Source organism: Pseudomonas pohangensis, from assembly GCF_900105995.1.
GTDB lineage: Bacteria > Pseudomonadota > Gammaproteobacteria > Pseudomonadales > Pseudomonadaceae > Aquipseudomonas > Aquipseudomonas pohangensis.
Window position 1 is genome coordinate 3,421,143 of sequence record NZ_LT629785.1, and the last position, 114,249, is coordinate 3,535,391.

General features: G+C 62.5%; 102 protein-coding genes (2 of these 102 running past the window's edge). 60 read left to right on the forward strand and 42 right to left on the reverse strand.

Going from position 1 to position 114,249, the window contains the following annotated elements; all coding sequences use genetic code 11:
- The 4 genes from BLT89_RS15890 to BLT89_RS15905 all read right to left on the reverse strand — a co-directional run.
- A protein-coding gene (locus BLT89_RS15890) for a class I SAM-dependent methyltransferase (RefSeq protein WP_231975035.1) crosses the window boundary here: on the reverse strand, positions 1-642 show its 5' portion. The gene continues 54 nt to the left of window position 1, outside the view; 642 of the gene's 696 nt are visible here — the first part of the coding sequence; the start codon lies at positions 640-642; the stop codon falls past the left edge of the window.
- Between the two features lie 200 nt (positions 643-842).
- Positions 843-2,312 carry a glycosyltransferase family protein gene (locus BLT89_RS15895; RefSeq protein ID WP_090197663.1) on the reverse strand — a complete coding sequence of 490 codons (1,470 nt, stop codon included), beginning with the start codon at positions 2,310-2,312 and terminating at the stop codon, positions 843-845.
- Positions 2,309-3,745: a glycosyltransferase gene (locus tag BLT89_RS17760; protein ID WP_157718895.1), complete on the reverse strand. Its 1,437-nt coding sequence runs from the start codon at positions 3,743-3,745 to the stop codon at positions 2,309-2,311. The genes BLT89_RS15895 and BLT89_RS17760 overlap by 4 nt, the downstream gene beginning before the upstream one ends.
- Positions 3,746-3,778: 33 nt before the next feature.
- Complete coding sequence (locus tag BLT89_RS15905) at positions 3,779-4,636, reverse strand: class I SAM-dependent methyltransferase (RefSeq protein ID WP_090197668.1); 858 nt, start codon at positions 4,634-4,636, stop codon at positions 3,779-3,781.
- A 183-nt stretch (positions 4,637-4,819) separates the two neighbouring features.
- Between BLT89_RS15905 and BLT89_RS15910 the strand changes: the two genes are divergently transcribed.
- The 4 genes from BLT89_RS15910 to BLT89_RS15925 all read left to right on the forward strand — a co-directional run bounded on the left by BLT89_RS15910 (position 4,820) and on the right by BLT89_RS15925 (position 9,378).
- Complete coding sequence (locus BLT89_RS15910; protein ID WP_090197671.1) at positions 4,820-6,571, forward strand: WS/DGAT/MGAT family O-acyltransferase; 1,752 nt, start codon at positions 4,820-4,822, stop codon at positions 6,569-6,571.
- A gap of 79 nt (positions 6,572-6,650) precedes the next feature.
- Complete coding sequence (locus BLT89_RS15915; protein ID WP_090197674.1) at positions 6,651-6,965, forward strand: DUF2388 domain-containing protein; 315 nt, start codon at positions 6,651-6,653, stop codon at positions 6,963-6,965.
- 132 nt (positions 6,966-7,097) lie between these two features.
- Complete coding sequence (locus BLT89_RS15920) at positions 7,098-7,412, forward strand: DUF2388 domain-containing protein (RefSeq protein WP_090197677.1); 315 nt, start codon at positions 7,098-7,100, stop codon at positions 7,410-7,412.
- A 16-nt stretch (positions 7,413-7,428) separates the two neighbouring features.
- Entirely contained in the window at positions 7,429-9,378 is a 1,950-nt protein-coding gene (locus BLT89_RS15925) for a DUF7844 domain-containing protein (protein ID WP_090197680.1), read from the forward strand.
- Positions 9,379-9,410: 32 nt separating this feature from the next.
- Here the strand turns inward: BLT89_RS15925 and BLT89_RS15930 are convergent, their stop codons facing one another.
- On the reverse strand, positions 9,411-10,835 hold the full coding sequence (locus tag BLT89_RS15930; RefSeq protein WP_090197683.1) for an aspartate ammonia-lyase: 1,425 nt from the start codon (positions 10,833-10,835) through the stop codon (positions 9,411-9,413).
- A gap of 233 nt (positions 10,836-11,068) precedes the next feature.
- On the opposite strand from BLT89_RS15930, the gene BLT89_RS15935 reads away from it, so the two are divergent.
- The 3 genes from BLT89_RS15935 (at position 11,069) to BLT89_RS15945 (ending at position 14,301) form a co-directional block, all read left to right on the forward strand.
- On the forward strand, positions 11,069-11,983 hold the full coding sequence (locus BLT89_RS15935; protein ID WP_090197686.1) for a LysR substrate-binding domain-containing protein: 915 nt from the start codon (positions 11,069-11,071) through the stop codon (positions 11,981-11,983).
- Between the two features lie 101 nt (positions 11,984-12,084).
- Positions 12,085-13,497: an aminotransferase class III-fold pyridoxal phosphate-dependent enzyme gene (locus tag BLT89_RS15940; protein ID WP_157718896.1), complete on the forward strand. Its 1,413-nt coding sequence runs from the start codon at positions 12,085-12,087 to the stop codon at positions 13,495-13,497.
- Positions 13,498-13,548: 51 nt separating this feature from the next.
- Positions 13,549-14,301 carry a nuclear transport factor 2 family protein gene (locus tag BLT89_RS15945; RefSeq protein WP_090197692.1) on the forward strand — a complete coding sequence of 251 codons (753 nt, stop codon included), beginning with the start codon at positions 13,549-13,551 and terminating at the stop codon, positions 14,299-14,301.
- Positions 14,302-14,349: 48 nt separating this feature from the next.
- Here BLT89_RS15945 and BLT89_RS15950 read toward each other — a convergent pair whose 3' ends face one another.
- The 3 genes from BLT89_RS15950 to BLT89_RS15960 form a co-directional block, all read right to left on the reverse strand.
- Complete coding sequence (locus tag BLT89_RS15950) at positions 14,350-15,450, reverse strand: polyamine ABC transporter substrate-binding protein (protein ID WP_090197694.1); 1,101 nt, start codon at positions 15,448-15,450, stop codon at positions 14,350-14,352.
- Positions 15,451-15,497: 47 nt separating this feature from the next.
- A complete protein-coding gene (locus BLT89_RS15955) occupies positions 15,498-16,526 on the reverse strand; it encodes a histone deacetylase family protein (RefSeq protein WP_090197697.1) in 1,029 nt (342 codons plus the stop codon).
- 118 nt (positions 16,527-16,644) lie between these two features.
- Positions 16,645-17,640 carry an AraC family transcriptional regulator gene (locus BLT89_RS15960; protein WP_090199126.1) on the reverse strand — a complete coding sequence of 332 codons (996 nt, stop codon included), beginning with the start codon at positions 17,638-17,640 and terminating at the stop codon, positions 16,645-16,647.
- Between the two features lie 253 nt (positions 17,641-17,893).
- Between BLT89_RS15960 and purE the strand changes: the two genes are divergently transcribed.
- From purE to BLT89_RS15975, 3 genes are all read left to right on the forward strand, one after another.
- A complete protein-coding gene (gene purE, locus BLT89_RS15965; protein WP_090197700.1) occupies positions 17,894-18,385 on the forward strand; it encodes a 5-(carboxyamino)imidazole ribonucleotide mutase in 492 nt (163 codons plus the stop codon).
- A gap of 3 nt (positions 18,386-18,388) precedes the next feature.
- Positions 18,389-19,477, forward strand: a complete 1,089-nt coding sequence (locus BLT89_RS15970) for a 5-(carboxyamino)imidazole ribonucleotide synthase (protein WP_090197703.1) — start codon at positions 18,389-18,391, stop codon at positions 19,475-19,477.
- Between the two features lie 92 nt (positions 19,478-19,569).
- On the forward strand, positions 19,570-20,103 hold the full coding sequence (locus BLT89_RS15975) for a DUF3299 domain-containing protein (protein ID WP_090197708.1): 534 nt from the start codon (positions 19,570-19,572) through the stop codon (positions 20,101-20,103).
- A gap of 736 nt (positions 20,104-20,839) precedes the next feature.
- Here the strand turns inward: BLT89_RS15975 and BLT89_RS15980 are convergent.
- Positions 20,840-21,748: a D-hexose-6-phosphate mutarotase gene (locus BLT89_RS15980; RefSeq protein WP_090197711.1), complete on the reverse strand. Its 909-nt coding sequence runs from the start codon at positions 21,746-21,748 to the stop codon at positions 20,840-20,842.
- Between the two features lie 151 nt (positions 21,749-21,899).
- Here BLT89_RS15980 and BLT89_RS15985 point away from each other — a divergent pair, with 151 nt between their 5' ends.
- The 5 genes from BLT89_RS15985 (at position 21,900) to BLT89_RS16005 (ending at position 27,709) form a co-directional block, all read left to right on the forward strand.
- The gene (locus BLT89_RS15985; RefSeq protein WP_090197714.1) at positions 21,900-23,054 is read left to right on the forward strand and encodes an efflux RND transporter periplasmic adaptor subunit; all 1,155 of its coding nucleotides are present in this window, start codon (positions 21,900-21,902) and stop codon (positions 23,052-23,054) included.
- On the forward strand, positions 23,051-23,737 hold the full coding sequence (locus BLT89_RS15990) for an ABC transporter ATP-binding protein (RefSeq protein WP_090197717.1): 687 nt from the start codon (positions 23,051-23,053) through the stop codon (positions 23,735-23,737). The genes BLT89_RS15985 and BLT89_RS15990 overlap by 4 nt, the downstream gene beginning before the upstream one ends.
- On the forward strand, positions 23,737-24,951 hold the full coding sequence (locus BLT89_RS15995) for an ABC transporter permease (RefSeq protein WP_090197720.1): 1,215 nt from the start codon (positions 23,737-23,739) through the stop codon (positions 24,949-24,951). The genes BLT89_RS15990 and BLT89_RS15995 overlap by 1 nt, the downstream gene beginning before the upstream one ends.
- Before the next feature lie 118 nt (positions 24,952-25,069).
- The gene (locus tag BLT89_RS16000; RefSeq protein ID WP_090199129.1) at positions 25,070-26,266 is read left to right on the forward strand and encodes an ABC transporter permease; all 1,197 of its coding nucleotides are present in this window, start codon (positions 25,070-25,072) and stop codon (positions 26,264-26,266) included.
- Between the two features lie 45 nt (positions 26,267-26,311).
- Positions 26,312-27,709 (forward strand): glutamate decarboxylase, encoded by a 1,398-nt coding sequence (locus BLT89_RS16005; protein WP_090197723.1) that lies wholly within the window; start codon positions 26,312-26,314, stop codon positions 27,707-27,709.
- A gap of 71 nt (positions 27,710-27,780) precedes the next feature.
- Here BLT89_RS16005 and BLT89_RS16010 read toward each other — a convergent pair whose 3' ends face one another.
- The gene (locus tag BLT89_RS16010) at positions 27,781-28,887 is read right to left on the reverse strand and encodes an EAL domain-containing protein (protein ID WP_090197726.1); all 1,107 of its coding nucleotides are present in this window, start codon (positions 28,885-28,887) and stop codon (positions 27,781-27,783) included.
- 164 nt (positions 28,888-29,051) lie between these two features.
- Between BLT89_RS16010 and BLT89_RS16015 the strand changes: the two genes are divergently transcribed.
- From BLT89_RS16015 to BLT89_RS16035, 5 genes are all read left to right on the forward strand, one after another.
- Positions 29,052-29,525, forward strand: a complete 474-nt coding sequence (locus tag BLT89_RS16015; RefSeq protein ID WP_090197729.1) for an ecotin — start codon at positions 29,052-29,054, stop codon at positions 29,523-29,525.
- Positions 29,526-29,739: 214 nt separating this feature from the next.
- Positions 29,740-30,663 carry a PliI family lysozyme inhibitor of I-type lysozyme gene (locus BLT89_RS16020; protein ID WP_090197732.1) on the forward strand — a complete coding sequence of 308 codons (924 nt, stop codon included), beginning with the start codon at positions 29,740-29,742 and terminating at the stop codon, positions 30,661-30,663.
- A gap of 53 nt (positions 30,664-30,716) precedes the next feature.
- Positions 30,717-31,151 carry a hypothetical protein gene (locus BLT89_RS16025; RefSeq protein WP_090197737.1) on the forward strand — a complete coding sequence of 145 codons (435 nt, stop codon included), beginning with the start codon at positions 30,717-30,719 and terminating at the stop codon, positions 31,149-31,151.
- Between the two features lie 35 nt (positions 31,152-31,186).
- A complete protein-coding gene (locus BLT89_RS16030) occupies positions 31,187-31,786 on the forward strand; it encodes an MliC family protein (RefSeq protein WP_090197740.1) in 600 nt (199 codons plus the stop codon).
- An 88-nt stretch (positions 31,787-31,874) separates the two neighbouring features.
- Complete coding sequence (locus BLT89_RS16035; RefSeq protein ID WP_090197744.1) at positions 31,875-32,858, forward strand: GGDEF domain-containing protein; 984 nt, start codon at positions 31,875-31,877, stop codon at positions 32,856-32,858.
- Between the two features lie 15 nt (positions 32,859-32,873).
- On the opposite strand, the gene BLT89_RS16040 is transcribed toward BLT89_RS16035, so the two are convergent.
- On the reverse strand, positions 32,874-33,764 hold the full coding sequence (locus tag BLT89_RS16040) for a helix-turn-helix domain-containing protein (RefSeq protein ID WP_090197747.1): 891 nt from the start codon (positions 33,762-33,764) through the stop codon (positions 32,874-32,876).
- 113 nt (positions 33,765-33,877) lie between these two features.
- On the opposite strand from BLT89_RS16040, the gene BLT89_RS16045 reads away from it, so the two are divergent.
- From BLT89_RS16045 to BLT89_RS16055, 3 genes are all read left to right on the forward strand, one after another.
- Positions 33,878-34,561, forward strand: a complete 684-nt coding sequence (locus BLT89_RS16045; RefSeq protein WP_090197750.1) for an OmpW/AlkL family protein — start codon at positions 33,878-33,880, stop codon at positions 34,559-34,561.
- A 45-nt stretch (positions 34,562-34,606) separates the two neighbouring features.
- On the forward strand, positions 34,607-35,125 hold the full coding sequence (locus tag BLT89_RS16050) for a P-loop NTPase family protein (RefSeq protein ID WP_197673519.1): 519 nt from the start codon (positions 34,607-34,609) through the stop codon (positions 35,123-35,125).
- 160 nt (positions 35,126-35,285) lie between these two features.
- Positions 35,286-35,711 (forward strand): MAPEG family protein, encoded by a 426-nt coding sequence (locus tag BLT89_RS16055; RefSeq protein WP_090197754.1) that lies wholly within the window; start codon positions 35,286-35,288, stop codon positions 35,709-35,711.
- Between the two features lie 111 nt (positions 35,712-35,822).
- Here the strand turns inward: BLT89_RS16055 and BLT89_RS16060 are convergent, their stop codons facing one another.
- A complete protein-coding gene (locus BLT89_RS16060) occupies positions 35,823-36,974 on the reverse strand; it encodes a PilT/PilU family type 4a pilus ATPase (protein ID WP_090197756.1) in 1,152 nt (383 codons plus the stop codon).
- 283 nt (positions 36,975-37,257) lie between these two features.
- Between BLT89_RS16060 and recC the strand changes: the two genes are divergently transcribed.
- The 3 genes from recC to recD all read left to right on the forward strand — a co-directional run bounded on the left by recC (position 37,258) and on the right by recD (position 46,302).
- A complete protein-coding gene (gene recC, locus BLT89_RS16065; RefSeq protein ID WP_090197758.1) occupies positions 37,258-40,626 on the forward strand; it encodes an exodeoxyribonuclease V subunit gamma in 3,369 nt (1,122 codons plus the stop codon).
- Positions 40,623-44,216 (forward strand): exodeoxyribonuclease V subunit beta, encoded by a 3,594-nt coding sequence (gene recB / locus BLT89_RS16070; RefSeq protein ID WP_090197761.1) that lies wholly within the window; start codon positions 40,623-40,625, stop codon positions 44,214-44,216. The genes recC and recB overlap by 4 nt, the downstream gene beginning before the upstream one ends.
- A 259-nt stretch (positions 44,217-44,475) precedes the next feature.
- Positions 44,476-46,302, forward strand: a complete 1,827-nt coding sequence (gene recD, locus BLT89_RS16075) for an exodeoxyribonuclease V subunit alpha (protein ID WP_090197764.1) — start codon at positions 44,476-44,478, stop codon at positions 46,300-46,302.
- 226 nt (positions 46,303-46,528) lie between these two features.
- Here the strand turns inward: recD and BLT89_RS16080 are convergent, their stop codons facing one another.
- Complete coding sequence (locus BLT89_RS16080) at positions 46,529-47,437, reverse strand: AEC family transporter (protein WP_090199132.1); 909 nt, start codon at positions 47,435-47,437, stop codon at positions 46,529-46,531.
- A 223-nt stretch (positions 47,438-47,660) separates the two neighbouring features.
- On the opposite strand from BLT89_RS16080, the gene BLT89_RS16085 reads away from it, so the two are divergent.
- The 3 genes from BLT89_RS16085 (at position 47,661) to BLT89_RS16095 (ending at position 54,571) form a co-directional block, all read left to right on the forward strand.
- Positions 47,661-48,770 carry an efflux RND transporter periplasmic adaptor subunit gene (locus BLT89_RS16085; RefSeq protein WP_090197767.1) on the forward strand — a complete coding sequence of 370 codons (1,110 nt, stop codon included), beginning with the start codon at positions 47,661-47,663 and terminating at the stop codon, positions 48,768-48,770.
- Positions 48,771-51,950, forward strand: coding sequence for an efflux RND transporter permease subunit (locus BLT89_RS16090; RefSeq protein ID WP_090197770.1), 3,180 nt, complete (start codon positions 48,771-48,773; stop codon positions 51,948-51,950).
- 278 nt (positions 51,951-52,228) lie between these two features.
- On the forward strand, positions 52,229-54,571 hold the full coding sequence (locus tag BLT89_RS16095) for a choice-of-anchor F family protein (protein WP_090197773.1): 2,343 nt from the start codon (positions 52,229-52,231) through the stop codon (positions 54,569-54,571).
- A gap of 72 nt (positions 54,572-54,643) precedes the next feature.
- Here BLT89_RS16095 and BLT89_RS16100 read toward each other — a convergent pair whose 3' ends face one another.
- Positions 54,644-55,672 carry an AraC family transcriptional regulator gene (locus tag BLT89_RS16100; protein ID WP_090197776.1) on the reverse strand — a complete coding sequence of 343 codons (1,029 nt, stop codon included), beginning with the start codon at positions 55,670-55,672 and terminating at the stop codon, positions 54,644-54,646.
- A gap of 262 nt (positions 55,673-55,934) precedes the next feature.
- Here BLT89_RS16100 and BLT89_RS16105 point away from each other — a divergent pair, with 262 nt between their 5' ends.
- Positions 55,935-56,750, forward strand: coding sequence for a hypothetical protein (locus BLT89_RS16105; RefSeq protein WP_197673520.1), 816 nt, complete (start codon positions 55,935-55,937; stop codon positions 56,748-56,750).
- Between the two features lie 413 nt (positions 56,751-57,163).
- Entirely contained in the window at positions 57,164-57,475 is a 312-nt protein-coding gene (gene hdeA / locus BLT89_RS16110) for an acid-activated periplasmic chaperone HdeA (RefSeq protein ID WP_090197779.1), read from the forward strand.
- Positions 57,476-57,583: 108 nt separating this feature from the next.
- Here the strand turns inward: hdeA and BLT89_RS16115 are convergent, their stop codons facing one another.
- The 4 genes from BLT89_RS16115 to BLT89_RS16130 all read right to left on the reverse strand — a co-directional run bounded on the left by BLT89_RS16115 (position 57,584) and on the right by BLT89_RS16130 (position 62,195).
- Positions 57,584-57,886, reverse strand: a complete 303-nt coding sequence (locus BLT89_RS16115) for a DUF3240 family protein (protein ID WP_090197782.1) — start codon at positions 57,884-57,886, stop codon at positions 57,584-57,586.
- 1 nt (position 57,887) lies between these two features.
- A complete protein-coding gene (locus BLT89_RS16120; protein ID WP_090197785.1) occupies positions 57,888-58,829 on the reverse strand; it encodes a sodium-dependent bicarbonate transport family permease in 942 nt (313 codons plus the stop codon).
- A 140-nt stretch (positions 58,830-58,969) separates the two neighbouring features.
- Positions 58,970-60,769 (reverse strand): sodium-extruding oxaloacetate decarboxylase subunit alpha, encoded by a 1,800-nt coding sequence (gene oadA, locus BLT89_RS16125; RefSeq protein ID WP_172829143.1) that lies wholly within the window; start codon positions 60,767-60,769, stop codon positions 58,970-58,972.
- Between the two features lie 10 nt (positions 60,770-60,779).
- On the reverse strand, positions 60,780-62,195 hold the full coding sequence (locus tag BLT89_RS16130) for an acetyl-CoA carboxylase biotin carboxylase subunit (RefSeq protein WP_090197788.1): 1,416 nt from the start codon (positions 62,193-62,195) through the stop codon (positions 60,780-60,782).
- Between the two features lie 202 nt (positions 62,196-62,397).
- On the opposite strand from BLT89_RS16130, the gene BLT89_RS16135 reads away from it, so the two are divergent.
- A complete protein-coding gene (locus BLT89_RS16135; protein ID WP_197673567.1) occupies positions 62,398-63,336 on the forward strand; it encodes a LysR family transcriptional regulator in 939 nt (312 codons plus the stop codon).
- Here the strand turns inward: BLT89_RS16135 and BLT89_RS16140 are convergent.
- Complete coding sequence (locus BLT89_RS16140; RefSeq protein WP_090197794.1) at positions 63,308-63,493, reverse strand: PA3496 family putative envelope integrity protein; 186 nt, start codon at positions 63,491-63,493, stop codon at positions 63,308-63,310. The genes BLT89_RS16135 and BLT89_RS16140 overlap by 29 nt on opposite strands.
- A gap of 151 nt (positions 63,494-63,644) precedes the next feature.
- Positions 63,645-64,511 (reverse strand): transcriptional regulator HexR, encoded by an 867-nt coding sequence (gene hexR / locus BLT89_RS16145; RefSeq protein ID WP_090197797.1) that lies wholly within the window; start codon positions 64,509-64,511, stop codon positions 63,645-63,647.
- Positions 64,512-64,627: 116 nt separating this feature from the next.
- Here hexR and zwf point away from each other — a divergent pair, with 116 nt between their 5' ends.
- From zwf to BLT89_RS16160, 3 genes are all read left to right on the forward strand, one after another.
- Positions 64,628-66,052, forward strand: a complete 1,425-nt coding sequence (zwf, locus tag BLT89_RS16150) for a glucose-6-phosphate dehydrogenase (protein WP_231975124.1) — start codon at positions 64,628-64,630, stop codon at positions 66,050-66,052.
- A gap of 153 nt (positions 66,053-66,205) precedes the next feature.
- A complete protein-coding gene (locus BLT89_RS16155) occupies positions 66,206-66,538 on the forward strand; it encodes a YegP family protein (protein ID WP_090197802.1) in 333 nt (110 codons plus the stop codon).
- Positions 66,539-66,649: 111 nt separating this feature from the next.
- Positions 66,650-67,006, forward strand: a complete 357-nt coding sequence (locus tag BLT89_RS16160) for a DUF1304 domain-containing protein (RefSeq protein WP_090197804.1) — start codon at positions 66,650-66,652, stop codon at positions 67,004-67,006.
- Between the two features lie 11 nt (positions 67,007-67,017).
- On the opposite strand, the gene BLT89_RS16165 is transcribed toward BLT89_RS16160, so the two are convergent.
- Positions 67,018-68,244 (reverse strand): serine hydrolase domain-containing protein, encoded by a 1,227-nt coding sequence (locus BLT89_RS16165; protein ID WP_090197807.1) that lies wholly within the window; start codon positions 68,242-68,244, stop codon positions 67,018-67,020.
- A gap of 265 nt (positions 68,245-68,509) precedes the next feature.
- Between BLT89_RS16165 and BLT89_RS16170 the strand changes: the two genes are divergently transcribed.
- Positions 68,510-69,418 (forward strand): EamA family transporter, encoded by a 909-nt coding sequence (locus tag BLT89_RS16170; protein ID WP_090197810.1) that lies wholly within the window; start codon positions 68,510-68,512, stop codon positions 69,416-69,418.
- A 93-nt stretch (positions 69,419-69,511) separates the two neighbouring features.
- Here the strand turns inward: BLT89_RS16170 and BLT89_RS16175 are convergent, their stop codons facing one another.
- The 3 genes from BLT89_RS16175 to BLT89_RS16185 form a co-directional block, all read right to left on the reverse strand.
- Positions 69,512-70,408: a hypothetical protein gene (locus BLT89_RS16175; RefSeq protein ID WP_090199141.1), complete on the reverse strand. Its 897-nt coding sequence runs from the start codon at positions 70,406-70,408 to the stop codon at positions 69,512-69,514.
- A gap of 83 nt (positions 70,409-70,491) precedes the next feature.
- Complete coding sequence (locus tag BLT89_RS16180) at positions 70,492-71,388, reverse strand: alpha/beta fold hydrolase (RefSeq protein WP_090197813.1); 897 nt, start codon at positions 71,386-71,388, stop codon at positions 70,492-70,494.
- Between the two features lie 153 nt (positions 71,389-71,541).
- A complete protein-coding gene (locus BLT89_RS16185) occupies positions 71,542-73,272 on the reverse strand; it encodes an N-acyl-D-amino-acid deacylase family protein (RefSeq protein WP_090197815.1) in 1,731 nt (576 codons plus the stop codon).
- Between the two features lie 269 nt (positions 73,273-73,541).
- Here BLT89_RS16185 and BLT89_RS16190 point away from each other — a divergent pair, with 269 nt between their 5' ends.
- On the forward strand, positions 73,542-74,837 hold the full coding sequence (locus BLT89_RS16190; protein ID WP_090197818.1) for a glycosyltransferase: 1,296 nt from the start codon (positions 73,542-73,544) through the stop codon (positions 74,835-74,837).
- Between the two features lie 95 nt (positions 74,838-74,932).
- Here the strand turns inward: BLT89_RS16190 and BLT89_RS16195 are convergent, their stop codons facing one another.
- A complete protein-coding gene (locus BLT89_RS16195; protein ID WP_090199144.1) occupies positions 74,933-75,466 on the reverse strand; it encodes a PadR family transcriptional regulator in 534 nt (177 codons plus the stop codon).
- Between the two features lie 113 nt (positions 75,467-75,579).
- Here BLT89_RS16195 and BLT89_RS16200 point away from each other — a divergent pair, with 113 nt between their 5' ends.
- From BLT89_RS16200 to BLT89_RS16210, 3 genes are all read left to right on the forward strand, one after another.
- Positions 75,580-77,229 (forward strand): phytoene desaturase family protein, encoded by a 1,650-nt coding sequence (locus tag BLT89_RS16200; RefSeq protein ID WP_090197821.1) that lies wholly within the window; start codon positions 75,580-75,582, stop codon positions 77,227-77,229.
- Positions 77,230-77,347: 118 nt separating this feature from the next.
- Complete coding sequence (locus BLT89_RS16205; protein WP_090197823.1) at positions 77,348-78,709, forward strand: serine hydrolase domain-containing protein; 1,362 nt, start codon at positions 77,348-77,350, stop codon at positions 78,707-78,709.
- 117 nt (positions 78,710-78,826) lie between these two features.
- Entirely contained in the window at positions 78,827-81,733 is a 2,907-nt protein-coding gene (locus BLT89_RS16210; protein WP_090197827.1) for an HD domain-containing phosphohydrolase, read from the forward strand.
- A 54-nt stretch (positions 81,734-81,787) separates the two neighbouring features.
- Here the strand turns inward: BLT89_RS16210 and BLT89_RS16215 are convergent, their stop codons facing one another.
- From BLT89_RS16215 to BLT89_RS16230, 4 genes are all read right to left on the reverse strand, one after another.
- A complete protein-coding gene (locus BLT89_RS16215) occupies positions 81,788-83,146 on the reverse strand; it encodes a DUF1329 domain-containing protein (RefSeq protein WP_090197829.1) in 1,359 nt (452 codons plus the stop codon).
- Positions 83,147-83,355: 209 nt separating this feature from the next.
- Entirely contained in the window at positions 83,356-84,624 is a 1,269-nt protein-coding gene (locus BLT89_RS16220) for an MFS transporter (protein WP_090197832.1), read from the reverse strand.
- Positions 84,625-84,627: 3 nt separating this feature from the next.
- Positions 84,628-85,560 carry an alpha/beta fold hydrolase gene (locus BLT89_RS16225; protein WP_231975037.1) on the reverse strand — a complete coding sequence of 311 codons (933 nt, stop codon included), beginning with the start codon at positions 85,558-85,560 and terminating at the stop codon, positions 84,628-84,630.
- 198 nt (positions 85,561-85,758) lie between these two features.
- Positions 85,759-86,301, reverse strand: a complete 543-nt coding sequence (locus BLT89_RS16230; protein WP_231975038.1) for a phage integrase N-terminal SAM-like domain-containing protein — start codon at positions 86,299-86,301, stop codon at positions 85,759-85,761.
- Between the two features lie 166 nt (positions 86,302-86,467).
- On the opposite strand from BLT89_RS16230, the gene BLT89_RS16235 reads away from it, so the two are divergent.
- The 5 genes from BLT89_RS16235 (at position 86,468) to trhP (ending at position 90,150) form a co-directional block, all read left to right on the forward strand.
- On the forward strand, positions 86,468-87,259 hold the full coding sequence (locus BLT89_RS16235; RefSeq protein WP_090197834.1) for a hypothetical protein: 792 nt from the start codon (positions 86,468-86,470) through the stop codon (positions 87,257-87,259).
- A 159-nt stretch (positions 87,260-87,418) separates the two neighbouring features.
- Complete coding sequence (locus tag BLT89_RS17765) at positions 87,419-87,859, forward strand: hypothetical protein (protein ID WP_157718897.1); 441 nt, start codon at positions 87,419-87,421, stop codon at positions 87,857-87,859.
- 152 nt (positions 87,860-88,011) lie between these two features.
- Complete coding sequence (locus BLT89_RS16240; protein WP_090197837.1) at positions 88,012-88,284, forward strand: CopG family ribbon-helix-helix protein; 273 nt, start codon at positions 88,012-88,014, stop codon at positions 88,282-88,284.
- The gene (locus tag BLT89_RS16245) at positions 88,281-88,571 is read left to right on the forward strand and encodes a type II toxin-antitoxin system RelE/ParE family toxin (protein WP_090197840.1); all 291 of its coding nucleotides are present in this window, start codon (positions 88,281-88,283) and stop codon (positions 88,569-88,571) included. Before BLT89_RS16240 ends, BLT89_RS16245 begins: the two co-directional genes overlap by 4 nt.
- Positions 88,572-88,812: 241 nt before the next feature.
- Complete coding sequence (gene trhP, locus BLT89_RS16250) at positions 88,813-90,150, forward strand: prephenate-dependent tRNA uridine(34) hydroxylase TrhP (RefSeq protein ID WP_090197843.1); 1,338 nt, start codon at positions 88,813-88,815, stop codon at positions 90,148-90,150.
- 36 nt (positions 90,151-90,186) lie between these two features.
- On the opposite strand, the gene BLT89_RS16255 is transcribed toward trhP, so the two are convergent.
- The 4 genes from BLT89_RS16255 to BLT89_RS16270 form a co-directional block, all read right to left on the reverse strand.
- Positions 90,187-90,645, reverse strand: a complete 459-nt coding sequence (locus tag BLT89_RS16255; protein ID WP_090197848.1) for a bacteriohemerythrin — start codon at positions 90,643-90,645, stop codon at positions 90,187-90,189.
- 41 nt (positions 90,646-90,686) lie between these two features.
- Positions 90,687-91,139: a bacteriohemerythrin gene (locus BLT89_RS16260; protein WP_090197851.1), complete on the reverse strand. Its 453-nt coding sequence runs from the start codon at positions 91,137-91,139 to the stop codon at positions 90,687-90,689.
- A gap of 104 nt (positions 91,140-91,243) precedes the next feature.
- The gene (locus BLT89_RS16265; protein ID WP_231975039.1) at positions 91,244-91,777 is read right to left on the reverse strand and encodes a DUF5384 family protein; all 534 of its coding nucleotides are present in this window, start codon (positions 91,775-91,777) and stop codon (positions 91,244-91,246) included.
- Between the two features lie 8 nt (positions 91,778-91,785).
- Positions 91,786-92,295: a hypothetical protein gene (locus tag BLT89_RS16270; protein ID WP_090197854.1), complete on the reverse strand. Its 510-nt coding sequence runs from the start codon at positions 92,293-92,295 to the stop codon at positions 91,786-91,788.
- A gap of 304 nt (positions 92,296-92,599) precedes the next feature.
- Between BLT89_RS16270 and BLT89_RS16275 the strand changes: the two genes are divergently transcribed.
- The 5 genes from BLT89_RS16275 to BLT89_RS16295 all read left to right on the forward strand — a co-directional run bounded on the left by BLT89_RS16275 (position 92,600) and on the right by BLT89_RS16295 (position 98,108).
- Complete coding sequence (locus tag BLT89_RS16275; protein ID WP_090197858.1) at positions 92,600-93,781, forward strand: MalY/PatB family protein; 1,182 nt, start codon at positions 92,600-92,602, stop codon at positions 93,779-93,781.
- 178 nt (positions 93,782-93,959) lie between these two features.
- On the forward strand, positions 93,960-96,152 hold the full coding sequence (gene uvrD / locus BLT89_RS16280; RefSeq protein ID WP_090197861.1) for a DNA helicase II: 2,193 nt from the start codon (positions 93,960-93,962) through the stop codon (positions 96,150-96,152).
- A gap of 407 nt (positions 96,153-96,559) precedes the next feature.
- Positions 96,560-96,778, forward strand: a complete 219-nt coding sequence (locus BLT89_RS16285) for a DUF1127 domain-containing protein (protein WP_090197864.1) — start codon at positions 96,560-96,562, stop codon at positions 96,776-96,778.
- Positions 96,779-97,103: 325 nt separating this feature from the next.
- On the forward strand, positions 97,104-97,598 hold the full coding sequence (locus BLT89_RS16290) for a DUF2846 domain-containing protein (RefSeq protein WP_157718898.1): 495 nt from the start codon (positions 97,104-97,106) through the stop codon (positions 97,596-97,598).
- A gap of 96 nt (positions 97,599-97,694) precedes the next feature.
- Positions 97,695-98,108, forward strand: coding sequence for a hypothetical protein (locus BLT89_RS16295; protein WP_090197870.1), 414 nt, complete (start codon positions 97,695-97,697; stop codon positions 98,106-98,108).
- Here the strand turns inward: BLT89_RS16295 and BLT89_RS16300 are convergent.
- Positions 98,105-99,445, reverse strand: coding sequence for an amino acid permease (locus BLT89_RS16300; protein WP_090197873.1), 1,341 nt, complete (start codon positions 99,443-99,445; stop codon positions 98,105-98,107). The genes BLT89_RS16295 and BLT89_RS16300 overlap by 4 nt on opposite strands.
- Positions 99,446-99,637: 192 nt before the next feature.
- On the opposite strand from BLT89_RS16300, the gene BLT89_RS16305 reads away from it, so the two are divergent.
- Together BLT89_RS16305 and BLT89_RS16310 are read left to right on the forward strand one after the other, a co-directional pair.
- Entirely contained in the window at positions 99,638-100,456 is an 819-nt protein-coding gene (locus BLT89_RS16305) for a Tim44 domain-containing protein (protein WP_090199150.1), read from the forward strand.
- Positions 100,423-100,911, forward strand: a complete 489-nt coding sequence (locus BLT89_RS16310) for a VOC family protein (protein WP_331712557.1) — start codon at positions 100,423-100,425, stop codon at positions 100,909-100,911. Before BLT89_RS16305 ends, BLT89_RS16310 begins: the two co-directional genes overlap by 34 nt.
- A 773-nt stretch (positions 100,912-101,684) precedes the next feature.
- Here BLT89_RS16310 and BLT89_RS16315 read toward each other — a convergent pair.
- Positions 101,685-102,146 (reverse strand): methyltransferase family protein, encoded by a 462-nt coding sequence (locus tag BLT89_RS16315; protein ID WP_090197876.1) that lies wholly within the window; start codon positions 102,144-102,146, stop codon positions 101,685-101,687.
- 100 nt (positions 102,147-102,246) lie between these two features.
- Between BLT89_RS16315 and BLT89_RS16320 the strand changes: the two genes are divergently transcribed.
- Complete coding sequence (locus BLT89_RS16320; RefSeq protein ID WP_090197879.1) at positions 102,247-102,654, forward strand: SMI1/KNR4 family protein; 408 nt, start codon at positions 102,247-102,249, stop codon at positions 102,652-102,654.
- A gap of 12 nt (positions 102,655-102,666) precedes the next feature.
- On the opposite strand, the gene BLT89_RS16325 is transcribed toward BLT89_RS16320, so the two are convergent.
- The 5 genes from BLT89_RS16325 to BLT89_RS16345 all read right to left on the reverse strand — a co-directional run bounded on the left by BLT89_RS16325 (position 102,667) and on the right by BLT89_RS16345 (position 107,094).
- Positions 102,667-102,909 (reverse strand): FeoC-like transcriptional regulator, encoded by a 243-nt coding sequence (locus BLT89_RS16325; protein ID WP_090197882.1) that lies wholly within the window; start codon positions 102,907-102,909, stop codon positions 102,667-102,669.
- Positions 102,896-105,133, reverse strand: coding sequence for a ferrous iron transport protein B (gene feoB / locus BLT89_RS16330; RefSeq protein ID WP_090197885.1), 2,238 nt, complete (start codon positions 105,131-105,133; stop codon positions 102,896-102,898). The genes BLT89_RS16325 and feoB overlap by 14 nt, the downstream gene beginning before the upstream one ends.
- Positions 105,130-105,378, reverse strand: a complete 249-nt coding sequence (locus tag BLT89_RS16335; RefSeq protein ID WP_090197888.1) for a FeoA family protein — start codon at positions 105,376-105,378, stop codon at positions 105,130-105,132. The genes feoB and BLT89_RS16335 overlap by 4 nt, the downstream gene beginning before the upstream one ends.
- Before the next feature lie 67 nt (positions 105,379-105,445).
- Positions 105,446-106,105 carry a GntR family transcriptional regulator gene (locus BLT89_RS16340; protein WP_090197891.1) on the reverse strand — a complete coding sequence of 220 codons (660 nt, stop codon included), beginning with the start codon at positions 106,103-106,105 and terminating at the stop codon, positions 105,446-105,448.
- 206 nt (positions 106,106-106,311) lie between these two features.
- Positions 106,312-107,094: an SDR family NAD(P)-dependent oxidoreductase gene (locus BLT89_RS16345; protein ID WP_090197894.1), complete on the reverse strand. Its 783-nt coding sequence runs from the start codon at positions 107,092-107,094 to the stop codon at positions 106,312-106,314.
- 123 nt (positions 107,095-107,217) lie between these two features.
- Between BLT89_RS16345 and BLT89_RS16350 the strand changes: the two genes are divergently transcribed.
- The 6 genes from BLT89_RS16350 (at position 107,218) to BLT89_RS16375 (ending at position 112,764) form a co-directional block, all read left to right on the forward strand.
- Positions 107,218-108,609: an aspartate aminotransferase family protein gene (locus BLT89_RS16350; RefSeq protein WP_090197897.1), complete on the forward strand. Its 1,392-nt coding sequence runs from the start codon at positions 107,218-107,220 to the stop codon at positions 108,607-108,609.
- Between the two features lie 172 nt (positions 108,610-108,781).
- The gene (locus BLT89_RS16355) at positions 108,782-110,149 is read left to right on the forward strand and encodes a glutamine synthetase family protein (RefSeq protein ID WP_090197899.1); all 1,368 of its coding nucleotides are present in this window, start codon (positions 108,782-108,784) and stop codon (positions 110,147-110,149) included.
- 84 nt (positions 110,150-110,233) lie between these two features.
- Positions 110,234-110,992: an SDR family NAD(P)-dependent oxidoreductase gene (locus tag BLT89_RS16360; RefSeq protein ID WP_090197902.1), complete on the forward strand. Its 759-nt coding sequence runs from the start codon at positions 110,234-110,236 to the stop codon at positions 110,990-110,992.
- Positions 110,993-111,096: 104 nt separating this feature from the next.
- Positions 111,097-111,576, forward strand: coding sequence for an acyl-CoA thioesterase (locus BLT89_RS16365; RefSeq protein WP_090197904.1), 480 nt, complete (start codon positions 111,097-111,099; stop codon positions 111,574-111,576).
- Positions 111,577-111,639: 63 nt separating this feature from the next.
- Entirely contained in the window at positions 111,640-112,053 is a 414-nt protein-coding gene (locus BLT89_RS16370) for a DUF3301 domain-containing protein (protein ID WP_090197907.1), read from the forward strand.
- Between the two features lie 78 nt (positions 112,054-112,131).
- Positions 112,132-112,764 (forward strand): VTT domain-containing protein, encoded by a 633-nt coding sequence (locus tag BLT89_RS16375; RefSeq protein ID WP_090197910.1) that lies wholly within the window; start codon positions 112,132-112,134, stop codon positions 112,762-112,764.
- 1 nt (position 112,765) lies between these two features.
- On the opposite strand, the gene BLT89_RS16380 is transcribed toward BLT89_RS16375, so the two are convergent.
- Together BLT89_RS16380 and BLT89_RS17770 are read right to left on the reverse strand one after the other, a co-directional pair.
- Positions 112,766-113,728 (reverse strand): CobW-like GTP-binding protein, encoded by a 963-nt coding sequence (locus tag BLT89_RS16380; RefSeq protein WP_090199157.1) that lies wholly within the window; start codon positions 113,726-113,728, stop codon positions 112,766-112,768.
- Positions 113,729-113,749: 21 nt separating this feature from the next.
- Positions 113,750-113,944, reverse strand: a complete 195-nt coding sequence (locus BLT89_RS17770; protein WP_157718899.1) for a hypothetical protein — start codon at positions 113,942-113,944, stop codon at positions 113,750-113,752.
- A 255-nt stretch (positions 113,945-114,199) separates the two neighbouring features.
- Here BLT89_RS17770 and BLT89_RS16390 point away from each other — a divergent pair, with 255 nt between their 5' ends.
- Positions 114,200-114,249, forward strand: the beginning of a protein-coding gene (locus BLT89_RS16390) for an NADH:ubiquinone oxidoreductase (protein WP_090197916.1). The gene runs 304 nt beyond the window's last position; only the first 50 of its 354 coding nucleotides appear in the window; its start codon is at positions 114,200-114,202; the stop codon falls past the right edge of the window.

Genomic DNA, 114,249 nt, shown 5'->3' on the forward strand with positions numbered 1-114,249 from the left:
CAGCAGCTGGTCGAGTGCGCGCTTTACCGGTGCGGCGTCGGGCAGGCTGATAAAGCGCTGCCAGAGGGACGCCCAATCATTGAGTAGCGGCGGATATGGCGGCTGCACCACGTCGTAGGCTTCGCCAGCGAGCTCATCCCCTGACGCCCGCGCCTGAGTCCAGTAGAGCAACATCCAGATAGTCCAGAAGAAACCGTAGGCATCGCGCTGCACAATCTCTAGACCGGAATCGGTGACCATTCGTGCGAAGGCTTCGCGACCAAAGATGTGAATATGGTTTGGTTCGCGAAAGTAGTACTCAGGCGCCAGCCCTTGCTGCATAAGCTCGGATTGTTCGTCCGGCACCGCCAGCAGATAAAGCGCGCCGGGCTGGCCGACGCGCTGCAACTCAGCCAACAAGGCTGCCGGATCCGGCACATGCTCTAACACTTCCATGGCGATGACCCGACTTATGCTGGCACTGGCAACCGGCAACGGCAGGCTGGAGCAGACATGCCCTTGCGGCTCGCGCGCCGGGGTTTCGGCTAACCGCGCACGCAGCGACTCGACTTTCTCCGCCACGGCATCGATAAACACTATCCGCGCGCCACGACGCGCGCAGAATAGCGAGGCCCCGCCAGCGCCGCAGCCAACATCCAGCACACTATCCTCTGCAGTAACCGGAAACCCACGGAAAAGTTCGCCGCTATCGTTGAGATACCATCCACTTTGTACCGCATCGACTAGGCCGCAGTTTCGCGAATCAACAAAGCCTTCTGCGCTCGATATCTCTCGCCAGAGCTCCTCGGTAGACCGTGAATCACTATCCAAGCCGGATAGGCGGCGAAAGAGCTGAGCGGGTGTCATTGTGCAAACCTCCCCTTAACCATATTTAAAAACTCAGCGAGCCGTTCACGAGCAACCTCGCGGGAGCAATGAGCCTGCATGCGCTTGACTGCAGTTACAGACATCACTTGATAGCGCTCAGGGTCGTTTATTACGCATGAATAAGCATCCAGAAAGCAGCTTTTAAGTGATTCCCAGTCGATCTGATGCCGCAGCGTACGATAAGCCTGTCGTTGATCGTGCGGCCATGCACAGGCTTCTTCCCAGCTTTTCACCACAAATGCCACTTCGTGATCGATATAGTCCGCCATTGCTGAATGACGTGGTGCGATTGCAGGTACGCCACATGACAAAAACTCCATTAGCGGAAGACACTGTCCTTCGCCATAAGCAGCATTGATTACATATGTACTCGCCTCAATGAGCTGCTCAAAAGAGTCTCCTTCGAGGTAACCCTGCAACAGCACCACTCGACATTTAAAACTTGGCATACGCGCCAACCAGATAAGCATATCGTCAATTGCAGACTGGTAATTCTCACTGTGTCCAAGCTTAAATACTAAGGTAGCATTTGGCTCATCCTCAAATGCACTACAAAATGCAGTAAGCATATCAGACCAATTCTTACGGCCATCATGAGGATTAAACAAGGTTGTAAATACAACACCCTCCAAACGTAACTCGCTACTCCCCAATAGCCACAATGGTAATTCTGGCTGCTCATTTGATTTAGGAGCCCATTCCAACGGATGCCTAGCACTATATAGCTTACGCATGGATCGCCACCACCTACGGCCATGACGCCAAGAAAGAGCAACCCGTGATTCACCAATTAAACGATCTGCCAATGCGGCTGCACCCGACTCTTGGACCTGTCGGATCTTTATTTCACGCAAGCGCTGAAATGCCAATCCAATCGATTCGTCGCCCGAAATATAGGGCACAAGCCGAGGGTCAAAGGTATCAACAACTATTCCAGAACTGATATTTAAAAAACCTCCAACTAAAGGCTTCCTTTTTCGTAATCGTATTTTTGAGTACTTGTCCCAAACTGGTGACGGTACGCTAATTATCGGGAACTCACTTCCCAACTCACGCTTGACCGCTTTTACCACTTGCATTGAATGGGTGATGGCCACACCGAAACGGCTTAGCATCAATAACCAATTCTGGCGATCATCTGAAGAGAGACTCTCATTTGGGATGCTGCTGAATTCCCAAGCAAATACAGGCACCGTGACACATGGCAAATCAGTTAAGCATTTATTTGGAGGGGTAAATGAAAGGAAAAAACACTCCTCACCTGCGCTGAATTTGGGATGATAATGCTGCTTAATGTCTTCAACTCGATCAATTACTACAACCTCACCCAGGTCCCGAAGTACTGGAAGAAAATCTTTTAGAACAAAATAATAGCTGTAGTCTGGTCGTCCTAGACCCTGAAGAATTGTGCTCTCATTGAAACGAGAGTAAACCAAGATCTTCATTGTTCGGTCCTCTGCACCTGAGAGTCTGCAAGTACTCGATTCAGATGCATGCGCAAGTCACGCTCAATAAATTCTTCATCGCCGAGTAATTTTATACGCTGAGATGCTGCTGCAGACATACACTGATAATCGGAAGACCGCTTTGTCACAAAGTCAAAACTAGCGCGGTACGCCTCAACCAGCGATTGCCAGTTAAGGCGATGTCGATAAGTGAAGTAAGCTCCATAAGGTCTGTGAGGCCAAGGTGCTGGCTCCTTGGTGCCGGCGAGCACAAAGCCTAACTGTTCATCAATGATATCTGCCATTGCACTGTGATTAGGTGCTAGAGCAGGACACCCTGCAGCCATGAATTCAAGCAAAGGCAAGCAAAGTCCTTCCGTTGAAGATGCATTAACGTGGTAAGTGCTTGCCTGCAAGAGCTCCAAATACCAATCGAGTTCCATTAAGCCATGAAGCACGACTATTCTGCATTTGAATGGTGCTAGTCGACTTAGTAATGTAAGTAGTTTGGAGTGATAAAACTTCAACTGTATGCTAGTCACCTTAATCACAAGCGTAGCTTCTGCACAATCCCTGAATGCCCATGCAAAGGCAGAGATAATTTCTGACCAGTTATTATGAGGATTTTCAGGGCTTAATACTGCAGTATAAACAACACCTGTTAGCTGAAGATTTATGGGTGTATCCAACTTAATAACACCAAGCAAGCTATCACATGGTTCAGGCGATCGAGTATGAACTGCTGAGACCCATTTACGCCAAGCATCTTGTGTGAGACTTTTAGCGTAAGCAAAGCGAGAACCAAGAGCCCGACTGACACGCCGAGATAATTCAGAGGGCACTGCAACACCTTCCAACTCAGCTTCAAATGCTGGCCCCAATCCATTTGGATCAGGATTTAACACGCAACTATCGATTAATCCGCCCGCAAAGGAAAAATATCTAGGCTCCAAGTTTGGCTCCCGACCCAATTCAGGACACAAATTACCAAACTGACTCCAGACCGGAGGTTGCACGTTGACAAGCGGCAAGCTTGGGGAAGTTGCATGAACCGACCTATATGCCTGCAAACTTGTACAAATAACTCCCTGTATTCGATTAAAAACATAACGCCAATCGTTTTGGAGATCGTGACCCCAACTGCTATCAGGCAGGTTATCGAAACCCCAAGAGAACAAACAAATTGTTGGGCACTCCAAGCCTACAGGCATCTCCTGAGGCGGCGTTGCCGAAATGAAAACAACTTGCAACCCTTTAGCGAGGTATAGTTGGTAGAGTCCATCCACCTCATTAGCGTTTACCTCTAGCACATCCCCGATGCGCCTCAATACAGGAATAAATGCCTTCAATAATAAGTAATAGTCAAAATCGGGCTTGCCCAAAAAGTCATTGATTACGGACTGGTTGATCTTGGAACTGACTAAAATAATCACATTAAAACCAAAGAAGGAGTATTGGTTGGTATTTCAGGGCTTGAGTGCAATAACGACTTGGCTCTTAGGCATTACTTCATCAAGAGCTGATTTAATCCGTAACCCGGAAGGTTGCTCAAGCAATTCGTGCCAAGTTTTTGACCAATTTTCAAGAAGGGGATGCCAAGGCGGTGACAACGGCTGATTCTCACAAGCCCAATAAAATGACCACCAGACTGCGTGGTAAAAGCCGTAACTGAAACGATCAACGATTTGTAGTCCGGAATCACTGGCCAAGCTCTCAAGCTCACCTCGCTTGAACACTCGAATATGGTTGGGCTTTTCAAAATATACGCTTGGTGCTATGTGCCGTTGTACTTCCTCGCTTCGCTCATCCGGTACTGTTAGCAAAAACAATGCTCCAGGCTGCGCCACACGCACCAGTTCCGCCATGAACTTAGCCGGATCATCAACATGCTCTAGCACCTCCATCGCGACCACCTTACTCACACTAGCACTTGGGAGTGGGATGGGATTTGCATCAGTAACCAGTATTTGCACACTGCGCGCTGGTATAGCTTCCAATTGCTGGCGAGCTATCTCCAGCTTGGCTCCATCAACATCAGCCAAAATGATTGCTGCCCCTTGCCGGGCACAAAATGTGGCGTGACCACCAGCTCCACAGCCGATATCCAGCAAAGTGTCCTCAGAGGTCACGGGAAACCCTTTAACCAGCTGTCCACCCGGCTGAGTCCAACCACTCAGGTGAAGATCTTTGAGCCCTATAAGGGTTGCATCATCGAGGCCCGCCAGCCCGAGGTGATCGCCTGAAGTAACATCTGGAGTTCTTGGCACTTGGCTGGATTGACTCCGCAGAACATTTACTAGTAAGCGCTTAATACGCCGAAACATGCCTGAACCTTGCTGTATTTATTGAAAAATATGGAGTGTATGCAGTGCTATCTAGAAAAACAATTGAAGGCGCGCTTGCTCATCTGCATCAGTAGTTTGTAAGGGTTGCAGAACCCGAGAGCATGCACCATATTCATCACAAACTGGAAAAGCCAGAATAATAAATAGTCAGGATATTCAGCCATGAGACAACTTTCCGGAATGGACAACCTCTTCCTCGCCCTTGAGGACAACAACCAGCACATGCATGTTGGCGGTCTCGGCATATACGATCCGTCTACCGCACCAGGTGGCAAGGTGCGTTTCAAGGGTGTGCTGGAGTTCTTCGAGAAGCGCCTGAACAAGTCCAAGGTTTTCCGCCGGCGCCTGGTCAACCTGCCGCTGGGTATCGATCGCCCCTACTGGATAGATACGCCCGAAATCGACGTCGAGTACCACATCCGCCATATCGCCCTGCCCAAGCCGGGTGACTGGCGCCAGCTGTGCATCCAGGTCGCGCGCCTGCATGCCCGTCCGCTGGATATGAGCATGCCGGCCTGGGAGTGTTATGTGATCGAGGGGCTGGACAACATTTCCGGTATTCCGCCCGGCAGCTTCGCCTTCTATATCAAGATGCACCACTCGGCCATCGACGGCGAAGCCGGCGCCGAACTGATGAAGGCGATTCACAGCCTGTCCAGCGTGGATGATTCGACGCAGGACAAGTCGGCCATCATTGCCGATCGCGAGCCTTCGACCATCGAGTTGCTGGCCCGCACCGTAGGTCACCGCGCCAGCATGGTCGGCGACACCTCCAGATTGCTGCTGGATATCGGCAAGCTGGGGCTGAATTTTGGCAGGAATTACCTGCAGCGCATGGGTGAGGAGCCTCAGCCAAAATCCGCCGACGAACCGAAAGCGGTACCCGGCAAGGCGCCGGTCACCCGTTTTGACATGCCGGTTTCCGCCCACCGGGTGGTCGAGGCGCTGGGGCTGCCGATGCGTGAAATTCAGGAAATCCGCAGCAAGGTGCCGGGTGCCACGGTCAACGATGTGTTCATGGCCGTCACCGGCGGCGCGTTGCGCAAGTACCTTGGCGACAAGCACGAGCTGCCGGCTGCCAGCCTGAATGCCATGGTACCGATGACTACCCGTGGCGCGAAAAAGGATGCGGACGTGGGCAACCAGGTCGGCATGTCGGCCATGCCGATCTGCACCGATATTGCCGACCCGATCGAGCGCCTGAACAAGGTACGCCGTGGCAGCAGCAAGACCAAGCAAGCCACCTCCAGCGTGGGCAAGGACCTGCCGGGCAAGCTGATCAACCTGCTGCCCGCAGTAGCCGGCAAGATGCTCATCACCAAGGGCCTGTTGCCGCTGGTCAACCTGACCATTTCCAATGTCCGCGGCCCGGATGTGCCTCTATATCTGGCCGGCGCACAGATGGTGCTGTTCCTGCCGGTATCGATCCCGATGGATAACCTCGGCCTGAACATCACCGGTTTCAGCTACAACGGCACATTGTGGGTCTGTGTCACGGTATGCCGGCAGATGATGCCCGACCCTGCAGTGTTCGCGCAGTGCTACCGCGAGAGCTTTGAAGAGCTGCTGCTGGCCACCAAGAAAATGACAGCCGCTGCACCGGACAAAGGCGCAGCCAAACCCGGAGCAGCGGCCAGAAGCAGCAAAGTGTCGGCTGCAAAACCCCCAAGCAGGCCGGCCGTTGCCAAGACTGCGGCGAAGACGGCAGGCAGTGCGCCGGCGGCCAAAACACCGGTCAAGGCCCCGGCTGCAAAACCGGCAGCCAAGCCGGCAGCCAGAAAAGCGCCGCTGCAGCCACCGGCAAACCGCCCGCCGCTGAAAAAGGTGGAACGCAAACCGCTGGCAAAAGCTGCGGCAAAAGCCAAAACCGGCAGCAGCGGACAGGCTGGAAAAGCAGCCAGCAAGAATAAGTAACGGGGCTACAGCATGCTCGCCCGCGGGTCCCTGATCGGTTAATCTAGGACCCATACTCATCTCCGAGGTACTGACACTCATGAAACTTCGTCTACTTGCCGCCGCCACATTGCTAGCCCTGTCGTCTGCTCAGGCCGGGGCTACCAGCTTTGTCGTCACCACCGACTGGCTTTCGGATGCCACCGGCTCCACGTCCGATGCAACCTCCTCCTCGACCAAGGATGATGACGAAAAAATCGTACGTGCGGCCAAGGATGACGCGGCCAGTTACGTTGCCAGTCAAGGACAGATTCGTGGCGCGCACCTGGAAGCCGCAGTCAATCTGATCCGCAGCAAGCAACCGCAGCTGCAGGCCAGCGACATGCAACTGGCCGAGGCCATTCTGGCCTACTGAGCAATACCGGGCGCAGCCGCAACGGCTGCGCCTTGCGGTGTGCCAGCCAGCTGTCACACGCCCCCGCCAGGGTTACAATGGCGCTATCAGGCCACCCGCCTAACCCCTAGTAACTGACTGCCGGAGCCCGTCATGCGCCCTGTTCTCTCGCTGTTCCTCCTGTTGCTGGCCTGCAGCAACGTTCACGCACAGACGCTGGAAGGCACCAGCAATATGCTGCTGCGCGCCACCGATCGCTCGCTGAATTTCACCTCCGATACCACTACCTCGATTCGCGACTCGAAACTGGTACTGGCTGCCCGCGATGACGCCGCCAGCTTCATCGCCAGCGATGGTGCCATTCGCACGGCACAGTTCGAGGCCGCCCTGCGCAACCTACGCGAAGAGTTGCCGGCTACCCGCGAAGCTTCCGACGCAGCGCTGGCCCAAGCCATTCTCGCGCGCTGAAACGACAACTCCACTGATGCTGCGCCTGGCCCTGACTGCTTTCTGCCTGCTGGCCAGCGCCATGGCCCAGGGCGCCCTGCGTCTTGAGCTGCAAACCGCCGGGCTCGACAGCGCCGAGATTGCTGCCAGCCAGCAACTGCTGGAGCAGGCCATGGCGGCGCTGCCACCGAGCTTCATCCAGCGTCTGGACCGCACGGTCAGCGTGCGCTGGCAAACCGACCTGCCGCTGGATGCCTATGGCCGGGCCAAACCCGCGCGTGACCAGCTGGAACTGAATGCCGCGCTGTTGCCGGCACTGGTGGATGGTTCGGACAACCAGCCAGGCCAGCGCCAGCATGGCAGCCAGCGCCGCGAGTTGCTGGCCACCGTGCTGCATGAACTGACCCACCTGTACGATCGCGCCCGCGTGCAATCCCCCGCACAACGACTGCTGCAGCAGCGTTGCCGCCAGCAACAGGCCAGTCGTGGCCCGGTAGGCCTGGCGGAAGAATGCCGCAGCCAGACGCAACGGCGCTTCAGCCTGTCCGATGACCCGCAGCTGCTGGATCTGGCCGGCTGGCAGGAGCGCGCCGGACAACGCGGCGCCCGCGATCAGCAAAACGATCAGGTCGACCGCAGTCCGGATACCTACGAACTGAGCAATCCGCGCGAATTCGTCGCGGTGAACATCGAATACTTCCTGCTCGATCCCGCCTATGCCTGCCGACGCCCGGCCCTGCAACGCTATTTCCGCAACCACTTCGACTGGGCTCCCGCCAACCAGACGCCATGCCGGCCTGAACTGGCCTACATGAATGCCGGCAGCGACTTTCAAAGCCAGCCGCTGCGCACCATCGATCCGCAGCAGGTCTACGAGGTCGATTACCTGTTCGCCGACGCCAACCAGCAGTGGATGAGCCGCTGGGGCCACGGCATGTTGCGGCTGGTCATCTGCGCTCCCGGGCGGCCGCGCGGGCCGGATTGCCGGCTGGATCTGGACCGGCATCTGGTGCTTTCGTACCGTGCCTTTGTCGGCGATGTGCAGCTGTCCAGCTGGGATGGCCTGACCGGCAATTACCCCTCGCGGCTGTTCGTGCTGCCGCTGGATCAGGTCATCACCGAGTACACCAAGGTCGAGCTGCGCAGCCTCAACTCGATACCCTTGCGCCTGAACCGCGAGCAGATCGAACAACTGCTGGAGCAGACTGCACAGCTGCACTGGAGCTATGACGGCGGTTACTACTTTTTCACCAACAATTGCGCGGTGGAAACCCTCAAGCTGCTGCGCAGCGGCACCCGGCACCCGCAACTGCAAAGCCTCGACACCATCCTGCCCAACGGTCTGCAGACGCTGCTGGCAGCCCGCGGCGTGGCCGATGCGAGTGTGCTGGACAACCGCGAGGAAGCCCTGCGCCTGGGCTATCGCTTCGACTCGTTTCGCGAACGCTATCAGGCCATGTTCGAGGTATTGCGCCAGCGCATGCCGATCCCCCAGAGTGAAGTTGAAGAATGGCTGGACCTGCCGGCCGCGCAGCGCCGCGCATGGTTTGCCGATGCCGACCTGCGCAGCAATGCCGCCCTGTTGCTACTCGAGCAGGCCGCCCTGCGCCGGCAGGCACTACTGGCCCAGGAAGAACTGAAGAACACCTACCTGAATCAACAGGACGCCAGCAACCAGAGCGACTGGAGCCAGGCCAGCCAGACCTTGCAGGCCTTGCTGAGCGAAAGCGGTTTCCTCAGCCGCCCCTCGCAGCTGCTGCACAGCGGCTATGGCCTGCCGCAGGACAGCGAATGGCAGGAACTGCAGGAACAGAGCGGCGCCCACCAGCGCCAGCTGCACCTGCTCAGCCAGCAACTGGAAGCCCAGATTCGCCTGCTGCTCAGCCCGGCGCTGCTGGCCGAACTGGAAACCGGCAAAGCCAATCTCAAGCTGCTCGACAGCCGTCTGCGCGAACAGCACAAAGCCAGTGGCGGCCTGACCCTGTAGCGCATTCCTCGCACTGCAGAGCTCCATGAAGTTCAGGCTGTCAGCGGCACCAGCCGGGGCGCGATCATGTGCTCGGGGCGCAGGATGTCGGCCAGGCTGGCGTCATCCAGCAAGCCCTCCTCGCGCACCAGTTCGAGCACGCCGCGGCCGGAATCCAGCGCCAGCTTGGCGATGCGCGTGGCGTTCTCGTAACCGATGTACGGATTCAGCGCGGTGACCAGCCCGATCGACTGCTCGACCAGCGCCCGGCAATGCGCCTCGTTGGCAGTGATGCCGTCGATGCAATGTTCGCGCAGCATGTCCATGGCGCGGCTGAGCAGACGGATCGAATCGAGGATCTTGTAGGCGATCAGCGGTTCCATCACGTTGAGCTGCAGTTGTCCGGCTTCGGCCGCCAGGGTCAGCGCCAGATCGTTGCCGATCACCTCGAACGCCACCTGATTGACCGCCTCCGGGATCACCGGATTGACCTTGCCCGGCATGATCGAGCTGCCTGGCTGGCGCGCCGGCAGGTTGATTTCGTTGATGCCGGTACGCGGGCCGCTGGAGAGCAGGCGCAGGTCGTTGCAGATTTTCGACAGCTTGACCGCCGTGCGCTTGAGCATGCCGGAAAACAGTACGAAGGCGCCCATGTCCGAGGTCGCCTCGATCAGGTCGGCAGCCGGCACCAGCGGATGGCCGCTGATGATCGCCAGACGCTCGACCGCCAGTTTCTGGTAGGCCGGATCGGCGTTGATGCCGGTGCCGATGGCGGTGCCGCCGAGGTTGACTTCGGTCAGCAGCAACGGCGCCAGACGCTTGAGGTGCTGCAGGTCTTCGCCAAGGGTGGTGGCGAAGGCACGGAACTCCTGACCGAGGGTCATCGGCACGGCATCCTGCAACTGGGTGCGGCCCATCTTCAGCACATGCCCGAACTCCAGGCCCTTGCCGGCGAGCGCGCGGATCAGCTGGTCGAGGCTGTTCAGCAGCGCTTCATGACCGAGCAGCAGGCCGACACGGATCGCGGTCGGGTAGGCATCGTTGGTCGACTGCGCCATGTTCACGTCATTGTTCGGGTGCAGGTACTGGTACTCGCCCTTCTCGTGGCCCATCGCCTCCAGGGCGATATTGGCAATCACCTCGTTGGCATTCATGTTGGTCGAGGTACCGGCGCCGCCCTGGATCATGTCAACGACGAACTGCTCGTGGAACTCGCCCTGGATGATCCGCGCACAGGCGGTACTGATCGCCGTGTGCTTGGCCGCAGACAGGTGGCCGAGGGCGCGGTTGGCATCGGCCGCGGCCTGCTTGACCATGGCCAGACCGATCACCAGGCGCGGGAAGTGCGACAAGGTCACGCCGGACAGCTTGAAATTCTGCACGGCGCGCAGGGTCTGGATGCCGTAATACGCCGCTGCATCGACTTCCAGCGTGCCAAGCAGGTCTTTTTCAATACGCTTTGATGCAACGGGAGACATGATACGGTTACTCTCTGGACAATACGGGTCTAGCCGCGATGCCAAAGATAATAGGGGCCATAGCCATTTGCCGGCCAATGCCGTTCGAGGCTATGGTATGCACGAACGGCATAATGCAGTTGTGACTCGCTGACGGCGGTGAGCGTAGGTTATTTCGCACACGCATGCTGTATTGCCTTTCTGCTGTCCGTGCCGCTGCCGGGCAGCCGCAACCGACAGGAACCGGAGCCTGGATGAATCTGGAAACCAAATGGCTGGAGGACTTCATTGCCCTGGCCAGCACGTGCAGCTTTTCCCGCGCCGCGGAGAAACGCTTCGTCACCCAGCCGGCCTTCAGCCGGCGCATCCGCAGCCTGGAAGACATGCTCGGGCTGACCCTGGTCAATCGTGCGCGCACCCCGGTCGAGCTGACCGAGGCCGGCCAGCTGTTCCTGATCACCGCGCGCAGCTTGAGCGAACAACTGGGCGAAGTGGTGCGCCACCTGCACAACATCGAGGGCCAGCAGGGTGAAGTGCTGCAGTTCGCCGCCGCCCATTCGCTGAGCCTGGGCTTCTTTCCGGCCTGGATTGCCCAGTTGCGCGAGCAGGGCCTGCCGCTGAATACCCGGCTGGTGGCGAGTAATGTCGGCGAGGCCGTGCATGCACTGCGCGAAGGCAGCTGCGACCTGATCCTCGCCTACTACGATCCGGATGCCGTCCTGCAACTGCCACCGGAAATCTTCCCCTCGCTGCATCTGGGTACGACCGAGATGCTGCCGGTGTGTGCGGTGGATAGCGACGGCCAGCCGCTGCATAATCTGGAAACCGGACAGCAGGTGCCGTTGCTGGCCTACAGTGCCGGCGCCTCCCTCGGTCGCCCGGTCAATCAACTGCTGCGTCAACGTGCCCTGCGCGCCACCACAGTCTACGAAACCGCCATGGCCGACAGCCTGAAAAGCATGGCCCTGCAGGGCCTCGGCGTAGCCTGGGTACCGCGCCTGTCAGTCGCCGCCGAACTGGAACGTGGCGAGCTGGTGGTGTGTGGCGGCGAACACTGGCAGCTGCCGCTGGAAATCCGTCTGTACCGCAGCGCCCTGCAGCGCAAGGCCGGCGTGCGCCTGTTATGGCGCAAGCTGGAAGCCGGTCTGGGGCAGAATCCGTCGGTCTGAGGCGCAAACCGGCCAAACACTGTTCGCGCGGGTCCGCGCGAAAACCACCGGGCCAGTCTGCGTGGCAAACTTTGCCGAAGGTTCAATACGAGGAAATCGCCATGTCCGCCCATGACCAGGAACTGCCGCAGGTCCACACGCAACTCCCGGGGCCGGCCAGCAGCGCCCTGTTCGCGCGCTACACGCCGCATCTGACCAGCAGCAACGCCGACCACAGCATCTACCCGCTGGTGGAAACCAGCCGCCGCGGTTACCTGATCGTCGATGCCGACAACAATACCTTTGCCGACCATATGTCTGCCTGGGGTGCCTCGCCCTATGGGCCGACACCACCCACGGTGAAAGCGGCGATGGACACCGCCTGGCAAACCCACGGCATGCAGATCAGCGGCTGGCTGAGCAATACCGCGGCCTACCCGCTGGTGGAAAAACTCGCCGCCATCGCCCCCGGGCGGATCACCCGCGTCGAGTACTCGGTGTCCGGCACCCTGGCCGTGGAAGGCGCAGTGAAGTTCATGCGTGAAGCGAGCAAGCGGCCGCTGATCATCACCTTCGGCGGCCAGTACCACGGCGAGTCGACCTACATGACCGCCGGCGCTTCCAGCGACCTGTCTAATGTTTCCTCCGGGCGTACCCAGTTTGTCTCCGGGGTGGTCATGGTGCCCTACCCGAACCGCTTCCGCTCGGCCTTCCGCAAGGGTCCCGGTCCGTTCGATGACACCGAGGTACTCGACTATCTGGAGTATCTGCTGATCCAGCAGGTGCACCCCGGTCAGGTGGCTGGCGTGCTGATCGAGCCGGTGCTCGGCGAAGGCGGCATCCATGCTCCCTCGCAGGCGTTCTGGGATCGCCTCGGCGCGCTGTGCAAACGCTGGGGCTGGCTGCTCTGCCTGGACGAGGTGCAGACCTGCATGGGTCGTTGCGGCGAGATGTTCGCCATGCAGCGCTGGCAGAACATCGACCCCGACCTGATCCTGCTGGGCAAGGCGTTTGCCGCTGGCGGGCAGCCGATCGCGGCAATCCTCGGCACCGATGCGGTGATGGGCAACACCGACCTGCATCTGGGCAGCACCTACGGCTTTGCCCCGGCCGCCTGTGCCGGCGCGCTGGCCGGAATCGAGCTGATCGAGGCCGGCGGCGTGCTGGAAAACGCGCGCCTGCTGGAACGCATTTTCCTCGAGCGCATGACCCCGCTGAAAGCCGAAATCGAGCAGGTCGGCGATGTGCGCGCGGTCGGCGCCATGGCCGCCATCGAGTTCGTGCAGAGCAAAGCCAGCCACCTGCCGGCACCGGCCTTCCAGTACGCCGTGCACCATGCGGTGTTGCGTCGCGGAGTACTCGGCATCGCCCAGCGCGGCAAGTGGCACTACCGTCTGCAGCCGGCGCTGACCATGTCGGCCGAGGTGTTCGAATACAGCTGTGCGGCGATTGCCGAAGCCATCCGCGAGGTGGCGGCCAATCCGCCCAGGGAGGCCCAGAGCATTCAGGATGCGGTGGCCGACGCGGTGCGCTGAGGCAGGCGCATCGGCTAGTATCAGGGGCCTGATTGCCAACGGAACTGCCGCATGTCCAGCGCTGCCCTGTCCGCCACTACCCTGGCCGTCGTCGAGCGGCATAACGCCTGTTGGGCGCGCGGCGATATCGCCGGCATCGAAGCGCTCTATCACCCCGAGATGGTCTTCATCGACCATTTCAGCGGCAACCGCTATAGCGGCGCAGCGCTGCGCGAACACATCCGCGCCATCCTCGCGCGCTCGGCGCTGGACACTCTGGAATATCTGGATCGACCACGGGTGGATGGCGACACGGCCTTCCTGCGCTACCGCGAGGTAATTCGTGCAACCAATGGCGATGCCCTGCTCAGCGTGTCGGCCTGCGATGCGGTGCGGGTCAGCGCCGGGCTGATCATCGAAATCAACGAATACGCGCTGCCCCTGCAGCAGCCCGGCCAGACATCACGCAAGCCGGCCGCGGCGAAAAAGATCGGCCTCAGCCCACGGGCACTGGGCTATCTGCTCAAGGATCTGGCGAGCTACTTCGAACAGCAGCAGCCTTATCTGGAACCCGGCCTGTCACTGCCCGCCGTGGCGCAAGCCACCGGCTACACGCGTAACCAGATTTCCTTTGCGCTGAATCAGGGCCTCGGGTTGAGCTTCTACCAGTATCTCAACCGCGCCCGCATCCGCCATGTGCTGGCCAGTGACCCGGCCAGCAGCATGCTCGAGCGCGCCCGGGCTGCCGGTTTCCGCTCCAGCAGCACCTTTTACAGCGCCTTCCGTGCGTTTACCGGGCACGCACCGGGCCAGCTGGTGAAGTAACCAGCCGGCCCGTCAGCCCGGCTGTTGCGGACAGCCGGTGCCAACAACTCAGGTACCGGACTTGATCGAGGTCCAGGCCCGGGTGCGGATCCGCTCGATCTTCTGCGGCAGCGGCTGCAACACATACAGGGTCTTCTGCGCTTCGGCGGTCGGGGTCAGGTTGGGGTTGTCACGAATCAGCGGGCTGACCAGTTTCATCGCCGCCTCGTTGGGGTTCGGATAGCCGAGGAAGTCGCTGATCGGTGCCACCACCGCAGGATCGAGCAGGTAGTTGAGGAATTCCGACGCCTCGCTGACGTTGGTCGAACTTGCCGGAATGACGAACGAGTCAAACCACAGCGGCGCACCTTCCTTCGGCAGGCGCCAGTCCACCACCACCCCGTTGCCGGCTTCCCTGGCGCGGTTGGCAAACTGGTAGAAGCTGCCGGAATAACCGATCGCCACACAGATATCGCCATTGGCGATGTCGGTCATGTACTTGGCCGAATTGAAGTAACGCACGTACGGGCGGATCTTCAGCATCAGCGCGCTGGCTTTTTCATAGTCCTGCGGATTGCTGCTGTTGGGGTCGAGACCCAGATAGTCGAGGGCAATCGGCAGTATCTCGCCGGGCGAGTCGAGCATGGCGACGCCGCACTTCTGCAGTTTGGCGATGTTCTCTTCCTTGAAGATCAGGTCCCAGCTGTCCAGCGGCGCATCATCACCGAGCGCCGCCTTGACCTGCGCCGGGTTGAAGCCGATCAGTACGGTGCCGTACATATAGGGCACCGCATACTGGTTGCCCGGATCATTGGCGGTCATCAGTTTGAGCAGGCCCGGATCGAGGTTCTTCCAGTTCGGCAGCTGGCTCTTGTCGAGTTTCTGCAGCGCGCCGGCCTTGATCTCGTTCTCGAGAAAGGTATTGGTCGGCACCACCAGGTCATAACCGGAGTTGCCGGCCAACAGCTTGGCTTCCAGCGCCTCATTGGTCTCGAAAATATCCCAGGTGACCTGGATGCCGGTGTCGGCCTGAAAGGTCTTGGGTACTTCGGGCAGCATGTAGTCCGCCCAGTTGTACACGCGCAACTGGCGCGTTTCGGCACCGGCAGTGCCGGCCAGCAGGGTCGCGCCGCACAGAGCGGCACCAATCAGGCATTGAATTTTCTTCATTATCAGGTTCTCTGCGTTGGTGGTTGACGTGTTGTTTACGCGACCGTTCAGGCCCCGCTGAAACCTTCGAGTACATTCACTGCGTTGATGCCGATCGCCTCGACGGCATAGCCGCCTTCCATGACGAACAGGGTCGGCAGACCCAGCGCAGCGATGCGCCGGCCCATGCTCAGGTAATCGGCGCTGTCGAGTTTGAACTGGGAAATCGGGTCGTCCTTGAAGGTGTCCACGCCCAGCGAGACCACCAGCACTTCGGCCCGGTAATCACTGATGCGCCGGCAGGCCTGCTCCAGCGCCGCACCCCAGACGTCCCAGGCACTGCCGGCCGGCAGCGGGTAGTTGAAGTTGCAGCCGACGCCGGCACCCTCACCGAGCTCGTCGGCATAACCGAGGAAGAACGGGAACTCGATCGCCGGATCGCCGTGAATCGAGGTGAACAGCACATCATTGCGCTGGTAGAAAATATCCTGGGTGCCGTTGCCGTGGTGGTAGTCGACATCGAGGATGGCGACTTTGCTGTGCCCCTGATCGAGAAAGGCCTGGGCCGCAATGGCCGCATTGTTCAGGTAACAGTAACCACCCATCACTTCGGCAGCAGCGTGATGGCCGGGCGGCCGACACAGGGCAAACACGCTGTGCTCGCCATTGGCCATCGCCCGCTGGGCGCTGAGGGCAACCTGCGCGGCACTGTAGGCAGCCTGCCAGGTGCCGGCGGTGATCGGTGCGCCGCCGTCGAAGCTGTAATAGCCGAGCTGGCCATGCAGGTCGCGCGGCAGGATGGAGCGCAGGGTGCGCGCCGGCCAGGTGAACGGCAGCAGGTCGCCCTGCCCGCCATCGTCGACCCAGCGTTGCCAGGCACCCTGGAAGAAATCCAGATAGGCCGGCGTGTGAATGCGCTCGAGCGGCCCGCGACCAAAATCCTCTGGCGCCAGCACCGTACCGATGTCGCGCTCCCTGACCCGCTGCAGGATAAAGTCGGCACGCTGCGGCTTCTCGAAACAGGGCAGCAGCTTGCCGTCGATCAGCTCGCTGTTGCCGTGATGCAGGTGGTGGTCATCGCTATAGAAAGTCAGCATGGATCAGGCTCCGCTAGATGGCTTGCCTGTCACCTTCACCCAATTTCACAGTTGCGAAAACACTGCCTGCGGCCAATAGGGGATCGAAATGGCCAATTTTTACTGGCCACCCCTCGCCCTAGGCGCGGTAGCGACTCGGCGGCATGCCGCTCCAGCGCTGAAAAGCATGGCGGAAACCGGCGGTCTCGCTGAAGCCCAGCGCCTCGGCGACCCGGCTCACCGGCCAGTCCTGCTCGCCGAGCAACTGCTTGGCGCGGGCAAAGCGCAGGTCGTCGAGCAGGCCCTGATAGCTGGTACCCAGCGCCTGCAAATGGCGGCGCAGGGTGCGCGACGAGCAGTGCAACTGCGCTGCCAGCTGCACCAGCGAGGGCGGCTCGGCGAGGTTCACCAGCAGCAGTTCGCGCACCCGCTGCAGCCACTGCTGGCGATTGCTGAACTCGGCATTCAGGCGCTGGCAACGCTCGAGCATTTCGGCGTTGGTCACCGGATCGGCCAGCGGCAGGCGCTGTGACAACAGGCTGGCCGGGAAGGCAAAGCCATTGCGCGGTGCTTCGAACTGCAGGGCGCAGGCAAAGCTCCCGGCATAATGTTCGACATAGGCCGGCGGCGCGTGGCGAAACCGGGCCGCACTGAGCGGCAGCGGCCGGCCCAGCAGGTCCTCGCCAATCAGCTTGAGCGAGGCCAGGCACATCTCCAGATTGAACACTTCCAGGCTGTCCCTGAGGCTGTAATCGCTGGCACTCAGCCAGGCCAGCTCGTCCTCGACGCTCAGCTCAAGCTGGAAATAGGTGCCCAGCAGCGCCGGGTATTGCAACAGCAGGCGCCAGGCCTGGCCAAAGGTACTGCTGGAAATGGCCGCATAACCGAGCATGCCGTAGGCCGAGACATGCATGTGACGGCCCAGTTCCAGGCCGAGTTCGGCACACAACGGCAACGCATTGCGGCATACCTGCTGCTCCTGCAGCCGCGTAATGCGTGCCTGCGGGTTGCCCAACTCGGCCTCACTGATGCCACTGCCATGCAACAGCGCTGCGCGGGTTGCCCGGGGATGGCCGGCAAAATGCTCGAGAAGCATGCTCACCACATGCAGGGTGGTCAGTTTGGAATGCAGCAACATCGGAAATTCACCAGGGTTGAAACGCTTCAGCGCTCGCAAGATACGGACCAGCAGGGATAAATTTTCCAACCGGGCCACCAGCGCCTGATGGACGGTAGCTGCATTGGGCACCCGATGCCATCTTTACGCTATAATGCGCCGCCCCAGGCCGCGCCGTTCGCCGGTCTGAAACGCAAATGCCAAGCCACGCCAACTGCGTGGCTTGTTGGTTTCTGACGCGCCACAGGGCGCACCTGCATGAGGCAAGACGATGAATGCACTGGTTGGCGTGATCATGGGCTCCAAGTCGGACTGGTCCACTCTCAGCCATACCGTGGAGATGCTCGACAAACTCGGCATCCCCCATGAAGTCCGCGTGGTTTCCGCCCACCGCACGCCCGACCTGCTGTTCCAGTACGCTGAAGAAGCGGCCGGACGCGGTATCCAGGTGATCATCGCCGGTGCCGGTGGCGCGGCCCACCTGCCCGGCATGTGCGCGGCCAAGACCCACCTGCCGGTGCTCGGTGTGCCGGTACAGTCGGCCGTGCTCTCGGGGGTCGATTCACTGCTGTCGATCGTGCAGATGCCCGCCGGGATTCCGGTGGCGACCCTGGCCATCGGCAAGGCCGGTGCGGTCAACGCCGCGCTGCTGGCCGCCAGCATCATCGGCCTGCAGCAGCCGGAATATCACACTGCACTGCAGAAGTTCCGCCAGGAACAGACCGATGCGGTGCTGAACAATCCTGATCCGCGCGAGGCCTGAAGCATGAAAATCGGCGTGATTGGTGGCGGTCAGCTCGGTCGCATGCTGGCCCTGGCGGGCACACCGCTGGGCATGCACTTCGCCTTCCTCGACCCGGCCCCGGATGCCTGTGCCGCCGCCCTCGGCGAGCACCTGCAGGCGGACTACGGCGACCTGCAGCACCTGCGCCAGCTGGCCGATGAAGTGGATCTGGTGACCTTCGAATTCGAAAGCGTACCGGCCGAAACCGTGGCCTTCCTTTCGCAGTTCGTGCCGGTCTATCCGGGTGCCGATGCGCTGCGCATCGCCCGTGACCGCTGGTTCGAGAAATCCATGTTCCGGGAGCTCGACATCCCCACCCCGGCCTTCGCCGATATCCAGTCGCAAGCCGATCTGGATCATGCAGTGGCTAGCATCGGCCTGCCGGCGGTGCTGAAAACCCGCACCCTGGGCTATGACGGCAAGGGCCAGAAAGTCCTGCGCAATCTCTCCGATGTACTCAGCGCCTTTGCCGAGCTGGGCAGCGTGCCCTGCCTGCTGGAAGGCTTCGTGCCGTTCACCGGCGAAGTCTCGCTGATCGCCGTACGCGGCCGCGATGGCGCCACCTGCTTCTACCCGCTGGTACACAACAACCATGACAGCGGCATCCTCAGGCTGTCGATCGCCAGCAGCGACCATCCGCTGCAGAAACTCGCCGAAGACTATGCTGCACGGGTGCTCGACAAACTCGACTACGTCGGCGTGCTGGCCTTCGAATTCTTCGAAGTCGATGGCGGCCTGAAGGCCAACGAAATTGCCCCGCGCGTACACAACTCCGGGCACTGGACGATCGAGGGCGCCGAGTGCAGCCAGTTCGAGAACCACCTGCGCGCCATCGCCGGCTTGCCGCTGGGCGCCACGCGCAAGGTCGGCGAGAGCGCCATGCTCAACTTCATCGGCAGCGTGCCGGAGGTGAGCAAGGTGATCGCCATCGAGGATTGCCACCTGCACCACTACGGCAAGGCCTTCAAGGTCGGCCGCAAGGTCGGTCATGCCACCCTGCGCTGCGCCACCCGCGACGTCCTCGACCGGCAGATCATGGCGCTGGAAACCCTGATCGACCAGCAGGCCTGAGCCCGCTCCGCTAGCCGCTGCAACAGATCAAGGGCTACGGAACCACGGCGGCGCAGGCAGGTCTGAGCTGCGTCTTTTCCGGGAGCCACGTCATGCGCCACCTGCTGCTCTGCCTGCTATTCACGCCCTGGCTGGCCCACGCCCAGCTGGCGGAAACCGACTGGCTCGACCTGCTGCCGCTGGCTGACCGGCAGGCACTGGAAGCCATGCCGGAAATCAGCCACGACAGCCCCGAAGGCGACGGCAGCTTCACCGCCCAAGGCGGGCTCAAGCAACAGGATAAAAACCTGCCGGCTGTGATGTATTCGAGCAAGACGGTTGCCACCCTGCAGGGCAAAACCATCCGCATCGGCGGTTATCCGGTGCCGCTGGAAAGCGACAGCCGCGGCCGCAGCACGCTGTTCTTCCTGGTCCCCTACCCCGGCGCCTGCATCCACGTGCCGCCACCCCCGCCGAACCAGATATTGCTGGTGCGCTACCCCGAGGGCATTGCGCTGGACGATATCTATGCACCGTTATGGGTCGAGGGCGACCTGCAGATCGAGCAGGTCAGCAATGATCTGGCCGATGCGGCCTATGCGATGGATGCCAGCAGTGTGCGACTGGTGGAAGAGGCGGATCTTTGAGGGATGGGTAATCCGCTGCGGATTTTTTGGCTGGCATTTAGCTTGAGTGCCGGACCTTGGCGCTTTCCTCTGCTTATTAGGACAGGTTGCGCCTTGCACGGCGCCTCACTTTTCTTGTTTGCCCAAGAAAAGTAAGCAAAAGAAGGGCACCCGAAATACGGCCCATCACTTCGCTTCGCTGCGTTCCGGGTGCGTTCGCCCCATCGACGCTCCAGGGGCACGCTGCGAAGGGCCGTCCCTGGCCCATCGCAGCTCTCGCGGCATCCCTGCCGCTCAACCCCTTCCACACCGATTCCGCTCACCCTCCTGACGGGACTTTCAGTCCGTGCGGGTTGCGATCATTTTCCGATGGCTCCCATGCTCCTGCGTGGGAACGATCCGAAACGCCGATGATGCGGTGGGCACCCAAACGCCCCTTCAGGAGGCCGAGTGCAGGTGTTGCGCAGCAGGTTTCGACGACTGCATGGATGCAGGAGGTAGAGCGACGCAGGATGCCAAAGCCGAGGCAGGACGCCGAGAAAGCCCCGAAGGGCCATGGATGGCCCATCGGGGCGTGCCTGCGGAGCGGCACCGAAGCGAGGGAAGTCTGAGCGCAGCGAGGACCCGGATGCAGGGGCAAGCGTTTTTGCTTACTTTTGCCGCGGCGACTGGCAAAAGTGAGACGCCCAGCAGGGCGGAATCAATGTGTCAGCAAATCACGCTAATCGGTAGGACAATACGGAAGGAGTTTCAGGGATTACCAATCCGTCAGCACCTCACTCCGCACCCGCAACCCCAGCACATGCTCCGCCCCCGGCGGCAGCAGCACGTGATCATCCAGTACATTCGCCGTCTCGATGCACAGCATGCCCTGCCAGGCGTCCGCGTCAAACTGGGTCAGGCGCTGGCTCTTGTCGATCCACGGGTTCCACAGGATCGCCGACGCCGACCCGCTGCTTGCCAGCTCCACACGCCGTTGCCACTGCGGATCCTCCAGCAGCAACGTGGCCGGCAGGCCGTGGTAGATTCGGTCGGTTTCGCCGCTGAACTGCAGGTCGCCCTGCTGTACCCGCGGCGCCCAGTCTTCCAGGGTTTCTATATAGCCGCTGCCGTCCAGTCCGCGTACGCGTACCTGGCGAACATCGCTGACGGCGAAATAGCTGTGCAGCGCCTGGCTGATGGCCAGCGGGGTGCTGCCAGAGTTGTGTGTGCGCAGACGCAGCTGCAGGTCATCGCCCAGGCAGATCTCCAGCCGCACGCTGGCGGCATGCGGCCAGCCCGGCAGACCGTCCGGCAACTCAAGGCCCAGACTCAGGCTGACCTGCCCGCCGGCTTGCTGCACATCCAGCAGCTGCCAGTCCAGCGTGCGCGCCAGACCATGAAACGGCGCCGCACCCTGCACCATCGCCTGCACGGCCGGCGGGTTGCGTTGCAGATCGCCAAACCACGGCCAGCACACCGGCACCCCGCCGCGCACGCCCTGCCCGCGCAGGTAACGCGCCTGATCACTGAGCCAGATCAATGGCGGCTCGCCATGCCGGCGATAACTTAAAAGCTGGGCACCTTGTGCGGCTACCAGCAACTCGGCCTGCGGCGTGCGCACGCGCCAGCAGACCAGCTGTTCCAGCTCGATGCGTTCGACATGGCTTGCAGAAGGGTTGTGCATGGTATTCGTCCATGGCCGGAGGAGGCTGTCGATGGTCGCAGCCTGCCCGGCGTGACGCAATGCGCGGCTCTCGCTGAACCTCGCGATGAAACAACCTGCGCGCGTTTTCCACCCTACAGTTAAGTCAAAGCGATATTCACCGGAGCAACCCATGCGCAAGTACCTCATCGGCCTGCTGATCCTGATTTGCCTCGTCGCAGCGGGCTGGTGGTGGAAGCGCCCGCAAGCGCTGCCGGTGACGCTGGTCGAGGTCGGTAGCGGGCCGGTCGAGAGCCTGATCGCCAACAGCCGCGCCGGCACCCTCAAGGCCTGCCGCCGCTCGCACCTGTCGTTCAAGGGTGGTGGCCAGGTCAGCGAACTGCTGATCAGGGAAGGCCAGCGCGTGGCCGCCGGTGACGTGCTGATGCGCCTGCGCCAGGACGACCAGCAGGCCCGTGTGCTGGAAGCCGAAGCCAGCCTGGCCAGTGCCCGCAGTCTGCAGGCACAGCGTTGCCAGCAGGCCCTGCTCGACCAGCGCGACTACGAACGCCTGGCCAAACTGGAGTCACGCAAACTGGTTGCCGCCGATCGCATCGACCAGGCGCAGACCCGCGCCAACCTGTCGCGCATGGTCTGCAGCGCCAGCGCGCAGCAGATCGCCCAGGCCGAGGCCAGCCTGCAACTGCAGCGCATCCTGCTCGACCAGACCACCCTGTATGCACCGTTTGCCGGCATCGTCGCCGAGATCAACGGTGAACTCGGCGAGTTCGTCACGCCCTCGCCACCGGGCATTCCCACCCCGCCGGCGGTCGATCTGATCGATGACAGCTGCCTGTATGTGGAAGCGCCGATCGACGAAGTGGATGCCGCCCGCGTGCAGGTCGGCATGCCGGTGCGCATCAGCCTGGATGCCCTGCGCGGCCGCCATTTTGCCGGCACGGTGACGCGTGTCGCGCCCTTCGTCCGCGATCTGGAAAAACAGGCGCGCACCGTCGATATCGAGGCGCGCTTTGACCAGCCACCTGCCGATGTGGCGCTGCTGACCGGTTACAGCGCCGATGTTGAAGTACTGCTGGAACAGCACCCGCAGGTGCTGCGGATTCCCACCGAAAGCCTGCTCGACGGCAACCGTGTGCTGCGCTACGACGCCGCCGCCGGCGTGCTGCGCGAGGTGCCGGTTACCCCCGGGCTGGGCAACTGGCACTGGACGGAAGTCAGCAGCGGCCTGCAACCGGGCGACCGCATCATCGGCAGTCTGGATCAGGACGGCCTGAAGGACGGCGTGCGCGTGCAGCCCGCCACACCCGCGGCGGAGCCGCCGCAGTGATTCGCCTGCGTGGCGTGACGCGCTGCTTCCAGCTCGGCGACCAGCGCGTGATGGGCCTGGATGCGGTGGATCTGGACGTGGCCGCCGGCGAATACCTGTCGGTGATGGGGCCGTCCGGTTCGGGCAAATCCACCCTGCTCAATATGCTCGGCCTGCTCGATGCGCCCGACGCCGGCGAGTACTGGCTCAAGGATGAAGCCACCAGCGCACTCGGCGAGGTGCGCCGCGCCGAACTGCGCAGCCGCTGGATCGGTTTCGTATTCCAGTCCTATCACCTGATTCCACGCCTCAGCGCGCTGGAAAATATCGAACTGCCGATGCTGCTGGCCGGCATCGAACCGGCTGAACGCCGCCAGCGCAGTGCCCGGCTGGTGGAGCGGCTGGGTCTGGCTGACCGCGTCAGTCACCGCCCGGCCGAGCTGTCCGGCGGCCAGCGCCAGCGCGTGGCGATCGCCCGCGCAATGGTCATGCAGCCGGCGCTGCTGCTGGCTGACGAACCCACCGGCAACCTCGACAGCCGCTCCGGCGCCGAGGTGGTCAGCCTGCTCGAAGAGCTGAACCGGGAAGGCCTGACCCTGCTGGTGGTGACCCACGATGCCGCTCTTGGCGAGCGCGCCCAGCGCCAGCTGCTGATGCGCGACGGCAAGATCATCTCCGATCAACGCCAGCGCAGGCGCAGCTGATGCGCAGCGCAGATGCCTTGCGTCTGTGTCTCGGCGCGCTGCGCGGGCACAGTTCGCGCAGTCTGATGCTGTTGCTGGCGGTGGCTATCGGCGTGATCGCGGTGAATCTGCTCACCGGTCTCGGTGATGGCGCCCGGCAATTCGTCCTCGGCGAATTTTCCGCGCTGGGGCGCAACACCCTGATCATCATGCCCGGCCGCAAGGAAACCACCGGCGGCATGCCGCCGATTACCGGTCTGGCACCGCGCGACCTGACCCTGCAGGACGCCGCCGCGATCGGCCGCCTGCCACAGGTGCGCAAGGTGGCGCCGCTGCAGGCCGGGCAGATGGAACTGAGTGTTGCCGGGCGCTCGCGCGAAGCCTTCACCATCGGCACCAGCCGCGACTTTTTCGCCATCCGCCAGCTTGCCGTCAGCCAGGGCCAGATGCTGCCCGCACTGGCGCTGGACGAGGCCCTGGCGGTCTGCGTGATCGGGCAGAAACTGCGCCGCGAGCTGTTCGGCCAGCAACCGGCGCTGGGCGAATGGCTGCGTGCCGGCAACCGGCGCTTCCGCGTGATCGGCATCCTCGCCGAGCGCGGCCAGTCGCTGGGTACCGACTTCAGTGAAGCGATCATCATCCCGGTGGCCAATGCCCAGGCGCTGTTCAACCGTGAAGGGCTGTTTCGTGTGTTTGCCGAGGTGCGCAGCCCGGCGCAGATCAACAGCGGCAAGCGGCAGATCCTCGCCCTGCTCAAGGAGCGTCACGAAGGCAAGGAAGACGTCACGGTGATCAGCCAGGACTCGATGCTCAGCACCTTCAACGACATCCTCGGCGCCCTGACCATGGCGGTCGGCGGGATTGCCGCGATCAGCATGCTGGTCGCCGGCATCCTGATCATGAACGTGACCTGGATCGCGGTCAGCCAGCGCACGCCCGAGATCGGCCTGCTCAAGGCAATCGGCGCCAGCGCCGCGCAGGTGCGCCTGCTGTTTCTCGGCGAAGCGGCGTTGCTCGCGGTGAGCGGTGCACTCGGCGGCCTGCTGCTCGGCGAGTTGCTGCTGTGGCTGGGGCGCTGGCTCTGGGAGCTGCCGCTGTATACGCCGATGTGGGCGCGTATCACTTCGCTGCTGCTGGCGCTGGCCACCGCGCTGCTGTTCGCCTGGCTGCCGGCCAGCCGCGCCGCCGCCATGGAGCCGCTGGCCGCCCTGCGCCCGGCCGGAGCCCGCACATGAACTGCAAGCACTATCGCAGGGTGGGCTTCAGCCCACCACAGTATTCATCCTGGAATTGGTGGGCTGAAGCCCACCCTACGTTTTGCCGACCACATATCGCCGCGGAATGTCAGCCATGCTGCGCCTGAGAGATGGCTTGTACCTGACCTCCACGGCCATCGTCAGCCGGCCGTTGCGCAGCCTGCTGACGCTGCTCGGCGTGGCCATCGGCATCGCCGCGGTGACCCTGCTCACGGCGATTGGCGAGGGCTTGCGTTCTTATGTGCTGGACAGTTTTTCCCAGTTCGGCACGCGGATTGTCGCGGTGCATCCGGGCAAGACCCAGACCGGCGGCATGGGCGGCCTGCTTGGCAGCGTGCGCCCGCTGACCCGCGCCGATGCCGAAGCGCTGCGCCAGTTACGCCATATCGAGGCGGTGGTGCCGGTGATCCAGGGCAATGCCGATATCAAGTACCGGCAACTGACGCGGCGCGGCGATGTCATCGGCGGCGGCTACCAGCTGGCCGAGGCCTGGCGTTTCAAGCTGGCGCTGGGCAGCTTCCTGCCGCCGGCCCGCGATGGCCGCTCACCGCCCTATGCAGTGCTCGGCGCCAAGCTGCAGCGCGAACTGTTTGGCAGCGACAGCCCGCTGGGCGAACTGATCCGCATCGGCGATACGCGCTTCCGGGTGATCGGCGTGATGGAAGAAAAAGGCCAGATGCTCGGCTTCGATCTGGATGAAGTGGCCTACATTCCGGTCGACTGGGCGGAAAGCCTGTTCAACCGCGAAGGGCTGATGGAAATCGATGTGGTGTTCAACAGCGGCACCAGCTCCGCAGCCCTGGCCCGGCGGATCAAGAGCCTGCTGCACGAACGGCATGGCGCGGAAGACTTCACCATCACCACCCAGGACGACATGCTCGCCAGCCTCGATCGCATCCTCGGCACCCTGAGTATCGCCATCGGTGCGCTGGGCGGCATTTCCCTGCTGGTCGGCGCGGTCGGCATCCTCACCATCATGACTACCACGGTGGCCGAACGTACCGCCGAGATCGGCCTGCTGCGCGCCATCGGCGCCAGCCCGCGGCAGGTGCTGGGGCTGTTCCTCGCCGAGGCCACCCTGCTGTCGCTGGCCGGTGGCGCGCTGGGTTTGCTGCTGACCGGCATGTTGCTCGGCGGCCTGCATCTGGCCCTGCCAAAAATGCCGCTGGCCTTGCAGCCGGCGTTCATTGCCGGCTCGTTGCTGCTCTCGGCAGTGATCGGCATCCTCGCCGGCCTGGCGCCGGCGCACAAGGCGGCGCAACTGCATCCGGTTGATGCCCTGCGGGGTGAGTAGTAGGGTGTCCGGGCAGTCCAACCGCCGCACAGGAAGCTCTACCCCATGCCCCTGCATTCAAAAAAGCACCATAAACACAACAGTAGCGACGCGCTCTACTCCTCCACCGACATGAGCCAGACGGTGCCCAGGTACGTGTTTCCCGCGGATGAACTGGCACCGCGTGCGGCCTACCAACTGGTGCATGACGAGCTGCTGCTCGATGGCAACGCGCGACAGAATCTGGCGACTTTCTGCCAGACCTGGGAAGAGCCGGAAGTGCATCGGCTGATGGATGAATGCATCGACAAGAACATGATCGACAAGGACGAATACCCGCAGACCGCCGAGATCGAAAGCCGCTGCGTGCACATGCTCGCCGACCTGTGGAACTCGCCCGCGGCCCTCGACACCACCGGCTGTTCGACCACCGGCTCCAGCGAGGCGGCGATGCTCGGCGGCATGGCGCTGAAGTGGAAATGGCGCGAGAAGCGCCGCGCGCAGGGCAAGAGCAGCGACAGACCGAACCTGATCTGCGGCCCGGTGCAGGTCTGCTGGCACAAGTTTGCCCGCTACTGGGATGTCGAGCTGCGGGAAGTGCCGATGCAGGGCGACCGGCTGATTCTCTCGCCGGAAGAAGTGCTCAAGCGCTGCGATGAAAACACCATCGGCGTGGTGCCGACCCTGGGGGTGACCTTCACCGGCCAGTACGAGCCGGTCAAGGCCATCAGTGATGCGCTGGACCGGTTGCAACAGGACAGCGGGCTGGATATTCCGATCCATGTCGATGGCGCCAGCGGCGGTTTTCTCGCGCCCTTCTGCGCGCCCGAGGTGGAGTGGGATTTCCGTCTGCCACGGGTCAAATCGATCAACGCCTCCGGCCACAAGTTCGGCTTGGCACCGCTGGGTGCCGGCTGGATCATCTGGCGCGAGAGCAGCGATCTGCCCGAGGACCTGGTGTTCAAGGTGAATTACCTGGGCGGTGACATGCCGACCTTTGCCCTGAATTTCTCGCGCCCCGGCGGTCAGGTGGTGGCGCAGTATTACAACTTCATCCGCCTCGGCCGCGACGGTTACCGCAAGATTCACGGCGCCTGCTACGCCAGCGCGCAGTATTTCGCCAGAGAGCTGGTCAAGATCGGCCCGTTCGAGATCATCTATGGCGGCGACAACGCTAGTGGCATTCCCTGCGTCAGCTGGAAGGTCAAAGAAGGGGTGGAGCTGCCGTACTCGCTGTATGACCTGGCCGACCGTCTGCGCGTGCGCGGCTGGCAGGTGCCGGCCTATTCGATGCCGGCCGAGCGTGAAGATCTGGTGATCCAGCGGGTGCTGGTACGCCACGGCGTCAGCCGCGACCTGATTGACCTGCTGCTGGAAGACTTCAAACGCTGCCTCGAGTTCTTCGCCAGTCACCCGGTGACGCCGCAACTGCAGCCGGTCGAGGGCAGCGCTTATCACCACTGAGTGAATCGACAGGGCACAGGCCCTGCAAGGGCCTTGCCCCGCCTGGCCGCAGCATTGCGGCCAGGCGGGGCTCAAGCGTCCGGGTAATCCAGACGCGGGCGCGGCGGACTGAAATAGAAGCCCTGGATCAGCTCGAAACCCATGTCGCGGCAAACCTGCAGTTCCTGATGCAGCTCCACACCTTCGGCCACGCAGGCGATGCCCATCGAGCGGGTCATGGCCAGCAGACTGGCGATCATGCTGCGGCGGCTGGCCGGTGCCAGATGCAGGCCCTGGATCAGGCTCATGTCGAATTTCACGTATTTCACCGGCACCTCGATCAGCTCGAGCAGGCGCGTCTGGCCGGCGCCAAAATCGTCGTAGGCCATCTCTATTCCCAGCGCCCACAGCTCCACTGCCAGCTGCTTGAGCCGCGGAATATCGGTCAGCGCATCCTGATGAATTTCCAGCACCATCGGCTGCTGCGGAAACGCCTCGCGCAGGCGAGTCATCGCGCGCATCAGCTGCGCCGGCTGTTTCAGCTCCGCCGGGTGGGTATTGAGGAACAACCGGCAGGCGCGGCCCTGCAACTGGGCATGCGCCTCGGCCACGCCGGCATCGCGCATCAGCAGCGACAGTTCGGCATCCTTGCCCGGCAGGCTTTCGGCGATATGGAACAGCTCCAGCGGGCCGAACGGCAAATCGCTGCGACCACCGCGCCCGAGCAGCTCGTAACCGTACAGCTGGCCCCTGGCGGTGACGATGGGCTGGAACAGGCAGCGCACCTGACGGGCATCCAGCAGTTGCTGCAGCTGGTGCAAGCCGATCGGCAGCTTGCCGGCCTGTGGCTGCGCCACAAACCGGGTGGTGCTCAACTCGTCGTCCACCCGGCACGGCGCCTCCAGCAGGCGCAATTCATGGCTGGCGAAATGCAGCACATCACCATGGCGCAGGACGCTCTCGCCGTGCAGCTGGCAAAGATTGACGAAGGTACCGTTAGTGCTGCCCAGGTCGCGCAGCCACAGCTCGCCGTCGCGCTGGAAAAATTCGGCATGCACCCGCGAGATATCCGGGCGCACGATGGGCAGCGCCAGTGCCGGGTCGCGACCGACCCGGGCGGGAAAGATATTCAACGGCATACGCAGCAAGGCTGTACCGTCATTGCCGAAGTAACCTTCCAGAAACCACTGTATGGACATGTATTTCCCCGCGGAGTCCCGCTGGCACAGCCCGGCCAATCAGCCTTGGCCGTATGCATGAAACTCTCCCGGCAAGAATAACCGAACAGTCGCCAGCTCCGGGCTTTCCCGGCACACTGACTGCAACAATTTTTCATCCGCTGCCGGGCCGGGAGGGCCACCCCATGAAACGCTGGCTGATCACCCTGTGCCTGCTCTGCACAGCGCCACAGGCCGCTCTGGCCGACGCCAACCTGCAGGCCTTTCCGCCCGCCGGGCCGGGCATGACCCGGCATGTCCTGCAACTACCCGGGCAGGCTGACGAAAGCGCCTTGCAGGTTGAGCTGGTCGTCGGCAAGACGGTGGCCACCGATGCACACAATCGCTACTTCCTCGGCGGCCGGATCGAGGCGCAGAGCGTCCCGGGCTGGGGCTATACCCGCTATGTGGTCAATGCGCTCGGGCCGCTGGCCGGCACCCTGATGGCCAGCGACCCGGCTGCGCCAAAGGTCGAGCGCTTCATCAGCCTGGGCGGCCAGCCTTTTCTGCTGCGCTACAACAGCAGACTGCCGCTGGTGGTCTATGTGCCCGAGGGCGCCGAAGTGCGCTACCGCATCTGGTCGGCCGCAGCGACCTTCACCACTCTCGGCGAAGGCTGACGCCCGGCCGTCAATGGACAGGCCGGCCACTGCTGGCTAGTGTTGCACTCAACCGGTAGCCGCCACAAAGGCTGCCGGCAGCACAATTATCCGAAGGTGCGGGGATAGGCAATGGCGCCCGGCCAGTGCAGGCGCACAAGACAGTTCACTGGTGCACTGGAAATTTCTACCTGTACAGCTGATATATCGGTACGGACGACTCTGGAGCAAGCCCATGTACAAACTACTTGCCGTGTTTCTCTGCTGTCTGTTGCTGGAACACCCGCCAGCCCTTGCCGCCCCGCTGATACGCGAGCAAGCACTGACGTTTCCTCAGGGCGCCACCAGTACCACCGTGCAGGACAAGCTCAAGGGCTACCAGATGGTCAACTATCTGCTGGATGCCCGGGTCGGCCAGACACTCACGGTAGACTTCGCGCCGGACAATCCGGACGCTTATTTCAACCTGCTGCCGCCGGGTTCCGAGGAAGCCCTGTTCATCGGCTCGCGCGACGGCAACCGCTTTACCGGTACCTTGCCGGCAGACGGGCAATACCGCATCCGCACCTACCTGATCCGCAGCGCGGCGCGGCGCAAGGAAAGAGCCAGCTATCAGCTCGATATCAACCTTGGTCTGGGCGCCGCGGCAGAAACTCCAGCAGCCTTTGAGCGGAATCTCGATCTGCTCGGCATCAGCTTCAAGGTCCATAGCACCGATCAGGGCTCGCTCAACCAGCTGCAAATCCACCCCTCCGGGTTGAGCGTGGCCAATGCGCCGATCGAACGCGAGATCGATGGCCGCGTGACAGGTGCCGACATAGCCGACCTGAACCAGGACGGTGCGCCGGAACTCTATATCTTCGTGACCTCGGCTGGCAGCGGCTCCTATGCCTCGCTGGTGGCCTACACGGCCAACCGCAGCAAGTCGCTCAGCGAAATTTACCTGCCGCCGCTGGCCGATGATCCGGCCCTGATCAAGGGCTACATGGGCCACGATCAACTGAGTCTGGGCAACGGCGTGCTGCAGCGACGCTTCCCGCTCTACCGTGCCGGCGACAGCAATAGCGCGCCCACCGGCGGTACCCGCCAGATCGACTACCAGCTGGTGGCGGACGAAGCCGGCTGGCAACTCAAGGTAGAGCGCGTGAAGGACTCCTGAAGCTGGGTTAGCATGGCTCTCCACCCGCCGCTGCCCGCCCAAGGAGTAACCGCTTGAATCTGGCCCTGAAGATCACCCTCGCCGCTGCCGGCATCTTTCTCTTCGTCGGCATGATCGGCGGCATCCTCAAGTACCGCGGCATCATGCGCAGCCCCGAGCACTGCGCGCCGGTGTATATCGACATCGCCCACCGCGCTGCGCTGATGTACAGCTTTGCCGCACTGGTGATGGCCGAACTGCTGAAATACAGCCCGTTCTCCGACGCTGTGCAGCTGCTCAGTAGCTGCGCGCCGCTGCTGTTCTTTGCCATCGCGATTGCCCAGTACTTCAAGCTGGGTCTGGCCAACCAGACCGACAACCAGTTCAGGGAACGCAACTTCAGCACCACCTGGGGCATGTTGCTGCTGATCGTTGCCGAAGTCGGCGGCGTCGGCATGCTGCTGTTCGGCTTTATCGCCACCCAGTTCCTCGGCTGGCCACTGGCCTGAGCCGCAACCGCCCCGCGCACTTCGGGAGAAGCTGCATGCGTACAACCCTGAGTTTCATCCTCACCGGCAGCGCCAGTCTGCTGCTGGCCAATAGCGTTCTAGCCGACAGCCCGTCCTACGACTGCAGCAAGGTGGCAAGCACCAGCATCGAAGCGCTGGTGTGCCAGAGCGATGAACTCTCGGCGCTGGATCGGCAGCTGGCTGAGGTGTATGCCGCGGCCAGGAAAAAAGCTGTCAACGCACATCCGCCTACGCTGAAGGCCGAACAGCGCGGCTGGATCAAGGGCCGCAATGACTGCTGGAAAGCCACGGACATCCCCGCCTGCGTCAAGCTCAGCTACCATTCGCGGATTGCCGAACTGCAGGCGCTTTACCAGCTGCTGCCGGGCAAAGGCCCGTTCAGCTTCGGCTGCGACGGCAACCCGCTCAACGAGGTGATCGTCACTTTCTACCCGACCGAGCCGCCGACCCTGGTCGCCGAACGTGGCGACCGCATGTCACTGATGTATGCCTCCCCCAGCGCCAGCGGCGCAAAGTACGAAGGGCAAAACGAGATGTTCTGGGAGCATCAGGGCGAGGCCAGCATTCGCTGGGGTTACCAGGCAGCAGAGATGCGCTGCAAGAAATTGCCTTGATTCCATGCGCTGCTGATGCTGCACTGCAAAGTGACAGTCCGCTAACTGCGGCTCAGCACAGCAACTTCAGCTTCAAGCGAGCAATCCAGTGAAAGCGCCAGACCTTCCCGCCAACGAAGAAGCACGCCTGCTGGCACTGCGCCAACTGGACATCCTCGACACGCCGGCGGAAGAACGCTTTGACCGCCTGGCACGCATGGCGCGGCGCCTGTTTGATGCACCCATTGCCCTGGTCACCCTGATTGACCGCGACCGCCAATGGTTCAAGGCAGCCAGCGCCCCGGACGAGTATGAAAACCCGGGACAGGTGCCGCGTGAAATAACCTTCTGCGGCCACACCATTGCCCAGGAAAAAGTGCTGGTGATTCCCGATACCCTTGCCGATGGGCGCTTTGCCGACAATCCGATGGTCGCCGGCCCGCCCAATATCCGCTTCTATGCCGGCTGCTCGGTCACCGACGGGCACAACCACAATGTCGGCACCATCTGCATTCTTGACCGGACGCCCAGGGACTTCAGCGCCGAAGACATGGCGCTGTTGCGCGATCTGGGGGCCATGGTCGAGCGTGAGCTGCTAGCTATCCACATGGCCACGATTGACGACCTCACCGGCATCGCCAACCGTCGCGGCTTCATGACCATGGCCCAACATGCACTGCAGCTGTGCCAGAGGCAGAAAGTCCCGGCATCGCTGGCATTCCTTGACCTCAACAAGTTCAAGCAGATCAATGACCGCTTTGGCCATGCCGAGGGCGACCAGGCGCTCAGGTTCTTCGCCGCACAGCTGCGCGAGCACTACCGCGAATCCGACCTGTGCGCACGCCTGGGCGGTGACGAGTTTGTCGTATTGCTGACCAACACCGACATTACCCGGGCCAATGAACTGACCGGACGTTTGTCCGCGGCCCTGCAGGCATCAGCGCTGCAGGCCACCACGGAGGGCGCGGAAGCAGCTTCCTACCACCTGTCGTTCTGCCATGGCGTGGTCGAATACGATGCACAAAGACACGCTTCCATCGAGCACTTGCTCGAAGACGGTGATCGCTTGATGTATCAGGACAAAAAACGCTGACGCCTGATCGCAGAGTCAATCGGCAGCAGCACCCGATAAGCGCGCCGCCTGACGCCGAAAGCGCGCCGGGGTCAGCCCGTGCACACGGCTGAAGCTGGTGGTCATATGGCTCTGCGAATCAAAGCCGCACTCGCTGGCAATCCGCGCTATTGGCAGATCGGTCCCGGTCAGTAACTCGCTCACCCGCTGCAGGCGCAATTGCGTCACGTAGCGGTGCGGAGTCATGCCCAGCGAGTCGGCAAACAGGCGGCGGAAGTGCGAGGTACTGACCCCGGCCTTCTCCGCCAGCACCTGGGTGGTCAGCTGGCCATGCAGGTTTTCCTGCAGCCATTGCAGCACGCTGGTCATGCGCCCCAGATGCAGCGCTGCAGGATTCAGCCGGCTACCGGCCACACCGCTGGCCACCCGCAGCAATTGCTCGACCATGATCGCAGCCAGCCGTTCGACGAATGCCGTGTCGGCGGCGCTGCCATGCTGCAACTCATCGACCAGTTGCCGGGCGGCGGCACTGACCAGGGGATCGCTGAACGGAAACGGCTGGCCTGCCGCACCGAGTTTGTGCAGCAAATCCTGCAGGGCAGGCAGGCGGACCCCGGTGAAATGGAAGGCGGCGACATGCACCGCACCGGCAAACACCCAGTCAGTCGAAACCCCGGGTGGCACCAGCAACGAAAGGCTCTGGATGTACTGCGCGCCCGAGCCTTCCTGACGTGCATCGGTAACCGACGCACCGCCCAGATGCACCAACAGCAGCAGGGTTGGCAACGCTGTCAGGGACTCACGGGCGCTGTGCATCAGATAACGCTCGGCATACAGCGGTGTTGCACCCTTGATGGCAGCACTCACCAGCGGCATGACACCGAGTTGCCGGCGCAGCTGGAGCCACGGACTGCTGGGCGCTGGCATGCATCGCTCCACAATGAGCACAATTTGAAAAACATAGCACTATCTTGTGATATTCAGCCAGCCCAGACCCTTCCAGACTGCATGGACTCCCGCAGTCACAATGGAACCGACCCATGCGCGCCCTCCCCCCGCCCCGCCCGGTACGGCACAGCAGCGGATGGCTGTATGCCCTGCTGATTCTGCTGCCGGGCCTCTGTCCTGCGGCGGCGGCCAGCGAGTCGCCGTGGTTTGCCACACTGGGCGTGAGCACCATCAGCTTCACTTCCAGCGCCGACCTGCAAGGCCCGCAAGGCAGGATCCCCGGTGCCGCCATCGATATTCCCGACACCCAGACGCTGGTCGCCGAACTTGGCTACGCGCTCACGCCGGCGGTGGATCTGCGCTTTCTGCTTGGCGTTCCACCCAACCTGAAAGCCGAAGGCCGCGGTTCGCTGCAAGCCGCCGGCACCCTGCTCGAAGCGAGGATTGCCCCGGCCATGCTCAGTGTCACTTACCAGTTCAATCAAGATGGCAGGATTCGGCCCTACATCGGTGCCGGCGTCGCCTACATCATGTTCCTCAACACGCAGGATGGCGCGCTGGACAATGCCCAGGCCGATGACCGCTTTGGCCAGGTGCTCCAGGCCGGCGTAGACATTCCGCTGGACGCGAGCTGGTCGCTGGTCCTGGATGCGCGCCAGCTGTACTGGAAAACCACCGCCAGCGGCAACGCCACGAGCTTCGGCGGCATGCCGGTCAGCGCCGACCTCGAACCCGATCCGCTAATGTTTACCCTGGGTCTGTCGCGGCGCTTCTGAACGCCATGCGACACTTGGGCTTTCTTCAGTCAGGTCACACCAGCCATGCGCATCGCCATTCTCGGCAACTCCGGCTCCGGCAAATCGACACTGGCGCGCTGGCTGGCGCAGCAAGGTGCGGCGGCATTGCTGGATCTGGATAGCGTGGCCTGGGAGCCGGGGCAGATTGCCGTGGCCCGGCCGGCCGCAGTGGCCGAGGCCGAGGTGCGCAGGTTCTGCGCCAGCCACGCGGACTGGGTGGTCGAAGGCTGTTACGCCAAGCTGATCCAGGTGACTCTGGACTTCGCGCCTCGGCTGATACTGCTCAATCCCGGGCTGGCACAGTGCCTCGACAATTGCCGGGCACGGCCGTGGGAGCCGCACAAGTTCGCCAGCAAAGCCGAACAGGATCAGCATCTGGCGTTCCTGCTGGACTGGGTCGCCGACTATTACCAGCGCGACGGCGAGATGTCGCTGGCAGCGCATGCCAAGCTGTTTGCCGGTTATCCGGGGACAAAGCACGAACTCCGCCAGCAACCCCAATTGCAGCCTGCCGAAGCGCAGATACTGGCCTGGACCCGTTGAACGCTGACGTCTCCCGTAGGGTGGGCTTCAGCCCACCGTTGTCGAACCAGGACATTGGTGGGCTGAAGCCCGCCCTACGTACTTTACCCGGCACGTAACCGGGACAGAGTCTTTATCCTGACTACGCTTGACTGAACATAGCCGCTCAAAGGAACTCCACATGCCCGTTACCAGCCCGATTCTCGGCCCCGTGGTAGCCCTCGTCGCCTGGTCGATGCTGATCTGGTTGTGGATGTACGTCACGCGCATTCCGGCCATGCGCCGGATGCGCATGCAGCTCGACCCGAATGCCCCGCGCGGCGAGCAGATGAGCCAGCTGCCGGCGTCCGTGCGCTGGAAGGCCGACAACTACAACCACCTGATGGAACAGCCGACGCTGTTCTATGCCATCTGCCTGACCCTCGCCCTGCTCGGCATGGGCGATGGCAGCAACCTGCTGCTGGCCTGGGCCTATGTCGGCCTGCGCGTGCTGCACAGCCTGGTGCAGGCGCTGGGCAACCGGATCGAGGTGCGCTTTGCGCTATTCATGCTCGGTTCCCTGGCGCTGATCGGCCTGACGGTCAACGCGGCACGGGCACTGCTGTAGGGGCTGCACCACGGCCGTGTGCCCCTCCTGTGGCAGCGCCGACCCGGCGCGAGGCGCAGGATCTACGCGGAGAGACACCACTCCCATCGCTGACGAACGTCCTCAAGCCGCTCAGCGTCTGCCCTCGCCCTCATCCTCGCCCTGCATATGAAACGGCAGATCATCGCTGCTGACCTGCCGGCCGAGCTTGATGCGCAGGGTCAGGTCGGTGCGCGAATCGGCGTGGCGCAAGGCCTCTTCCACGGAAATCTTGCCGGCCGAATAGAGCTCGAACAGATGCTGGTCGAAGGTCTGCAAACCCTGCTCGCGGGCGCGGCCGATGGCCTCGCGCAGGTCGTTGAGCAAGTCACGCTGGATCAGGTCACGGATATGCGCGGTAGCCAGCATCAACTCCACGGCGACCGCGCGGCGCTGGGTGATGGCCGGCAGCAGGCGCTGGCCGATAACCGCCACCAGGTTCTGCGCCAGGTCGGCGAGGATCTGCTTGCGCGACTCCTCGGGAAAGAAGCGCACGACCCGCTCCAGCGCATGGGTGGTGCTGGTGCCGTGCAGGGTCGCCAGGCACAGGTGGCCGGTCTCGGCGTAGTGCAGGGCATTCTGCATGGTGTCCAGATCGCGGATTTCACCGAGCATGATCACGTCCGGCGCCTCCCGCAGCACGTTGCGCAGGGCCTCGGAGAAGCTGTGGGTATCCAGCCCGACCTCGCGCTGGTCAATCACCGACAGCTTGTGCCGGTGTATGTATTCGATCGGATCCTCGATACAGATGATATGCCCGGATCTTTGCTGGTTGCGGTGCTCGAGCATCGCCGCCAGAGTGGTGGATTTGCCGGAGCCGGCAGCGCCGACCACCAGGATCAGGCCGCGATCAAGCATGGCGAGTTTTTCCAGCTGCGCCGGCAGGCCCAGTTCGGCAATCGCCGGAATCTTGCTCTGGATCATGCGCACCACCATCGATACCTCACCGCGCTGGTAGTAGACGTTGACCCGGAAGCGCGCGGTGTCGGTCACGCTGACTGCCAGGTTCATTTCCAGATCACGTTCGAAATCAGCCCGCTGGCGCTGGGTCATCAACTGATAGGCCATCAGCTTCACTTCACCGCTACGCAATACATGTGCGTTGACCGCGCGGGTGATGCCTTCGACCTTGATCTGCCCGGTGATACCGACGCTCAGAAACAGGTCGGAACCGCCCTGCTCATGCAGCTGCTGCAGATAGCTGTAAACGTCCGGTGCCGCTTGCGTTGCGTTCTGATTTTCCATGCCTGCCGTCCCCTCGTGGCTGTGTGCCTGCCGGCCTAACCCGCAGTTATCCCCAGAGCCTAGACACTCGCCGGCGCAACGGACAAGTTCGCGCCGGTGTTATCCACCGATTTGCTGTCGCAGATCAGTTTTAGCGCCTGCTGAAGCGGCCCTGCGGGCAGTGCCCGAAAAAACCCCGGGCAGTTTCCTGATTGCCCGGCAATCCGCCCGGCGCTTCGCGTTATGATTCCGCCAGCGCGAACCGCCTGTGGTTCCCGGCCCCTGAACGGACTCCTGCACACCCATGCTCAGCCTCTATCACGCCCCTGATCTGGAAAGCCTCGGTGAACTGGCGTGTACGCTGCTCGCCCAACCGCTGCGCGAACCGCTGGCTCCGGCGCTGGTGGTGGTGCCGAGTCAGGGCATGGGCCGCTGGCTGACCCTGCAACTGGCGCGCAGCCAGGGCATTGCCATGCAGCTCGAGGTGCAGCTGCCGGCGAAGTTTGTCTGGGATCTGTCGCGCCAGGTACTCGGTGAGCTGCCCGAACAATCGGCGTTCAGTCCGGGCACTCTGGGCTGGCGCATCTACGACTGGCTGTGTGAGCCCGCGCACTGCGCACAGGCACCGCGCCTGGCGCATTACCTGCAGGGCGGCGACGAGCGCCGGCGGCTGTCGCTGGCCGGGCGAATTGCCGACGTGTTCGACCAGTACCTGCTGTACCGCGACGACTGGCTGGCCGCCTGGGAACGCAACCAGTTGCTCGACCTCGGCCCCGACGAAGCCTGGCAGGCACTGCTCTGGCGCGAACTGACCAGGGACGGCCACCCGCACCGGGCGCGTCTGCTCGACGACCTGCTGCGCCGTCTGGCTGACCCGGCAGCCATCGCCGGATTGCCCGAGCGCGTGCTGGTGTTCGGCATCAGCAGCCTGCCGCCGCATCACCTGCGTGTGCTGCAAGGTCTGGCGCAGCACTGCGAGGTCATCCTGTTCGCCCTCAGCCCGTGCCGCGAGGTCTGGGGTGACATCCGCGATATTCGTGAGCTGGCCAGGCGCCCGGAACTGAACCCGGACGACTGGTATCTGGATGTGGGCAACCCGCTGCTGGCCAGTCTGGGCAAACAGGGCCGGGACTTTTTCGACAGCCTGTTCAGTCTGGCCAGCGAGGAAGGCGCCGTGGAAATCGGCCTCTATTCGCAGGACGCCGACCTGCACGACAGTAGCCTGCTACGCGCCATACAGAACGACATCCTCTGTCTGCGCACGCGCCAGCCGGAGCAGCGCATGACGCTGCGCGAGGACGACCGCTCGCTGGAGGTGCACTGCGCCCACTCGCCGCTGCGCGAAGTGGAAATCCTGCATGACCAGTTGCTCGCGCGCTTTGCCGCAGACCCGCAGCTGACCCCCGATCAGGTAGTGGTGCTGACCCCGGATATCGAGCGCTATGCGCCTTATATCGAGGCGGTCTTTTCAGCCAGAAGCGGGGCCTCCCGTGAGGGCGTGCCACGGATTCCCTTCAGCCTCGCCGACCGCAACCAGCGTGCGGAAATTCCCTTGCTGGAAGCCTTCCTCAATCTGCTGGCGCTGCCCGACAGCCGCTTCAGCGCCGAGGAACTGCTGACCTGGCTGGAGCAACCGGCGCTGGCCGCCCGTGCCGGCATCGACGACAGCGAGCTGCCGCTGCTGCGCGACTGGCTGCGCGAGGCCGGAGTGCGCTGGGGCCGCGACGCCGAACACCGGCAGCAACTCGGTCTGCCCGCGGATAACGCCTTCACCTGGCGCCAGGGCCTGGATCGCCTGCTGCTGGGTTTTGCCGCACCGCCGCAACTGGCCGGCAGCGCCGCACCGCTGCTCGGCGACTGCTGGCCACTGGATGCGCTGGAAGGTGCCCGCGCCCAGCTGCTCGGACGGCTGGCGGCCTTTGTCGAGCGTCTGGCCACGCTGGCGCAAAGCCTGCAGGCCGAACGCAGTCTGGCGCAATGGGCCGACAGCCTGCAGGCGCTGATCGACCAGCTGTTCGATGAACGGCTGGCCGGTGACACCCTGCTGGTACTGAGCAAGGCCTGCGCCGCCCTGCACGAACAGGCAGTGGCCAGCGGCATCAGCCGGCCACTGCCGCTGGCGCTGATCCGCCAGCAACTTACTGCAGCACTGGAGCAAGGCAGCAGCGCGTCGGGCTTTCTCACCGGCGCGGTGACCTTCTGCAACATGGTGCCGATGCGCAGCCTGCCGTTTGCCCTGGTCTGCCTGCTCGGTCTGGATGACGGCGCGCTGCCACGGCGCAACCCGGCCGCCGGCTTCGATCTGATCAGCCGCAAGCCACGACATGGCGACCGCGCACGGCGGCTGGATGACCGCTACCTGCTACTGGAAACCCTGCTCTCGGCACGCCAGGGCCTGTACCTGAGTTACGTCGGCCGTGACCCGCGCGACAACGCCTCCTTGCCGCCCTCGGTGCTGCTCAGCGAGTTGCTCGAAGTGGTTGACCAGACCGCGTTTCGCCCTGTTGCCACCGATCTACGTAGGAGCGGGCTTGCCCGCGATCCCGGCCAAGCAGAAGCATCGCGGGCAAGCCCGCTCCTACAGGAGCAGAAAGCCAGTGAGCAGCTGACCATCAACCACCCGCTGCAGCCGTTTTCTGCCGACAACTTCGCCAGCAGCGGCGCCCAACGCAGTTACGCCAGCGCCTGGTTCCGCGCTGCCGAACGCTTGGCTGCCGCGCCGCTGGAGTGCCCGCCAGCGTTCATCGAGCGGCTGGCGGAACCGGATGCCAGCTGGCTGCAGATCGAGCCGGCGGATCTGCTCGAGTGCTTCCGTCATCCGGCAAAATTTCTGCTACAAAAACGTCTCGGCCTGCGCCTGCCAGATGCCGAGGACGGTATTGCTGCCGACGAGCCGTTTGTGGTCGACGGGCTGGTGCAATGGCGCCTGCGCGAACTGGCGCTGCAGGCGATGGAGCGTGGCTGGAGTGAAGCGCAGGAACGGCGGATTGCCCACTCGGCCGGCTGGCTGCCCAGCGGCGAGCTGGGCAATGTGCTGTGGGGCGAGCAGCGCGGGCCGGTACGCGCCTTTGCCCCACGGCTGTTCGAAGCGCGCCCGGACGAGGCGCCGCAACCGCTGCTCATCGACGTGCAACTGGCCGGGGTGCGCATCCACGGCTGGCTCGACGGCGTGACCCGCTTCGGCCTGTTCGAATGGCGGCTGAAACAACCCGGAGCCAGGGACCTGGCGAAATTCTGGCTGCGCCACCTGCTGCTCAACTGCGCGGCCGGCGCGGGAATCGAACGCGACAGCCTGCTGATCAGCCCTGACGGCGACTGGCAACTTGGCCCGCTGGATGACCCGCAGGCGCTGCTCGAACCCTGGCTGGCGGCTTACCGCGAAGCACTCTGCACGCCGCTGCCGTTCTTCACCAGAAGCAGCCATGCCTATGCCAAAGCCCTGTGCACGCCCTCGCCCAAAGCGCGCAAAGAACCGCTGGATGCCGCCCGCGACAATGCCCGGGCTGCCTGGTTGGGCAACGAACACAGTGACTTCGGCGGCGAGGCCGACGACCCCTGGAATGCCCTGGCCTTTCGCGACCGTGAAGCCCTCGGTGAACCTTTTGCAGCGCTGGCCGAACAACTGCTCGGCCCGGCGCTCAAGGCCATCGCCGGTCAGGAGGAGCAAGCATGAGTCTCGACCTGCAGACCTCGTCGTTCGACGGCCACAGCCTGATCGAAGCCAGCGCCGGTACCGGCAAGACCTGGACCCTGACCGCGCTCTACGTACGCCTGCTGCTCGAGCAGCAACTGGGCGTCGGGCAGATTCTGGTGGTGACCTACACCACCGCCGCCACCGCCGAACTGCGTGAACGCATCCGTGCGCGGCTGGCCGAATTGCTGGCGCTCTACGACGGCGTATCGAGCCAGGACAGCTTCCTCACCGAGCTGCACCAGCGCCATCCGGGCGACGATGCAAAGCGCCGTCTGCTGCTGGCCGTGCATGGCTTCGACGAGGCGGCGATCTTCACCATTCACGGCTTCTGTCAGCGCGCCCTGCAGGATGCCGCGTTCGAGGCCGGTGGCGATTTCGACAACGAACTGACCCAGGACGACCGCGAGATTCTCGACGGCCTGCTGGCCGATGCCTGGCGTCATGAACTGGCCGGCGCCGACCAGGCCTGGGCCTGTTTTCTGGCGCGCAGCCAGCTCTCGCCGCGCGTGCTGCGCGAGACACTGCGCCAGCATCTGGGCAAACCCTATCTGCGCATCGAGCCGCGGACACCACCGGTCAGTAGTGACCTGCAAGCGCTGCAGGCGGCCTGGGAAAGCGCCAGAAAGTCCTGGCAAAGCGCCGGCTATGGGCTGATCGAAAGCCTGCAGGAGCATGGCGGCATCAGCCAGAGCACACACAAACTGATCAAGTTGCCGCAGTGGTCGGCCGATCTGGATGCCTACTTTGCCGACCCGGCACTGCTGCTGCAGGCACCGGAAGGGCTGGGCAAATTGGGCACGGCCGCCCTGCTCAAGGCCACCAACAAGGGCCATACAGCGCCGCGCAGTGCGCTGACCGATACGCTGGACGCGCTCAGCGCCGCGCTGGCGCTGGCCGAACCGGCCGGCCAGCAACGGCTGATCGCGCTGCAGGTACGTCTGCTCGACCAGCTCAATCAGGAACTGCCCAAACGCAAGGCGGCGCAGCGCCTGCTGGCCTTCGACGACCTGCTCAACCAGCTCGATCAGGCGCTGCAAGGGCCGGCCGGCGCCGACCTGGCCGCCACCCTGCGCGAGCAGTATCCGCTGGCGCTGATCGACGAATTCCAGGACACCGATCCGGTGCAGTACGCGATCTTCGAGCGGATCTACCGTGAGGGCGGTGATCTTTGCTTCGTCGGTGATCCGAAACAGGCGATCTACGGCTTCCGCGGCGCCGACCTGGCCACCTATCTGCAGGCCCGCGCTGCCGCCAGCCGGTGCTACAACCTGCCGCACAACTACCGCTCCACCCCGCAACTGATCGCTGCGCTGAACCAGCTGTTCGATCGCCCGCAACCGTTTGCCGAGCAGGGGCTGGACTACCCGCCGGTACAGGCTGGTAGCAAGCCAAAGCCTCGTCTGGTGTTGCCGGCAGATGCCGGAGAGGCCCCGCTGTCACTGCTCTGGCTGGGTGATGAGGCGCTGAACAAGGCGCGTGCCGGCGAACTGGCGGCCATCGATACGGCCCAACGCATCGCCACTCTGCTGGCCGCCAGCGCCAATGGCGAGGCGTACTTCGAAGAACAAATAACGCCGGAACAATCACCAGACCCCGCTAACGCAGGGCGCAGCAGCCTTAAGCGCACAGCGTTGAAGGGCGGTGACATAGCCGTACTGGTCGCCAGCCACCGCGAGGCAGCGAGCATTGCCAGCGAACTGGCGGCGCGTGGCGTGCCCAGCGTGCGGCGTGGCAAGGACAGCGTGTGGCACAGCGAAGAAGCCGGCGAGCTGGCGGCGGTGCTGGCCGCCTATGCCGAACCGGGCCGTGAAGGCGTCTTGCGCTATGCCCTGGCCACGCGCCTGCTCGGCCGTGATGCGGCCCAACTGGCGCGCTGTCAGGAAGACGAACGTGCCTGGGATGAGGAGCGTGCGGCAGCCGAGCAGTATCACCAGTTGTGGCAGCAGCATGGCTTCATGCGCGTGTTTCGCAGCTGGCTGGAACAGCAGCAGGTCGCCGAACGCCTGCTGGGAGCGATCGACGGCGAACGGCGGCTGACCAATCTGCTGCATCTGGGCGAACTGCTGCAGGCGGAAAGTCTGCAGCGCCCCGGGCTGGAAAGCCTGCTGGCCTGGTTCCAGGCCCAGCGCGGCAGTGAAGGTGCCGGTGAGGATGCGCAGCTGCGGCTGGAGAGCGATGCCGAGCGGGTGCAGATCGTCACCATCCACACCGCCAAGGGCCTGGAATATCCGCTGGTGTTCTGCCCGTTCCTGTGGAATGGCCGGTTGCTCGGCAAGCACACCGACAGCGCCCGTTGCCACGATGAGCACGGCCAACCGCTGCTGGATCTGGGCAGCGCGCAGCTGGAAACAAATCTCGAGCGCGCGCGCCGCGAAAACTTCGCCGAAAAACTGCGCCTGACCTATGTCGCCCTGACCCGTGCCGAGTACCGCCTGTGGCTGCACTGGGGACCGGTGGCGCTGCCGGCCATGGTCAAGAAAACCGGCAAGATGGTGGCCGAAGGCCTGCACAGCAGCGCGCTGGCCTGGCTGCTGCATGGTCGCCAGCTGCCCGGCGAGGATGCATTGAGCGAGCTGGGCAATTACCTGCTCGACCAGCCCGGTGAGACGCTGGCCGCCGAGCTGGATCAGCTGGCCGCCGGCAGCGACGGTCAGATCAGCCGCCAGCCGTTGCTCGGGCGCGAAGCCAGCGCCAGTGGCGAGCAACGCGCGGCTGCTCCGGCCGCCCTGCAAGGCTTCAGCCGCAGCCTGCAGAGCGCCTGGCGCGTCGGCAGCTTCTCCGGGCTGGCATCCGGCATGCACCGGGAAGCACCGGACCATGACGGCCTGCTGATACCCGATGCCAGTGAGCCGGGCAGCGGCTTTTACGCCTTCCCCCGTGGTGCCCGCGCCGGTACCTGCCTGCACGGGATTCTCGAGGACTGGGCGCGCGGCAAAGGCGCGCTGGAAGCGCTGGTCGCACCCGGCCTGAGCGCCCATGGTATCGATGCGCAGATCTGGAGCGAGGTGGCTCTGGAGCAGCTGCAACGGGTGCTCGACTGCGATCTGGATGGCAGCGGCCTGCGTCTTGCCACACTGCAAGCGGGCAGACGTCTGCCGGAACTGGGCTTCACCTTTCCGGTGGCCGGGCTGGATGTGCAGCACCTGCGCAGCATCCTTGCCGACCCGGTCCATGGCCTGGCCGAGCCGCTGCGCGAGGCCGCCAGCCGCCTGGAATTCGACAGCCTCAAGGGCTATCTGAAAGGCTTTATCGACCTGACCTTCGAGCACAACGGGCGCTGGTACATCCTCGACTACAAGTCCAACTGGCTCGGCCCGGACGCCAGTTACTACGGCGGCGAACGCCTGCTGCAGGCCCTCGCCGGCGAGCATTACTACCTGCAGTACCTGATCTATCTGGTGGCGCTGCGGCGTTTCCTGCGCCAGCGGCTGAGTGACTTCAGCGATGACCGGCTGGGCGGTGCTTTCTACCTGTTCCTGCGTGGCATGCCCGAGGCCGGCGTGTACTTCGCCCGCCCGACCGACAGCCTGCTGGATGCGCTGGACCGATTATTCGAGGAGGGCAGGTAATGCATGGAGCATCCGTAGGGTGGGCTTCAGCCCACCAGCAATCGGCTATCTCGCAGCGGTGGGCTAAAGCCCACCCTACGCTCGGGAAACCCATTGAAGCGGCATCGATTAGCCATCAATGCAAAGTGCCTGCAGGAGCGGGCTTGCCCGCGATTCAGCCCGGATCAAGGCATCGCGGGCAAGCCCGCTCCTACAGCCTGCCCCTGGCAGCGAAGCGCCTGGATAATCCACGGCGGATAAATAATCGGGAAGACCGTCAATGAGCCTCGCTGAATGGCCACTCGGCCCGCTGGAACGCGCGCTGCTCGGCAGTCTGCAGCGCCTCGATCCGCATGCCGGCGAGGCCGTGCTGGCGGCTGCGGTGCTGTGCTGCGAAGCCCTTGGCCGGGGTGATGTGTGCCTGCTGCTGGCGCGCTGGGCCGGCCAGCGGCCGTGGGCCGAATCCGACTATTGCCTGCCCGCGCTGGCCGCGTGGCAAGCCGAGCTGGAGGCGTCGACGCTGGTGGGCGCAGCCGGCGCCTACACACCACTTATCCTGTTCGGCGAGCGCCTGTATCTGGCGCGTTACCAGGCCTATGAAGCGCAGCTGGCCGGGCAGTTGCTGGCACGCACCGCCGATCAACCGGCGATTGACGAGGGCCGCCTGAGCGACAGCCTGCAACGCCTGTTCGCCCTGAATGGCGGTCAGGCCGGCACCGACTGGCAGTGTCTGGCGGCGGCCCAGGCCGTGCGCCAGCGGGTCACGGTGATCTCCGGCGGTCCCGGCACCGGCAAGACCACCACCGTGGTGCGCCTGCTCGCCGCGCTGCTCGAACAACCGGGTGGCGAACGGCTGGCCATCGGTCTGGCTGCACCCACCGGCAAGGCGGCGGCACGCATGGCCGAGGCGATTCGCAATGCCCGCGATGCCTTGCCGCTGGCAGATGACCTGAAAGCCCTGCTGCCCGATGAAGCACGCACCCTGCACCGCCTGCTCGGCAGCCGTGGCGATTCGCCGGCCGTGCGTCACCATGCGGGCAACCCGCTGGCGCTCGACGTGCTGGTGGTGGATGAGGCCTCGATGGTCGATCTGGCGCTGATGGCCAAACTGGTCGATGCCCTGCCCGCGCAGGCGCGCTTGATCCTGCTTGGCGACAAGGACCAGCTGTCTGCGGTGGAGGCCGGCGCGGTATTTGCCGAACTCTGCGAAGGGCGTGGTTTCGATGCACTGGCTGCCAGCGCACTGCAACGCCTCAGCGGCCAGCCGGTGGCCGTGGAAACGCCTACCTCGCGGCTTGGCGCCAACGTGGTGCTGCTGACCCACAGCCATCGCTTTGCCGGCGACAGCGGTATCGGCGAACTGGCGCGGCGAATCAATCGGGGCGATGTCAGCGGCACCCTGAGCCTGCTGCAGGAAGGCCGGACGGATCTGCACTGGCACAGCCAGCCGGATACCAGCAGCCTGCTGCAGCGCATCGAGCAGGGTTATCAGACGTATCTGCAGGTCGCCCGCAACGGCGATGCGGCCAGCGCGTTCCGCGCCTTCAATGCCTTCCGCGTGCTCTGTGCGCAGCGCGAAGGCAACTTTGGCGAGGTCGGCCTGAATGCCGCACTGGAAGCGCGGATCAAGCGCCGCCTGAGTCTGCCCGAGCGCGAACGCTGGTACCCCGGCCGCGCCGTGATGGTGCGGCAGAACGACTATGCGCTGGGCCTGTTCAACGGCGATATCGGCCTGTGCCTGCATGACGGCCAGAGCCTGCGCATCCACTTCGAAAGCGTCGACGGCTTCCGCACTTTCGCCCCGGCGCGGCTGCCCAGCCACGACACCGCGTTTGCCATGACCGTGCACAAGAGCCAGGGTTCGGAGTTTGCCGAGGTGCTGCTGGTGCTGCCCGAACAACCCGGCCAGCTGCTCAACCGCGCGCTGCTGTATACCGGCATCACCCGCGCCAGAAACCGCGTGGAGATCTGGGCGCAGGCGCCGCGCATCAGTGAAGCAGTCGCCAGCAAGGCCACCCGCGCGGCGGGGCTGGCCTTGCGTTTGCGGTGTAGCACGCTGGCCAGCGATACCCCGCCAGCGCCGGACGCTCAGCTGGGGCTGTTCTGAGCTCTTATTGACCGGTTTTGTGCCCGCCAGCTGTCGGTAGTTCTGCAACAGCTGTTGCAGGAGCGGGCTTGCCCGCGCTGCAGTGCTTGATGCCCTAATCGCGGGCAAGCCCGCTCCTACAGAATTCAGGTTTCGCCCGTTCGGGATCAGGTGACCGTAGGGTGGGCTTCAGCCCACCAGCAATGCCGGCGCAACGGTGGACTGCACGCAGCCATGTCACGCCTGATCAGTAAGCCAGCAGGGTCAACAGCAGCGGCAGGCTGAGCGCCGCCAGCAGGGTTTGCAGGGTGATGATGCCGGCCATCAGGTGGCTGTCGCCGTCCAGTTGCCGGGTCAGCACATAGGCAGTGGGAGCGGTCGGCAGGGCGAAGAACAGCACCATCAGGGTTCGTTCGAGTGGCGGCAACTGCAGGCCATAGGCCACGCACCAGGCCAGCAGGGGCATGCCCAGCAGGCGCAGCAGGCTGTTGCCGAACAGGGCGAACAGTTCTCCGCCCAGCTCTTCCGGTTTCAGCGCGGCACCCACGCAGAGCAGACCCAGCGGCAGGCTGGCGGCGGCCAGCAGGCCGAGCAGGCGCTCGCTGCCGCCGTCCATAGCGAAACCACTGAGGTTGCACAGAATGCCGGCCACACAGGCCAGAATCAGCGGGTTGCGCAGGATCGGCAACACCAGCCGGCCCGGACTGACCGCGTGATCGGCACTCAATGACCAGACCGACAGCACATTCACCGCAGGCACCAGCAGGGCCAGCAGCAACGCCGCCAGCGTCATGCCCTCGGCACCGTACAGACTGCCGATGGCCGCCAGCCCGAGGTAGGTGTTGAAGCGCAGGCTGCCTTGGGTAAATACGCCGAAGCGCGCCGCCGGCCAGCGCAACCAGCGGCGCAGCAGCAGCAAGACCAGCCAGGCCAGGCCAAGGCCGAGCAGCACCGCCAGCGCCAGCCGCGGCAACGCCGGATTGTCCAGCGGCGCGCGCGCCAGACTGCTGAACAGCAACGCCGGGAACAGGATGAAATAGTTGATGCGTTCGGCCCCCGGCCAGAAGGCTTCACTGGGGAAGTTCACGCGGCGCAGACAGAAGCCGCCGACGATCAGGGCGAACAATGGCCACAAGGCAGTCAACAATGGCAGCACGCTAATCCCCGCAATTCGTTGCAAAGGCTCATCTTGCGGCCCTGCCGGCAGCGGGGCAAGAACCGGCAGGATTCCGCATAAGCACAGCTGATGCAGAAACATTCTGCTCAACATTTCTGCAGTTCGTGCTTGTTCGCAGCAACTAGCTGCACGATCATTGTCGGTTGTTTTTTCCTGCCCGTCTGCTGCGCCACGCAGTTTCGCCAAAAGAGTTTGTGCCCTGATGAATGCCTACCTGAAACGAATCTGGTCCAACCGCAACTACCGGATCGCCCTGCTGATTCTGGTCATCGCTCTGGCCTGGCTGGCCAGCGGGCAGCGCCCGGGCAGCTCCGGGGAAGCCGAGACGGAATCCCAGGTGCGTGGCATTACTGCTGTCAAGGCGCGCTATATCACTGCCGAGGACTATGCACCGACCGTCAAGGTGCGCGCGCGTACCGAGGCCGCACGCCGCGTCGAACTGCGCGCCGAAACCGCCGGACGGCTGATCGCTTCGCCGCTGGCCGAAGGGCAGCTGGTCAAACAGGGCGATGTGCTGTGCGAGCTGGCTACCGATGATCGTCCGTTGCGCGTGATCGAAGCACGCTCGGCGGCCGAGCAGGCCCAACTGGAATACGATGCCTCGCAAAAACTGCGGCTTGGCGGCCACCAGTCACAAACCGCACTGGCTGCGGCCAAGTCGCGGCTGGATGCGGCCAAAGCCAATCTGGCCAGCCGCGAACTGGATCTGGCCAACACCCGAATCCGTGCACCTTTTGCCGGGGTGGTCGAGCGTCTGGATCTCAAGGTCGGCGGCTACATGGAGCGCGGCGGTCTGTGCGCGGTGCTGCTGGATCTGGACCCGATCCTGTTCAGCGGCCAGGTTTCCGAAAGCGAAGTCGGCCACCTGCGTGAAGGCCAGAACGCCAAAGCGCAATTGCTCGATGGCGCCGAAATTGCTGCAAAGCTGCGCTTCATCGGCCGCGAGGCCGGCAATGCCACGCGCACCTTCCGCGTCGAGGCCGTTGCGCCAAATCCGGACTACGCCATCCGCAGCGGCCTGACCGTCGAAATGCTGTTGCCGCTGGTCAGCCAGCGCGCCCATTCGATTCCCTCGTCGCTGCTGGCGCTGGATGACGCCGGCAAGATCGGCGTGCGCACGCTGGATGCCAGCCAGCGTGTGGAATTCCGCCACGTACAGCTGCTCGGCGACTCGCCAAACGGGGTCTGGGTGCTGGGCTTGCCGGAAAAAACCCTGCTGATCACCGTTGGTCAGGAGTACGTGTCCAACGGCAGTACCGTCGAGGTTTCCCTGCAGGACAGCGAGCCGAGCGCCAGCCAGGGCGGGCAGTAAATGAAGATTCTGTCCAGTGCGGTAACCCACTACCGCAGCACGCTGTCGATTCTGCTGCTGCTGATTTGCGTCGGCGTGTTCAGCTACCAGAAGATGCCCGTCGAGGCACAGCCGCGGGTCAAGGTGCCCTATGTGTCGGTCACCGTGGTGATGCAGGGTGCCTCGCCCGAGGACGTCGCCCGGCTGCTGGTGCGACCGCTCGAGCAGGAACTGCGGACCATCGAGAACGTCGAGGAAATCCGCGCCTTTGCCCGTGAATCCGGGGCGGCCGTGTATGTGAAATTTGTCGCCGGTGCGACCCACTCGGACAAGGCCTACAACGATGTGCAGTCCGCCGTCGACCGGGCCAAATCGGAACTGCCGACCGATGCCGAAGAGCCGGAGGTCGAGGAACTGACCGCCGATGACTTCCCGGCGATTACCGTGGTGCTGACCGCCGATGAAGGCACCTCCGAGCGCCTGGTGTTCCGCACCGCGCAGATGCTGCAGCGGGAGATCGAGGGCATCGATGGCGTGCTCGAAGCAGCCATGGTCGGCAGCCGCGAGGAAGTGGTCGAAGCGCTGATCAACCCGGCCCGGCTCGAACACTACAACATCACCAACAACGAGCTGATCACCTCGATCCTCGGCAATAACCTGCTGGTGCCGGCCGGCGTTATCGAGTCGGGTCAGGGACGCTTTTCGGTCAAGGTGCCCGGCCTGATCGAGACCTATCAGGACGTCTTCGACATACCGGCAAAATCCACCCCCAACGGGGTTATCACCCTGGCCGATGTGGCCGATATTCGCAGCACCTTCAAGGACGCCGAAGGCTTCAGCAGCTACAACGGTCGCCCGGCGATCCTGCTGGAAGTACAAAAGCGTACCGAGAGCAACCAGATTGCCGTGGCGTCTGCAGTGCGTAACGCGGTCAAGGCTCTGGAAGGCCGCATACCCAACGGCATTGCCGTCAATTATGCCTTTGACCTGTCGGAGTTCTCGCTGGCACTGGTCGAGGAAATGCGCGGCAATATCGGCACCGCCATGGCGCTGGTAATGGTCATCGTGGTCGGCGCGCTGGGCTTTCGCTCCGGCCTGCTGGTCGGCCTGGGCATTCCGTTCTCGATCCTGTTCTCGCTGATCGGCATCCGTTATCTGGGCTACAGCTTCAACATGATGGTGATGTTCGGCATGATCCTGGCGCTGGGCATGCTGATCGACGGCTCCATCGTCATCACCGAATTTGCCAACCGCAAGATGGCTGAAGGCATGCGCAACAAGGATGCCTACAGCCTGGCAGTGAAGCGCATGTTCTGGCCGGTGGTATCTTCCACCGCCACCACACTGGCGGCCTTCCTGCCACTGATGTTCTGGCCCGGGGTGGCCGGCGACTTCATGGGTTATCTGCCGGTGACGGTGTTCTGGGTGCTGATCGGCTCGCTGCTGTATGCGCTGTTCTTCGCCCCGTTCATCGGTTCGCTGCTGCCTGCCGACAAGCTGGATGACGCCACCCGCGCCTATCTGATGCACCTGGAAGATCAGGACCCGCTGACCCTGCCCGGCCATACCGGGCGCTATGCCCGGGCGGTCAAGTGGACAGTGCAGCGACCCCTGCTGTTCTGTGCCGTGGCGCTGCTGGCCGTGTTCTCCGTGTTCAAGCTCTACGGCGCCTACAACAACGGCGTGATGTTCTTTGCCGAGACCGAAGAAACCGTCGGCTTTGTCAGCATCCGCGCCCAGGGCAACTTCTCGGTGAACGAATTGCGCAGTATCGTCGGCGAGGTCGAGCAGCGCGTATTGGAGATCGACGGCGTGAAGACCGCCTACTCCTTCAGCGGCACCAAGGGTGGTTCACGACTGTCGGACAAGGATGAAGTCGGCTCGATCCTGGTCGAGCTGGAGAATCCGAAAACCCTCGGCCGTTCGACCCGCACGGTATTCGAGGAAATGCGCCAGGCTACCGCCGATATGGCCGGCATCATCGTTTCCGCCGAAGTCTTCGAGGGCGGGCCGCCGGTCGGCAAGCCGATCCAGATCCAGCTGGAGTCCAATGACCAGGCCAAGCTGATCGCCACCGGCCGTGCCCTGCGCGAGCAGATCGAGAACAACATCGAAGGCGTGCGCAATGTCACCGACACCACGCCGCTGCCCGGTATCGAATGGGAAATCCAGGTGGACCGCGCGCGCGCCGCACAGATGGGCGTCAACGTCATCGAACTGGGCCGCGCGGTGCAGCTGGTAACCACCGGCGTGCTGCTCAGTGAATACCGGCCGACCAACACCACCGAGGAAGTGGAAATCCGCGTGCGCTATCCGCTCGACGCGCGCGGCCTCGGGGTGCTGGATGAGTTGCGCATCAACACCCCGGATGGCGCGGTGCCGGTGAGCAGCTTCGTCACCCGTGTAGCCAAGCCCAAGGTCGACAAGATCGAACGGCTGGATGCCATCGACATCATCAAGGTGCAGGCCGACATGCAGCCCGGCTTCCTCGCCGACAACGCCGTGCGCGATATCAAGGCGTGGCTGGTGGAACATCCGCTGGATCCGGGCGTGCAGGTGGTGTTCCGTGGCGCCAACGAGGAACAGGAAGACTCCCAGGCGTTCCTCGCCGTGGCCTTCCTGCTCGCGCTGTTCCTCATGTTCGTGCTGCTGGTGACCCAGTTCAACAGCTTCTATCAGGCCTTCCTGACCCTGACCGCCGTGGTCACGGCCACCGGCGGCGTGCTGCTCGGCCTGCTGATCACCGGCAGCACCTTCAGCACCATCCTCACCGGCGTCGGCGTGGTGGCGCTGGCCGGTATCGTGGTGAACAACAACATCATCCTGATCGACACCTACAACGTGCTGCGCGTCGAGCAGCCCGGACTGACGCCCGTTGAAGCCGCCGTGCGCACCTGTGCCCAGCGACTGCGGCCGATCTTCCTGACCACCGCGACGACCATTCTCGGCCTGATCCCGATCGCCATCGGCGTCAGTATCGATATCGTCTCGCGGCAGATCGTGGTCGACGGCGTGGTGACCTCGTACTTCCGCCCGGTGGCTGAAGCCATCGTTTCCGGACTGTTCTTTGCCACCCTGATGACGCTGTTCTTCACCCCGGCGATGCTGGTGTTGCCGGAACGACTGCAGCAAATCTATCAGGCACACATCAGGCCGCACCTGCCAAAGCGCAAGTCCTCCAGCGCTGAAAACAAAGTCTGACGCACAGCGTTGCGCCTTTGCGCAACGTCTCAGACTTCCCCCGCGTAACCGCTGCACATCAGGCGCCACCGGACTCCCGAGCCGGCTGGCGCCTGATGTGCGTCTGCGCCCTGCGGGCCAGGCTGCTGCTCCAGGCAGCCCAGCAGCAGGCAAACAATCCCTGAAAGCGCAAAGGTCAAAAAACTGACTCAGGTCAAAACGCGCTTTACATCACGTTTTAGACTATTTATATACCCTGCTGGGTATCGTAATTATTAGAAAACCAAAGGGAAGTCCGTATGAACAAGACCAACAACGCCACGCCGTTTGCCAAGACCCCCCTGGTAATCGCCATCGCCTGCGCCGGCTGGATGAGCGCCGCCCAGGCCGGGGAAATCCTCGATCTGAGCTATACAACGGGTGACGGTTACATTCTTATCGATGCCGACGAAGAGGTTGTGGCCCCCGGGGTGAAGGCAGTAACCACCGACCTGAACAACAACGACTTCGTCGGCAACGGGTTTTCTCCGTCCGGCGATCCCAACTGCCTGATGGCCAGCTCTCCGGCCACCTGCGATTCACCGAAAAACTCCGGCAAGCGGATCAAGAACAACCTGACCGGGCGCGGCGCGTTCGAGCACGTCTACAACGTCAAGACCAGTGGCGGTACTACCGAATACCTGAACTACGGCAAGATCACCAACCGTACCGGCGCCCGCCTGCTCGGCTATCAGGTCATCGTCGGCACCGGCACGGGTGCGAACTTCACGCCGGCCAGTGCATCGGATCAGGCCGGCTTGCTGGCCATGGACAATGTTCTCCCGCTGTCTGGCCAGGCTACCAGCTGGCCCGGCACCACCCAGGCCGAGGGGCAGAGCCCCCTGCAAAGAACCTGGCTGCCTGAGGGGCTGTTCGGTACCAAGCAGGACATGAGCGCCGGTTACTTCAGCCCGGACAACGCCGGATTCTTCTTTGAAACCGTAGGCACCGATACCCTGTCGGCGGATGGCATGTTTGCCAACACGGTGTATTCACAGTTCTTCGGCGACGGCCTGCTGACCCGCGGCCAGCAGCCCCAGGCCCTGTTCCTGGATAACCTGGATCCGGACGTCGAGGACGATATTGTCTACTGGAAAGCCGGCAACCTGTGGCTGGATGCTGCCGGAACGGTACAGGACACTGCCACCGTCGATGCGCTGCTGGCAACGCCCGGATACTACGTCGACACCATCGAAGACCTGACCAACCTCAACATCAACTTCTCGATGGATATCGGTGACCTGACCGCTGGCCAGTTCACCGTACGCTACGTGCCGGTCTTCTCGCCAATCGTCAACGCCGCCAGTTCCGACTACCAGCTGGCCGTTGCCAATTCGCTGGATGCCACCCAGATTCCCTACCTGTTCTTCGACCAGAACACCGCCGCCGGTGCAACCCCGACACCGACAGCCGCCTACTATGAATTCCAGGACATCATGAACGCCTTTGATGCCCTGGACCCGGCTGCCCAGTCCCAGGCGCTGGGCAGCATGGGTACCAGTTACCTGCGCAACTACGGCACCCAGGGCCTGCTGATGGGCCGGGGCACACTGGAAGCCGTGCAGCAGCACCTGCAGGAAAACCGTATCAGTTCACTGACGCCGTCTTCGGTGAGCGCAGAAACCCTGGCCAACCAGCTCATGGGTACACCCGGCGCTGCCACGCTGGATCAGGTGGTTGGCCAGCCCATCACCTCGACAGCCGATCTGGCCATGGCGCTGGATGACAACGGTAATACCGCCAGCGTTGCCCTGAATGAGACCACCAGCACCTTCATTTCCGGTTCGGCTTCCGAGGGCAACCTCGACAACAGCAATAATGGCACTGGTGCCGATTACTCCGCCTACTCGCTGACCGTAGGCCTGGACCATTACCTGCGCGATCAACTGCGGGTCGGTGCGGCGCTGGGCTACGGCCATAACGAAGGCGATGTCAACGACAACTACGGCAACCTTGATCTGGATGGTTACAGTCTGACCACCTTTGTCAGCTACGGTGGCGCCACCGGCCTGTTCACCGACGTACTGCTGGGTTACAGCTGGCTCGACTACGACAACGATCGCAAGATCAACATCGGCTCCGAGCAGCGCAAGGCCAAGAGCAATACCGACGGTGACCTGTCGAGCTTCGCCGTACGCAGCGGCTACAACTTCGAGCTGGGCCCGGTGATTGCCGGCCCGAGTCTGCGCTACCAGTATCTGGACCTGTCGGTGGATGACTACACCGAGAAGGATGCCGGTGTACTCAACATGCATGTCGATGACATGAGTTACGACTCCAGCACGCTCGGCCTTGGTGGCCAGATGACCATGCCGATCGCGCTCGAGTCCGGCTTTCTGCGTCCCTATGCCGAAGCGCACTGGGTCAAGGAGTTTCAGGATGACAGCAGCCAGGTTGATACCAGCTTCGTCAGTGGCGTCGTACCTTTCCAGACGCCCATCGATGCCTACGACAGTGACTACATGACTGTCGGCGCCGGTGTCGAGACCACCTTCATGGCCTCTGGCATGCCAGCCAGTCTTTCCGTCAACTACGACGGTGTGGTGAGCAACTCGGACTACAGCGACAACCGCGTCTCGCTGGATCTGCGTCTGGCGTTCTAAGCGCTCTGACGGCCTGAAGCGGCCCCGCCGGAACCAACACCGAGCGGGGCTGCTGTTTGTTGGTAGCGCGCGTCAGGCCCGGTCCAGGGCCTGGCGCCAGCGCAACGGGCTGATGCCGGCCCAGCGCTTGAAGGCGCGGGAAAAGGCATTGGCGTCATCGTATTGCAAGGATGCGGCAATCCCGGCAACCGGCAGGTGGGTGCACAGCAGCAGCTGCCTTGCCATTTCAAAACGGGTCTGGCTGATCAGCTGTTGCAGCTTGCTACCTTCGGCTTCCAGTCGCCGTCTGAGCGTTCGCTCACTGATACCCAGTTCGCGGCTGATGCTGGCAGCAGATGCCTGACCGGCTGGCAACAAGTGCAGCAGGATGCGTTCAACCTGCTCGCCCAGCCCCATATTAATCCGTGCCGCCTCCAGCGTTGCGCTGATTCGTGCAAACACCGCCGGATCTGCTGCGGCAATCGGCTGGTCCAGCCAGCGCCGGTCAAAGATCACGCCCGGCATCTGCGCATCGAACTGCAGCTTGCAGCCGAACAGGCCGCGATAGGCCTGGATAGCCACAGGCCGTGCCCTGCTGAAATTTACCCGCCGCGCTTGCCATGCCGGCCCGCAAAGCTCGCGCAGCATTCGGCAAGCCATCGCCAGGGCTGTATCCTGGATTTGCGCCGTGTCGAACAGGTCATGATGGTAGACGCTGTAACCCAGCAGGCATTGGCTTGGCGATACATCGATCAGCACCGGAGCGGCGCCACGGTCATGTACTTGCAGGTGCCTGGCCAAGCCGCCGAGGGCCGCGCCAACATTCGGCGCGTTGCGCAGCAGCTCGCCAACGATGCCCAGCCGGGAGAGAGCAAAACACTCCCCGACCAGCAGGCCGAAATGTGCGCAGCCGGTGTGGCGCACACAAGCATCCAGCAGGCGCGCCAATGCCGCGTAGTCAATGCGGTTGTCGGGGTTGCCGAACACCCGCAGGGCCAGGCCGACCTCTTTGAATAGCGGATCCGGCGAAACACCAAAGCTCAGCAGCAGCTCCGGAATGTCCAGCAGCGGGGCAATCCGTAAATGTCCGGGCAGGCTGGGAATCGGTGAAGGTGCAAGCATCACAACGGCTCACTATCGGGCTGATCGAGTGCCGGTCAGGTCTGCATCACGGCCTGCCCGGAGCCGCCATAATGGCCAGAACAGCAAGATTCATCCAGAGCCGCGAGTGCTGGATTGTTATTGCTGGGCGCAACGCGTAACCGCGATCAGCATCAAGACGGCGGGTTTAATAAGCTGAGGAAAACGCAGTACACTCCCAGCCTTGTTATTCTGTTTCAAGGTGCTACACAGAATGATTACTACTTTCCAAAGGGAGATTGCCATGAGAACAGTATTGGCCAACACAGCAGCAATTCTGGCTGTTTCCAGCTGCTTTGCCTCCGGGACGGCCTTCGCCGCGCTCAGCTCGGAAGAGCTGGCCAAGCTGGCACAAAACCCGATTGGCAACCTGATCAGCGTGCCGTTCCAGAACAACACCAACACCAATGTCGGGCCGGAAGAGAAAAACCAGAACATCCTGAATATCCAGCCGGTGATTCCGGTTTCGATCGACGAGAACTGGAACATCATCACCCGCACCATTTTACCGATCATTTCCGAGCCGCCGCTGTCGCCGTATGACAACCGTACCAACGGCGTTGGCGACGTGCAGTTCAGCGCGTTTCTTTCGCCAGCACAACCCGGCGCCTGGATCTGGGGGGTAGGCTCGATTGTTCAGGCGCCAACCAACACCCATGAACTGGGCAATGACAACTGGGGTGTCGGGCCGACAGCCGTACTTCTGCATCTGGAAAAGGGCAGCCCCTGGGTCTACGGTGCGCTGGTCAACAATGTCTGGTCGGTGTCCGCTGACCAGCGTGGCGGCTCGTACAACAACGGGCTGATACAGCCGTTCGTGAATTACAACTTCGAGGCTGGTTTCTACCTGGTATCTGCACCGATCATCACTGCCAACTGGCATGCCGAGGACAGCGACGATGTGTGGACGGTGCCGGTGGGCGGTGGCATAGGCAAGATATTTCACCTGGGGCGGATACCGGTGAACACCCAGGTGAGCGCTTACCACAACGTGGAAACGCCGGAGTACGGTGCCGATTGGCAGTACCGCGTGCAGGTGCAGTTCATGTTCCCCAAGTAGGGCCTGACGCCTTGCTTGCGTGCTCGCCGGGTGCTCAATCGGCACGCCTGCACGCTGATCCGACGCTTGATAAGTGTGGATTCGGGCAAGTCGCGGACAATCAGCGATGGCCGAAAATGCAAGATTTTTTCATATCGGCGGGTGCTAGAGTTCTATTGGTAGCCGCAACATTGGCTGGCTGATGATTTCGCCTTTACCGGCGGCTTGAGCTAGCCTGGCAACCAGCTGTTGCTGAAGTGCAGCGCGGACGCACGGGGCTTCGCCGGACTGGCACACTTGTATCTGTAACGCTGCACACAGCTGACCCTGCCTGATGAAATGGCCACCACCGTGCCAGCTGGAAACTTTCAGGCTGCAGGCTGGTCCCATCAGGCGCAAAACCTGTTTTTCCGAAAACCACTGGAGTAAATCAGATGAAAAAGATCGTTGTTGTTTCCGCCGCCATGGTCCTTGCCGGTACTGCTGTTCTGGCTCAGGCCGATACCGCGAAAAAGCCGGTCACCGACTGGACCTGTGAGGAATTCCTTTCGGTTGATACCGTCTCGCAACCGGCCGTGGTTGGTTACGTGCAGGCGCTCAACAGCAAAGGGCAACCGGAAGAAGGCATGTTTGATGTCGTCACCGCTACCAAGGTGAGCCAGCTGACTGCCGACGAGTGCAAGGTCGAGCCCAAGGCCTCGTTCATGAACAAGCTCAGAACCATCTGGGAAAAGCAGGGCAAGTAACCGCCAGCCTTAAATGACTGCCTGCACCGCCAGCAGTCAGGCAGTCAGGCAGTGCCGGCCCGCTGGTTCGCGGGCCGGTAATCTCTGCACAAAGACGCAACACCCGCCTCAGAATTTCTCCGGTCGCAGTACCTGAACCTGCGACAGGTAGCAGACCATCGCATAGTTGTCGTAATAACGCTGTTGCAAATGGCTGGCGATACGTTCGGCCAGTTCGGCGGCGCAGATGACTTCCACGCGGATATTGCCCTCGGTATCCCAGTCGGCGCTGCGCAGGCCCTGATGGCCACGGCCACGGGCATCGGAGATGGTCCAGCCGGGTGCGCCGAGCTGCTCCAGATCGACGACCAGTTTTTTCTCCAGCGCTGCCTCGCAGATCACGGTCAGCAGGGTACGGGTAGATGCCGGCATGTCAGAGTCCCCAGGCGATCAGTTGTTCGGCCAGCGCCAGATACAGCGGGATGCCGACCAGGATATTGAACGGAAAAGTGATGCCCAGCGAGGCGGTCAGCGACAGCGACGGATTGGCCTCGGGCAAAGCCAGGCGCAAGGCTGCCGGCACCGCAATGTAGGAGGCACTGGCCGCCAGGGTTGCCAGCACCGCCGTGCCGCCCAGCGACAGGCCCATGCTGCGCGCCAGCAGGGCGCCAATCAGCGCACCGAGCAACGGCATCAGCAGGGCGAAGCCGAGCAGGCGCAGGCCGAACTGTTTCAGCGCGCCGAGCTGGCCGGAGGCAATCAGGCCCATTTCCAGCAGGAAGAACGCCAGCACCGGTTTGAACATGCTGGTGTACAGCGGCTCCAGCGGCTTGATGCCTTCCTTGCCGGCAATCGCGCCAATCACCAGCCCGCCGAGCAGCAGCATGATGCTCTTGCCGAGGAAGATTTCGCGGCCCAGTTCCTTCCAGTCAGTCTCCCGGCTGATGCCCTTGGCCAGCACGATACCGACCAGAATCGCCGGAATCTCCAGGATCGCCACGAACAGTGGCATGTAGCTTTCGAAGTCGATGCCGCGCGAGACCATGAAGGCCACCACCACGGCGAAGGTCCCGGCACTCACCGAACCGTAGTGCGCTGCCACTGCCGCCGCGTTGATGCGGTCGAAACGCAAACCGCGCAACAGCACGAAGGCCACCACCGGCAACAGCACACCCAGGCCCAGCACCAGCCCGGCCTGGCCGAGCAGCCGCGCACTGGCCTGCTCGGCCAGCTCGACACCACCGTGCAGGCCGATGGCCAGCAGCAGCAGGATCGACAGGGTTTCATAGAGTGCCGGCGGCAGCTTCAGTTCGCTTTTCAGCAGCCCGGCCAGCAGGCCGAAGACAAAGAACAGTACAACCGGATCGAGTGCCACGTTTCACCCCCAGCAACCAAAGAAACGCTGCACAAACACGCACACACGCACACACGCACCCGTAGGGTGGGCTTCAGCCCACCGCTACCACAGATTGGCGAGTTATTGGTGGGCTGAAGCCCACCCTACTCACACCCTGCTCAGGCCTCGATTTCGACCAGCACATCGCCCGGATTGACGCGGTCGCCCTTGGCCACATGCACGGCCTTGACCGTTCCGCTGATCGGCGCCTGCACCTCGGTTTCCATCTTCATCGCCTCGGTGATCAATACCGCCTGACCGACCTTGACCGTATCGCCGGCCTTGACCAGCACATCGACGATATTGCCCGGCATGGTGGTGCTGACATCGCCCGGCGCGCTGGCCTGCTTGCGCTTGCTGCTGCCACCGCTGACGAACTCGTTGAGCGGCTCGAACACCACCTCTTCCGGCATGCCGTCGATGGACAGGTAGAAGTGCCGCTTGCCATCGGTCTTGACGCCGACCCCGGTAATGTCGACGCGGTAGCTTTCACCGTGCACATCGACCACAAATTCGGTCGGCACACCTTCCTTGCCGGCCACGGCACCGGCTACCGGCTCCGGCAACAGCGCTTCGGGCTTGAGTGTGCCGGCGGCACGCTCTTCGAGGAACTTGCGCCCGATATCCGGGAACATGGCGTAGGTCAGCACGTCTTCTTCGCTTTTCGCCAGAGCACCGACTTCCGCACGCAGCTTGTCCATCTCCGGCTTGAGCAGATCCGCCGGACGCACCTCGATCACTTCTTCATTGCCGATCGCCTGCTTGCGCAGGGCCTCGTTGATCTGCCCCGGCGCCTTGCCGTAGCCGCCCTGCAGATACAGCTTCACCTCATTGGTGATGGTCTTGTAGCGTCCGCCGGAGAGCACATTGAACACTGCCTGACTGCCGACAATCTGCGAGGTCGGGGTAACCAGCGGCGGGAAGCCGAGATCCTCGCGCACCCGCGGGATTTCCTCGAACACCTCGTTGATACGGTCCAGCGCGCCCTGCTCCTTGAGCTGGTTGGCCAGGTTCGACATCATGCCGCCCGGCACCTGGTTGACCTGCACGCGGGTATCCACTGCGGTGAATTCGCTCTCGTACTGGTGGTACTTCTTGCGCACGGCATAGAAGTACAGACCGATTTCCTGGATCAGCGCCAGATCCAGACCGGTGTCGTAGTCGCTGCCCTTGAGCGCCGCGACCATCGACTCGGTACCCGGATGGCTGGTACCCCAGGCCATGCTGGAGATGGCGGTGTCGATGCGGTCGGCGCCGTTCTCGATGGCCTTGAGCTGGCACATCGAGGCCAGGCCGGCGGTGTCATGGGAGTGGATCACCACTGGCAGGTCGATGGCTTCTTTCAGTGCCCGCACCAGCGCGCCGGTGGCATAGGGCGTGAGCAGGCCGGCCATGTCCTTGATCACCACCGAGTCAACACCCATGGCGGCCATCTGCTTGGCCTGCTCCACGAAGGCTTCGGTGGTGTGCACCGGACTGGTGGTGTAGGCGATGGTGCCCTGGGCGTGCTTGCCGGCAGCCTTGACCGCCTCGATGGCCACGCGCAGATTGCGCACGTCATTCATGGCATCGAAGATGCGGAACACATCGATACCGTTGACCGCCGCCTTGGCGACGAAAGCGCGGACCACGTCATCGCTGTAATGGCGGTAACCGAGCAGGTTCTGCCCGCGCAACAGCATCTGCAGACGGGTATTGGGCAGCGCCGCCTTGAGCTGGCGCAGGCGCTCCCACGGGTCTTCCTTGAGGAAGCGCACGCAGGCGTCGAAAGTCGCGCCGCCCCAGACTTCCAGCGACCAGTAGCCGACCTTGTCGAGCTTGTCGCAGATCGGCAGCATGTCTTCGGTGCGCATGCGGGTAGCCAGCAGCGACTGGTGGGCATCGCGCAGGATGGTATCGGTAACAGTAATCTTCTTCATGATGGATTCCTCACAGGCCTGCGTGGGCGGCAATGGCAGTGGCGATGGCGATCGCCAGGTGCGATGGGTATTTCTTGATCGAATACTCGAGCAGCTGCGGATGTTCGTCGACGAAGCTGGTGTTGAACTGGCCGCTGCGGAAGTCCGGGTTACGCAGGATTTCCTCGTAATAGGCAGTGGTGGTTTTCACCCCCTGCACGCGCATGTCATCCAGCGCGCGCAGCCCGCGGTCCATCGCCTCTTCCCAGGTCAGGGCCCAGACCACCAGCTTCAGGCACATCGAGTCGTAATACGGCGGAATGGTGTAGCCGGTATAGATCGCCGTGTCGGTACGCACACCGGGGCCGCCGGGCGCGTAGTAGCGGGTGATCTTGCCGAACGAGGGCAGGAAGTTGTTCTTCGGGTCTTCGGCATTGATACGGAACTGCAGGGCATAGCCGCGGTGAATGATGTCGCTCTGCTGCACCGACAGCGGCAATCCGGAAGCGATGCGGATCTGCTCGCGCACCACATCGAGCCCGGTGATCTGCTCGCTGATGGTGTGCTCGACCTGCAGGCGGGTGTTCATCTCCATGAAGTACACCTCGCCCTCGGCGAGCAGAAACTCCACGGTGCCGGCATTTTCGTAACCCACCGCCTGCGCCGCACGCACTGCCTGGTCGCAGATATAGGCGCGCTGCTCGGGGGTCAGTTGCGGGCTGGGAGCAATCTCGATGAGCTTCTGGTTGCGCCGCTGGATCGAGCAGTCACGCTCGAACAGGTGCACCACGTTGCCCTGGCTGTCCGCGAGAATCTGCACCTCGATGTGCTTGGGATTGACGATGCACTTTTCCAGAAACACTTCGGCGCGGCCAAAGGCCTTGGTCGCCTCGGAAATCACCCGCGGGAATGCCTGCTCCAGCTCCTCGCGCGAGTTGCAGCGCCGGATACCGCGACCGCCACCACCGTTGGTGGCCTTGAGCATCACCGGATAACCGATGCGGTCGCCTTCGCGCAGTGCTTCGGCCATATCCGCCACGTTGCCCTCGGTACCTGGCGTGACCGGCACACCGGCGGCGATCATGCTGCGCCGCGCTTCGGTCTTGTCGCCCATGCGGCGGATCACCTCGGCGCTCGGGCCGATGAACTTGATCCCGCGCTCGGCACAGATCTCCGCCAGCTCGGGGTTCTCGGAAAGAAAGCCGTAACCGGGGTGCAAGGCATCACAACCGGTTTCCACTGCCAGATTTACCAGCTTGCGCGGGTTGAGATACCCCTCCAGCGGCTCGGCACTGACGCAGTGGGCTTCATCGGCGCGCTTCACATGCAGCGCATGGCGATCCGCTTCGGCATAGACCGCCACCGAGCGCACGCCCATTTCGGCGCAGGCACGCACGATACGGACAGCAATTTCGCCGCGGTTGGCAATCAGGATTTTCTTGATCACGGATGACCTCCTCGATCAGTGGACAGACAACCGGGCACGCCGGTCGGCAAATGGCTTGCCGGACAAAACCCGGCCAGGCATTTAATCCTAGTCGCTGTGGTTGATTAACGAAAATCAATAATTATTGGGTTAGGCATTAGCAATAGCTTATATTCAATCGCAGAATCATTAACGGCCACCAGTAACCATGCGTAAGTCATTGCTGCGTATCACTTTTCGTCAGCTGCAGGTATTCCGCGCAGTCTGTACCCACCTGTCCTACAGCCGCGCGGCAGAGGAAATGGCGCTGACCCAGCCGGCCGTGAGCCTGCAGATTCGCCAGCTGGATGAACTGATTGGCCAGCCACTGTTCGATTATGTCGGCAAGAAGCTCTACCTGACCGCGACCGCCGAGGAGCTGCTCAAAGCCAGTGAAGATATCTTTGCCCGGCTCGACAGCCTCGACATGCAACTGGCCGACCTGCAGGGCAGCCTGCAGGGCCAGCTCAGCCTGGCGATCGAATCCAGCGCCAAATACTTCACCCCGCACCTGTTTGCCGCCTTCCGCCAGCAACACCCGGAAGTCAGCCTGCAACTGACCGTGGTCAACCATGCCCAGGCGATCAAGCGCCTGAGCGTCAACCGCGACGACCTGCTGATCATGTCGCAGGTGCCACAGGACATGGCGCTGGAATTTTTGCCGTTCCTGAACAACCCGATCGTTGCCATAGCGCGGCCGGATCATCCCCTGGCCGCGTTGGCCAGCCTGAGCCTGCAGGACCTGACCGGTTTCCCGCTGATTGTCCGCGAACCGGGCTCGGGGACGCGCAAGGCCTGCGAGGAATACTGCCACGAAAAGCGTGCGCACTTTGCCCAGCGCATGGAGCTCGGTTCACTGGAGTCGCAGCGCGAAGCGGTGCTCGCCGGGCTCGGCCTGGCCTTGCTGCCACGCCATGCGGTAAGTCACGAACTGAGCAGCGGCAGACTGTGCGAGCTGCCGGTACAGGAGTTGCCGCTCTATCGCAGCTGGTGCGCGGTACATCTGCGCGGCAAACGCCTGTCGCCGGTAGCGCAGGCGTTCATCGCCTTTATCCGCAATCAGCGCGGGCTGATCGAACAGCTGGCCCAGCGCTTCAGCGCTGGGCCCCCAGTTGCGGGTTGAGGTAGAAGCCGGTCAACCGCTCCGGATCATCACCGAGCTCCTGACACAGCCGGCGCAGCTCACTGCGCTCCTCGATGGCACGGCGATAAGCCATGCGCGTGCTGTCCTGCTGTTCTCTCTGCTTGCGCGCTACGGAAGGACTAAAGGCCTGGGTCATGACGGGGTTCCCTCTTGCATTATTCAGGAACCCCAAGCTAGCGGGCGCAGATGACAGTTTCGCGGCAGCGCCATGATCCTTGCGTTACAGCAATCCAACGAGTAGCCCAGCGCCAACCCCGCAGATCGCGGAAATTCGCGCCCGTCGCCGCTCAGTCGTCGCTGCTCTTCACCGTCTTCGGCGACAGGCGCAGGTTGCGCAGGCTGCGCTTGACGCTTTTCAGGTGGTTGACCAGATCCGGGCCACGCGACATGGCCACGCCCATGGCCAGTACGTCGATCACCACCAGATGGGCGATGCGCGAGGTCAGCGGGGTGTAGATCTCGGTGTCTTCCTGCACGTCGATGGCCAGGTTGACCGTGGCCAGATCGGCCAGCGGCGTCTGGCTCGGGCACAGGGTGATCAGCGTGGCGCCGGTTTCGCGCACCAGGTTGGCGGTGATCAGCAGGTCCTTGGAACGCCCCGACTGGGAGATGCAGATAGCCACGTCGCTGGGCTTGAGCGTCACCGCCGACATCGCCTGCATGTGCGGGTCGGAATAGGCCGCCGCGGTGAGCAGCAGGCGGAAGAACTTGTGCTGGGCATCGGCGGCCACCGCACCGGACGCGCCGAAACCGTAGAACTCGATCCGCTGGGCGGCGGCAATGGCATTGATGGCGCGCTGCAGCGCCTGGGTGTCGAGGCGTTCGCGCACCTCCATCAGGGTATGCAGGGTGGTGTCGAAAATCTTCAGGCTGTAGTCGGCCACCGAGTCGTCTTCATGGATGGCGAACTGGCCGAAGCTGGCACCGGCGGCCAGACTCTGCGCCAGCTTGAGCTTGAGATCCTGAAACCCGGTGCAACCGATGGCGCGGCAGAAACGCACGATGGTCGGCTCGCTGATGCCCACCTCGTGGGCCAGATCGGCCATCGAACTGTGCATTACCGCGGCAGGGTCGAGCAGCACGTGCTCGGCCACCTTGATTTCGGATTTGCGCAGCAGATGACGGGACTGGGCGATATGTTGCAAGAGGTTCACAGGCACTAACTCGGTTATGATCGGGCAGATGTAGTGGGCGTGTAGTTATACTACATGCCCGCCGCCACCGCACTGAAAAACACCCGGAGCACCCCGTTTTGCCTACTCCCTGCGACATGCTGGTCTTTGGCGCCAGCGGCGATCTGGCGCTGCACAAGCTGCTGCCGGCGCTCTACCACCTGCACCGTGATGGCCGTCTGGACGCCGACATGCGCATCCTCGGCGTGGCGCGCAAGCCACTCGGCCGCGAGCAGTTCTGCAGTCTGGCCGAGCGTCACTGCCGCGTGCAGCTGGCCGCCGGCGACTTCGATACAAGCGTGTGGAAAACCTTCGCCGCGCGGCTGGACTATTTCGCCATGGATGCCGCGCAGAGTGCCGATTTCGGCCGCCTGGGTCGCAAGCTCGGCAGCAGTTGCCAGCGCGGTCGCATCTACTATCTGGCCACGGCCCCCGATCTGGTAGCCGATATCAGTGCCAATCTGGCCATTGCCGGGCTGACCGGCAGCCATACGCGGATTGTCGTGGAAAAGCCCATCGGTCATTCCCTGGAATCGGCGCGCGCGGTCAATGACGCCCTCGGCCAGGTGTTCAGCGAAAACCAGGTATTCCGCATCGACCATTATCTGGGCAAGGAAACCGTACAGAACCTGATGGCGCTGCGCTTTGCCAACGCACTGTTCGAGCCGGTGTGGCGCGCCGGGCATATCGACCATGTGCAGATCAGCGTGAACGAAACCCTCGGCGTGGAAAATCGCGGTGCCTACTACGAACAGTCCGGCGCCATGCGCGACATGCTGCAGAACCACCTGCTGCAACTGCTCTGCCTGGTGGCAATGGAAGCGCCGGTGCGCTTCGATGCCGAAGCGGTGCGCAACGAGAAAGTGAAAATCCTCCAGGCGCTGAAACCGATCAGCGGCCTCGATGTGCAGGACAAGACCGTGCGCGGCCAGTACGGCGCCGGGCAGGTTGGTGGTGAAGCGGTGTCGGCCTATTACTTCGAGAAGAATGTCGACAACGACAGCGACACCGAAACCTTTGTCGCCGTGCAGGCCGAAATCGACAACTGGCGCTGGGCCGGGGTGCCCTTCTACCTGCGCACCGGCAAGCGCATGGCGCGCAAAAGTTCGGAAATCGTCATCCAGTTCAAGCCGGTGCCGCACCGTCTGTTCGAAGCGGGTGAGGCCAACCGGCTGATCATCCGTCTGCAACCCGAAGAGCGCATCAGCCTGCAACTGATGGGCAAGAGTCCGGGCAAGGGCATGCGCCTGCGACCGCTCGAGCTGGATCTGAACATGGCGCAGATCGAACCGCAGAGCCGCCGCTGGGATGCCTATGAACGCCTGTTGCTCGACGTCATCGAAGGCGACTCGACACTGTTCATGCGCCGTGACGAAGTGGAGGCCGCGTGGAGCTGGATCGATCCGATCATCCACGGCTGGCAGGAGGCCTACCAGAGTCCGCGGCCCTACCCCGCCGGCAGCGACGGCCCGGAACAGGCGCACAGCCTGCTCGAGTTGCACGGGCGCGAGTGGCTGGACTGAACCCCGCAACAATGGACAGCCCGAGCATGGCTGACTAAGGTCTTTGCCATGGGTGGCCGACCTGCCAGGGACCGGGCTGCAGTATTTCACTGCTGGATGCACGTCCGCCCGCAGCGCATGTCGCGCACTCTCCCCAAAAAGAGGTAACTTCAGATGGCTGGATGGTATGAATTAAGCAAAAGCAGCGATGGCCAGTTCCGTTTCGTGCTCAAGGCCGGTAACGCCGAAACAATTCTCACCAGCGAGCTGTACAAGAGCCGCGCGGCGGCCGAGAACGGCATCGCCTCGGTACAGGCCAACGCGGTACTGGACGAGCGCTACGAGCGCAAGACGGCCAGCAACGGCAAGCCCTTCTTCAACCTCAAGGCGGCCAACCACCAGATCATCGGCTCCAGCCAGATGTACTCCGCCGAGGCCGCACGTGACGGCGGCATCGCCAGCGTGAAAAGCAATGGCGCAAGCACCACCATCAAGGACAACACCTGACCGTTCTGCAGTGAGCTGAGCGTTCCCACGCTCTGCGTGGGAACACAGTTGCCGGCGCTCTGCGCCCGCCGCGGGAACTAGCCCAAGCCTCGTCCATTCAAGGAAAACTCCATGACCCTGCTGGCCAATCTGTTTGTCGCGCTGATCGCGCTGCTGCACGTCTACATTCTGGTGCTGGAAATGTTCCTCTGGGACAAGCCGGCCGGGCTGCGCGCCTTTGGCCAGACGCTGGAGGCGGCCACCGCGAGCAAGGTGCTGGCAGCCAATCAGGGGCTGTACAACGGCTTTCTCGCTGCGGGGCTATTCTGGGGCTTGCTGCTCGGCGCTGAAGGCACCGGGGTCAAGCTGTTCTTCCTCACTTGCGTGCTGGTGGCCGGGCTTTACGGCGCGGCTACCGCCAACCGCAAGATCCTGTTTATCCAGGCCATTCCTGCTGCCATCGGCCTGCTGCTGGTCTTGCTGGCCTGAACCAGAACCGCTCAGTTTGCGCCTGAACCCAGCTTGCGTGCGATCGCGCGGAAGGCTTCCAGCGCCTCGTACTCCATGCGGTCGCCATCGACGTTGTAGTCGGCATAGGCCGAATTCTTGGCGATCACCACCTGCCGCGTCGGGTTGACGTAGATGAACTGGCCGTAGACGCCGATGGCCATGAACTCGCCCTCGTTACCCTGGGGAATCCAGAACTGGTAGGCATAGCCCAGCGCCGGGATGCCTTCAAACCGGCTGCGCCCCGGCTGCAGGTAGGCGGTGCGCGGCGTCACCGAATCCTGTACCCACTGCGCCGGCAACAGTTGCTCGCCCTTGAGGTTGCGCCCCTGATCCAGATACAGCTGGCCGAAGCGTGCATAGTCGCGGGTGCGTACGTTGAGCCCGGCGAAGGCCAGCTCGGTGCCATGGGCATCGGTCAGCCAGCGCGCATCGCCTTCAGGGCCGAGGCGTGACCACAGTTTCTTCTCCATATAGCTGGCCAGTTTCTCGCCGGTCGCCGCTTCCAGCACCATGCCCAGCACCTGGGTGTTGACGCTGATGTAGTGGTGCTCGCGGCCGGCCGGGCCGGCCATCTGCAGTCTGGCGATCCACTCGTTGGTCGAGCGGCCAAGGAAGATTTCCTCACCCAGCTGGTTGATGCCCGACTGCGGATCGGCGTAATCCTCGTTGAAGTCGATACCCGAAGACATCTCCAGCACATCCTGGATCGACACGTCGGCATAACCGCTCTGGCGCAGCAGCGGCACATAGTCGCCGACCGGATCCTGCAGGCTGCTGATCGAACCGTCGGCCAGGGCGAAACCGATCAGCGCCGAGACAAACGACTTGCCCACTGACCAGGAGATCGCCTGACTCTGTGCATCGTTACCCTGGTAGTAGTCCTCGAAAACCAGCTTGCCGTTGGCCAGCACCACCAGCCCGGTGGTACCGGAGGTTTTGATCCAGTCGCTGATGGCGATCGTCCTGCCCTGAAAGCTGAAGTCCTGCGGCAGTTGCTGCGGTGCTACTTCCAGCTCGAACACTGGACCGCTGTCGGGGATCAGGTTGCTGTCGAACAGCTCGGGCATGCTGCGGAAGTTTTCCACGATCCGCTGCGGCGCAAACAGCGTTTCAAATTGCCAGACGCGATACGCCTGATGCGCCAGCCAGGCCAGCGCCAGTAAAGCGACGAGAATGATTACTGGCTTGAGCAGCCGGCGACTGGCGGATGGTTGCATGGGGGCACCTTGTGGTTGGTTTCGAGAATTAGCGAAAGCGGGTTCCCACCCAGAGCATGGAAACCATCGGGAGCTGAGGCCACACAGAAGCTGGACAAGCAGCGCATTGTCAACGAAATCCACACCCGCCGTGGAGTTCTTGATCACTCCCACGCTCTGCGTCGGAACGCAGCGCCAGACTCGCTGCAGCTTGCTGGTGTCATACGCCCGCGCGTAGCATGGCCGTCCCCTGCAACTGCAGCCACGCCAACCCGCGGAATAACCGATGAACGCCAGCCTGCCAGTGCGACACCTGCTTCTGGCGATTGCCGTGGTGGCGGTGTGGGGCAGCAACTTCGTAGTGATCAAACTGGCCCTCGGCCATCTGCCGCCGCTACTGTTCGCGGCCCTGCGCTTCACCCTTGCCGCCCTGCCCGCCGTGTTCCTGTTGCCGCGCCCGGCAGTGACCTGGAGCAATCTGGCAGCCTATGGCCTGCTGATCGGCGTCGGTCAGTTCGGCGTGTTGTACCTCGCCATGGACGGCCATATCTCGCCAGGCCTGGCCTCGCTGGTGATCCAGCTGCAGGTGTTCTTCACCATCGGCCTGGCCATGTATTTCGCCGGCGAGCGGCTGCGGCGGGCGCAATACGTTGCGCTGCTGCTGGCCGGCGGCGGCATCGGCATCATCATCCTGCATACCGATGGCAGCACCACCCTGCTCGGGCTGGCCCTGACCCTGCTGGCCGGGCTGTGCTGGGCCGGCGGCAATATGGTGGCGCGCCAGGCAGGGCGCATCAACATGCTGGCTTATGTGGTGTGGTCCAGCCTGTTCGCCATACCGGTACTGGCCGCCCTGTCACTGCTAACCGAGGGCTGGCCGGCGATCAGCGCCGGCTTGCGCGCGGCCGACGTGCAGACCTGGCTGGCCGTGGCCTGGCAGGCCTGGGGCAACACGCTGTTCGGCTATGCCGCCTGGGGCTGGCTGCTGGCCCGTCACCCGGCTGCGACCATCACCCCCATGGCGTTGCTGGTGCCGCTGTTCGGCATGGGCAGTGCGGCCCTGTGGCTCAACGAAGACATGCCCGCCTGGAAACTCGGCGCCGCCACACTGGTGATCAGCGGTCTGGCGCTGAACCTGTTGTGGCCGCAATTGCGCGAATGGCTGCGGGCCCGCGGGAGCGCGGGAACAGACTGATGGAGCAACCCTGCCGCATTGATCGTACCCACGCTCTGCGTGGGCACGCAGCGCGTGGAAACCATCGTGGTACGGACTGAGCGCGCTGCCCGGTTACGCGCCTTTGCGCCGGGCGCCGGGCATGCATTCCGGCCACATCAGCAGCGAACCCAGCAGAAAGCAGCCACCGCCGATCAGGGTGAACAGCGTTGCCAGCATAAGCATGTCGGAGCCGGAGATGCCGGGCAGGACCACGGCGAATACCGCCGAGATCATGAAGGCGATGCAGCCGCAGAAGTTGATCAGGGTCAGCCACCAGGACAGGCTGGCCGGCTTCCAGGCCCACCAGGCATGGCAGGTTTCAATCAGCGCCAGATAACCCGAAGCGAGGAACAGCAGGGAACCGGCAAAATCAGGCACCCAGATATCCAGATCCTGTTGCAACCAGTCCTGCGCGGGCAACAGCCCGTCAAAGGTATTGAGGTTGAACAACAGGGTGCCGGCAAACTGCAGCGCGCAGGCCAGCCAGCCAATCTCGCGCGGGCGCCAGCCGAACAGCACCAGGCGCCCGGCTTTGACCGGCTGCAACTGCGCGAAGTGTTGCGCATTGGCCGCCTGAAACAGCTGCAGATAGGCGGCGATGGTGAAGGGGATCGAGCCGGCGAAAAACACCAGATTGACGCTCTGGTTGTCGAGTGACCAGGCACGCGCCAGGCCCGGCGCCAGCACCAGCAGGCTGCCCAGCATGAACAACGCCGAGCCCAGCGCAAACACGCCACCGATCCACCAGTTCAACTGTCCGGGCAGCCACAGGCAACGCCACCAGCCGCCGGCACCGGCCCTGGCAAACAGGTTTTTGCGCAGATCGCGCGAGTGCAGAATGATCCGCCCGCCACCCGCACGCAGCAGCACATGGCGTGAAATGAACCGGCCGGGGCCGCTTGACTCAAGGCGCCGGGCCGAGCGGCGCAAGCGCTCAAGGCGGTGCGGATTTGCTGATTTTTCGGTCATGGCCAGATAGCACAGCGCCTGAATTGAAGGTCGGGGCAGTATGCCTTTAACCCGGATCATCCGCAGCGACAACGCGCCAACCGCTAGCGCACGCCCATTGTTTTCCAGAACGCCTGACACGCCTCCAGCACTGCCTCGGGCGCTTCGATTTGCGGGTAATGACCGATGCCCGGCAGTTCGCGGATGAAGTGCTGATCGCCGACCACCTCGCGAAAGCGCGCGACCATATGCGCACCGGACACCGGGTCGGCACTGCCGTTGACCAGCGCCAGCGGCATGCGCGCCTGACGCAGGGCGTTGACCCAGCGTTCGCGGTACTGGCGGCGTTCGGCGATGTAACCGAGCAGCGGCGGCAGTACCAGCAGACCCTGGTTGTAATTGACCAGCTGCCAGACCGCTTCCAGCGTCGGCTGATCCGGCTGGCTGTGCGCGCCGAATACCGAACTGAAGGTAGCGAGCAGTTTGCTGCGACTGGTCAGCCGCGCCAGCAGCGGGCCGAGCGGACCAGCCATGAGTTTCTGCATCAGCCGCGCATGGTGGGTTTCCGGGAACAGCCCGCCGTTGAGCAGGATCACTGACTGATAGCGCGACTGCGGCTGATCGAGATCACGCGCCAGCAGTTCCTGCACCACGGTGTCGCCGTAGTCATGGGCCAGCACATGACACTGGTCGATGCCGGCCTGCTGCATGACGAACTCGATCAGGTCGGCCTGTTCAGCCATGCAGTAGCGGTGCGGGCGTGGCTTGCTGCTGAAGCCGAGGCCGAGCAGATCGGCGGCCACTACGCGGAAGCTGGCCGACAGCTGCGGCCACAGGTGGCTGAAATCCCAGCTGGAGGTCGGGTAGCCGTGCACCAGCAACAGCAGCGGTTTTTCCCCGGCTGCCGGATCCTGCCCGGCGCTGTCGACGACAAATACCTGCCGGCCCTGCCAGTCGAGCCAGCGCCCGCGCTCTTGCCATTGCTGCAGTGTGGCGATCATTCAATACTCCCTGGTTACGCAGTACTTGCCGTAGGAGCGGGCTTGCCCGCGAATAATGGCGGCAGCCCCTTCGCGGGCAAGCCCGCTCCTACAAAGGTCCGCTCCTGCAAAAAAGTTGGCTGCGGCAGCCTTGTTATCGCCCGACCGGGCTGGTCAACGATGTTGCTTGTGCGTACTGCGCAGCAGACGGCCGAAACGCCGTTCCTCGAACTCGGCATGCGGCTGGCCCTGATCCAGCACTATCTGGCCGCCGACAATCACCTGCTGCACCGCCTTGCCGGAACGGGTGACCATGCGCATGGCGTTGTCGAAGCGCGGGTCGGTGGTTTCCTGCGGACCCGTCAGATCGGTTTTCAGCGCCTCGGGATCAAGCACCAGTACATCGGCCACGCGGCCTTCGCGCAAGTAGCCGGCATCCAGCCCGAACCAGTCGGCCAGTTCGCCGGTGATGCGCCACACGGCCTTCTCGATCGGCAGCGCGTCGCTGTTGAGCAGGCAGTCGCGGAGGAAATGCAGGTGCGAGTTCTGGAACGCCAGATTGCGGTTGTGCGCGCCGGCATCGGAGAAGCCGAGCTGGATATACGGGTGCTGCAGGTAGCTGCGCATCTCGGCCGGGCGGTCGTTGGCGATCACCGAATGCCAGCGGATGCTCTCGTCGAACTCGCTGATCAGCTCGATAAAGGTATCCACTGCGGCCTGACCACGGCTGCGGGCAATCTCGGCAAAGCTGCGACCGACCAGCGTAGTGTCCGGACAGCCGACCACCTGCATCTGCGCCAGATCTTTATGGAAACTGGCGCCGAAGCGGCTCAGCCATTCCCCGCGCAGCTGCTTGCGCCAGTCGCTGTCGCGGTAGAGCAGCTGGCGCTGGGCGGCCGTGTCGGCATTCATCAGGCAGGCGCTGGCCTGCATTTCCTCGAACACCGGCGTATTGCAACCGTCACTCCACAGCTCGAAGGGCACCGACAGCGACTGGAAGCGCAGGTTGCCGTTGAGGCCGTCGTTGATCACGCTGGCCAGGCGGCGGGTCATCGGCCCGAGCTGGCGGTTGTTGGTGAAGTCCAGACTGGTGAGCATGCTCATGCGCAACGACTTGCGCCCCAGGCCATGGCTGAGCAGCGCCAGCAGCGGCACCAGGTAACGCCGGCCGGCATCCGGCGTGGCCTGCAGCACGCGGTCATGCTGGCGCAGGACATCGGCAATCAGGCGGAACTCGCTCATCCGCGCGTAGTGCGAAGGCGCCGAGGCACCGTTGTACTTGAAGCCTTTCCAGCGGTGCCACTGCAGCATGTCGATGCTCACGCCGAGAAAGCCGGCCTCCATGGCCTCGTGGGTCAGGCTGCGCAGGGCATTCTTTTCGCCCCAGCTCAGCACCGTCGGCTTCAGGCTGCGCTCCTTGCCGAGCACCGCCATGCGCAGGTTGGAGTGGCCCATCAGGCTGGCGATATTCGGCCCCAGCGGCAGCGTTTCCAGGTGCTCGTAGTATTGTCCCGGCGTGCGCCAGTTGACCCGCCCACCGAGCCACTTGGCCAGCGTCTCGCGCGGCAGGTTTTCCACCCGCGCAAACAGGTCGATCATGTCCTCGGCGTCACCGATGGCCAGCGACAGCGAGCAGTTGCCGAAGATCAGGCTGGTCACGCCGTGCTGCAGCGACTCCAGCAAACCGGGGGCCACTTCCACCTCGGCATCGTAATGGGTGTGGATGTCGATGGCGCCGGGCATCACCCACTGGCCGGCGGCGTCGATCTCGCGACGGCCACGGGCACTGGATTGCGCTTCGATCTTCAGCACCTTGCCCTGTTCGATCAGTACATCGGCGTTACGCGACGGCGCCCCGGAGCCATCGAAAACCCGTCCGTTGCGAATGATCAGATCTACTTCCAAGGTGTATCTCCAGATAGCCGGCGTGTCGTGTAATTGAACCCGTCAACGCCCGGACGTCAACGTGACGCGCGTGATTTGGCGGATTAACGGCCATTTATGGCCAGCCAGACAAACCGGCAGAAAATTCTGCAGCCGGGCTGGTGTACCTGAGCCTGCTTTGTGCGGAAAACCCCGTGTCTGAGCGCGCTAAGTTGACGGCTGCACTTGTGGCTACCTTACTCCTACCCCTCAAGCCACCCTCCTCCGCCCGTCGCCCTGGTGAACAAGTCATGACCTCCTATCTGCTCTGCAGCTCGCCGATTCACGGCCATATCGTGCCCATGCTGGCGATTGCCAGATACCTGGTCGGCTGTGGACACCAGGTCAGCCTGCTCAGTGGCTCGCGCTTTCACGCGACCATCGCGCAAACCGGTGCCACGCCCCTGAGCCTCGATGGCCGGGCCGACTACGATGACCGCACCTATATCGATGAACTGCCCGAGCGACACCAACACAAAGGCATTGGCAAGATTCGCTATGACTTGGTAACCGTCTTTGTCCTGCCACTTCCCGACCAGTACCGGGCGCTGCAGCGGGCAATTAACACCATCCAGCCGGATATCGTGGTCGGCGAAACGGCCTTTATGGGCTTACTGGCGTTACTGCGCACCAGCCCTTTGCAGCGACCAGCGGTGGCCACTGTCGGTGTGCTGCCGCTAGCACAGATGAGTCGCGACGCCGCACCTTTTGGCCTCGGCCTGGCGCCGCTGGCCAACCCGCTGGGGCGCTTGCGCAACCGGCTGTTGAACAGCCTGGTGCAGCAGCTCATCTTTCGCAGCACCCAGGATCTGGCCAATCAACTACTCGGTGAGCTGGGCGCGCCGGCACTGGATGCCTTTCTGTTCGATTACGCTTCACGCGGCCCCGATCTGTTCCTGCAGCTGTGCGCCGCCGAATTCGAATACCCGCGCTCCGACCTCTCGGCCAACCTGCGCTTTGTCGGCCCGGTCTTGCCAGCGGCCAGCGCCCATGCCGAGGTGCCGCCCTGGTGGGGCGAGCTGGAGGCAGCCGATTGCCCGGTGGTGCATGTCACCCAGGGCACCATCGACAACAAGGACATGGGCCGGCTGATCCGCCCGGCGCTGGACGCACTGGCCGGGCACAAGCTGCTGCTGGTGGTGTCCACCGGCGGCCGGCCGCTTGCCGAACTCGGCCCGCTGCCGGCCAACGTGCGTGCCGCCGAATTCCTGCCCTATGACCGGCTGATGCCGCTGACCGATCTGTTCATCACCAACGCCGGTTACGGTGGCGTCCAGTTTGCCCTGAGCCACGGCGTACCGATCATCGCCGCCGGCGACAGCGAAGACAAAGTCGAGGTTTGCGCACGGGTGGCCTGGTCCGGCGTGGGACTGAACCTGAAGAGCGGTACGCCAACCGTCGCGGCGATTGCCCGCGCCGTCGAGCAGGTTCTGGCTGAGCCGGCCTACCGTACCCGCGCGCGGGCACTGGCCACAGCGATCCGCAGCCATGACACCCTGCAAGAGATCGAGCGTGAACTCGAACAGCTGATCGCCAGCCGCGTTTGAGTTCTTCTGCTTAGCCATCCCGTTGTAGGGTGGGCTTCAGCCCACCGCAGACCGGCACTTATCGAGCTGGTGGGCTGAAGCCCACCCTACGCCGGCTATTCGGCCAGCGCCTGCTGCACTTCTTCGGCCCAGGCCAGCCAGGCCTGTTCGCCGAGAATGCCACGGCGCAGGGTCAGGTACGGCAGACGCCAGGCACCGCGCTGCTCTGCCGGCAGGGCCAGGTAACTGCGCTCGATCTCCAGCAGACTGTCCAGCGCCTTTGCATGCAGCTGGCGGTGCCGCTGCAGCTCTTCACGCAGGTTGTCGAGGCTGGTGTGGTTGCCGCCGTAGAGCTTGACCAGCAGTGCATCGTTGGTGCGCACCGGCTGCACCGGATCGGCCAGCCAGCGCTGCAGTTCGGCATGCCCGGCAGGCGTCAGACGGTAGTTCTTCTTGTCCGGCCGGCTGTCCTGGGCCTGCTCCTCGAAGCTCAGCCAGCCGGCCTCGCTGAGCTTTTTCAGCTCCTGATAGACCTGCTGGTGCTTGGCATTCCAGAACCAGCCCAGACCACTGTTGAAGCGCTTGACCAGGTCATAGCCGCTGCCGGGCTGGCTTTCCAGCAGGATCAGAATGGCGTGCTTGAGGGACATGAAAACCACCGCGGCGAAAGTCAGCGCCAGTATAACCATTATGCAAATAGTTGCATTAGTCGATCAGCCAAGGCAGTATGCAAAACATTGCATATCCAGCTTCGGAGAAATCCATGAAACGCACAGGTACCCGCTTTCGTCCGCGTCTGGCACAGGCCAACTACGACGCCATCATCATCGGCTCCGGCATCGGCGGCCTGACCGCCGCCGCCCTGCTGGCCCGGCTGGGCAAGCGCGTCTGCGTGCTGGAGCAGCACTACACCGCCGGCGGCTACACCCATGCCTACGAGAATCAGGGCTACGAGTGGGATGTCGGCGTGCATTACATCGGCGAGGTGCACAAGCCGTGGAGCGTGCTGCGCCGGGTGTTCGACGTGATATCCGACAACCAGCTGCAGTGGGAGCCGATGGACGATCACTTCGACCGCATCATTCTCGGCGACCTGACTTTCGATTACGTGGCCGGCCGCGAACAGCTGGCGGCGGCGCTGAAGCAGCAGTTCCCCGCCGAAGCCACAGCCATCGACAGCTATATCCAGCTGCTCGCCGATGTCAGCGCCAAAGTACCGAAGTTCTTCGCCGCCCAGGCCATGCCGCGCCGCCTCGGCATGCTCTACAGCAAGCTGCGCCGCCGGCTGCTGCCGGACTACTTCTTCAAGACCACCCGTGAAGTACTCGAAGGCCTGACCGGCAACCAGCAGCTGATCGGCGTACTCACCGGCCAGTGGGGCGACTACGGTCTGCCGCCGGCCCAGTCGGCGTTTGTCATGCATGCGATGGTGGCCAAGCATTATCTGGCCGGCGGCAGTTACCCGGTGGGTGGCGCCGCGCAAATGGCCGCAACCATCATTCCGGTGATCGAGGCCGCCGGTGGCAACGTGTTCACCTATGCCGGGGTGCGCGAAATCCTCATCGAGAACGGCCGCGCCGTGGGTGTGCGTCTGCACAAGGATGATGTCGAGTTGCGCGCGCCGCAGATTGTCAGCAGCGCCGGCCTGATCCCCACCTACACCCGTCTGATTCCACGCCAGATTGCCGAGGCCAGGGGCCTGCTGGCACCGCTGCAGAAGGTCGAACTGTCGGCCGCCAGCCTGTGCCTGTATGCCGGCTTCAAGGGCACGGCGGCCGAACTGGGTTTGCCCAAGACCAACTACTGGGTGTATCCGGGCGCCGACCACGACAGCAACAACATCCGCTTCCAGACCGGCGCTACCGAACAGATGCCGATGATCTACATCTCCTTCCCGTCGGCCAAGGACCCGTCCTGGGACAGCCGCTACCCGGGCAAGGCCACCGTGGAAATCGTCGCGCCGACCCTGCCGAGCCTGTTCGCCCAATGGAAAGGCAGCACCTGGGGCAAGCGCGGTGCCGAGTACGATGCACTCAAGGCCAAGCTCACCGCAGAACTGCTGGAAACCCTCTATCGCTTCCATCCGCAACTGCGCGATGCGCTGGATTTCTGTGAACTGGGCACACCGCTGTCGACCGAATGGTTCCAGTGGAACGAACAGGGCGAGATCTATGGCATCGACCACACGGTCGAGCGTTTCGACCAGCACTGGATTCACAGCCAGACGCCGATCAAGGGCCTGTATCTGACCGGCGCCGACACCCTCACCGCCGGTGTCGGCGGCGCGCTGATGGGCGGCGTGATGACCGCCACCTGCATGCTCGGCTGGCAGGGTTACAAGGTTGGCAAGCTGCTGAAAAACTGGAACCCGCAAAGCGCCGGCAACCCTGCGGGCAACAGCGCGACGGCCTGAAGCGCAAGGCCAAGCCGGATAGTTCCCATGCTCTGCGTGGGAACCCGGCGGTTACGCCAGCGACTGTTGTCCCGCCCGCCTGCTAATCTGCGGCAACACTTTCTGCAGGGAATCAGCCATGGCCGTAGCAAAAAACACCCTCATCAGCCTGGTGCTGGTTGCCGGCGGTCTGATCTGGCTGAAAGTCGCGCCGCCGGAATTGCTGCGCGTGGGCGCCAATTACTCGGCAAAGATGGTCTGCTCGAACGTGTTTCTGGCCGGCCGCGATGCCGATCAGGTCATGCGTGATGATGTGCAGGCGCCGGGCAATCCGTTGATGCGGCTGATGTGGGTCACGGTGGACCGCGAACAGAACAGCGTACGCGGTGGGCTGTTCGGCTTTATCGGCAATGGTCTGGCGCTGCATCGTCCCGGCACCGGCTGCGCCACGGTGCCCGATGGTGATCTGGCCCGCGCCGCCCGCGTGGTCAGCCAGCGCCCGCTGCCGGCCGAGCCGCCCGCCGATCAGCCATGGCCCGCCGGCAGTGCGGCACAAACCCTGCCGGCGCTGCAGGCACTGGTCGAAAGTGCGCAGCTGGCCGGCCCCGGCATGCGCGCGATTGCGGTGATCCACAACGGCAAGCTGGTGGCGCAAAGCTATGGCCCGGGCTTTTCCCAAAGCACACCACTGCTCGGCTGGTCGATGACCAAATCGGTAACCGCCGCACTGGTCGGCCTGCAAATTGCCGATGGCACACTGCGCATGAGCCAAGCCGGTTTCTGGCCAAAGGATTCCGGCGGCCGCGAGGCGATCAAGCTGGGCAACCTGATGGCGATGGACGATGGCCTGGAGTTCAACGAAGGCTACGGTGATGTTTCCGATGTCACCCGTATGCTCTATCTCGAGCCGGACATGGCCGCCTACATGCAGGCGCGGCCGCTGGCGCACCAGCCCGGGACTTTCTGGAACTACTCCAGCGGTACCACGGTGATGCTCTCCCATCTGTGGCAGCAGGCCGCCGGCAAGCAGTCCCTCGAGCTGCCCTACAGCCGTCTGTTCGTGCCGCTGGGCATGCGCAGCGCGATCATCGAAGCCGATGCCCGCGGCACCCTGGTCGGCTCCAGCTACATGTACGCCACCGCCCAGGACTGGGCGCGCTACGGCCAGTTCCTGCTGCAGGATGGCGTATGGAACGGCCAGCGCCTGCTGCCCGAAGGTTTCGTGCAGAACATCAGCAGCCCGTCGGTGGCTTCGCGCGGCGAATATGCCAGGGGCCAGTTTTGGCGCTGGGGCCCGCAGGGGGCAACCCCTGAGGGAGAAAATCCGGACACCGCCTTCGACATTCCGGCCGATACCTTCTGGATGCGCGGGCATGACGGCCAGACAGTCGCCATAGTGCCGTCGCAGCAACTGGTGGTGGTCCGTCTGGGGCTGACCCCGCAAAGCCTGCTCTACCAGTCCCAGGGCCTGCTCGCCGCGGTGCTCAAGGCGCTGCACTGAGCTGCCGGCAACTGGCATCCCCTGCGGCCAATCCACACCGGCATGCCACGGCGCAGGCTGCATTGCCGGCTGGACACTCTATAGTCAGTGGATTCGGAACCATCAAGGAGCACGCTTGTGCCATCGCGCCGCATTCCCTTTTCCGTGCACATCTCCTACCTGTTCATCGGCCTGCTGGCGGTGTTCGCGATCATCCTCAACGCCTTCCAGTTCAGCGAAACCAGCCGATTGATCACCACCGAGGTCGGTCATCGCTTCGAGCTGATCGGCGAACGGGCCACCGAGGATATCCAGCACACCTTCAGCGGCGCCGCGCTGAGCTCGGCCCTGCTGGCCAAGCAGCGCCTAATGCGCGCCACCTCGCTGGCACAACGCCTGGAAAGCCTGCCCTGGCTGGCCACGGCGCTGCAGGCACAAGCCAATGCCAACTCCATGTACATGGGCTACGAAACCGGCGACTTCTTCCTGCTGCGGCCCTGGCATGACGACCCGCAGTTGCAGGCGCTGTTCAATGCGCCACCCGGCACCGGCTGGATGGTGCAGAGCATTCAGGTGGTGGATGGCCAGGCACTGGGCGAGCACCTGTTCTTCACCACCGACCTGCAGCTGATCGAGCGCCGCGTCAAACCCGACTATCACTATGACCCGCGCACCCGTGACTGGTATACGCAAGCGCTGGCCACCGATGGCTTGTACGTGCAGCCTCCCTACGTGTTTTCCAGTACCGGCGAGGTCGGCAGTACCTTCGCTACCGAAACCGACAATGGCCTGGCCGTGGCCGGCGTCGACATCACCCTGCGCTCGGTCAACCACATACTGCGCAAGAATGTGGTGACGCCGAGTACCCGGCTGGTGCTGCTCAATGACAAAGGCGAAGTGCTCAGCTCCGAACGTGGTCCGGTCGAGATGGTGCCGGTCGAAAATGCCCGGGGCCGGCTACCGACACTCAACGACCTCGACCTGCCCATACTGAGAAAGCTGGTCAGCGATACGCCGCCGGGCACCACCGCGATCATGCACATAGAGGATGTTGAGGGCGATAACTGGGAAGGCGGTGCCTTTCCCCTGAAGATGGCCGACAGCACCCTGACCCTGTGGATCGCGGCACCCCATGCCGAGTTGCTGGCCAGTGCCTACGCCAGTCTGAAACAGAGCCTCTACATCGTCATCGCGCTGTTTCTGCTCGGTATTCTCGCCGCCCTTGCCCTCTCGCGGCTGGCCTCCAGGCCATTGGCCGCGCTGACCCACGAGGCCGGCAAGATCGAGCGCTTCGACTTCGAGGAGCCGCTCGATGTCGAGTCACAGATCGCCGAGGTGGTCGATCTGGCGCACGCCATGGGCAACATGAAGAGCACCATCAAGCGCTTCCTGCAGCTGTCCACCGCACTGGCCAGTGAAAGCAACTTCAACAGTCTGCTGGCCCGCCTGCTCAGTGAAATGCAGTCGGTCACCAATGCCGATGCCAGCCTGATCTATCTGGCCGATGGCGATGCCCGTCATCTGGATCTGGCGCGGGTGCGGCAGGGCAACAATCTGCTCGATGGCCATGGCCAGCAGCTGCTGGACACCCGTGCCGATAGCACGCATCCACTGATACAGGCACTGGACGAAGGAGTGCCGCCGCGCGAGTTGACGACCCACGAGTTGCAGAGCTACTTCCCGGCGCTGACCGAGGTGGCCCACAGCCTGAGCCTCTGGGTGCTGCCCCTGCACAACCGCGCCGGTGAACTGCTCGGCGTTCTGGCGCTGCTGGTCGACCAGAGCCGCAATCCGCTGAGCACGGAGCTGATGGCCTTTGTCAGGACACTCTCGACCACTGCCGCCGTGGCGCTGAATACCCAGCGCCTGATCGAGGAACAGAAGATCCTGCTGGAGTCCTTCATCCAGCTGATTGCCGGCGCCATCGATGCCAAGAGCCCCTATACCGGCGGCCATTGCCAGCGGGTGCCGGAGCTGACCAAGATGCTTGCCCGCGCCGCCTGCGCCGAACAACAGGGGCCGTTCGCCAGCTTCAGCCTCGACGACAACCAGTGGGAAGAGCTGCATATTGCCGCCTGGCTGCACGATTGCGGCAAAGTCACCACCCCCGAATACGTGGTCGACAAGGCGACCAAACTGGAAACCCTCTACGACCGCATCCACGAAGTGCGCATGCGCTTTGAAGTGCTCAAGCGCGATGCCGAAATCGCCTGCCTGAAGGCCATCGCCGCCGGAGGCGATGCCGATGCCCTGCACAACGCGCTGCGCCAGCAACTGCACCAGCTGGATGACGATTTCGCCTTTGTCGCCCGCTGCAACGAGGGCGGCGAGTTCATGGCGACGGAACATGTCGAACGCATGCGTGGCATCGCCAGCCTGAGCTGGCAACGCACCCTCTCCGACCGTCTGGGGATTTCCTACGAGGAGCGCCAGCGCAAGGAACGCAACCCGGAAGCCGCACTACCGGTTAGCGAAGCATTGCTGGCCGACAAGCCCGAACACCTGTTCCTGCGCGGCCCGCGTGACCAGCTGGCGGAGAACAATCCGTGGGGCTTCAAGGTGCGCGTGCCGGAGTATCTGTACAACCGTGGCGAACTCTACAACCTCTGTGTGGCGCGCGGCACGCTGTCCGAGGAGGAACGCTACAAGATCAACGAGCACATCATCCAGACCATCATCATGCTGGAGAAACTGCCGTTCCCGCGGCACCTGCGCAGGGTGCCGGAAATCGCCGGCGGCCACCACGAGAAGATGGATGGCAACGGTTACCCCAGACGCCTGACCGGTGAACAGATGAGCCTGCCGGCGCGGATGATGGCCATCGCCGACATTTTCGAGGCGCTGACTGCCGTCGATCGCCCGTACAAGAAAGGCAAGACCCTTTCCGATGCGATCAGGATCATGGGCCTGATGCAGCAGGAGCAACACATTGACGGCGAACTGTTTGCCCTGTTCCTGCGCTCGGGGGTGTATCTGGAGTACGCAGCGCGCTACATGCCTGCGGCGCTGATCGACGAGGTGGATATCCGTCCGTATCTGGCCTGAAATGCAAACGGCGCCTGCCCGGCGCCGTTTGCATGAGTGCAGCCTGAAGCCGCCTTAGCGAATCCCGGCGCCTGCCAGCGATTGCGGTGACCACTGCGCCTTGGACAGCGGCTTGATCAGCTTGATGCCACCGAACGGGCCGAAGATACCCGAGACGTTGTAACGCCCGGCAATCAGGTCGTAGATCACGCTGTTGGCGGCGCCGGTGCGGTTATACCAGTCCACGCTGCCATGGGCGAAACCGCCACGGTAGAGCTCGTCGTTGCCGTCATACTCGTCGGATGCCACGGCACGCCAGCTATCCTCGTCGAGATAGAAGGTGCGCGTTTTGTAGATGTGCCGCTTGCCCGGTTTCAGCGTCGCTTCCACTACCCAGACGCGGTGCAGTTCCCAGCGCAGGAAATCCGGATTCAGGTGATTGGCGGTAACGTACTTGGCCGGCTCCTTTTCGTAGTTCAGCTTGTAGTTGTTGTAGGGAATGATCATTTCCTTCTTGCCGATCAGCTTGAAGTCGAAGCGATCCATGGCGCCGTTGAAGATGCCGACATCGTCATAGGTGCTGCTGCCCGCCGTTCCCGGGTTGGGCGTGTCGTAGGCGATATCCGGCGCCAGCTTGACCCGCCGCTGACCCGGCAGGTACTGCCAGGCGCGGCGCGGCTGCACCAGCGGATTGACCGCATCCTGGCCCATGATTGCTTCACCGGCACGGCGTGCCGGCTCGTTGTACTTGACCTTGATCCGCCCGTAGACATCCGAAGGCCCGACCACCTTGTTGATATTTTCCGTAGTGGCCAGCGGCGAGCCGCCCCATACCTCGCCACTGGTGGCCAGGATCGGTGTGCCGTCGGAGGCCATGTTCCACGACTCATAACGGGTATTGAACTCGTGATCGAGCAGACCGGGCACACCGAACAGGTGGTTCCACATGGCCTCATAACCGGTTTGCGGAATCGGGAAGGCAACGCCGGGCACGGCATTTTCCAGCGCCAGGCCGCCCTCACCGGTGCGGGCGTTGGTCGCGTTGATCCTGGCGTTCTTTATCTGGTGCTCGGCCAGTGGCACGCTGCGGTGAGTCGGGTAAACATCGACCCGGTAGCTCGGATAGCGCCGCAGCAGTTCGTAGGTCACTGCGGTCAGCTGGTCCTTGTACTGGTCGCGGTTCTGCCCGGTAATCACCAGCAGCGGTTTTTCTCCGGCAAACGGGTCCGGCAGCATGCTATCGCCGGGGGTGTAGCCGGGTGGCGTCAGATCCTGGGGCAGGCCGCCGGTATAGGGCGGTATCGTACCCGCAGCATTCCCGGCCATCTCTGCACCGATCGGCGTCAGCGTGGTGCCGAGCTGGGCCGCCTGTTCCGGAGTGACTGCTGCCTGGGCAAAACCACTGGCGAGCAGCATGACGGCAGCGGCCAGCATTTGTCTGGCAGGCGCATGTCCGACCGTTTCAGGCTGGCGGCATTTATTGAATTTATTGGCCACGGATGAAAGTCCTCGGGAGATCTGTTGGGTGAAGTGTTGCGAGCCACATAAAGGCATTAGCGGTGCCACAATACCTTAATCGGGCAATTTCGCCAGCGCCTGATGAGCGCCGGCGTTTGCTGAATAATGACGGATAAATCCGCCCATTACACCGTCGCGATGGTAACTGACCGGTGCCGGAAATAGCGCTCGACCACCAGCAGCATGGCCAGACCGAGCAGACCGGCCAGCACGAACAATGCCGGATAACCCAGGGTCTGTGCCAGCCAGCCGCTACTGGCACCGACCAGCCCGGCGAGCAGCAGTTGTACGCTGGCCTGCAGGGTGAAATCCGCGCCTTCGTGCTCGGCCCGGCAATGGCTCATCATCACGGCAAACAGCGCCACCGTGGACATGCCATCGGCCACCTGTTCGAACAGGCTGATGGCATAGACCAGCGGAACATCCGCGCCCGCCCCGACCAGCGCCGCCATACCGGCAATGCCGACCGCCTGCAGTGCGCCGAAGCCCAGCAACGAGCGTCGCGCACCCAGATGCGCATACAGCAGGCCGCCAAGCAGGGCACCGCCGATGCCGGCGAGACTGGTGATCAGGGTCAGCTGACCGAGTGCCGCATTGCTCCAGCCCTGATCGACCAGCAGCGGCTTGATCATCGGCGAACCCAGCGCATCGCCGAGCTTGAAGGTCAGCACCACGGCGAGCCAGGTCGCCATGCCGGGCAGCGCCAGCAGGCCGCGATAGTGCCTCAGCAACAACCCCGGGCCCCCGCTACGTTCGGCCAGTTCGTCGTGCCGCGGCAACAGGCGGTTTTCCCGAAAGCGCCAGACCGGCAGGGTCAGCAGCAACAACAGCATGGCGACGATTCCCAGGCTGAGATTCCAGCCCAGCGCATCGATGGCCAGCAACAGGCCGCTGCCGCTGACGAGCATGCCGATCTTGTAACCGCCCACCTGCAGGCTGTTGCCCAGCCCGCGCCAGCGCTCCGGCAGCAGGCGCACGGTGAGGCCATCGGTGGCGATGTCCTGGGTCGCTGCGGCCAGATTGACCAGCAGCAACAGACCGAGCAGCAGCCACAATTGACGGCTGAACAGGTCTTCCGGAGAGAGCAACGCCAGCGCACCGATAACCAGAGTAATACCGGCCTGCAGCGGCAGAATCCAGCCACGGTGATGGCCCAGGCGGCGCGAGGCCAGACGGTCGATCCACGGCGCCCACAACACCTTGAGCAGCCACGGCAGCGCCAGCAATTTGAGCAGGCCGATCAGCGCCAGATCGACGCCGTGCTGGCGTAACAGCACCGGCAGCGCATGGGCCATCAGCCCGGCCGGCAGCCCCTGCGCACAATACAGCGAGGCCAGCAAAAGCAGGGTGGCGCGGCCTGGCGCGGCCGCCTGGGCGGGGTTACTGCTGCGCATCTATCAGGCAGCGGACGCGTTAGCTGCGCTGGCCGGCTGTGGTGCCTGCTGGCAATGCCGGATGATCAGGCCGCTGATAGCCGGCCACAACGCCGGCGGCAGGTCATGGCCCATGTCGTCGATCAGCTTCAGGCGGGCGCCGTGGATATGCACAGCGGTGTCCAGCCCGCCGCTCGGTGGCACCAGGATGTCGCGTTTGCCGTGAATCACCAGCGTCGGTGCCTTGATCTGCCGCAACAGATCGCGGCGCGAACCATGGGCGACGATGGCGCAGGTCTGACGCAGGAAGCCGTCCGGGTAATAGCCGCGGTCGAAACTCTCGCTGAGCATGGCACGCAGGTGGCTGACCTCGCGCAGGTGTTCGGCACTGCCCACGTATTCCGCGGTGGTCGCCATGTGTTCGACCACCTGGTCACGGGTGGCATTGGCCGGTGGTTGCGGGCGCAGGAAGATCTTGCGCAGGTCGCGGAACTCCATGGCCGAGGACTTGCGGTCACCGCTGGTGGACATGATCGAGGTCAGACTGAGCACCCGCTGCGGGTAGCGCGCGGCCAGGGTCTGCACGATCATGCCGCCCATCGAGGCGCCGACGATATGCGCCTGCTGGATACCCAATGCATCGAGCAGGCCGACGCTATCGGCGGTCATGTCATCCAGGGTGTAGGGCGGGCGCTTGAGCTTCCAGCCAAACAGCAGGCTGAGGATCATGCGCAACATGCCCGGCGTCTTGCGCCCCTCGATCTTGCTCGACAGGCCGACATCCCGGTTGTCGAAACGGATCACCCGGAAACCCGCCGCCACCAGCAGCGCGCAGAACGGTTTGGGCCAGGCCAGCAGCTGCATGCCCAGCCCCATCACCAGCAGCAATACCGGTGCGTCCGGCGCACCAAATTCTTCGTATTCGATCTCGATTCCGTTGCTTTTGACTTTGGCCACGTGCTGCTCCCGCGAGGTATTGGCAGAACGATGGATGATACGCGGATCTGCAGAGCGGTTTGCGGATGGAAAAACAAACTGCCAGCCCCACTCGGAAGCCGCATCGGGGTATTTACGGGCCAGCGCATTGGGTCAATTGGCCCGGCCAAAATCCTCCAATAGATCCTGCCGGTGCAACGTCTGCACCCGCTGTAAATGCTACTGCAATGGAGACACCAGCTTTTTTGGCAGCATGGTTATGCGGTCTTTTTGCCCATTGCCATCGCGAATCAAAATCTCGAACCAGGCAAACTCGACATCCTTGACCCGTAAGCGCAACACTTCCATCAAACGCATACCCGAGCCATACAGCAGGCTCGCCACCAGCCACAAGGTGCCATCAAGTTGTGCCAGCACCTGGCCCACCTCGTCCTGCTTCAATACCACCGGTAAACGTTGCGGTCGCCGCGCGCGGCTAACCCCATCCAGCCACGGCAACTCAATTAACAAGACCTTCTTGTACAGAAACAAAATGGCCGAGAGCGCCTGATTTTGCGTGGAGGCCGACACATCACGCCGCACCGCCAGATCACTCAAAAATGCCTCGCCCTCTGCAGCGCCCATCTCCAGTGGCTGGCGATACTTATGGAAGCGAATAAAGCGCTTTACCCACTCGATATAGACAGTTTCGGTATGAATCGAATAGTGTCGCAAACGGAACTGCTCGCGCACCTGATCGAGCAGCTTGGGCTTGTCGTCCATGTCGTTTTCTCTCCCTGATTGAAGTCGCATTTCCCTATGCGAACTTCAGCGTAGACAAGGAGTTACGGATGAACAAGGAACGTTATCAGACACAAATGGCGGTAAACATTACGCCACTTGTGTCGTCTACTTATAGTTATGAAGCTTTCAGCCCGAGAGACAAGCAATGAGTTTGACACTAAGCAAGTTCTTTTTTGATATTCCAATTTACACACCGGTGAAAATTGGAGATGACAGCCAGGATACCTTCAGGAAAATTATTGACTATCACAACAAGGAAGAGTTCGACGGGTATAACCCCTGGAAGCAGGTCGAATCCACTTTTGTTGTAACCACTGACTTAATCCCTACTGGCGAGTCTTTCGTAAGAGATGGCGGCTACGGGATCGTGCGAATAAAATGCAAAAGAACTGATGACCAATTCAGATATTACATACTATGGGACCCCAATACGAACCACCTAACAAAAGTAGGCCAGCACCCCTCCATTGCAGATTTTCACATTTCAGAAATAAAGCAATATAAAAAACTCTTATCTCACGAAAAACTAAAGGAATTTACCCGCGCAATTGGGCTGGCTGCAAATGGCGTTGGTATAGGTTCATTTGTGTATTTAAGAAGAATTTTCGAGCACTTGATATTTGAGGCTTACCAACAATGCTTGGCCGATGGAGTCGTGACAGAAGAACAATATAATCGATCAAGAATGGATCAGAAAATTGAGCTTCTATCTACGCATTTACCTCGCTTCTTGGTTGAGAACAAATCCATCTACTCTATCTTAAGCTTAGGTATACACGAGCTAGATGAGAACACATGCCTGGCTCATTTCGACACGTTACGCGTAGGCATTGAGATAATTCTTGACGAGAAGCTTGATGACTTGAAGAAGAAGGAAAAAATCGAAGAGGCAAAAAAGAAACTTGGGCAGTTACATAGTGCAACATCGACCTCATAACAATTGGCTCAAGCCGTTCGCTCCGCTCACTTGGGACGTCCGTAAGCTGCGCTTCCGGCCGCCCTTAGCCAAACGTTAGGCTACTCCTGGAATGAGCGCAGACCAAGAAATACGAAACCTCATTTAGAACAACACATAGATAATTTAAGGAAAATGAGAATGCTAGGTTTTATTAAAAAATATAAATACATAATTATTTTTTTCTTTGGATCTATATTGTTCTTATGCGGACTAGTATTTATTGATGCTAGCAACCAAATGCGAAGAGCGGAATTAGCGACTGCAAGCTATCAGAAATGGGCGAATAGTTCCGATGGCATTACGTTGCGCCGATTGCAAAGGGATATTGATCGACAAAATAGAAGTAACAGCATTAATTGTTATTTAGAAAATTACGGCCCCGACTACGATCCAACATTGGACTGCCCTGAAAATTTGAAACCAAGGTCAGAGTTAACACCACCGACCGCTTGGGTCTACCCTTCAATTTGGTATTACTCTTTACCTCAAAGAATATTTGGTAATGATTTAAGTAAGGTAATTCACATAGAGCACATGAAAGCCATCGAGTATTGGGAAACCAGAGGAACAAAATGGTAACAAATAAAAGCCTAACAACTGGCTCACTGGGTCGGGCTAAAGCCCGCCCCTTAACCAAACGTTAGATGCTTTGGCCCACCATCCATCAGCGTACGCTTGCCCCGATGAATACCATGTAATACATTGCATTCAAACGTATGGAGGGCATCCCAATGAGCGTCACAACCGTCCGGCTACAACCTGTACTCGAAGAAAATCTTGGAGCCATGGCCGAAAAGCTTCATCGGAGTAAAAGCTGGATTATTAATCAAGCACTTAGAGAATTTTTCGAGCGCCAGACATTAGAGCAAAGCCGTTGGCAGGAAACGCTGCAAGCAATGGAGTCCGTAGCACAAGGCAAGGTTGTGTCCGGTGAAGCAGTGAACACCTGGCTCCAAAGCTGGGGCAGCTCCAATGAACTGCCACCACCGAAGGCGGGCCAATGAAACTGGTCTATTCAGAAGAGTCCGTGGCAGATTTGGTTCGTCTTCGGGCATTCATTGCTGAAAAAGATCCCCTTGCCGCAGCACGCGTAGCAGCAGAGCTTATTGCACGCATCGAAAATCTTCGCCTATTCCCAACAATGGGCCGTGCAGTCGAATTAGCTCCAGACCCAAAAGCAATTCGTGACGCAATATTCGGGAAATACGTAATTCGGTATGCAACTCATACCGAAACTATCGTGATTCTGCGTATATGGCACCACTATGAAGACCGCACGCAAAACACCTAACTACTGGTTCAAACCCTTCGCTTCGCTCACTGGATCGAGCTAAAGCCCGTCCCTTAGCCAAACGTTATGTGTAAGCGACATGACGAAGCCTGAGGCATTGGAAACATCAGGCGGTCAATGGCCGAGGTGGGGCAACTAATATGCCGGGGATGCCGGAGAGCTGACTGCGATCAATGCACGCCGCCGGGAGCGGCAGGTAAAATCCCGCTCCGTTTTTTGCCTCCGCTCCGAGCTTATTGCCATGCCTGCCCCGTTCAAACCCGAGCTGCTGTCCCCCGCCGGCACCCTGAAGAACATGCGTTACGCCTTCGCCTACGGTGCCGATGCGGTGTATGCCGGGCAGCCGCGTTACAGCCTGCGGGTGCGCAACAACGAGTTCGACCACGCCAACCTGGCGCTGGGGATCAACGAGGCCCACGCCCAAGGCAAGCAGTTCTATGTGGTGGTCAACATTGCGCCGCACAACGCCAAGTTGAAGAGCTTTCTCAAGGACCTGGAACCGGTGGTGGCGATGGGCCCGGATGCGCTGATCATGTCCGACCCGGGGCTGATCATGCTGGTGCGCCAGCACTTTCCGCAGATGAACATTCATCTGTCAGTACAGGCCAACGCGGTGAACTGGGCCAGTGTCGAGTTCTGGCACCAGCAGGGCCTGAGCCGCGCCATCCTCTCGCGCGAGCTGTCGCTGGAGGAGATCGGCGAAATCCGCGAGAAAGTGCCGGGCATGGAGCTGGAAGTCTTCGTCCATGGTGCGCTGTGCATGGCCTATTCCGGGCGCTGCCTGCTGTCCGGCTACATCAACCGGCGCGACCCCAATCAGGGCACCTGTACCAACGCCTGCCGCTGGGAATACAAGACCCATGAGGCGAAAGAGAACGAAGTCGGCGACATCGTGCATGTCTATGAGCCGATCGCCGCACAGCAAGTGGAGCCGACCCTCGGTGTCGGCGCGCCGAGCAACCAGGTGTTCTTGCTGGAAGACGGCACGCGCCCCGGCGAATACATGTCCGCCTACGAGGACGAGCACGGCACCTACATCATGAACTCCAAGGATCTGCGCGCCGTGCAGCACGTCGAGCGGCTGGTGCAGATGGGCGTGCACTCGCTGAAGATCGAGGGCCGCACCAAGTCGCACTTCTATTGCGCACGGACCGCCCAGGTCTACCGCAAGGCGATCGACGATGCCGTGGCCGGCCGGCCGTTCGATAGGAGTCTGATGGACAACCTCGAATCACTGGCGCATCGCGGCTACACCGAAGGCTTCCTGCGCCGCCATGTGCACGACGAGTACCAGAACTATCAGCGCGGCAACTCGCTGTCGGAGCGCCAGCAGTTTGTCGGCGAACTGACCGGCGAACGCCGTGGCGAACTGGCCGAAGTGCGGGTGAAGAACCGCTTCGCCGTCGGTGACCGGCTGGAGCTGATGACCCCGCAGGGCAATGTGCACTTCACGCTGGATGCGCTGGAGAAGGCTACTGGCGAAGCAACTTCGGTAGCACCGGGCGATGGTCACGTGCTCTACCTGCCGCTGCCCGCCGACATCGACCCGCGCCATGCACTGCTGATGCGGCATCTGTAAAGCCAAGCGCTCCGGCTGGCCGGCAGTGCGACCGTCTCAGCCGAAGAAACGGCGCACAGCCTGACTCACCCAGCTCTTGTGGGCCTCGGCACCCTTGCCGATGATGTTCTGCTTCACCAGCGCGCTGTAACTCACATCGTCGTTGGCGATATGCACGAGCAACCATTGCAGGAGGACTTCGGACAGCTGTTCGATCACCGCATCCCCCTGGTCAAAACGCTGCTGGATGGCGGTTATCTGGCGGGTGAAGGTTTCGTGGGAAAGCCGGTGAACATCGACATCCTGATAGCCAGCCTCTTCCATCAAGGCTTCTTCAAAAGCAAAGTGCGAAAAGGTGTAGTCAATCAGGTTGTCGAACACTTCCTTCACCGCTTCACGGGGCGCAGCAAGGCTGCTGATGCGGTCAAGCTCGTTGATGTATTCGACTATTCGCTGGTGCTGGTTGTCGATGACGCCGATGCCGATTTCGTATTGCTTGCCCCAGACAATTTTCATTTTGACTCCTGCGCTCGGAGAACCCTGTAGCGGGTCTGGTCTTATTTGAACAGGCGGCTGAAAAAACCACCCTTGCGGGCCTTGACCCGCTCGGTGGCGGCTTCCATGTTTTCGATGACGATGGCCGAATAGTCCTTGTCATCCCGCTTGATATGGTTGACCAGCCACGCCTTGAGCACATGCAGCAGCTCTTCGGTAACATCCTCGCCGGCCTTGGTCCGCTGCTGGAAGGCATCCACGCGCTTGGTAAACAGCTGATGCACCTTCTTGTGTGCCTTGATGAAGGGATAGCCCGCCTCCTCCATCAGCGTTTCCTCAAAGGCAAAGTGGGACAGCGTGTAATCGACCAGCTCGTCCAGCACCTCGGCGAGCTCGGCGGCACTGGCGGTCTGTCGGGAGTGATCGACCTGATTGATGTAGTCGACAATGCGCTGATGCTGGCTATCAATCACCGATATCCCCAACTCCAGGTCGGGAGTCCACAATAAAGTCATGCCGTTACTCTCCATTGGATGCAGATTTGGCGGCGAGACTAACAAGCAGTGCAGTTACCCATATAGACACAGGTCAAGGGCGGGAAAATTAATCTGTGCCCTTTTCAGTCGCCGAAGATCCGGTTGGAACGATTGACCTCTGCCTTGCCGGTATCTTCCAGCAGTGCCTTGTTGCCCAGGGCAAGATTGCGCGTTGCATCCGCACCCGACTGCAGCACATCGGTACGCGCGGCCTGCTCGTTCAAGTCGGCATCGATGTAGTCATCGGTTCGCTCGGTAACAGCGCGCCTGGCCTGAAGTTCCAGCTGGCGGGATTCCAGTTCCATTGCCCGCAGCTGGTCTTCATATTTTTCGTCGCGGCTGCGCAGACGTTGCTCTTCAGCCTGCTTCTCCTTGCGCAGTGCGCTTGCCCTGTTGTCGGCAAGGCGCTGTGCTTCCTGTTGCCGGCGTTGCTCGACCCGCCGCTGCTCGGCCAGCCGCGCCTGTTCGGCAGCCGCCTGACGTGCCTGCTCGGCAGCTGCGGCGGCTACTTCCCTTTGATGCTGCTGCTCAAGGGCATGCAACTGGTCAAACTGATTGGCGGCCAGCAGCGGCATACTGGCCAATATGCTGCAAAACCCCAGAATGATGCGATTCATGACGGACCTCAACTGTTGCTGGCTTCAGGGCAGACCGCATTCGGCTGAATGCGCGTCTCGTTGGCACGCGTGGTGACCATCAGGGAAATCTCCCCGGGCTTGAATTCGCAAGCATGACCAACCTGGGTCGAGGTGAAGGTTTGCCCGTTCTCGGAATAGCCGATCAGCACACCCTCAACCAGGGTCTTGTCATTGACCATGGAACCGCCCAGCGCGCCCAGCGCGCCACCGGCAACACCACCGGCGATGGCCGTATCCGTGTTGTGGTTGGCACCCAGCACTGCACCACCGATAACCCCGAGCAGGCCGCCAGCCATAGTCGCCGCTTTCTGGTTGTCCTTGTTACTCAGCACAATCTGCGCCGGCGAGACGGTGATGATCGTGATGGTTCGCGCCGGTTGCTGGGTATTGACCTGACTGGCATCGAACACGTTGGCCTGATACTGCGCACCGGAGGCCTGGCAACCGGCCAGAACCGCCGCAAATGAAAGAGACAGGGTGCGATTGCATAACTTCATGTGAAAACTCCTCTGGCTAAGCGGGCAAACGGATCCGCCAACTGGCAGCAAAGCGGCGGATCTGTTGCGGGGATTTCCGGGCAGCCTGTCCGGCTCGAATGCCGACCTGGAAATTTCCCGATAACATTCACCGCAGCGGAGGTTTTGCTGGTCAGGCAGAAATTCTGCGCATCCCTGTAAAAGCCTTTGACCTTTCACCTGCTTGCCTGCCAGCCTGACTGCTGCTGTCCTGTAGCTATAAGTATCCGTGAGCCGCCGAATCCATTACCAACACCCTTACACCTTTTTACCTGACGGAGCCCCCGTGCCAGCCACCTTCGACTTCACCAGCATTCAGGACCGCCTGGCCTGGTCGGCCAGCAAATGGGAAAAATACCGCGGCCGTGAGGTAATCCCGTTGTGGGTGGCCGATATGGATTTCGCCGCACCGCCGGCGGTGCAGGCGGCGCTGGCCCGGCATGTGGCGCACGGCAATTACGGCTACATGGACGCCCCGCGGGAACTGGCCGCACAACTGGCCGCCGACTACCAGCGCCGCTATGCCTGGGCCATCGAACCGGAGTGGATCGTCTGGTTGCCGGGGCTGGTGATCGGCCTGAATCTGGCGGTGAAAACCTGCTGCACGCCGGGCGCAGCGGCCATTTGCTTTTCGCCGATCTATCCGCCGTTTCTGGCGGCGCCCAAAGCCCAGGGCTGCACGCTGGTCGATGTGCCCCTGCAGCCGCTGAATGCCGCCGAAACCGAATTTGTCATCGATTTTCCAGCGCTCGAGGCCGCGCTCCGTGCCACGCCGGACAGCCGTCTGCTGCTGCTCAGCCATCCGCACAATCCGATCGGCCGCCTGTTCAGCCGAACCGAGCTGGAGCAGCTGGCGGATTTCTGTGTCCGCCATGACCTGTATGTCTGCTCCGACGAAATCCATGCCGACCTGATTCTCGATGGCCAGACGCCGCATCTGCCCTTCGGCAAGCTGCTGGGCGAGTACGCGCCCGAACTGTTGCCGCGCTGCATTACCCTGCACAGCCCGAGCAAGACCTACAACATCGCCGGCCTGACCATCGCCTGGGCAGTGATACCTGATCCGGGGTTGCGCAGAGGTTTTCGTAAAGCCATGCACAAACTGGTGCCCGAGCCTTGCAGCTTCGGCTTCACCGCCCTGCAGGCAATTCTCGCGGACGGCGATGCCTGGCGGCAGGCGTTGCTGGCGCAGCTGCGGGAAAACCGCGACAAGGTGTCTGCCGCGCTGCAGCGCATGGGCCTGGCGCATACCCATCCGGAGGTGACCTACCTGAGCTGGATCGATGCCCGCGCGCTGGCGGCCAGAGTCGGCAATCCGGCGCGCTGGTTCGAGGAGCACGGCGCGGGGCTGTCCGACGGCACCGACTTCGGCCGGCCGGGCTTTCTGCGACTGAATTTCGCCCTGCCACCGCTGTTGCTTGACGAAGCGCTGGCGCGGATGGAGCATGCCATCGCCAGCCTCGGGTAATCTGCTTTGCGTAGGAGCGGGCTTGCCCGCGAATGCTTTCAAGGCAAAACCATCGCGTAACGCAAAACCATCGCGGGCAAGCCCGCTCCTGCATTAAAACCTCCCCTTCGAACCAGCTGGCGCAATGCCAGGCGCATCCGGCGCAGACATATGGCCGCCACATCCCTAGAATGTCGCCATGCATGACGATATCTCCTTTCTGCTCAACGACCTCAACGATGCCCAGCGCCAGGCCGTGGCCGCACCCCTTGGCCGCCAGCTGGTGCTGGCCGGCGCCGGCTCGGGCAAGACCCGCGTGCTGGTGCACCGCATCGCCTGGCTGATCCAGGTCGAACACGCCTCGCTGCACAGCATTCTCTCGGTGACCTTCACCAACAAGGCCGCTGCCGAGATGCGTGTGCGCATCGAACAGCTGCTCGGCATCAGCCCGCAGGGCATGTGGGTCGGCACCTTCCACGGTCTGGCCCATCGCCTGTTGCGTGCGCACTGGCAGGAAGCCGGGCTGGCGGAGAACTTCCAGATCCTCGATTCCGACGACCAGCAGCGGCTGGTCAAGCGGGTAATCCGCGACCTCGGGCTGGACGAGCAACGCTGGCCGGCCAAGCAGGCCCAGTGGTTTATCAACGGGCAGAAGGACGAAGGCCTGCGGCCCAAACATATCCAGCCGGCCGGTGACCTGTTCCTCGCCACCATGCTGAAAATCTACGCCGCATACGAGGCCGCCTGCGCCCGCGCCGGGGTGATCGACTTCGCCGAACTGTTGCTGCGCGCCCTCGATCTGTGGCGCGACAATCCGGGCTTGCTCGAGCATTACCAGCGACGCTTCCGCCATGTACTGGTCGACGAATTCCAGGATACCAACGCCGTGCAGTACGCCTGGCTGCGGCTGCTGGCCAAGGGCGGCGAGAGCCTGATGGTGGTCGGCGATGACGACCAGTCGATCTACGGCTGGCGCGGCGCCAAGATCGAAAACATCCATCAGTACAGCGATGACTTCCCCGATGTGCAGACCATCCGTCTGGAGCAGAACTACCGCTCCACCGCCGGCATCCTCAAGGCCGCCAATGCGCTGATCGCCAATAACCAGGGCCGGCTGGGCAAGGAATTGTGGACCGAGGACGCCGACGGCGAGCCGATCAGTCTGTACGCCGCCTTCAATGAATACGACGAAGCCCGTTATGTGGTCGAATCGGTCATGGATACGTTGCGCAAGGACGGCCTCAAGCGCAGCGAGATCGCCATCCTCTACCGCTCCAACGCGCAGTCGCGGGTGCTTGAAGAAGCCCTGTTGCGGGAGAAGATTCCCTACCGCATCTATGGTGGTCAGCGCTTCTTCGAGCGCGCCGAAATCAAGAACGCCATGGCTTACCTGCGCCTGCTCGACGGCCGTGGCAACGACGCGGCACTGGAGCGGGTGATCAATGTGCCGGCGCGCGGCATCGGCGAGAAAACCGTGGAGAGCATCCGCGTGTTTGCCCGTGAGCATCAGCTATCCCTGTGGGAATCGCTGACACAGATGCTCGCCCTCAAGCTGCTGCCCGGCCGCGCCAGTAGTGCGCTGCAGGGCTTCGTCGAACTGCTGGAACAGCTCAGCGCCAAAGTGCTGCAGATGCCGCTGCATCTGATGACGCAGACGGTGATCGAGCAGAGCGGTCTGCTCACTTTCCACAAGGAAGAGAAAGGCGAAAAGGGTCAGGCCCGTGCGGAAAATCTCGGGGAACTGGTCAGCGCCGCGCGCGCCTTCGAGAACAACAGCGAGGAAGAAGAACTGTCACCGCTGCAGGCGTTCCTCGGCCATGCCTCGCTGGAAGCCGGCGAAACCCAGGCCGCCGAACACGAAGACAGCGTGCAACTGATGACCCTGCACAGCGCCAAGGGTCTGGAGTTTGCCAAGGTGTTTCTGGTCGGCATGGAAGAAGGCCTGTTCCCGCACAAGATGAGCCTGGAAGAACCGGGGCGTCTGGAAGAAGAGCGGCGCCTGGCCTATGTCGGCATCACCCGCGCCATGCAGCATCTGGTGCTCAGCTATGCGGAAACCCGGCGCCTGTATGGCAGCGAGACCTATAACAAGGTATCGCGTTTCGTCCGCGAAATTCCGCCGGCACTGATACAGGAAGTGCGTCTGGGCAACAGCGTGCAGCGGCCGTTTTCCGGCAGCCGCACCAGCACAACGGGCAGCAGCCTGTTTGCCGGCAGCGACATTCCGGAAACCGGATTTCGTCTCGGTCAGGCAGTGCGTCACAGCCTGTTCGGCGAAGGGGTGATCCTCAACTTCGAAGGCGCCGGCGCCCAGGCCCGGGTGCAGGTGAATTTCGCCAGCGAAGGCAGCAAGTGGCTGATGCTCGGCTATGCCAAGCTGGAAGCGCTGTAGCGGCTTCCCGTAACAAGCCCCGGGCCTGCCGTTCATCCCCGTCTGCACAAAGCCGAAGAAACCCGCCGGTTTGCCCTGGGCGCAGCTTGTTGTGCGTGAATAAAACAGCTCACCCCAGGTGATCGCCCGGCTTCCGGTTGTCGCGCAATAGCCAAAGGGCGCTGCGCCTGCTGCTGCCCATCGACAGCAATTCACAGCATAAAAACCGGCGCCCAGAGCCGCCCGTCTGAATTTTACTTTTGGTAACACTATGAGTGTGAATATACGTAACACTTCGGTATACTCCCGCCCAGCAAAAACCCTTGCAATTCGACACAGCTGTATCAACAAACCAACGTTCAAGTCATAAACCTGACTATCAGAACGAACACACCCTCACCCCGCCACAAGCGGAAGGAAGCACCACCATGGAACGCACCCTAAGTTCCGACTCCCTGTTTCAAGTCAACACCCCTAAATTACCCATCAATTTGCCTTTGTCGGTTATCTCCACGCTGCAGTTATGGAAGCGCCGTATCGCCAGCCGTCGTGAGCTGGCCATGCTCGACAGTCGCATGCTGGCCGATGCCGGCATCAGCTACTCCGAGCGCGATGCCATTCTGCGCAAGCCGTTCTGGCGCAGTTAACTGCCGGCAGGCAGCGCTGTATTGCGCTGACTAGCAGACAAATAAAAACACCGGCCAAGGCCGGTGTTTTTGTGTGCAACGCACAGCCGCCTGCAAGTACCTGGTGACACCGGCCCGGCAGGATCCTTTGAACGGTTACTGCTGGCAGAACTCACCCCGCAAACCGGCGCTGCGCACATCAGCCAGAAGCGATTTCCACCGTCTACATGGCCGATTTTCAAAAAGCTGTGAGCCGGTTGCCATCAACACGGCCAACACCCAGCTAGACTGCGCCACAGCAAACGCCAACCGGCGCATTGCTGTCATCTCTTGCGAGAGTGCTTCCGTGACCAGAACCCCCGTACGTCTGTTCCTGCTGTGCTGGTTTTGCCTGCTGGCCGCCTGCGCCAGCACACCCAACCACTTCCAGCCGTCGGCACCCTCCGCGGCGGATCGCGGGCTGGTCTACCTGTACCGGCCAGAAGCATCGAATCCGGGCATGCAGCCGCTGCGCTTTTCCTACCCGGTGGTCATGGTCGATGGCCGCAGCGTGGGTATTCTCGAGTTCGACAAGTATTTCCCGGTGGAACTGGCTGCCGGCCAGCACAGTATTCTGGTGACTGGCGGCGTTGCGCCGGCCAAGTGGGAAAATCTCCCCGACATCCAGCAGCAGTTCAACCTCGCGCCTGGCGAGGTCAAGTACCTCAAGCTCGACGTGCAATTCCAGCTGGATGACATGACCTTCGGCGACTCTTCGGCGAAGTACAGCATCTTCCTCACGCCCATGGACAGTGACAGCGCGATCCCGGAGATTCGCACCACCGAACTGCGCAGCTTCTGAGATGGGCCGGAACGTGCAATACAGGATCCGCAGCAACGACAAGAGCCATTGCGCATGTGCCTTGAAAAGTACCACCCGTGATTGCAGGCAGGCCGGATGAGCATTGTGGAAGAAGCCGAATCAGGTTTCAGCATTCGTGTAAGCGGCCGCCTGCTGCTGATCCGCCACTGGGGGGTGATGACCTGCACGCTGGGAAAAGCATTTGCCGAGCAATACAAGGCCGCGATCAGGCCACTGCAGGAGGCACACTGGGCAGAAGTCATCGATCTGGTGGATGTACTGGCGGTGGAGCCGGGCCGCAGGGACGAAGTGGCAACCCTGTTCGAGTACGAAAACCTGCAGAACAACGTGGCCACGGCCTACCTGATCAGCGACCGTACGGCACCTGAACATCTGCGCGATCTGCGCTACCTGATACAGACCCAGACTGCCAGCTTTGCCGACCAGTTCTTCCGTGATCCGCTGGAGGCCCTGAACTGGGTCAATCAGCGGCTGGCCATTGCCCGCTAGCTACGCTCGGCACGCGCATTGTGCCATTTCATCCAGACGTGCAAAGGCACCGCAGCCACGATCAGCAGCGTGCCGAGGAACACCGTCTCGGCACCCGAGCCGTAGAGCGCCCAGCCGGAGTACAGGAAGCCCAGGCTGCCGAGCAGGCCGACCTTGAATAACCCCACACCTTGCAGGCCCTGCTTGCCCTTGAGGCGAATCATCAACTCGGCAAAGGCGCAGAGTGCGTAGGGCAGCAGGCTGGACATCACCGCCAGCAGGATGATCGAGTTGAACGCGCCGACCAGTCCCTGGGAGAAATTCATGATCACCAGAATCGAAGCCAGCAGATTGGAGAAAACCAGCGCGTTGGCCGGTGTACCAAAACGCGACAAGCGGCCCATGCTGGCTGGAAATACCCGGTCCTGCGCCGCGCCATAAGGCACCTGGCCGGTCAGCAGGGTAAAGCCGTTCAGCGTGCCGAAAGTGGCAATCACCGCGCCGAGGGCGATCAGCACACCCCAGGTCGAGCCCCACATATGCTCGGCAACGTCTGCCAGCGGAGCGGACGATTGCGCCAGGGTCGTCGAGGGCAGTACGCCGATCGCCACCGTGGTCACCGCTATGTATACCGCCGCCGCGATCAGCACACCGATGATGGTGGCGCGCGGAATGGTCTTTTCCGGATTGATCACGGCACCCGAAGGCACAGTCGCCGACTCCAGCCCCAGATAGGCCCAGAGGGTCAGCGCCGCTGCCGCCGAGATGGCCGAAAGGTTCGACTGGCCACTGACATTCAGCGGGCTGTAGTTGGCCAGGTCGACCCAGAAAAACCCCAGCGTGCCGATCAGGATCAACGGCAGCAGCTTGAGTACGGTGGTGATCACCTGGATCACCCCGGCTTCCTTGACCCCGCGGATATTCACCAGCGTCAGCAGCCAGATCGCCCCCAGCGCAACGGCCAGGCTATAGCTCTGTGATGCGGCCACTTCCGGCACCAGAAAGCCGACATAGCCGGCCAGGGCCACCGCCACGCCGGCGTTACCGGTCCACAGCGCAATCCAGTAGCCCCAGGCAATCAGAAAGCCGGCAAACTCGCCGTAGCCTTCCTGGGTATAGGCGTATGGTCCGCCGGTCTTGCTGACCAGCTGCGACAGCCGGCCAAAGATGATCGCCAGAATCAGTGCGCCGGCCGAAGTCAGCAACCAACCGCCGAGGGCGATCGGGCCGAAGGCCGCCAGCGAGGCCGGCAACAGGAAAATCCCCGAACCGATCATGTTGCCGACCACCAGGGCCGTACACGCCATCAGTCCGAGGGCGCGCGTATCTGGGCCGCTGTTCGCAGTGTTTGAGGGCATCCGACTGATCCTTGCAAGATGAAATAAAGTTCTGGCTGGCAACAGCATAGAACATGCAGCAAACCGGCTGGATAGCCGTCGATTTTGCCGGATAACCACAGTACTGCATAAATCCGGAAACACTCTAGCTCTGGATTGCGCCAACCCGGCACGGGCAATATGCGCGGTGTTTTTCTTGCGAGTGAATCGGATATGCAACGTTTTCTTAGCTTGACCATGGCCGTGTGCCTAAGCCTGACTATGAGCCTGGATGTGCTGGCTGCCAAGCGCCTGGGCGGAGCCAAAAGCTTTGGCACCGCGCCCAGCCACCAGACCCAGATGAAGCAGACTCAACCCGTTGCCGGCAATCCGGCGACCGCCGCCAGACCTGCCGCCGCCACAGGCGCTTCGCGCTGGCTTGGCCCGCTTGCCGGGATTGCTGCCGGCGGCCTGCTCGCTTCGCTGTTCATGGGCGATGGTTTTCAGGGCCTGCAACTGTTCGACATCCTGATCTTCGGGCTGATCGCCTTTGTACTGTTCCGCCTGTTTGCGGCACGGCGCCAGCCGGCCATGGCCGGCACGGCACCGATGTCACGTGAAGCCGCCACATCCGGCAATCTGTTCGGCTCAGCCGCTAGCGCCCTGCCGCGGATCCAGGCACCAGCCTGGTTCGATGCCGACAAGTTCATCGAACAGGGCCGTCAGCACTTCCTGGCCCTGCAGCAGCACTGGGATGCCAACGAGATGGACAAGATCAGCGAGTTCTTCACGCCGCAGATGACCCAGTTCCTCAAGCAGGAGCGGCTCAATCTGGGTGACGGCTTCCAGTCCACCTACATCGACGACCTGCAGGTGCAGCTCGACGGTATCGATGACAATCCAACCGTGACCGTGGCCACCCTGACCTTTTCCGGCCTGGCCAAGACCTCGCGTTTCGACCAGGGCGAGGCTTTCAGCGAAAGCTGGCGGCTGGAGCGGGCCGCTGGTGACAACCAGCCATGGCTGGTGGCCGGCATCCGCCAGAATGGCTGATCAACCGCCTGATGAATGATCCCCGCAGAGCGTTCGGCGCTCTGCTAGAGTCAGTTTCCCTGCTCAATCACCATGAGGACTGCGACATGATCGGTTATTCGATGATCGGCACCAACAATCTGGAACAGGCCAAGGCTTTCTACACCGCGTTGCTCGGCGAAATGGGCGCTTCGGTATTGATGGATGTCGGCCGTGGCGCCTTCTTCGGCGTCAAGATGGGCCAGCCGATGCTTGGTGTGGCCATCCCCTACAACAAGGAAGCGGCTGTCGCCGGCAATGGCAACATGATTGCTCTGGTGGCCGGCTCCCGTGACAACGTCGACAAGCTGTACGCCAAGGCGATCAGCCTCGGTGCCACCGACGAAGGCGCCCCCGGCGAGCGTATGCCCGGCTTCTACGCCGGCTACTTCCGCGATCTGGACGGCAACAAGCTGGCTTTCTTCCATATGGGCTAAGCGCTTCTGACCGTTTCAATAAAACCCGGGGTTTCCCGGGTTTTTTGTGGGTGATGGGAAAGGTTGGGGATTGGCAATCCCAAGCAGTTCTTCAAGGAAGGCGTCTGGCGGATTGCCGAGTTTTGTTGATACATCTGTTCCGCCCTGCTGGGCGTGTCACTTTTGCCAGTCGCGGCAAAAGTAACCAAAACCGCTTGCCCCATCATCCGGGTCTTCGCTGCGCTCAGACTTCCCTCATTCCGGTGCCACTCCACAGGCACGCCCCGAAGGGCCATCCGTGGCCCATCGGGGCTTTCTCGGCGTCCTGCCTCGAAACCTGCTACGCAACACCTCCATTCGGCCTTCTCAAGGGGCGTTTGGGTGCCTACCGGATCGTTCCCACGCTCTGCGTGGGAGCCATCGGATTAAAGGGGCTACCTGCTTGCACGGACTGAAAGTCCCGTCAGGAGGGTGAGCGGAATCGGTGTGCAAGGGGTTGAGCGACATGGATGTCGCGAGAGCTGCGATGGGCCAGGGACGGCCCTTCGCGGCGTGCCCCTGGAACAGCGATGGAGCGAACGCACCCGGAACGTAGCGAAGCGAAGAGATGGGCCGTATGCCGGGCGCGCTTTCTCTTTGCTTACTTTCTCTTTGCGCGCGCAAAGAGAAAGTGAGGCGCCGTGCAAGGCGCAATCTGTAGTCGAGTAGCGAGGAAAGCGTGTCGGTCTGAAACGACGCATCCAATCACGCTCAGAAAATCAGCTGCGGATTGCCAATCCCGCAACCAACCCCAATCACAGCCAGCGCCGCACCCGCGCCCGGTAGTCTTCATACTGCTGACCAAATTTCTCCGCCAGAAACCGCTCTTCCAGACTGATCTGGAAACGGTTCATGTACAGCACGAACAGCGGCAGGCCGGCCAATGCCGGCAGGTTGCCCAGCCACAGTGCCCAGGCCAGCAACCACAACAACATGCCCAGATACATCGGGTTGCGCGAGATGCGGTTGAAGCCGCTAACCACCAGCACCGCCGCGCGCCCGGGGCGGGTTGGCTCGATGGTGGTTCGGGCGCGGATGAACAGCGCCACGCTGACTGCAATCAGGCCGGTGCCGGCGATCAGCGCCAGCACACTCAACAGCGTTTGCAGGGGCAAACGAAAACTGGCTAGCGGCAGCAATTTGGCCAGCAGCCACATCAGCAGGCCGGTGCATAGCGTCACCAGTGGTGGCGGAATCTTCAGTTCAAGTGCAGACATGGGTTTCCCTGTTGACTGGATTGGCTGATCGGGCCAGCCACCGGTTGGCCGCGCCCGTCCGGCACTGTATAACGTGCGCCTCTAGCAGGGGAGAGTTGCTGTGGAAGAAATCATCGAACAACTGCGTGAGCTCAACGAACCGGTGCCGGTGCCGCTGGAACTGCCGGAGGAAGAAACCCTGGTGGAGATTCAGGAGCAGATCCTGATTCACCTGCCGCACGGCCTGCGCGAGTTTCTGCTGACCGTCAGCGACGTGGTCTACGGCCATCTGGAGCCGGTCACCGCCAGTGATCCGAATTCGCACACCTACCTGCCGGAAGTCACCGCCACCGCCTGGGATCTGGGTGTGCCGCGCTGGCTGGTACCGCTGTGCCAGGATGGCGACAATTACTATGTGGTCGACCCAGAAGGCGAGGTGTTCCTCTGGGAAGCTGACACCGACGAACTGGCCGCCGAGACCTGGGAAAGCGTCTGGCACTGGGCCCGCGACGTCTGGCTGGAAAGCTGAGCGGCCGGATTTTCAGGCCGGCAGCGACGCCTGCCACTGCACCAGCCGCTGCTCGGTGCAAGGGCTGCTGCAACTGCCGCAACGCCGGCTCGAACAGCTGCCCGGCGCTTCAACCAGCAATACCCGGCCCCGCTTGCGCCATGGCTCGAGCAAGGTCAGCAGCTGCTCCAGCGGCAGGCCGTTGCGCTGTGCCAGTTCCACCAGCGGCACGCTGCCGGCAGCCTGCAACTGTTCACGCAAGTCACGCAGCAACATTGCTCACCTCCCGCACCGGCATAGCCTTGAGCGCCGGATGGCTGCTGCGCCGCAACAGACCGATGGCCAGCAGAAAACCGAGCAATGCGCTGATCGGCAGCAAGGGCACACTCGGCAGCAGCGGCGCCAGCGCACGGTAAACCCAGGCCAGACTGTAGGCGGCCAGCAGGGTCCAGCCGGCCGAGAACAGCATCCAGCGACTGCCCAGCTCGGCCTTCAAGGCACCCAGTGCCGCCACGCAAGGGGTGTAGAGCAGCACAAACAGCAGATAGGCAAAGGCCACTTCGGCCGTACCGAAACGGGCGCGCAGTTCGGCGAAGGCCGGTGCGGCTGCCGCTGCAGCGGCGCTGGCATCACGGCTGGCGCTGTCCAGTCCGAGCGGGTCGGTGATGCGCTCGCCGAGCACGGCCAGATTATCCGGCACACTCTGCAGAGCGGCCTGCAAGGATTCGCCCAGCGTGCTTTCCTCACTGCCGTCCTGCTCACCGGCCAGACGTGCGTAGCTGGCCAGCAAGGTGCCGGCCACCGCTTCCTTGGCCAGTACCCCGGTGATCAGGCCAACCGTGGCCGGCCAGTTGTCCGGTTCGATACCCAGCGGCGCAAACGCCGGCGTCAGGCCACGGGCCGCGCTGGCCAGCAGCGATTGCTCGGGCTGGTCCGGCTGGAACTGCAGATCCGTATCCAGCGCAGACAGCACATTGAGCAACAGCACCATGGGCACAATCAGCTTGCCGGCACCCAGCACGAAACCGGACAGGCGCTGCCAGGTCTGGCGCCAGACGTTGCGCAGGTTGGGCCGGTGCCAGGCCGGCAACTCGAGAATCGCCGCCGGCTGTACGCCGCGCAGCAGTAGCGGCCGCAACAGCAGGCCGGTGGCCAGCGCCAGCAGCAGACCGGCCAGATACAGGCTCATCACCAGGCTACCGCCCTGCCCGGGAAAGAACGCCGTGGCAAACAGCAGGTAGACCGGCAGCCGTGCGCCACAGGAGGTGAACGGAATCATCATGCTGGCGAGGATGCGACTGGCGCGGCTCTCCAGTGTGCGGGTAGCCAGTATTGCCGGCACGTTGCAGCCGAAGCCGACGATCAGCGGCACAAAGGCCCGGCCCGGCAGGCCCAGCCCGCGCATCAGGCGGTCGATGACAAAGGCCGCGCGCGCCATGTAACCACTGTCCTCGAGCACGCCCAGAGCCAGATACAGACAGGCCAGCGTCGGGATAAAGGTTGCCACCGTGCGCACGCCTTCACCGAGGCCGTTGGCCAGGGCGAAGATCAGCCAGTCCGGTGCCTGTAAGGCGCCCAGCAATTGCGCCGGCAGATCTACGAACAGCACGCCGGCCACGCCATCGAACACGTCGATAAAGGCCCCGCCGACATTCACCGACCAGCTGAACATGGCATACATCACCAGCAGGAAGATCGGCCCGCCGAGCCAGCGGTTGAGCACCAGCCGGTCCAGTTGATTGGCGGTCGGCGCCAGCGGCTCACAGACGTCCTGCAGCAGTCCGGCAATCCGCGTGTAGCGCGCATCGGCTATCGCGATATCCGGGTCGTCACCGTAATCGTCTGCCAGCTGGCGGCGCTGCTGCTCGACCAGTGCTGCGGGCACCTGCCGCAGTTCATCACCCTCCAGTGCCGCCAGCGCATCACTGCGGCTCAGCCCGGCATCCAGCAGGGGCGCCACGGCCTGCTCGATCAGCGGATCGTAGGCCAGGGGCGGACAAGCGCCGGGCCAGCTGCCCGCCAGCAGCTGGCGCAGCTCCCGGGTGCCGGCGGCGCGGTTGGCCACCACTTCCAGCACCGGTACGCCCAGACGTGCCGACAGCCCCCGGGCATCGATTGACAAGCCATCGCGGCGCGCCAGATCGCTCATGCCCAGCAATACCAGTAGTGGCAGACCCAGCTCGATCAGTTGCAGGGTCAGGTACAGCTGACGCTCCAGCTGGCGCGCATCTATCAGGTTGAGCACCAGCCCCGGCGGAGTCTGGCTCAGATACTGGCGGGCCACGGCTTCGTCTTCGCCGCCGCCTTCATTCAGGCTGTACAGACCCGGCAGGTCGACCAGCGTGGCGCTGTCCGCCTCCAGCCGCAGCTCGCCGCTCTTGCGCGCCACCGTCACCCCCGGCCAGTTGCCGACACTCTGGCGGCTGCCGGTAAGCTGGTTGAACAGGCTGGTTTTGCCGCAATTGGGGTTACCGATCAGGGCGATTTCCGCGCGCTTCATGCACACACCCCGCTGGTGCCCAGGCACACACCGAGCACTGCGGCCTCCTCGCGGCGCAAGGCCAGGCTGGTATGGCGCACGCGCACCTCGATCGGATCGCCCAGCGGCGCGCGGCGCAGTACTTCGAACTGGCAGCCCGGCACCAGCCCCAGCGCCAGCAGACGCCGGCGCAACGGTGAGCTGGCGATCAGGTAATGGCTGATCCGGGCTTTATCGCCGGGGCGAAGTTGATCAAGAGTGTGCATTCGGGTTGCTCCGCTAATTCTTAATGCGAATCATGCCCATTAACGGCCAATGCACTCTTGATCAGAATCAAGCCCGTCCGCTGGCTGCCTCCAGACTCAGCAAATTCAGCAGATACTGGCCGAAATAGCTCAGGTCCTGCTCGATCGCGGCACGCGCTGCCTTGCCGTCACCGGCCTGCAGCGCCTTGAGACAATCGGCGTGGAAGCTGTTGAGGCGCAGCGACAGGTCGGCCTCGGTGAACAAGCGGCTGAAGAACGGCCCGACCTGCAACCACAGGGACTCGATCAGACGCAGCAGCACCGGGTTGGCGCAGGCCTGATAAAGGTACAGATGGAACTGGCTGTTGTTGCGCAGATAGCCCTGCACATCGCGTTGCTGCAGGGCGACGTGCATGCGCTCGACACAACCCTGCAGCACTTCCAGTTGCGCACTGCCGATGCGCGCGGCGGCCAGTTCTACGGCCAACCCCTCGAGGTTGATCCGCACCGGTAACAGCTGGGCGAAACGCTCGCGGGTCATCGCCGGCACGCGCAGCGAACGTTGTGCCTCGCCTTCCAGGGCGCCCTCGGCGACCAGCCGCTGCAGGGCGCCCCGTACCGGCATCGGGCTGGTGCCCCATTGCGCTGCCAGATCACGGATCTTCAGGCGCTCACCGGGCTGGAAGCGTCCTTCGAGCAACGCCGCGCGGATATTCTGGTACAGCTGTTCCTGCAGATTATCGGCCATGGCTCAGACACCCGGACGCGGTGGCGCCGGCAGTTGGGCGAGGGTCAGCGAGCAGTAGTGCATGCGTTTCTCCGGATAAAAATTACTAACTGAGCGAGCGAGCTAGAGCCAGGCAAGGCGCAGGAGTACTTGAAAAGCGCAGTTGACTGTAGTCAATGAGCATTTTCGAGTGCTTCTGCAACGCCGCATGGCCGACGCGCAGCCGCTCAGGAGGGTGCCTTGTTTTCGATCAGGCAATTACCGCCATCTACTACCAGCACTTCACCGGTGATGTAACTGGCCTCCGGCGAAGCCAGAAACGCCACGGCGGCGGCCACTTCTTCGGGCCTTCCGGCACGCCCCAGCGGGGTGTATTCGGCGGCACGCCGCTCCTCGTCGGTCGACGAGCCGGTAGCAATCCAGCCCGGTGCCACGCTGTTGACGGTAATGCCCTGCTTGGCCACTTCCAGCGCCAGCCCCATGCCCATACCGAGCATGGCCGCCTTGGCCGCGCTGTAGGCTGCCTCGCCGGGATTGCTGCCGCGGGTGCCGGTGGTCGAGCTGATATTGACGATGCGCCCGTAACCGCGCGCCTGCATGCCCGGCAGTACCGCACGGGTCAGCAGAAATGCGGTGGTCAGGTTGCGTGCCAGTGACAGGTTCCAGCTGGCCAGATCCATGTTCGCCAGCTCGGCGAACGGCTCCGGGCTGCCGAGCATGGCCATGCCGGCGTTGTTCACCAGAATATCGATGCGGCCGAACTGCGCCTGCGCCCACCCGGCCAATGCCGCCACCTGCGCTTCGTCGGTAAGGTCGGCGGGCATGCCGCGAGCGTCTATACCTTCAGACTGCAGCTCGCGCACACGCTGTTCGATGCGCGTGCTGCTGGCGCTGATCAGTACGCGCACTCCGGCCTGCCCCAGGCGCCGCGCAATGGCCAGGCCAATGCCGCTGTCACTGCCGGCACCGCTGACCAGGGCGACCTGATCCTGCCATGGTGAATCGTTCATTCTGTTCTTCTCTTGTGATCACATTAATAGGGCAATACTAGCAATAAACCGCAATTAAAGCAGAATTTGACTTATTTGTGATCACAAGTAAGATTGCGTAGTTATTCAAACGAGGTGCTCAGCATGACAGCCAGCGGTATCAGTTCTTCCGCCGTGGAAATCTTCACCGCCCGTGAACGGGCGCGATTTCTCCAACAGAATCCGCAAAGCGTGGCGCTGGCCGAGCGTGCGCGGCAGTCGCTGTTCGGCGGCGTACCGATGCACTGGATGGCCGACTGGTCGACGCCCTGCCCGCTGTTTGTCGAACGCGCCAAAGGCGCGCGTTTCTACGATGTCGACGGCCACGAGTACATCGACTTCTGTCTGGGCGACACCGGCAGCATGTTCGGCCACTCGCCGGACCCGATCGCCAAAGCCATAGCTGAACAGGCCAACAACGGCCTGACCACCATGCTCCCCGGCGAAGATGCGGTGGTCGCCGGCGAACTGCTGGCCGAACGCTTCGGCCTGCCTTACTGGCAGGTCACGGCTACTGCCACCGACTCCAACCGCTATGTGCTGCGCTGGGCCCGGGGCATCACCCGGCGCAACGTATTGCTGGTGTTCGATGGCTGCTACCACGGCACCGTGGATGATGTGATGGTGCGTTGCCATGACGGCCAGACCCGGCCGCGCTCCGGGCTGATCGGCCAGGCCTACGACCTGACCCAGCACAGCCGCTCGATCCCGTTCAACGATGTCGCGGCGCTGGAAGCCGCGCTGGCCCAGGGTGATGTCGCCGCGCTGCTGTGCGAACCGGCGATGACCAATATCGGCATGGTCATGCCCGAGCCGGGCTTTATGGCCAGGTGCCGCGAACTGACCCGCAAGTACGGCACGCTGCTGATCATCGACGAGACCCATACCATCTCCACCGATATCGGCGGCTGCACCCGGCTGTGGAATCTCGATCCGGATTTCTTCGTGGTCGGCAAACCGATTGCCGGCGGCGTGCCCTGCGGCATTTTCGGTTGCAGCGCAGCGATGGCCGAGGCCATGCAGCAGGCGCGGCAACGGGCCAGCCAGAACAGCCACGGCCATGGCCACAGCGGCATGGGCACCACCCTCTCGGCCAACGCGCTGGCCATGCACTGCATGCGCGCCAACCTCGAGCAGGTGATGACCCAGGCCGCCTACGACCACATGCTGCCACTGGCCAGGCGTCTGGCCGATGGCTTCCGCAGCCTGATCGGCAAGCACGACCTGCAGTGGTCGGTGACCGAGCTGGGTGCGCGCAGCGAGTTCCAGTTCTGCGCCGTGCCACCGAAGACCGGCGCCCAGGCCGAAGCGGCGTTTCACGACGAGCTGCAGATGGCCCTGCACCTGTACCTGATCAACCGCGGCATCCTGATCACGCCGTTCCACAACATGACCCTGTGTTGCCCGAGCACAACGGCCGAGGATGTGGACAAACTGATCAGCATGCTGGACCAGGCCATCACCGAACTGCTGGCCATCCCCGGCGCGCGTGAATAAATGATGATCGCTCCCCTGCTCTGCGTGGGAGCAAAGCGGCAGACACTGTGCGTCTGTGGCGCGCAGAGCGCCCCGCATAAGTTCCCACGCTGAGCATGGGAACAATCACAGTTACGTGCACCTCGATGGTGGGCTGCAGCCCACCCTACAATCCGTGAACAGGTACCTATTCATGCAATTCGCCGATATCCGGGAAGCCAATGACTTCCTCGCCGCCCACCCCGAGGTGCGGCTGATCGAACTGATCCTGATCGACGCCAACGGCATCCCGCGCGGCAAGTTGCTGCATCGCGACGAGCTGCTGGCCATCTATACCAGCGGGCGGCCACTGCCCAGTTCGATTCTCGCCCTGAGCATCCAGGGCGAGGACGTGGAGGCCAGCGGGCTGGTCTGGGAAGTGGCCGACGCCGATTGCTGGACCTATCCGTTGGCCGGCAGCCTGACCCTGCAACCCTGGCGCAACCAGCCCACCGGCCAGGTGCAGGTGAGCATGCACCCCACCCAGGGTTTGCCGGCGGCACCCGCCGATCCGCGCCACGTGCTGGTCAATGTCATAGAGCGGCTCAAGGCCGATGGCTACCACCCGGTAATGGCCGTGGAACTGGAGTTTTACCTGCTCGACCAGCAGGCCGACGCCAATGGCCGGCCGCAACCGGCGCGGCAAATGAACGGCGTCCGTCCGCAGGCGCCGCAGGTGTATGGCGTCAGCGAACTGGAACAGCAGCAAGCCTTCCTCGATGACCTCTACGCCGCCTGTGAAGTACAGGGCCTGCCGGTGCGTACGGCAATTTCCGAGTACGCCCCCGGCCAGCTGGAGCTGACGCTGGAACACCGCTTCGACGCCCTGCAGGCGGTGGACGAAGGCGTGCGCTACAAGCGCCTGGTGAAGGGCGTAGCCAATAAGCATGGCTTGCAGGCCTGTTTTATGGCCAAGCCGTTTGGCGATCAGGCCGGCAGCGGTTTGCATCTGCATGTCAGTCTGGCCGATGCCCAGGGCAACAATCTCTACGCCAGTGAAGACCCTGAAGGCACGCCGCTGCTCAGGCATTCGATCGGCGGCATGATGGACAGCCTGCTCGACTCGCTGGCGATCTTCTGCCCCAACGCCAACTCGTTCCGCCGCTTTCAGGCCAACAGCTACGCGCCGCTGGCCAAGAGCTGGGGGGTGAACAACCGTACCGTATCGTTCCGCGTGCCCGGTGGTCCGGCGGTCAGCCGGCATATCGAGCACCGTATCTGCGGCGCCGATGCCAACCCCTACCTGGCCGCCGCCGCCGTGCTGGCCGGGATTCACCAGGGCATTCGCCAGCAGATCGATCCCGGCCCCGCCATCCACGGTAACGGCTATGCTCAAGCCAAGGAGTTCCTGCCGACCGACTGGCACACTGCGCTACTGGCGCTGGAGCAATCCGGCTGGGCTAAAGATGCGCTGGGTGAAGACTTCCTCAAGGTCTTTCTGGCGATCAAACGCCATGAATATCAGACCTTTATGGCCGAAGTCGGCGAGCAGGACTGGCGCTGGTATCTGACCCACGCCTAGACAGCTGGTGGGTTAAAGCCCACCCTGCGCTTAGCCAAACCGCCCTAACTGCCCTAACTGCCCTAACTGCCCAGGAGTACACACATGCCCCAACCCGTAGTGTTGATTACCGGAGCCGCCGGCGGCCTGGGTAGCGCCCTGGCCAAACGATTTGTCGAGGGCAACTGGCGAGTGGTTGCTACCGACCACAATAAAGCCGGGCTGCATGAGTTGAGTAAACAGGTCGCGGTAGACACCTGCCTGCAGTGCGATCTGCGCACCACCAGCAGCTGCAAGGAACTGGTCAGCCGGACCCTGGCCCATTGCGGGCGTCTGGATGCGCTGGTCAACGCGGCCGGGGTCTGGCGCGAAGGCCCGGTGGAGTCCTTCAGCGAAGAAGATTTCGATCTGGTCATGGACGTCAATCTCAAGGCGCCGTTCTTCATGTGTGCGGCAGCCGTGCCCCATCTGCGCGAAACCCGTGGCTGCATCGTCAATATCTCCAGCGATGCCGGCCATCAGGGCAACCAGAACGCTGCCGCCTACTGTGCCAGCAAGGGCGGGCTGACCCTGCTGACCAAGACCCTGGCGCTGGATCTGGCACCCGACGGGGTACGGGTCAATTGTGTGTCGCCGGGCGATATCGCCACACCGATGCTCGACCAGCAGGCCGAGCGCTATGGCGAGGGCAATCCGAAAGCCTACAAGAAGGCCCTGCTCGCCCTTTACCCGCAAGGCCGCAGCGCGCGCTTTATTCGCCCTGAGGAAGTCGCCGAGCTGGTCTGGTTTCTCTGCCAGCCCCATGCCGAGGCCATCAGCGGCGCTAATCTGGCGATTGATTTCGGCCTGTCGGCAGGCAAATAACCTGCCTGACCGCTAGCCGCGCAGGCGCCGCGGCTAGCGGCGTGCCGCATGCCCGCCGGGCGTCTATGCTTGTCTACCCACCTCCCTGCCAACAAGGCCGCCCCATGAAACCTTCCAGCCATCAACTGACCATGACCGTACTGATGACCCCGTCGATGGCCAATTTTTCCGGAAAAGTACACGGTGGTACCCTGCTCAAGCTGCTCGATGAGGTGGCCTATGCCTGCGCCAGCCGCTTTGCCGGCAGCTACGTGGTGACCCTGTCGGTGGACCGGGTAACCTTTCGCCAGCCGGTGCATGTCGGAGAGCTGGTGACCTTTCTCGCCCAGGTCAATTTCGCCGGACGCACCTCGATGGAAGTCGGTATCAAGGTGATTACCGAAAACATCCTCGAACAGACAGTGCGCCACACCAACAGCTGCTTCTTCACCATGGTCGCGGTGGATGAACACGGCCAGCCATGCAAAGTGCCGCAACTGCCGCTGCTGACCGAAAAGGACCAGCAGCGCGCGGTCACTGCCCAGGAACGGCGCAAGGCGCGCCAGGCCTTCGAACTCGAGCACCGGGCGCACAAACAACGCTAGCTGCACTGCGCGGCCACGCATGGTTTAAGCTAACGCCTGATCCATATTTACGGGAACCCGCCCATGCTGTCCCTCGCCGACCTGGCCCTGCTGATGCTCTGCGTCACGTTTTTCGCCTGGCTGTGGCGCGGCCACGGGATACGTGAACAGGCCCTGAAGCTGGCCCGCCGGCATTGTGAAAAGCTGGATATCGAACTGCTCGACCAGAATGTCGCCTTGCGCGGCTTGCGTCTGCGCCGTGACCAGCGCGGCAACCTGCGCCTGGCGCGCGAGTACGGTTTCGAATTCACCGTGACCGGTGATCAGCGCCTGGCCGGCTGCATCACCCTGTTCGGTCGCCAGCAGGGCAAGATCGAACTGGATCCGCACCCGTTCACGCCCAGGGATGAAGAACAGGTGCTGGCTCCCTCTGCCCAGGTCGTGCGGCTGGCCGACTGGCGCCGCGAGCACCCGCAAACATCGTCAAAACCGCATTAGTCCGCCGGCGGATCACCGCAGGCTGACAACCTGCTGCTAACATCCGAACCCCTTGCACCATTACGGCCAGACCTGCGCATGGATTTCAGCGGTTTTTTCGACCTGTTTCTCCACCTCGACCAGCACCTGCAGACCCTGACCCAGCAATACGGGGTGTGGATCTATGTGCTGCTGTCGCTGGTGATTTTTTGCGAAACCGGGCTGGTGGTGATGGTCTGGCTGCCCGGCGACTCGTTGCTGTTCATTGCCGGCGCGGTATTTGCGGCCAACGGCATGGACCCCTGGCTGCTCGGGGTCTGCCTGTTCTTTGCCGCCGGGCTGGGCGACAGCACCAATTACTGGATCGGCCGGCGCTACGGCCTGGGGCTGTTCGAGCGCGGCAATCCGAAGATCTTTCGTCGCGACTTCCTCCTGCGCACCGAAATTTTCTATGCCAGACACGGCGCCAAGACCGTCACCCTGGCGCGCTTCTTTGCCATCCTGCGCAGCTTCGCGCCCTTTGTCGCCGGTATCGGGCGCATGCCTTACCCGCGCTTTGTCGCCTTCAGCCTGCTCGGTAGCCTGCTGTGGATCAGCAGCCTGCTCAGCCTCGGTTATATGTTCGGTAATGCGCCGTTTCTGCGTGACAACCTGACGCTGCTGGTACTCGGCTTTCTGGCGCTGTGCGCGATACCCGTGCTGATCCGCCACCTGCGCAACCAGCGGCGCTGAATCACAGGCGACAGGCGAGCAAGCCGGCCTGCAGACTGTTGGCATCCTGCGGGCTGGCGAAGATCAACTCCAGCCGCGAATCCTGTCGCCACTCGCTGGTTTGCCAGTGGATCGGCGCACCCTCCAGTGCATTACCGGACAACCAGCCGGCATTGGTCTGCAGCACCAGCTTGGCGCGCCGCCAGGCCAGCCCGCCGAGCCAGCGCTGCACCTGCATCAGTTCAAAGTGCTGACCGGGATGAAAGCGCCAGCCGATACTCCAGCCTTCCGGCTGCGCCTGAATCTGGCAGATTGGCCGGGCCGGATCCGTCCACAGCAACGGCAGCGGGCCCGCAGCAACCGGCAACCGGTCTTGGTCAGCGGCGGCACCGGCCCTGACCTGGATGCCCGGTAACGCGGCGATGTCGAGGCGACCCTGACTGGTCCAGCACAGCGTTCGCTGCGGCAGCTGTGCCTGCACCCGCGCCCGTGCCGCGGCATCCAGACCCTCGGACTTGTTCAGCAGCAGCAAGCCGGCATCGGCCAGCGCCGCCTGCTGACTCTCCGGCAGTGCCTGGCCGCTGGCCAGAGCGGCCGCATCCAGCACCAGCACCCCCGGCTGCAGTGCCAGCACGCCGTCCCAGGGCGGTTCGGCCAGCTGGCGCAACAACTCGGCCGGATGACCCAGACCGGATGGCTCGATCAGCAGCCGGTCAGGCTGTGCCTTGCGCAACAGCCGCGCCAGACCGATCTGGAACGGCGCTCCATTTACGCAACACAGGCAACCACCCGGTACCTCGGACAGGCTGATGCCCTCCCCGGCGCTGGTCAGCAATGCCTGATCCAGGCCGATCTGGCCAAATTCATTGATCAGCACGGCCCAGCGCTCATGCGCCGGTTTGTGCGCCAGCAGGTGACGGATCAGGCTGGTCTTGCCGGCGCCCAGCGGGCCGGCAATCAGATGGGTGGGGATATTGCTCAGCATGGCTGCAATGTTCACCGGCAATCAGAAAATGAAAGGACCCAGCCACCAGCTGCGCTGCAATTGCAGGGTGACGTACTTCTGGATATTGATCACCGTGACCAGCTTCATTGGCCGTGGCCCGCCACCCAGATCGAACAACAACCAGTTGTTCAGACGGCGCAGGTTCTGCGCCCATTTCGGTGAGGCTACAGGGTTGTTGTTGCTCGGGCTGCTCATCAAGACGTCCTGTGCTCGGTTAACACGCATGGTGTTCAGGGTTATGCCGCGGCGGGTGTTGTGCAACCCGGCCAGGCCGTAGCCTAACAGGCCGGGCCCGGGCAGCTGGATCAACACATTGGACCATGAACCGCCAATCTTCAGGGCATACAGGCCATGCCGGGGACGCTCTCGGCAATTGCCTTTGTCTGCGCCCCGATTCACCCCTTCAGGCTGTCGTGCTAGAGTCGCGCTGATTCCACCTGGATCGATTCTATGCGCCGCTGCATTGCCCTGTGTTTGCTCGCTTTGCCACTACTGGCACA

Excerpts from the sequence above, each read along its gene's own strand:
- BLT89_RS15895 (WP_090197663.1), bottom strand. The coding sequence starts at position 2,312 with ATGAAGATCTTGGTTTACTCTCGTTTCAATGAGAGCACAATTCTTCAG.
- BLT89_RS15905 (WP_090197668.1), bottom strand. The coding sequence starts at position 4,636 with ATGTTTCGGCGTATTAAGCGCTTACTAGTAAATGTTCTGCGGAGTCAA.
- BLT89_RS15910 (WP_090197671.1), top strand. The coding sequence starts at position 4,820 with ATGAGACAACTTTCCGGAATGGACAACCTCTTCCTCGCCCTTGAGGAC.
- BLT89_RS15915 (WP_090197674.1), top strand. The coding sequence starts at position 6,651 with ATGAAACTTCGTCTACTTGCCGCCGCCACATTGCTAGCCCTGTCGTCT.
- BLT89_RS15920 (WP_090197677.1), top strand. The coding sequence starts at position 7,098 with ATGCGCCCTGTTCTCTCGCTGTTCCTCCTGTTGCTGGCCTGCAGCAAC.
- BLT89_RS15925 (WP_090197680.1), top strand. The coding sequence starts at position 7,429 with ATGCTGCGCCTGGCCCTGACTGCTTTCTGCCTGCTGGCCAGCGCCATG.
- BLT89_RS15930 (WP_090197683.1), bottom strand. The coding sequence starts at position 10,835 with ATGTCTCCCGTTGCATCAAAGCGTATTGAAAAAGACCTGCTTGGCACG.
- BLT89_RS15935 (WP_090197686.1), top strand. The coding sequence starts at position 11,069 with ATGAATCTGGAAACCAAATGGCTGGAGGACTTCATTGCCCTGGCCAGC.
- BLT89_RS15940 (WP_157718896.1), top strand. The coding sequence starts at position 12,085 with ATGTCCGCCCATGACCAGGAACTGCCGCAGGTCCACACGCAACTCCCG.
- BLT89_RS15945 (WP_090197692.1), top strand. The coding sequence starts at position 13,549 with ATGTCCAGCGCTGCCCTGTCCGCCACTACCCTGGCCGTCGTCGAGCGG.
- BLT89_RS15950 (WP_090197694.1), bottom strand. The coding sequence starts at position 15,450 with ATGAAGAAAATTCAATGCCTGATTGGTGCCGCTCTGTGCGGCGCGACC.
- BLT89_RS15955 (WP_090197697.1), bottom strand. The coding sequence starts at position 16,526 with ATGCTGACTTTCTATAGCGATGACCACCACCTGCATCACGGCAACAGC.
- purE (WP_090197700.1), top strand. The coding sequence starts at position 17,894 with ATGAATGCACTGGTTGGCGTGATCATGGGCTCCAAGTCGGACTGGTCC.
- BLT89_RS15970 (WP_090197703.1), top strand. The coding sequence starts at position 18,389 with ATGAAAATCGGCGTGATTGGTGGCGGTCAGCTCGGTCGCATGCTGGCC.
- BLT89_RS15975 (WP_090197708.1), top strand. The coding sequence starts at position 19,570 with ATGCGCCACCTGCTGCTCTGCCTGCTATTCACGCCCTGGCTGGCCCAC.
- BLT89_RS15980 (WP_090197711.1), bottom strand. The coding sequence starts at position 21,748 with ATGCACAACCCTTCTGCAAGCCATGTCGAACGCATCGAGCTGGAACAG.
- BLT89_RS15985 (WP_090197714.1), top strand. The coding sequence starts at position 21,900 with ATGCGCAAGTACCTCATCGGCCTGCTGATCCTGATTTGCCTCGTCGCA.
- BLT89_RS15995 (WP_090197720.1), top strand. The coding sequence starts at position 23,737 with ATGCGCAGCGCAGATGCCTTGCGTCTGTGTCTCGGCGCGCTGCGCGGG.
- BLT89_RS16005 (WP_090197723.1), top strand. The coding sequence starts at position 26,312 with ATGCCCCTGCATTCAAAAAAGCACCATAAACACAACAGTAGCGACGCG.
- BLT89_RS16010 (WP_090197726.1), bottom strand. The coding sequence starts at position 28,887 with ATGTCCATACAGTGGTTTCTGGAAGGTTACTTCGGCAATGACGGTACA.
- BLT89_RS16015 (WP_090197729.1), top strand. The coding sequence starts at position 29,052 with ATGAAACGCTGGCTGATCACCCTGTGCCTGCTCTGCACAGCGCCACAG.
- BLT89_RS16020 (WP_090197732.1), top strand. The coding sequence starts at position 29,740 with ATGTACAAACTACTTGCCGTGTTTCTCTGCTGTCTGTTGCTGGAACAC.
- BLT89_RS16030 (WP_090197740.1), top strand. The coding sequence starts at position 31,187 with ATGCGTACAACCCTGAGTTTCATCCTCACCGGCAGCGCCAGTCTGCTG.
- BLT89_RS16040 (WP_090197747.1), bottom strand. The coding sequence starts at position 33,764 with ATGCCAGCGCCCAGCAGTCCGTGGCTCCAGCTGCGCCGGCAACTCGGT.
- BLT89_RS16045 (WP_090197750.1), top strand. The coding sequence starts at position 33,878 with ATGCGCGCCCTCCCCCCGCCCCGCCCGGTACGGCACAGCAGCGGATGG.
- BLT89_RS16050 (WP_197673519.1), top strand. The coding sequence starts at position 34,607 with ATGCGCATCGCCATTCTCGGCAACTCCGGCTCCGGCAAATCGACACTG.
- BLT89_RS16055 (WP_090197754.1), top strand. The coding sequence starts at position 35,286 with ATGCCCGTTACCAGCCCGATTCTCGGCCCCGTGGTAGCCCTCGTCGCC.
- BLT89_RS16060 (WP_090197756.1), bottom strand. The coding sequence starts at position 36,974 with ATGGAAAATCAGAACGCAACGCAAGCGGCACCGGACGTTTACAGCTAT.
- recC (WP_090197758.1), top strand. The coding sequence starts at position 37,258 with ATGCTCAGCCTCTATCACGCCCCTGATCTGGAAAGCCTCGGTGAACTG.
- recB (WP_090197761.1), top strand. The coding sequence starts at position 40,623 with ATGAGTCTCGACCTGCAGACCTCGTCGTTCGACGGCCACAGCCTGATC.
- recD (WP_090197764.1), top strand. The coding sequence starts at position 44,476 with ATGAGCCTCGCTGAATGGCCACTCGGCCCGCTGGAACGCGCGCTGCTC.
- BLT89_RS16085 (WP_090197767.1), top strand. The coding sequence starts at position 47,661 with ATGAATGCCTACCTGAAACGAATCTGGTCCAACCGCAACTACCGGATC.
- BLT89_RS16090 (WP_090197770.1), top strand. The coding sequence starts at position 48,771 with ATGAAGATTCTGTCCAGTGCGGTAACCCACTACCGCAGCACGCTGTCG.
- BLT89_RS16095 (WP_090197773.1), top strand. The coding sequence starts at position 52,229 with ATGAACAAGACCAACAACGCCACGCCGTTTGCCAAGACCCCCCTGGTA.
- BLT89_RS16100 (WP_090197776.1), bottom strand. The coding sequence starts at position 55,672 with ATGCTTGCACCTTCACCGATTCCCAGCCTGCCCGGACATTTACGGATT.
- BLT89_RS16105 (WP_197673520.1), top strand. The coding sequence starts at position 55,935 with ATGAGAACAGTATTGGCCAACACAGCAGCAATTCTGGCTGTTTCCAGC.
- hdeA (WP_090197779.1), top strand. The coding sequence starts at position 57,164 with ATGAAAAAGATCGTTGTTGTTTCCGCCGCCATGGTCCTTGCCGGTACT.
- BLT89_RS16115 (WP_090197782.1), bottom strand. The coding sequence starts at position 57,886 with ATGCCGGCATCTACCCGTACCCTGCTGACCGTGATCTGCGAGGCAGCG.
- oadA (WP_172829143.1), bottom strand. The coding sequence starts at position 60,769 with ATGAAGAAGATTACTGTTACCGATACCATCCTGCGCGATGCCCACCAG.
- BLT89_RS16140 (WP_090197794.1), bottom strand. The coding sequence starts at position 63,493 with ATGACCCAGGCCTTTAGTCCTTCCGTAGCGCGCAAGCAGAGAGAACAG.
- zwf (WP_231975124.1), top strand. The coding sequence starts at position 64,628 with ATGCTGGTCTTTGGCGCCAGCGGCGATCTGGCGCTGCACAAGCTGCTG.
- BLT89_RS16155 (WP_090197802.1), top strand. The coding sequence starts at position 66,206 with ATGGCTGGATGGTATGAATTAAGCAAAAGCAGCGATGGCCAGTTCCGT.
- BLT89_RS16160 (WP_090197804.1), top strand. The coding sequence starts at position 66,650 with ATGACCCTGCTGGCCAATCTGTTTGTCGCGCTGATCGCGCTGCTGCAC.
- BLT89_RS16165 (WP_090197807.1), bottom strand. The coding sequence starts at position 68,244 with ATGCAACCATCCGCCAGTCGCCGGCTGCTCAAGCCAGTAATCATTCTC.
- BLT89_RS16170 (WP_090197810.1), top strand. The coding sequence starts at position 68,510 with ATGAACGCCAGCCTGCCAGTGCGACACCTGCTTCTGGCGATTGCCGTG.
- BLT89_RS16175 (WP_090199141.1), bottom strand. The coding sequence starts at position 70,408 with ATGACCGAAAAATCAGCAAATCCGCACCGCCTTGAGCGCTTGCGCCGC.
- BLT89_RS16180 (WP_090197813.1), bottom strand. The coding sequence starts at position 71,388 with ATGATCGCCACACTGCAGCAATGGCAAGAGCGCGGGCGCTGGCTCGAC.
- BLT89_RS16190 (WP_090197818.1), top strand. The coding sequence starts at position 73,542 with ATGACCTCCTATCTGCTCTGCAGCTCGCCGATTCACGGCCATATCGTG.
- BLT89_RS16195 (WP_090199144.1), bottom strand. The coding sequence starts at position 75,466 with ATGTCCCTCAAGCACGCCATTCTGATCCTGCTGGAAAGCCAGCCCGGC.
- BLT89_RS16200 (WP_090197821.1), top strand. The coding sequence starts at position 75,580 with ATGAAACGCACAGGTACCCGCTTTCGTCCGCGTCTGGCACAGGCCAAC.
- BLT89_RS16205 (WP_090197823.1), top strand. The coding sequence starts at position 77,348 with ATGGCCGTAGCAAAAAACACCCTCATCAGCCTGGTGCTGGTTGCCGGC.
- BLT89_RS16215 (WP_090197829.1), bottom strand. The coding sequence starts at position 83,146 with ATGCTGGCCGCTGCCGTCATGCTGCTCGCCAGTGGTTTTGCCCAGGCA.
- BLT89_RS16220 (WP_090197832.1), bottom strand. The coding sequence starts at position 84,624 with ATGCGCAGCAGTAACCCCGCCCAGGCGGCCGCGCCAGGCCGCGCCACC.
- BLT89_RS16230 (WP_231975038.1), bottom strand. The coding sequence starts at position 86,301 with ATGGACGACAAGCCCAAGCTGCTCGATCAGGTGCGCGAGCAGTTCCGT.
- BLT89_RS16235 (WP_090197834.1), top strand. The coding sequence starts at position 86,468 with ATGAGTTTGACACTAAGCAAGTTCTTTTTTGATATTCCAATTTACACA.
- BLT89_RS17765 (WP_157718897.1), top strand. The coding sequence starts at position 87,419 with ATGCTAGGTTTTATTAAAAAATATAAATACATAATTATTTTTTTCTTT.
- BLT89_RS16240 (WP_090197837.1), top strand. The coding sequence starts at position 88,012 with ATGAGCGTCACAACCGTCCGGCTACAACCTGTACTCGAAGAAAATCTT.
- BLT89_RS16245 (WP_090197840.1), top strand. The coding sequence starts at position 88,281 with ATGAAACTGGTCTATTCAGAAGAGTCCGTGGCAGATTTGGTTCGTCTT.
- trhP (WP_090197843.1), top strand. The coding sequence starts at position 88,813 with ATGCCTGCCCCGTTCAAACCCGAGCTGCTGTCCCCCGCCGGCACCCTG.
- BLT89_RS16255 (WP_090197848.1), bottom strand. The coding sequence starts at position 90,645 with ATGAAAATTGTCTGGGGCAAGCAATACGAAATCGGCATCGGCGTCATC.
- BLT89_RS16260 (WP_090197851.1), bottom strand. The coding sequence starts at position 91,139 with ATGACTTTATTGTGGACTCCCGACCTGGAGTTGGGGATATCGGTGATT.
- BLT89_RS16265 (WP_231975039.1), bottom strand. The coding sequence starts at position 91,777 with ATGAATCGCATCATTCTGGGGTTTTGCAGCATATTGGCCAGTATGCCG.
- BLT89_RS16270 (WP_090197854.1), bottom strand. The coding sequence starts at position 92,295 with ATGAAGTTATGCAATCGCACCCTGTCTCTTTCATTTGCGGCGGTTCTG.
- uvrD (WP_090197861.1), top strand. The coding sequence starts at position 93,960 with ATGCATGACGATATCTCCTTTCTGCTCAACGACCTCAACGATGCCCAG.
- BLT89_RS16285 (WP_090197864.1), top strand. The coding sequence starts at position 96,560 with ATGGAACGCACCCTAAGTTCCGACTCCCTGTTTCAAGTCAACACCCCT.
- BLT89_RS16295 (WP_090197870.1), top strand. The coding sequence starts at position 97,695 with ATGAGCATTGTGGAAGAAGCCGAATCAGGTTTCAGCATTCGTGTAAGC.
- BLT89_RS16300 (WP_090197873.1), bottom strand. The coding sequence starts at position 99,445 with ATGCCCTCAAACACTGCGAACAGCGGCCCAGATACGCGCGCCCTCGGA.
- BLT89_RS16305 (WP_090199150.1), top strand. The coding sequence starts at position 99,638 with ATGCAACGTTTTCTTAGCTTGACCATGGCCGTGTGCCTAAGCCTGACT.
- BLT89_RS16310 (WP_331712557.1), top strand. The coding sequence starts at position 100,423 with ATGGCTGGTGGCCGGCATCCGCCAGAATGGCTGATCAACCGCCTGATG.
- BLT89_RS16315 (WP_090197876.1), bottom strand. The coding sequence starts at position 102,146 with ATGTCTGCACTTGAACTGAAGATTCCGCCACCACTGGTGACGCTATGC.
- BLT89_RS16325 (WP_090197882.1), bottom strand. The coding sequence starts at position 102,909 with ATGTTGCTGCGTGACTTGCGTGAACAGTTGCAGGCTGCCGGCAGCGTG.
- feoB (WP_090197885.1), bottom strand. The coding sequence starts at position 105,133 with ATGAAGCGCGCGGAAATCGCCCTGATCGGTAACCCCAATTGCGGCAAA.
- BLT89_RS16335 (WP_090197888.1), bottom strand. The coding sequence starts at position 105,378 with ATGCACACTCTTGATCAACTTCGCCCCGGCGATAAAGCCCGGATCAGC.
- BLT89_RS16340 (WP_090197891.1), bottom strand. The coding sequence starts at position 106,105 with ATGGCCGATAATCTGCAGGAACAGCTGTACCAGAATATCCGCGCGGCG.
- BLT89_RS16345 (WP_090197894.1), bottom strand. The coding sequence starts at position 107,094 with ATGAACGATTCACCATGGCAGGATCAGGTCGCCCTGGTCAGCGGTGCC.
- BLT89_RS16350 (WP_090197897.1), top strand. The coding sequence starts at position 107,218 with ATGACAGCCAGCGGTATCAGTTCTTCCGCCGTGGAAATCTTCACCGCC.
- BLT89_RS16355 (WP_090197899.1), top strand. The coding sequence starts at position 108,782 with ATGCAATTCGCCGATATCCGGGAAGCCAATGACTTCCTCGCCGCCCAC.
- BLT89_RS16360 (WP_090197902.1), top strand. The coding sequence starts at position 110,234 with ATGCCCCAACCCGTAGTGTTGATTACCGGAGCCGCCGGCGGCCTGGGT.
- BLT89_RS16365 (WP_090197904.1), top strand. The coding sequence starts at position 111,097 with ATGAAACCTTCCAGCCATCAACTGACCATGACCGTACTGATGACCCCG.
- BLT89_RS16370 (WP_090197907.1), top strand. The coding sequence starts at position 111,640 with ATGCTGTCCCTCGCCGACCTGGCCCTGCTGATGCTCTGCGTCACGTTT.
- BLT89_RS16375 (WP_090197910.1), top strand. The coding sequence starts at position 112,132 with ATGGATTTCAGCGGTTTTTTCGACCTGTTTCTCCACCTCGACCAGCAC.
- BLT89_RS16380 (WP_090199157.1), bottom strand. The coding sequence starts at position 113,728 with ATGCTGAGCAATATCCCCACCCATCTGATTGCCGGCCCGCTGGGCGCC.
- BLT89_RS17770 (WP_157718899.1), bottom strand. The coding sequence starts at position 113,944 with ATGAGCAGCCCGAGCAACAACAACCCTGTAGCCTCACCGAAATGGGCG.